The sequence below is a fragment of the Mesorhizobium sp. WSM4887 genome, assembly GCF_029625865.1.
Lineage (GTDB): Bacteria > Pseudomonadota > Alphaproteobacteria > Rhizobiales > Rhizobiaceae > Mesorhizobium.
This window is the reverse complement of sequence record NZ_JARTVP010000005.1, coordinates 110,899-226,241: the sequence shown is the minus strand read 5'-3', so window position 1 is coordinate 226,241 and position 115,343 is coordinate 110,899. Positions and strand designations below refer to the sequence as shown.

The 115,343-nt window shown below is 62.4% G+C and carries 97 protein-coding genes, 1 tRNA gene and 1 pseudogene (2 of these 99 only partly in view); 69 read left to right on the top strand and 30 right to left on the bottom strand.

The annotated features are described in order from the left end of the window. On the bottom strand, window positions 1-1,055 hold the 5' portion of the coding sequence (locus P9230_RS20475; RefSeq protein WP_278120647.1) for a hypothetical protein. Its footprint begins 91 nt before the window's first position; 1,055 of the gene's 1,146 nt are visible here — the first part of the coding sequence; the start codon lies at window positions 1,053-1,055; its stop codon lies beyond the left edge, outside the window. 171 nt (window positions 1,056-1,226) lie between these two features. On the opposite strand from P9230_RS20475, the gene P9230_RS20470 reads away from it, so the two are divergent. Continuing rightward, a complete protein-coding gene (locus tag P9230_RS20470) occupies window positions 1,227-1,463 on the top strand; it encodes a helix-turn-helix transcriptional regulator (RefSeq protein ID WP_278120646.1) in 237 nt (78 codons plus the stop codon). A 481-nt stretch (window positions 1,464-1,944) separates the two neighbouring features. Here the strand turns inward: P9230_RS20470 and P9230_RS20465 are convergent, their stop codons facing one another. The 5 genes from P9230_RS20465 to P9230_RS20445 all read right to left on the bottom strand — a co-directional run bounded on the left by P9230_RS20465 (window position 1,945) and on the right by P9230_RS20445 (window position 7,477). Then, entirely contained in the window at window positions 1,945-2,436 is a 492-nt protein-coding gene (locus P9230_RS20465; protein ID WP_278120645.1) for a hypothetical protein, read from the bottom strand. Window positions 2,437-2,659: 223 nt separating this feature from the next. Then, entirely contained in the window at window positions 2,660-3,790 is a 1,131-nt protein-coding gene (locus P9230_RS20460) for a hypothetical protein (RefSeq protein WP_278120644.1), read from the bottom strand. 274 nt (window positions 3,791-4,064) lie between these two features. Further along, window positions 4,065-5,021 (bottom strand): non-homologous end-joining DNA ligase, encoded by a 957-nt coding sequence (ligD, locus tag P9230_RS20455; RefSeq protein ID WP_278120643.1) that lies wholly within the window; start codon window positions 5,019-5,021, stop codon window positions 4,065-4,067. Then, window positions 5,018-5,956 carry a zincin-like metallopeptidase domain-containing protein gene (locus P9230_RS20450; protein WP_278120642.1) on the bottom strand — a complete coding sequence of 313 codons (939 nt, stop codon included), beginning with the start codon at window positions 5,954-5,956 and terminating at the stop codon, window positions 5,018-5,020. Before P9230_RS20450 ends, ligD begins: the two co-directional genes overlap by 4 nt. A gap of 189 nt (window positions 5,957-6,145) precedes the next feature. Then, window positions 6,146-7,477, bottom strand: coding sequence for a hypothetical protein (locus P9230_RS20445; RefSeq protein ID WP_278120641.1), 1,332 nt, complete (start codon window positions 7,475-7,477; stop codon window positions 6,146-6,148). Window positions 7,478-8,039: 562 nt separating this feature from the next. Here P9230_RS20445 and P9230_RS20440 point away from each other — a divergent pair. Beyond that, window positions 8,040-10,049 carry an AAA family ATPase gene (locus tag P9230_RS20440; RefSeq protein WP_278120640.1) on the top strand — a complete coding sequence of 670 codons (2,010 nt, stop codon included), beginning with the start codon at window positions 8,040-8,042 and terminating at the stop codon, window positions 10,047-10,049. Window positions 10,050-10,124: 75 nt separating this feature from the next. Here P9230_RS20440 and P9230_RS20435 read toward each other — a convergent pair whose 3' ends face one another. The 3 genes from P9230_RS20435 to P9230_RS20425 form a co-directional block, all read right to left on the bottom strand. Beyond that, window positions 10,125-11,927, bottom strand: coding sequence for a site-specific integrase (locus tag P9230_RS20435; RefSeq protein ID WP_347404005.1), 1,803 nt, complete (start codon window positions 11,925-11,927; stop codon window positions 10,125-10,127). Between the two features lie 113 nt (window positions 11,928-12,040). Further along, window positions 12,041-12,115, bottom strand: a tRNA-Gln gene (locus P9230_RS20430). A 171-nt stretch (window positions 12,116-12,286) separates the two neighbouring features. Continuing rightward, window positions 12,287-12,631, bottom strand: coding sequence for a VOC family protein (locus tag P9230_RS20425; protein WP_067327899.1), 345 nt, complete (start codon window positions 12,629-12,631; stop codon window positions 12,287-12,289). A 218-nt stretch (window positions 12,632-12,849) separates the two neighbouring features. On the opposite strand from P9230_RS20425, the gene ppdK reads away from it, so the two are divergent. The 3 genes from ppdK (at window position 12,850) to P9230_RS20410 (ending at window position 17,658) form a co-directional block, all read left to right on the top strand. Next, window positions 12,850-15,534, top strand: a complete 2,685-nt coding sequence (gene ppdK, locus P9230_RS20420) for a pyruvate, phosphate dikinase (protein WP_095800265.1) — start codon at window positions 12,850-12,852, stop codon at window positions 15,532-15,534. A gap of 406 nt (window positions 15,535-15,940) precedes the next feature. Beyond that, window positions 15,941-16,759 (top strand): glycosyltransferase family 9 protein, encoded by an 819-nt coding sequence (locus tag P9230_RS20415; protein ID WP_245322292.1) that lies wholly within the window; start codon window positions 15,941-15,943, stop codon window positions 16,757-16,759. A gap of 152 nt (window positions 16,760-16,911) precedes the next feature. Next, complete coding sequence (locus P9230_RS20410) at window positions 16,912-17,658, top strand: polysaccharide deacetylase family protein (protein ID WP_170950236.1); 747 nt, start codon at window positions 16,912-16,914, stop codon at window positions 17,656-17,658. A gap of 77 nt (window positions 17,659-17,735) precedes the next feature. Here the strand turns inward: P9230_RS20410 and P9230_RS20405 are convergent, their stop codons facing one another. Next, window positions 17,736-18,125: a DUF427 domain-containing protein gene (locus P9230_RS20405; RefSeq protein ID WP_095800264.1), complete on the bottom strand. Its 390-nt coding sequence runs from the start codon at window positions 18,123-18,125 to the stop codon at window positions 17,736-17,738. A 153-nt stretch (window positions 18,126-18,278) separates the two neighbouring features. Next, on the bottom strand, window positions 18,279-18,635 hold the full coding sequence (locus P9230_RS20400; protein WP_095813733.1) for a hypothetical protein: 357 nt from the start codon (window positions 18,633-18,635) through the stop codon (window positions 18,279-18,281). 196 nt (window positions 18,636-18,831) lie between these two features. Between P9230_RS20400 and P9230_RS20395 the strand changes: the two genes are divergently transcribed. Beyond that, on the top strand, window positions 18,832-20,460 hold the full coding sequence (locus P9230_RS20395) for a fatty-acid--CoA ligase (RefSeq protein ID WP_095800263.1): 1,629 nt from the start codon (window positions 18,832-18,834) through the stop codon (window positions 20,458-20,460). Between the two features lie 79 nt (window positions 20,461-20,539). Beyond that, a complete protein-coding gene (locus tag P9230_RS20390; protein ID WP_127246381.1) occupies window positions 20,540-21,325 on the top strand; it encodes a DUF1499 domain-containing protein in 786 nt (261 codons plus the stop codon). Between the two features lies 1 nt (window position 21,326). Here P9230_RS20390 and P9230_RS20385 read toward each other — a convergent pair whose 3' ends face one another. Continuing rightward, a complete protein-coding gene (locus P9230_RS20385; RefSeq protein ID WP_067327904.1) occupies window positions 21,327-22,235 on the bottom strand; it encodes an MBL fold metallo-hydrolase in 909 nt (302 codons plus the stop codon). Window positions 22,236-22,436: 201 nt separating this feature from the next. On the opposite strand from P9230_RS20385, the gene P9230_RS20380 reads away from it, so the two are divergent. From P9230_RS20380 to P9230_RS20320, 13 genes are all read left to right on the top strand, one after another. After that, window positions 22,437-23,027, top strand: coding sequence for a biotin transporter BioY (locus P9230_RS20380; RefSeq protein WP_127246380.1), 591 nt, complete (start codon window positions 22,437-22,439; stop codon window positions 23,025-23,027). A gap of 214 nt (window positions 23,028-23,241) precedes the next feature. Continuing rightward, a complete protein-coding gene (gene rfbA, locus P9230_RS20375; RefSeq protein ID WP_067327906.1) occupies window positions 23,242-24,132 on the top strand; it encodes a glucose-1-phosphate thymidylyltransferase RfbA in 891 nt (296 codons plus the stop codon). Next, window positions 24,125-24,679: a dTDP-4-dehydrorhamnose 3,5-epimerase gene (gene rfbC, locus P9230_RS20370; protein WP_067327907.1), complete on the top strand. Its 555-nt coding sequence runs from the start codon at window positions 24,125-24,127 to the stop codon at window positions 24,677-24,679. The genes rfbA and rfbC overlap by 8 nt, the downstream gene beginning before the upstream one ends. An 11-nt stretch (window positions 24,680-24,690) precedes the next feature. Continuing rightward, window positions 24,691-25,857 (top strand): dTDP-glucose 4,6-dehydratase, encoded by a 1,167-nt coding sequence (gene rfbB / locus P9230_RS20365; protein ID WP_278120803.1) that lies wholly within the window; start codon window positions 24,691-24,693, stop codon window positions 25,855-25,857. Further along, complete coding sequence (gene rfbD, locus P9230_RS20360; protein WP_278120638.1) at window positions 25,854-26,756, top strand: dTDP-4-dehydrorhamnose reductase; 903 nt, start codon at window positions 25,854-25,856, stop codon at window positions 26,754-26,756. The genes rfbB and rfbD overlap by 4 nt, the downstream gene beginning before the upstream one ends. After that, window positions 26,753-29,419, top strand: coding sequence for a glycoside hydrolase family 99-like domain-containing protein (locus P9230_RS20355; protein WP_278120637.1), 2,667 nt, complete (start codon window positions 26,753-26,755; stop codon window positions 29,417-29,419). Before rfbD ends, P9230_RS20355 begins: the two co-directional genes overlap by 4 nt. Further along, window positions 29,412-31,103 (top strand): rhamnan synthesis F family protein, encoded by a 1,692-nt coding sequence (locus P9230_RS20350; protein WP_278120636.1) that lies wholly within the window; start codon window positions 29,412-29,414, stop codon window positions 31,101-31,103. The genes P9230_RS20355 and P9230_RS20350 overlap by 8 nt, the downstream gene beginning before the upstream one ends. An 88-nt stretch (window positions 31,104-31,191) precedes the next feature. Beyond that, a complete protein-coding gene (locus P9230_RS20345; RefSeq protein WP_278120635.1) occupies window positions 31,192-31,971 on the top strand; it encodes an ABC transporter permease in 780 nt (259 codons plus the stop codon). A gap of 37 nt (window positions 31,972-32,008) precedes the next feature. Beyond that, entirely contained in the window at window positions 32,009-33,448 is a 1,440-nt protein-coding gene (locus P9230_RS20340; protein ID WP_278120634.1) for an ABC transporter ATP-binding protein, read from the top strand. Window positions 33,449-33,453: 5 nt separating this feature from the next. Continuing rightward, on the top strand, window positions 33,454-35,244 hold the full coding sequence (locus P9230_RS20335) for a sulfotransferase (protein WP_278120633.1): 1,791 nt from the start codon (window positions 33,454-33,456) through the stop codon (window positions 35,242-35,244). Between the two features lie 299 nt (window positions 35,245-35,543). Next, window positions 35,544-37,580 carry a nucleoside-diphosphate sugar epimerase/dehydratase gene (locus tag P9230_RS20330; protein WP_278120632.1) on the top strand — a complete coding sequence of 679 codons (2,037 nt, stop codon included), beginning with the start codon at window positions 35,544-35,546 and terminating at the stop codon, window positions 37,578-37,580. Between the two features lie 86 nt (window positions 37,581-37,666). Beyond that, window positions 37,667-38,578 (top strand): glycosyltransferase family 2 protein, encoded by a 912-nt coding sequence (locus P9230_RS20325; RefSeq protein ID WP_278120631.1) that lies wholly within the window; start codon window positions 37,667-37,669, stop codon window positions 38,576-38,578. A gap of 45 nt (window positions 38,579-38,623) precedes the next feature. Beyond that, window positions 38,624-39,118: a sugar transferase gene (locus P9230_RS20320; protein WP_127243227.1), complete on the top strand. Its 495-nt coding sequence runs from the start codon at window positions 38,624-38,626 to the stop codon at window positions 39,116-39,118. On the opposite strand, the gene P9230_RS20315 is transcribed toward P9230_RS20320, so the two are convergent. Together P9230_RS20315 and P9230_RS20310 are read right to left on the bottom strand one after the other, a co-directional pair. Further along, window positions 39,106-40,041: an NAD-dependent epimerase/dehydratase family protein gene (locus P9230_RS20315; RefSeq protein WP_278120630.1), complete on the bottom strand. Its 936-nt coding sequence runs from the start codon at window positions 40,039-40,041 to the stop codon at window positions 39,106-39,108. The two genes, P9230_RS20320 and P9230_RS20315, sit on opposite strands and share 13 nt — an antisense overlap. Beyond that, window positions 40,038-41,327: an O-antigen ligase gene (locus P9230_RS20310; RefSeq protein ID WP_095800249.1), complete on the bottom strand. Its 1,290-nt coding sequence runs from the start codon at window positions 41,325-41,327 to the stop codon at window positions 40,038-40,040. Before P9230_RS20310 ends, P9230_RS20315 begins: the two co-directional genes overlap by 4 nt. A 454-nt stretch (window positions 41,328-41,781) precedes the next feature. Here P9230_RS20310 and cysD point away from each other — a divergent pair, with 454 nt between their 5' ends. The 3 genes from cysD to cysQ are packed head-to-tail and all read left to right on the top strand — an operon-like array spanning window position 41,782 to window position 45,423. After that, window positions 41,782-42,687: a sulfate adenylyltransferase subunit CysD gene (cysD, locus tag P9230_RS20305; protein WP_066997810.1), complete on the top strand. Its 906-nt coding sequence runs from the start codon at window positions 41,782-41,784 to the stop codon at window positions 42,685-42,687. A 2-nt stretch (window positions 42,688-42,689) separates the two neighbouring features. Then, on the top strand, window positions 42,690-44,627 hold the full coding sequence (gene cysN / locus P9230_RS20300) for a sulfate adenylyltransferase subunit CysN (RefSeq protein ID WP_278120629.1): 1,938 nt from the start codon (window positions 42,690-42,692) through the stop codon (window positions 44,625-44,627). 10 nt (window positions 44,628-44,637) lie between these two features. Then, window positions 44,638-45,423, top strand: a complete 786-nt coding sequence (cysQ, locus tag P9230_RS20295; protein WP_278120802.1) for a 3'(2'),5'-bisphosphate nucleotidase CysQ — start codon at window positions 44,638-44,640, stop codon at window positions 45,421-45,423. Window positions 45,424-45,444: 21 nt separating this feature from the next. On the opposite strand, the gene P9230_RS20290 is transcribed toward cysQ, so the two are convergent. From P9230_RS20290 to P9230_RS20275, 4 genes are all read right to left on the bottom strand, one after another. After that, on the bottom strand, window positions 45,445-46,587 hold the full coding sequence (locus tag P9230_RS20290; protein WP_278120628.1) for a DegT/DnrJ/EryC1/StrS aminotransferase family protein: 1,143 nt from the start codon (window positions 46,585-46,587) through the stop codon (window positions 45,445-45,447). Between the two features lie 253 nt (window positions 46,588-46,840). Then, window positions 46,841-47,764 (bottom strand): carbohydrate kinase, encoded by a 924-nt coding sequence (locus tag P9230_RS20285; protein ID WP_278120627.1) that lies wholly within the window; start codon window positions 47,762-47,764, stop codon window positions 46,841-46,843. After that, window positions 47,761-48,207 carry an RbsD/FucU domain-containing protein gene (locus P9230_RS20280; RefSeq protein WP_067327918.1) on the bottom strand — a complete coding sequence of 149 codons (447 nt, stop codon included), beginning with the start codon at window positions 48,205-48,207 and terminating at the stop codon, window positions 47,761-47,763. Before P9230_RS20280 ends, P9230_RS20285 begins: the two co-directional genes overlap by 4 nt. Before the next feature lie 2 nt (window positions 48,208-48,209). Next, entirely contained in the window at window positions 48,210-49,436 is a 1,227-nt protein-coding gene (locus tag P9230_RS20275) for an ROK family transcriptional regulator (RefSeq protein ID WP_278120626.1), read from the bottom strand. A 212-nt stretch (window positions 49,437-49,648) separates the two neighbouring features. Between P9230_RS20275 and P9230_RS20270 the strand changes: the two genes are divergently transcribed. The 10 genes from P9230_RS20270 (at window position 49,649) to P9230_RS20225 (ending at window position 65,919) form a co-directional block, all read left to right on the top strand. Further along, window positions 49,649-50,683: a sugar ABC transporter substrate-binding protein gene (locus P9230_RS20270; RefSeq protein WP_066998169.1), complete on the top strand. Its 1,035-nt coding sequence runs from the start codon at window positions 49,649-49,651 to the stop codon at window positions 50,681-50,683. 161 nt (window positions 50,684-50,844) lie between these two features. Next, window positions 50,845-51,909, top strand: coding sequence for an ABC transporter permease (locus P9230_RS20265; RefSeq protein WP_066997793.1), 1,065 nt, complete (start codon window positions 50,845-50,847; stop codon window positions 51,907-51,909). Between the two features lie 2 nt (window positions 51,910-51,911). After that, window positions 51,912-52,694: an ATP-binding cassette domain-containing protein gene (locus P9230_RS20260; RefSeq protein ID WP_066997791.1), complete on the top strand. Its 783-nt coding sequence runs from the start codon at window positions 51,912-51,914 to the stop codon at window positions 52,692-52,694. Between the two features lie 148 nt (window positions 52,695-52,842). Continuing rightward, window positions 52,843-55,305, top strand: coding sequence for a glycogen/starch/alpha-glucan phosphorylase (locus P9230_RS20255; RefSeq protein ID WP_095830392.1), 2,463 nt, complete (start codon window positions 52,843-52,845; stop codon window positions 55,303-55,305). A 115-nt stretch (window positions 55,306-55,420) separates the two neighbouring features. Next, complete coding sequence (gene glgB / locus P9230_RS20250) at window positions 55,421-57,655, top strand: 1,4-alpha-glucan branching protein GlgB (RefSeq protein ID WP_278120625.1); 2,235 nt, start codon at window positions 55,421-55,423, stop codon at window positions 57,653-57,655. Window positions 57,656-57,669: 14 nt separating this feature from the next. Next, window positions 57,670-58,935, top strand: a complete 1,266-nt coding sequence (glgC, locus tag P9230_RS20245) for a glucose-1-phosphate adenylyltransferase (RefSeq protein WP_067327922.1) — start codon at window positions 57,670-57,672, stop codon at window positions 58,933-58,935. Window positions 58,936-59,001: 66 nt separating this feature from the next. Further along, a complete protein-coding gene (gene glgA / locus P9230_RS20240) occupies window positions 59,002-60,447 on the top strand; it encodes a glycogen synthase GlgA (protein WP_095800242.1) in 1,446 nt (481 codons plus the stop codon). Between the two features lie 3 nt (window positions 60,448-60,450). Further along, entirely contained in the window at window positions 60,451-62,079 is a 1,629-nt protein-coding gene (locus P9230_RS20235) for an alpha-D-glucose phosphate-specific phosphoglucomutase (RefSeq protein WP_278120624.1), read from the top strand. A gap of 196 nt (window positions 62,080-62,275) precedes the next feature. After that, window positions 62,276-64,276 carry a glycogen debranching protein GlgX gene (gene glgX / locus P9230_RS20230; protein ID WP_278120623.1) on the top strand — a complete coding sequence of 667 codons (2,001 nt, stop codon included), beginning with the start codon at window positions 62,276-62,278 and terminating at the stop codon, window positions 64,274-64,276. Continuing rightward, the gene (locus tag P9230_RS20225; protein WP_278120622.1) at window positions 64,276-65,919 is read left to right on the top strand and encodes an alpha-glucosidase family protein; all 1,644 of its coding nucleotides are present in this window, start codon (window positions 64,276-64,278) and stop codon (window positions 65,917-65,919) included. The genes glgX and P9230_RS20225 overlap by 1 nt, the downstream gene beginning before the upstream one ends. A gap of 6 nt (window positions 65,920-65,925) precedes the next feature. Here P9230_RS20225 and P9230_RS20220 read toward each other — a convergent pair whose 3' ends face one another. Both P9230_RS20220 and P9230_RS20215 read right to left on the bottom strand, forming a co-directional pair. After that, window positions 65,926-67,746, bottom strand: coding sequence for a pilus assembly protein TadG-related protein (locus P9230_RS20220; protein WP_278120621.1), 1,821 nt, complete (start codon window positions 67,744-67,746; stop codon window positions 65,926-65,928). Then, window positions 67,743-68,189: a TadE/TadG family type IV pilus assembly protein gene (locus tag P9230_RS20215; RefSeq protein WP_082980554.1), complete on the bottom strand. Its 447-nt coding sequence runs from the start codon at window positions 68,187-68,189 to the stop codon at window positions 67,743-67,745. Before P9230_RS20215 ends, P9230_RS20220 begins: the two co-directional genes overlap by 4 nt. Before the next feature lie 290 nt (window positions 68,190-68,479). Between P9230_RS20215 and P9230_RS20210 the strand changes: the two genes are divergently transcribed. The 4 genes from P9230_RS20210 (at window position 68,480) to P9230_RS20195 (ending at window position 73,921) form a co-directional block, all read left to right on the top strand. Beyond that, window positions 68,480-70,072 (top strand): peptide ABC transporter substrate-binding protein, encoded by a 1,593-nt coding sequence (locus tag P9230_RS20210; RefSeq protein ID WP_067327928.1) that lies wholly within the window; start codon window positions 68,480-68,482, stop codon window positions 70,070-70,072. Between the two features lie 174 nt (window positions 70,073-70,246). Continuing rightward, window positions 70,247-71,170 carry an ABC transporter permease subunit gene (locus tag P9230_RS20205; protein WP_066997760.1) on the top strand — a complete coding sequence of 308 codons (924 nt, stop codon included), beginning with the start codon at window positions 70,247-70,249 and terminating at the stop codon, window positions 71,168-71,170. After that, a complete protein-coding gene (locus tag P9230_RS20200) occupies window positions 71,163-72,287 on the top strand; it encodes an ABC transporter permease subunit (RefSeq protein ID WP_127214370.1) in 1,125 nt (374 codons plus the stop codon). The genes P9230_RS20205 and P9230_RS20200 overlap by 8 nt, the downstream gene beginning before the upstream one ends. A 17-nt stretch (window positions 72,288-72,304) precedes the next feature. Further along, entirely contained in the window at window positions 72,305-73,921 is a 1,617-nt protein-coding gene (locus tag P9230_RS20195; protein ID WP_095800339.1) for an ABC transporter ATP-binding protein, read from the top strand. A gap of 27 nt (window positions 73,922-73,948) precedes the next feature. Here the strand turns inward: P9230_RS20195 and P9230_RS20190 are convergent, their stop codons facing one another. Beyond that, window positions 73,949-74,272, bottom strand: coding sequence for a hypothetical protein (locus P9230_RS20190; protein WP_278120620.1), 324 nt, complete (start codon window positions 74,270-74,272; stop codon window positions 73,949-73,951). A gap of 351 nt (window positions 74,273-74,623) precedes the next feature. On the opposite strand from P9230_RS20190, the gene P9230_RS20185 reads away from it, so the two are divergent. From P9230_RS20185 to P9230_RS20160, 6 genes are all read left to right on the top strand, one after another. Further along, on the top strand, window positions 74,624-74,869 hold the full coding sequence (locus tag P9230_RS20185; protein ID WP_066997751.1) for an acyl carrier protein: 246 nt from the start codon (window positions 74,624-74,626) through the stop codon (window positions 74,867-74,869). A gap of 68 nt (window positions 74,870-74,937) precedes the next feature. Further along, window positions 74,938-76,077, top strand: a complete 1,140-nt coding sequence (locus P9230_RS20180) for an acyl-CoA dehydrogenase family protein (protein WP_095800338.1) — start codon at window positions 74,938-74,940, stop codon at window positions 76,075-76,077. A gap of 1 nt (window position 76,078) precedes the next feature. Continuing rightward, the gene (locus P9230_RS20175; RefSeq protein WP_278120619.1) at window positions 76,079-77,002 is read left to right on the top strand and encodes an amino acid--[acyl-carrier-protein] ligase; all 924 of its coding nucleotides are present in this window, start codon (window positions 76,079-76,081) and stop codon (window positions 77,000-77,002) included. A gap of 1 nt (window position 77,003) precedes the next feature. Continuing rightward, the gene (locus P9230_RS20170) at window positions 77,004-78,002 is read left to right on the top strand and encodes a DUF1839 family protein (RefSeq protein WP_127325801.1); all 999 of its coding nucleotides are present in this window, start codon (window positions 77,004-77,006) and stop codon (window positions 78,000-78,002) included. 37 nt (window positions 78,003-78,039) lie between these two features. Then, complete coding sequence (locus P9230_RS20165) at window positions 78,040-80,577, top strand: glycoside hydrolase family 2 protein (RefSeq protein ID WP_245466775.1); 2,538 nt, start codon at window positions 78,040-78,042, stop codon at window positions 80,575-80,577. Further along, window positions 80,574-82,364, top strand: coding sequence for an alpha/beta fold hydrolase (locus P9230_RS20160; protein ID WP_278120618.1), 1,791 nt, complete (start codon window positions 80,574-80,576; stop codon window positions 82,362-82,364). Before P9230_RS20165 ends, P9230_RS20160 begins: the two co-directional genes overlap by 4 nt. A gap of 280 nt (window positions 82,365-82,644) precedes the next feature. Here P9230_RS20160 and P9230_RS20155 read toward each other — a convergent pair whose 3' ends face one another. The 3 genes from P9230_RS20155 to P9230_RS20145 form a co-directional block, all read right to left on the bottom strand. After that, window positions 82,645-83,940 (bottom strand): tyrosine-type recombinase/integrase, encoded by a 1,296-nt coding sequence (locus P9230_RS20155; RefSeq protein ID WP_127323464.1) that lies wholly within the window; start codon window positions 83,938-83,940, stop codon window positions 82,645-82,647. Between the two features lie 227 nt (window positions 83,941-84,167). Beyond that, window positions 84,168-84,815 (bottom strand): hypothetical protein, encoded by a 648-nt coding sequence (locus P9230_RS20150; RefSeq protein ID WP_278056178.1) that lies wholly within the window; start codon window positions 84,813-84,815, stop codon window positions 84,168-84,170. Window positions 84,816-84,850: 35 nt separating this feature from the next. Further along, on the bottom strand, window positions 84,851-85,366 hold the full coding sequence (locus P9230_RS20145) for a hypothetical protein (protein WP_278120617.1): 516 nt from the start codon (window positions 85,364-85,366) through the stop codon (window positions 84,851-84,853). 181 nt (window positions 85,367-85,547) lie between these two features. Here P9230_RS20145 and P9230_RS20140 point away from each other — a divergent pair, with 181 nt between their 5' ends. The 3 genes from P9230_RS20140 (at window position 85,548) to P9230_RS20130 (ending at window position 89,976) form a co-directional block, all read left to right on the top strand. Next, entirely contained in the window at window positions 85,548-85,862 is a 315-nt protein-coding gene (locus tag P9230_RS20140; protein ID WP_278120616.1) for a hypothetical protein, read from the top strand. Between the two features lie 179 nt (window positions 85,863-86,041). Continuing rightward, window positions 86,042-86,293, top strand: a complete 252-nt coding sequence (locus P9230_RS20135) for a hypothetical protein (RefSeq protein ID WP_127323468.1) — start codon at window positions 86,042-86,044, stop codon at window positions 86,291-86,293. A 146-nt stretch (window positions 86,294-86,439) separates the two neighbouring features. Continuing rightward, window positions 86,440-89,976, top strand: a complete 3,537-nt coding sequence (locus P9230_RS20130) for an adenylate/guanylate cyclase domain-containing protein (RefSeq protein WP_347404004.1) — start codon at window positions 86,440-86,442, stop codon at window positions 89,974-89,976. 121 nt (window positions 89,977-90,097) lie between these two features. Here P9230_RS20130 and P9230_RS20125 read toward each other — a convergent pair whose 3' ends face one another. From P9230_RS20125 to P9230_RS20110, 4 genes and pseudogenes are all read right to left on the bottom strand, one after another. Next, window positions 90,098-90,715 carry a methyltransferase domain-containing protein gene (locus P9230_RS20125; protein WP_278120615.1) on the bottom strand — a complete coding sequence of 206 codons (618 nt, stop codon included), beginning with the start codon at window positions 90,713-90,715 and terminating at the stop codon, window positions 90,098-90,100. A gap of 113 nt (window positions 90,716-90,828) precedes the next feature. Further along, window positions 90,829-91,146, bottom strand: coding sequence for a YMGG-like glycine zipper-containing protein (locus tag P9230_RS20120; protein WP_095800226.1), 318 nt, complete (start codon window positions 91,144-91,146; stop codon window positions 90,829-90,831). A gap of 162 nt (window positions 91,147-91,308) precedes the next feature. Beyond that, entirely contained in the window at window positions 91,309-91,455 is a 147-nt protein-coding gene (locus P9230_RS20115; RefSeq protein ID WP_176477899.1) for a hypothetical protein, read from the bottom strand. A 528-nt stretch (window positions 91,456-91,983) separates the two neighbouring features. Beyond that, window positions 91,984-92,184: pseudogene (locus P9230_RS20110) on the bottom strand (type II toxin-antitoxin system HicB family antitoxin); the annotation flags it as partial. Between the two features lie 65 nt (window positions 92,185-92,249). Here P9230_RS20110 and P9230_RS20105 point away from each other — a divergent pair. From P9230_RS20105 to P9230_RS20095, 3 genes are read left to right on the top strand one after another with little or no spacing between them, the layout of a single operon-like run. Further along, window positions 92,250-93,614: a recombinase family protein gene (locus P9230_RS20105; protein WP_278120614.1), complete on the top strand. Its 1,365-nt coding sequence runs from the start codon at window positions 92,250-92,252 to the stop codon at window positions 93,612-93,614. Continuing rightward, window positions 93,611-93,805, top strand: coding sequence for a hypothetical protein (locus P9230_RS20100; RefSeq protein ID WP_278120613.1), 195 nt, complete (start codon window positions 93,611-93,613; stop codon window positions 93,803-93,805). Before P9230_RS20105 ends, P9230_RS20100 begins: the two co-directional genes overlap by 4 nt. Beyond that, the gene (locus P9230_RS20095) at window positions 93,802-94,656 is read left to right on the top strand and encodes a plasmid partitioning protein RepB C-terminal domain-containing protein (protein ID WP_278120612.1); all 855 of its coding nucleotides are present in this window, start codon (window positions 93,802-93,804) and stop codon (window positions 94,654-94,656) included. The genes P9230_RS20100 and P9230_RS20095 overlap by 4 nt, the downstream gene beginning before the upstream one ends. A gap of 325 nt (window positions 94,657-94,981) precedes the next feature. Here P9230_RS20095 and P9230_RS20090 read toward each other — a convergent pair whose 3' ends face one another. After that, complete coding sequence (locus P9230_RS20090) at window positions 94,982-95,575, bottom strand: outer membrane beta-barrel protein (protein ID WP_164747240.1); 594 nt, start codon at window positions 95,573-95,575, stop codon at window positions 94,982-94,984. Window positions 95,576-96,029: 454 nt separating this feature from the next. Between P9230_RS20090 and P9230_RS20085 the strand changes: the two genes are divergently transcribed. Both P9230_RS20085 and P9230_RS20080 read left to right on the top strand, forming a co-directional pair. Then, the gene (locus tag P9230_RS20085; RefSeq protein ID WP_278120611.1) at window positions 96,030-96,884 is read left to right on the top strand and encodes a thermonuclease family protein; all 855 of its coding nucleotides are present in this window, start codon (window positions 96,030-96,032) and stop codon (window positions 96,882-96,884) included. 155 nt (window positions 96,885-97,039) lie between these two features. Beyond that, a complete protein-coding gene (locus tag P9230_RS20080; RefSeq protein ID WP_278120610.1) occupies window positions 97,040-99,448 on the top strand; it encodes an SIR2 family protein in 2,409 nt (802 codons plus the stop codon). A gap of 29 nt (window positions 99,449-99,477) precedes the next feature. Here P9230_RS20080 and P9230_RS20075 read toward each other — a convergent pair whose 3' ends face one another. Continuing rightward, window positions 99,478-100,266 (bottom strand): XRE family transcriptional regulator, encoded by a 789-nt coding sequence (locus P9230_RS20075; protein WP_278120609.1) that lies wholly within the window; start codon window positions 100,264-100,266, stop codon window positions 99,478-99,480. Here P9230_RS20075 and P9230_RS20070 point away from each other — a divergent pair. From P9230_RS20070 to P9230_RS19985, 18 genes are all read left to right on the top strand, one after another. Further along, window positions 100,265-100,513, top strand: a complete 249-nt coding sequence (locus P9230_RS20070) for a YdaS family helix-turn-helix protein (protein ID WP_127404170.1) — start codon at window positions 100,265-100,267, stop codon at window positions 100,511-100,513. The genes P9230_RS20075 and P9230_RS20070 overlap by 2 nt on opposite strands. Beyond that, window positions 100,510-100,800 carry a hypothetical protein gene (locus tag P9230_RS20065; RefSeq protein ID WP_127404169.1) on the top strand — a complete coding sequence of 97 codons (291 nt, stop codon included), beginning with the start codon at window positions 100,510-100,512 and terminating at the stop codon, window positions 100,798-100,800. Before P9230_RS20070 ends, P9230_RS20065 begins: the two co-directional genes overlap by 4 nt. After that, window positions 100,778-101,065, top strand: coding sequence for a hypothetical protein (locus P9230_RS20060; protein ID WP_127404168.1), 288 nt, complete (start codon window positions 100,778-100,780; stop codon window positions 101,063-101,065). The genes P9230_RS20065 and P9230_RS20060 overlap by 23 nt, the downstream gene beginning before the upstream one ends. Further along, window positions 101,055-101,288 (top strand): hypothetical protein, encoded by a 234-nt coding sequence (locus tag P9230_RS20055; protein WP_127404167.1) that lies wholly within the window; start codon window positions 101,055-101,057, stop codon window positions 101,286-101,288. The genes P9230_RS20060 and P9230_RS20055 overlap by 11 nt, the downstream gene beginning before the upstream one ends. 20 nt (window positions 101,289-101,308) lie before the next feature. Continuing rightward, complete coding sequence (locus P9230_RS20050; RefSeq protein WP_278120800.1) at window positions 101,309-102,562, top strand: P4 alpha zinc-binding domain-containing protein; 1,254 nt, start codon at window positions 101,309-101,311, stop codon at window positions 102,560-102,562. Next, window positions 102,559-104,370 carry a phage/plasmid primase, P4 family gene (locus P9230_RS20045; RefSeq protein WP_278120608.1) on the top strand — a complete coding sequence of 604 codons (1,812 nt, stop codon included), beginning with the start codon at window positions 102,559-102,561 and terminating at the stop codon, window positions 104,368-104,370. The genes P9230_RS20050 and P9230_RS20045 overlap by 4 nt, the downstream gene beginning before the upstream one ends. Before the next feature lie 342 nt (window positions 104,371-104,712). After that, window positions 104,713-105,549, top strand: a complete 837-nt coding sequence (locus P9230_RS20040) for a hypothetical protein (protein ID WP_278120607.1) — start codon at window positions 104,713-104,715, stop codon at window positions 105,547-105,549. 96 nt (window positions 105,550-105,645) lie between these two features. Further along, on the top strand, window positions 105,646-106,242 hold the full coding sequence (locus tag P9230_RS20035; RefSeq protein ID WP_278120606.1) for a phage tail protein: 597 nt from the start codon (window positions 105,646-105,648) through the stop codon (window positions 106,240-106,242). A gap of 154 nt (window positions 106,243-106,396) precedes the next feature. Beyond that, window positions 106,397-106,984 (top strand): hypothetical protein, encoded by a 588-nt coding sequence (locus P9230_RS20030; protein WP_278120605.1) that lies wholly within the window; start codon window positions 106,397-106,399, stop codon window positions 106,982-106,984. Further along, window positions 106,981-108,981, top strand: a complete 2,001-nt coding sequence (locus P9230_RS20025) for a terminase gpA endonuclease subunit (RefSeq protein ID WP_278120604.1) — start codon at window positions 106,981-106,983, stop codon at window positions 108,979-108,981. The genes P9230_RS20030 and P9230_RS20025 overlap by 4 nt, the downstream gene beginning before the upstream one ends. After that, a complete protein-coding gene (locus P9230_RS20020) occupies window positions 108,978-110,582 on the top strand; it encodes a phage portal protein (RefSeq protein WP_278120603.1) in 1,605 nt (534 codons plus the stop codon). The genes P9230_RS20025 and P9230_RS20020 overlap by 4 nt, the downstream gene beginning before the upstream one ends. Further along, window positions 110,582-110,854: a hypothetical protein gene (locus P9230_RS20015; protein WP_278056218.1), complete on the top strand. Its 273-nt coding sequence runs from the start codon at window positions 110,582-110,584 to the stop codon at window positions 110,852-110,854. Before P9230_RS20020 ends, P9230_RS20015 begins: the two co-directional genes overlap by 1 nt. Before the next feature lie 8 nt (window positions 110,855-110,862). Next, window positions 110,863-112,197, top strand: coding sequence for a S49 family peptidase (locus P9230_RS20010; RefSeq protein WP_278120602.1), 1,335 nt, complete (start codon window positions 110,863-110,865; stop codon window positions 112,195-112,197). A gap of 46 nt (window positions 112,198-112,243) precedes the next feature. Continuing rightward, window positions 112,244-113,020 carry a hypothetical protein gene (locus P9230_RS20005; RefSeq protein WP_278120601.1) on the top strand — a complete coding sequence of 259 codons (777 nt, stop codon included), beginning with the start codon at window positions 112,244-112,246 and terminating at the stop codon, window positions 113,018-113,020. A 62-nt stretch (window positions 113,021-113,082) separates the two neighbouring features. Beyond that, window positions 113,083-114,138 carry a major capsid protein gene (locus tag P9230_RS20000; RefSeq protein ID WP_127403747.1) on the top strand — a complete coding sequence of 352 codons (1,056 nt, stop codon included), beginning with the start codon at window positions 113,083-113,085 and terminating at the stop codon, window positions 114,136-114,138. 54 nt (window positions 114,139-114,192) lie between these two features. After that, window positions 114,193-114,429, top strand: coding sequence for a hypothetical protein (locus P9230_RS19995; RefSeq protein ID WP_278120600.1), 237 nt, complete (start codon window positions 114,193-114,195; stop codon window positions 114,427-114,429). A gap of 24 nt (window positions 114,430-114,453) precedes the next feature. Continuing rightward, window positions 114,454-114,846: a hypothetical protein gene (locus tag P9230_RS19990; RefSeq protein ID WP_208721125.1), complete on the top strand. Its 393-nt coding sequence runs from the start codon at window positions 114,454-114,456 to the stop codon at window positions 114,844-114,846. Window positions 114,847-114,937: 91 nt separating this feature from the next. Next, on the top strand, window positions 114,938-115,343 hold the 5' portion of the coding sequence (locus tag P9230_RS19985) for a hypothetical protein (RefSeq protein WP_208721118.1). 404 nt of this gene lie beyond the right edge of the window; 406 of the gene's 810 nt are visible here — the first part of the coding sequence; it begins with the start codon at window positions 114,938-114,940; its stop codon lies off the right edge, out of view.

Sequence of the window (115,343 nt, the reverse complement as noted above, 5' to 3'; positions counted from 1 at the left end):
GTAACGCCTGCAAGCTGCGCAGGCGCTGTGGCTTGGATGTGGTTCCACACCACATCCTTTTGCTGTTGGGATAGATGCATGGTTGAAAATGTGCGTTGGAGTTCCGCTCTCAGACGCTCGACCTCCTCGGCCGTGAAAAAGGCGTCGTGTTCGGCGCAATAGCTTGCGACGTAGTATCTAGTGGAGAATTGCCTGAAAATCGTGACCTCCTGCGCCTCCTGGAGGGCGGCGTCGTCGATTTTTGTGTTCGCTTCTTCTTGCTGTCTCGTACCTTGGAACTGAGCGGATTCTGCCGCTCGTTGCTCAACTTGGGCGACCGCCCGGGCTCGCTCAATCTCTTGCTCTACCTCTGGCGGCGCGGCCCAATTGAGGCGCCGGAGAAAGTCGTCGATAGCTGCCAACCTTTGGGCCGGATTTTTCTGATCGCGAACGATTCCTGCGAGTTCGTTTAAGAGCTCTTTGGTGCGGGCTGACCCCGCCTCCCGTTCTGCCATCGGCTGTCCGACGGAATACGCAAGGTAGTTGATCAGACCCTGACTATCAGGGTTCCCGCATGCGGCTATCCGGGCCTTCAACGCATTGAATGAACTGACGGTCCATTGTTCGAAAGGAATCCCGAAGGGAGTGCCTCCCGGGTACCATTGCTGTTTGCTGTTGAAGTCGATTGTGAGGTGGTCGCACGGGATCTCGCCCACGACCAGGTCCGCCGGTTTCGTTTTTTGGGCCAATATTTTGATGCGTGCCGCGGCGACAACCTGCGCAATGGCTGGTGGGGTCGCGGGCCAGCCGTATGAACGCACCAGTGAGTCAATGTCGGCAAGCTTTTTGTCCGGCGGCGCGGCGCTCTCGGTGATTGTTGAGAGCTTCGCGAGAAATACGGGTGAAACGCCTGGCACGACTTGTTGTGAATCGGGATCGTCGCTTTGCGCCACCATGCCCATTTTGGAGTGGGCCTTGTCGACGTAGATGATTGAACTTGTCGACGAAGCGGCTACGGGTTCGATGCCGAGGACCGCTGCCAATAATGACGGCGCTAGAAGTCGCTTGACCTTCATTTCTTCTCTCAGTGGCTGTTTGGCGTTGTCCGGGGTTCAGTCGAGCGGCACCAAGATTGCTTGCATCAATGAATGGTTCCTCGCGGGGAGAGCCACTTGAGACGCATCATGTTGATGAATACATATTATAGTTGATACTTTTGCGCGACGAATTCCGCAACCCAGTGCTGCATGGATATGCGCGCTCTGGTCGGAGAGAATTTCGCTCGCCTTCGACGTGAAAAGGGTCTCACCCAGGAAGAGGTTGAGGCGCGGTCGGGCTTTAGTCAGCAGTACCTGAGTGACTTAGAACGCGGTAAGCGCAACCCCACCGTCATCACTGTGTATGAACTCGCCAAGGCGCTTGGAGTTAGCTATCTCGATCTTCTGACACCTCTCGAACGACATAAAGGGAAGCCGGGGAGATAGCGCCAGGGCGCCGTCGCCCGTGACACGGTTGGTGGAGGCCCTCCGGCATCCTGCCGATGACGAAAGGCAAAGTCGTGGTATTGTCGGAATCAGCCATGATCCGAGCTCCAGACAGCTTAGGGCGTGGTTAAGCCGAACGGCGTGTTGCAGCACGTCGTTCGGCTGTAGAGAGCGAACCCTATGTTACGTACATACCGTACATTACGGATATCCCGATTGTCAAACACTCCTGATCCTGCTGACAACAAAACCGAGCGCTTCGAGTTGCGGCTCTCGAGTGACTTGCTTGCCCGGGTTGATGAATGGCGGCGCAGTCAGCCTGATCTGCCCACAAGGTCGGAGGCGTTCCGTCGGTTGGTGGAGGCTGGCCTAGCTTCTAAATGAAGTGATGGGCCGTCTAAGCACCTGAGCGGTGAAGGCGGAGGGACATTGCTCGTTAGCGGCAGTGGGATGTCCCATCGATCGAGATGCAACGGCCGTATCATGAAAACTCGTCGCCGGGCACAAGTTCTGCCGCCCGTGATGTCGCTGCCGATCCAAGCAAAACGGTGACCTTTACGGCCACCTCTTCAAGTGTGGCGGTGAGGCGATTTACCTGAGAGGTCGTCGCGGCCAGTTCCGGTCCGTAGCGAGTGATGAGGTATTCCCGGTTTTGGCTCAGGGTTTGAAGATGCGCGGCGGTCTTGGTGCGAAGGTGCAGCCCAGCAGCGAGGGTGTGTTGCGTCCGCGCCGACAGGTCATGTTGCATTTTGCGGATTTGATCGGGAGCGTGTCCCCGCTGCAGCAACAGGGCTGTCAGATATAGCTCGATCGCATGGATTGCCGACAACCTGAAGGGAGCACGAGTGAGCGGCTTGCCAGGTCGGCTGAGCTGAAGGAGCAGGTGTGCCGCTTTTCGATATTCTTCCGCTAGCCCGCGAATTTGATGCGGTGAGGCCAGCTCACCTGGGTACTTTCTTTCCTCGATTGCCACTTCCGCCCCCTGAACGTTCCGACAATATTTACTCGATGTCAGCATGAAGTCAGTAGATGCTGATTTTCGGCAATGTTGCTGTCCGTTGTCGAGCTCAGCTTTGAGGTGGCAAGCTCTACGCGCGCCCGTACGATCGTAACCGTGGCGCGCGTTAGCTGCTGTCCAAAGCCGCCGAGCGGCGGCTTTGGAGCTGTCGGGGCTTTGTTGGCTTTCGTTACAGCAGTCAGGCGTCTGCTGCCGTTTCGGTCCTGGCATGGTTGAAGTCGTTGGCGGGGGGAGTTCTGACGATCGTTTCCATCACGTGGCGCACCACCCGATGAAAATCGCAGTATCGACCCCAAAGTAGCGACGCGTATTCGGCTTCGCCCGCTTCTGCGATTGCACGAATGATTGCTTCGACCGTGAAGGCTTCGAAGCCCACCCGTTCGCGGCCGTCATCGTGCTGTGTGTTGCCTGTGGCGTCGTGCAGCTCGGCCGCGTAAATGGCCCCCGATGCGACCGCGCGCCGGTTCAGACGGGGGACGATTGTGATGAACTTCCCGCGTGATGCGACGCCATTGTCGACCATCAGTTGCGCCATCACATGCTCGCGACGAAGTTGTTCGAAGCCGGGCCGCCTCAGTAGCGGATCTTCTGGGTCAAGATAGAGCCCGGACTCGCGCGCGGTCTCATCGTATCGATCGCGGTGACGGGCCGCGGGTGCCAGCATCTCCTCGACGTACTTGATTTCGGCGGCGACAAAGCCTGGCTCACCCTCGGGGGTGACGATTTCGACCAGGACGTCGAACGCCGTGCCGTCGCCGAAGTAGTTCTCCTGAAAGCGGCCCGGGCTGTGTTCGAAGCGGATCCGGCTCACTGTCTGGACGAAGCCGGGAAGGAGGGTTTGCCAGACGGTGCTGGCTAGGTCGAGGTCGAAGGCCATCGGGGCCCAAAGATTGACCGTCAATGCCTGGGAACTGAGGAGATTCGTCCAGAGACGCTCTTCGTCCCAGACGGATCCCGGTTCACGAAACAGGAGTTCCGCCTTCGCAAGGGCCGTGACGTCACTGGTCATGAAGTTGGCGCCGGCCCGGGCCGCCGCGGCGGATATTCGGGAGCCGAGCTTGATCCTTCGGGTATCGCCTTTTGTGCCCACGACGAATGCGCCGATCGGGAGCTTTTGTTCTTCGCGCCATAAGGCGCTCAGGAGTCGGGCGGCGGCGCCGAAGCGGTTGTCCGTCGCGACGAAGACCTGCTTGGCCCGGCGGACGAAGTCAGGGATCAGGGGCGGATGAACGAGAGGCCGTTCGAAGACGGTGCGGGCTCGGTCGGAGCTGTCAAAGGTAGGTTTGATGAGTGATAGTGCCGTTTCCATTTGAACTCCTGTCAGGGACAGAGGGAGATTCAATGAATGGGGGCACGAATTTCCGGCGGTGCTCTAGAGAGTCAGAAGTAGATACGAAATAGGATCGATCGCGGCTCGCAGAGATGAAATCCTTCGGGGAAATGGTCCTTTCACCTTGGATGTCATTCTGAGGTGTTGGTCTTGGGGTGTTGGTGAGGAGGTCTACGTCGGGTCGACGTAGGATCTACGTAAGGTCATCATCAGGTAAATAATAATAGGGCTTCAACCAGCCGATTCACATTCGCTATGCGGCCAGGGGCTGAGCGATTTTATCGGACTGGTCACGGGCAAACGTCTCGAGCTGCACATCCGCTGCCTCTTTGTCCTCTCGTAAGCCGATAAAGCTGGCGCCGCGCACGCAACCGTTCGAACTCAATTCCAGAAATTCGATTTCGGCGACGAGTTTCGGTGGCAAGAACTGGATGTCGCCCTTGATAGGAGGCGAAGGCAATGGCTCGCCGAATGAGCTGGATTTCGAAAAGAACTCAGCCAGTTCGCGTCGTTGGTGAACAGAAAAGCCGGTGCCCACGCTGCCCCGTACCGTGAGAACGTCGTTGTCCATGGTCCCAACCACGATGGATTTGACCGCGCCTGTCTTGTTGTCTGCCCGCCACCCGGCGATGATGAACTCCTGGCGCTTTGTGAACTTGACCTTTCGCCAGGCCGCAGATCGGATGCCTGGTAGATAGGGCGAGTTCCGATCCTTCGCTACAACACCTTCCCATCTCCTGCGTTTCAAGGTCTCTGCGAGAGCGCTTCCATCGATAGCATGTGGCACAAGTTTTACGCTTTCGATGCCCAAGCGCGAGACGACCTGCGCCAAGCAATCCTTCCTTGCAAGCAGCGGAAGGGAAGTGAGATTCTTGCCGGAGAAGGCCAGAAGGTCGAAGGCGAAGAAGGACAAAGGCACGCTCTCGTCGGAGAGAGCCTTGCCCAGCAGTCCAAAATCTGGCCGCCCATCATCATCTAGGGCGCATATTTCGCCGTCGAGAACGTAGTCGTGTGATTTACACAGGCTCTCAGGCAGGGAACGGCCGAGCCGGGCGGTCCAATCGAGGCCGCCACGGGTATAGAGCCGAAACTTACCATCGCCAACACACATCTGGAGGCGAAAACCATCGAATTTCGGCTCGAAGATCCATTCGTCGCCTGCCGGAAGATCTCGGGCAGGGGAGGCGAGTTGGCAGGGAATGAATATCATGATGGGCTCCTCGTCTCGGCCCGCGGTCCGTCGACCAAGACTTGCACCGCGGCTGCGGCGGTGGACAACCGCGTTGCCTGGGACGTGATGTCGCCAAGCCAGTCGACGGCCCGTGAAGCTTGAGCGGCAGCGGTAAAGATCGCGCGTGGATCTTTTCGCAGCAACGGCAGCCAGCTTGCGAGGTACCGCGCATGGTTGGGATGAGGCGTGTTGGCCAAGCCAAGCCCGGCCAGCAAGAATGCCGAGCCTATTTCGGCCACGAGTTCCTCGGCGGCATAGGCCAATTCGCCATATCGACCGGAGAGGTTGCGCGACAGTCTGGACTTGGCTCCGGTCCAATGCAAAAGCTCGTGACCTAGCGTTGCCGTATAGCCCTCGGGCGTGTTGAAGTAGTTCAGGGGCGGCACGTGAATTTCATCACGGACCGGACAGTAGAAGGCTTCGTTGCCGCCAAATCGCACGGCGGCGCCCGTGGCGGTCATGAACTCATCAAAGGTATCGGTCGATGAAGTTCGGGCTGGAATGGCCGCAGGTTCATTGAATACGCCGTCAACCTGGTCGGCGTTGAAGACCACGGACGTCCGCATGACGTACCGGCGATGCCCCTGAGCAGACCGATCGTGGCCTTCGACGCTTTCATCCGAGCTACCCATGTCGCGGTAGAAATGAACGAAACTGCCCTTCTCTCCACGTCGGACCTGAGCGCCGAGCCCCTGCCATTGTCGGTAGGTCGCCCAACGCGTATCGCCAAAGCCAAGCCTTTGAGCAGCGCACCAAAGCCCGAGGATGTTGATGCCGCGATAGTTGGCGCCGGTCTTTCCGTTTTTCGGGAGGCCGCCCGTGCGGTGCCACGGACAGGCCCATTCTCGAGGATTGGCGCCGTCGATCTGCGCCAACAGTGTCTCAGTGACGCGTTGATAGATGCTCTTGGTCATAAGGCGACCCTCCGATTGGGTTGGAGGTTCGCCTTATGGTTGTCGCTGTTTACATCCCGAAAAAGGTGTGCGGCGGCGCCGGGCATAAAAAAAGAACAATAAAATCAAATACTTAGGTCTGTAGGTGCCGGCTTTTTGCCCGAAAAAGCCGGCAAAATGTTTCGAAAACGCGAGACAATAAATTCGAAATCACCTGTTTCGAATTCTCTCATCATCCGTCTGGCAATATTCCAGATAGGCTACGAGCCTGTGGTCGGCACATTCCAACCTCATTGCCTTCCCGCAATGCGCTAATGTGATTGCAGTGGGCTCATTTTTGGACCGAGCGATCAGCTCGGCCCAGATCGTAGTGAACGACATCAGATCGATCGCGCCCCACTCCGAGCTGCGGGGTTCCTGGTCGATAGGTGCCGCAAGAGCGACCCAGTCGTGATTCAAAGGCCCCTTCGCTAAAGCGAACCTGACTGAGCCCTGCTCAAGCCTGACAACAGCGATATACTTCTTGGCGGCTCCGACGCCTTCATGACGGCTCCGCGCCCCTGCACATTGCTTGGCCAGTTCGGCGATGAGGTGCGTCAGTTTCAGTTGCTGGACATCTCCGGCAACGACATCTTGTTCGGCGAAGCGCTCACGAATGTTCCCAAGTGCGGGGGCCTCACCGGCGGTCTTATTGATCGCCAACTCGAGGATCCCGTCGGTGACGATCACGGCCGCGTCCGTTTCGTAAACTTTGGCGGCCTTCATATTTCTAAACGCCAGCGCGACTTTCTGGGACTCGCTGAAGGGTATGGCGACGGGAAGGACGGATAGGTCGGGCCTTGTCACCTGGACTAAAGTTGTGCGTCCAACTCCGGTCGCAAGGCCATCCTTGATCGAGATGATGCAAGGGATCTTGCCGCCGGTGGCCCGCGCCGTCCGGCACAATCTTATTGCCTCTGACATTGCAGAAGCCGAAATGATATCGTGAGAGAACGCTCGCTCGCCGTTAAGGAGGTCAGGGGAATCACTGGCGAAGATGCTCAGCTGCAGGTGAAGGTGCCGAGGAACTCCATTTCTGAACTCCTTTACCTGTAGAAAATCGCCTTCCTCATCGCCAACCAGCGCAAAATTCAACTCGTCGCCCTGTTGGCCGCATCTAGCCAGCCGCACCAGCTGAGAGAGTTTGATGCCGAAGGTGACGTCGCCGGCAGTGTCCGCTGCTAAAAAGGTCTCCAGATTGAGACTTGCGCGGGCGGTGATCAGAGGCGAGCCCGTCGATATCCTCACCACTCCCTTGGCCACCTCCACTGTGGCCGCAATGGTGTCGAGCCGTTCACCCGTCACTTTCGCCAGTGTTGCCATGGTCATCAATGCCTTGAGCGATAAGGGACTCACCGCAAATCCGGCCTTGATGTTGGCAAAGCTCTGAGGGTGAAACGGCACCAAACTTCCGGCGGCAAGCACCTCTGCGCTCTCAAAAAGAGCATGTTCGTCTTCGAGCCGCTCGGCGTCGTCGGCTGATAGGTTTTGGGGATTGTCCACGGTCTACTCCTGCTCGGTTGATAAAAAAGTGGCTGCGTGTGTTGTAAGTCACCGCCAAGAGCCCTATGTAAATGCCGGGGAGAGGGTTTCAATGAGATCTTTGCTGACAAGGGCGCAAAACTCCGCGGCGAGTAGCCCGGCCAGAAGGAAGGTGTTCGACCTTGTCGTCGAGCACCGAGCTGATCTTGAGGCGGCTGCCCGAGAGGGTGTTGTCCCCGTATCAGTGGTAAGCGGCCGTTTGCGCGAGGTCCTGGGTTCGGATTTGGACCATCCCACCCTGAGGCAATATGTTGGTCTGTGCGTTGTCGCCGTCTTGGAAGACGCTGGATTTAGCGTGACGAGGCCGAGGGTTAGGATTGCCCGGGATCCGGTGTTCGGGGTAGGCGCGCTGTTCAGCCGCGAGAGCACCAAAGACAGTAAGCCTCACGCATCCCTTCTTCAACGTTTCGTGGATGCCCTCACGATGGAAGAGTTGAAGGAGGCCGAGACTCTGATTCATGCACGGTTAACGCTGCTCTCGCCGGCGCCGCGATCTGCGCGACGTTCTTAGAGGCGTCCGCAAGTGGAGAAGCTTACTAGAAAGTACCGGCCACAAACCTATCCCGAAGTGGTGGGGCAGGACGAAGCCATCCGCCACCTCCTTCCGCTCGTCCGGCGTCAAGAACCTCATCACTTTCTGTTTTCCGGCGGAAGCGGGACAGGCAAGACGTCGTTGGCGTTGATGACGGCGCGCGCCTATCGTTGTGACGAGAACCGCGGCTTGCCGCTCCCCTGCTTGAAGTGCGAATCGTGCAAGACCGGAGGTGCCTGGCAGGGCATCGAGGTATATTCAGCGTCCGGCTTGTCGATGTCGGACCTGGATGAAATCATCGATCTGGCGCCGTCGGGTGGCTGGGGCAAGATCAAGTTTGTCTTCATCGATGAAGCGCATGCGCTGAAAGAAGACAAGCAGGATCGGCTACTAACCGTCCTTGAAAAAGTCGGCTCCTGCAGCTTTATGTTCGCCACCGACCGACCCGAAAAAATAGCTGGGCGCGTGCTTGATCGGGTCAAACACATCCAGCTTCGTCCGCTGGATACCGAAGCCAGCATCCGGCATCTCCGAGATGTCTGCGCGAAAGAAGGTCTGGAGTACGACGATGATGCGCTGAGTCTCCTCGCCGACTTATCCGACGGCAGTGCCCGCAAACACCTTCAAGCGTTGGACGATGTGGCCGGCGTCGGCGAGCGGATAACGACTTCCCTGGTGAGGACCACGCTAAATCTCGACAGGCTGAAAGTTTATGTACCGGTTCTCGAGTCATTGCTCGAAGGAGACCTAGCAAGGGCAGTCGCCGAATTGAACGGCTTCCAGGAGACGGCCGCCACACAGGCCGAATCACTGCGAGATCTCATCATACAGATCTTCGAAAACATGGAATTGCGGCTCACTCGCCCCAAACTCGGCATCATCGGCGTAGCCCGCGCCACCCGCGCGTCGATCGCTGACGCCATCAAAATGATCGCTGAGAAGAAGGGCGTCGAGGCGGCCCATGTATATCACCACCTTTCGAGTCAATTAGAAGCGGAGGGGTTTGCAAAGATAACGGACAGCTGGCTTAGGAACCGGCTGATCGGTCTAAAAACCTTCCTCCATTCGTCGGCGCCGCTGCAACAATCTCGGCCGGCTCGCTCCAGACTGCCTGGTCGTGCCTTGAAGCAGGCGCGGGGCAGAGGGTCCGCTGACAAGAAGGCATACCTTCCAAAGAGCAAGATTGCCTCGATTTTGGATGCCGCATCCTTCCTCGCGCAAACGCAAGGAAGGCTGTTGAATTTCAGGCTCGTTTTCTTGCACGACAGGCTTCAGCTGGATCAGGCACAAGGCACTGATCTTGTCGCCGCTTGCCTGCATGAACTCGGAATGAGGATAAAAAATTGGAGCAGGGGCAGGGACATCCTGCACTACATCTACCTCCATCAGGTCAGCGGCAAGCTTGGTTTTACCACCACGGTAGCAGGCGCAATTCCCGACACTTTCACGCGGGAGGTCGCCGAATGGATCAACGGATTTCTTAGTAAATTCCCAGGTCTTTACGAGTCATCCCAAGGGGTCCGACTCAAGTTTGACCGCATTGTCGATGCCGACGCATGTCTTCGCCAACATTGGCGCTTTTTGCGTAGCCTTTGTCGGAATCTCGATCCAGACCTGAAGGTGGACACGCATGATGGGCCCAAGGCCATCGTCGATCTGCTTGGCATTCCTGAGAGGCAGCGTGAGCCATTAGGCGCCTTAGCCGTGTCACAGCCGGTTCGGATTTCGACGTCCCTAACGTCTGCGATGCGTACTGAAATTCTGTCCACGCTATCCGCATTTCGCGACGGCGCATACAGTCAAATGCCGTCTGGCTGGGAACTGTTAGAGTATGGCGACCGGCGCGCCGTTTTGAAAAACTTCGAGAGCCGGGTGCGCCTCATAAGCGAGGAGTTCCTGAACGACCCCCATTTGCGTGATCACGAGCTCCACCTCCTCAAGAAAGAGCTGTCGAGCGATCCGCACCTTCGAGAGCGCACCTGGACGATGTGGCGTACCTGATGGGGCTGCACTCTGCTTCACCCACCACTTCGCCCGGTGGGAGCGAGATGATCCAACAGTTGCGGTTAACTTCGGTCAGCTCTTGGCCCCCTTAGCGATCGATCGTCTGCGCGTCCGATACTGAAGTTTTGGGCGCACGAAAGTCTGAACATTCGCCCCATTTTCCAGAAGGGCTACTATGTCGAAGCCGATATCGATCGAATTGATAGCTGACTGAAGCTGTGCCAATGCCGACGCCTTGACGTAACGGCTCGTCTCGCCTGGCGTCGAATGCCCAGTCACATGGTCCAGCACGGCGCGTTCGATGCCTGCTTGGTGCATCGAGGTGCTAGCCGAATGGCGAAAGGAATGGAAATCCAGACCTTTGCGGTACACGCCTATGTCCCGGCGATACCGGGTAAACCACTTCGAGAAGGAATGCCCAAGGCGATTGTCTGCACCGCCCGGCTTCAAATTTGGGAATAGTCGCACCTGTCGAGATTTGCGGCACTGGTCCACATATTCCAGAAAGCCGAGCCTAATCAGTGTGGCGTGCAGAGGCACTTGCCGGGCCGCATTGGCATTCTTCAGCATCCGAGGCGGCTTATCGTTGATATCGAAGAAGGTGATGCCATCGGCTTCCTTGACATCTTCTATATGCAACTGAGCGATCTCTTCCTGACGCATTCCTGAAAAAATCGCGATCAAGGGAAGCCAGTAGCGCTCGTCCTTGAGGACTAGCGACCCAGGCTCGGACCGACGTAGCTCCGACTTGCAGCCCGTGTAGAGAGGAGACGAAAACAGGATCTCCAATTCAGGAGCAGTCCACATGTCTCGCTGTTCCGAGGCCTTCTTCGAAGAGCCAAAGCGGAAGCCGCTGAATATGTTCTGACTGACGGCTCCCGCCGAGAGACCCGATCCCCAAAGACCGCTGAGAGCGGAAAAATGTCTTTTGACCGTCCGCTGAGTGATTGGCTGAACGTCCCTTGTTTTGGCTTGGGCCTCGGCAATCTTCAGGATTTCGTCGACCGATCGATTTCGGTAAGCGGGCGCCTTCGAGTAATCCCACGGCAGGCGCTGGATCTTTTTGCGGAACTCGTCGGCATCTCCCCGAGTGTAGTCCTGAAGCGGTTTATTGCCACAAACCTCGGCAAACAGGCGGTAGGTGGCCCGAGCCTGTCCTGCCGTTTGATGATCCCAAATTTTGACCGCGATCTGGTCAGAACGAAATGCCTCCGCAATTTCTGAGAAACTCGGACCGCCACTTGCCACTAGCGGAGAGGGCGTCACCTGAGGGGCCAGGACTTGGCTTGGTGGTCCCACCGGCGCGGCGCTGGCCCCGCCTAGGGCATCCTTGAGAAGTCGGTCTTGAGGGTCGCGATTGAAGTCGCCGTCCTGGCGTGCCCGCAACTCACTTATAATGTCGATACTAGCCCGCAGGATCGCTTGGCGGATCTGATTGAACTCGCCTGGTCGGAGGTCGGCCTCGGCCAGATTGCTGCGCGCCATCACCACCTGCGCCGCCGGACTGGCTTTCTCGAAATCGTTTTTCCGCAGAGCGTCACGCTGCTCGGCGAGCGTCTGATCGAGATAGTTCGACCGCGCTCGGTGCTCCTCCTCGGACCAGGGCTGTTCCGGGAATAGCCGGCGATGGTCGTCAATCGTAAGGGTCAGCTGATAAAAGTCTTTCACCAGCCGGGCAATTTGATCGGATGAGAGCATGGAGGCGGCGGCCGCAAAAAGTCCTTCAGAATGCCGATAGAGCAAATCAGCACGCATTCTGGCAGAGGCCACGGCATTTGTGGATAGGCTCCGGACCAGTTCAGAACGTCCAATCCGAGATCGCAGGGGTGAGGGTACCACTCGCCGAAAATGAAACACGCCACCTCGTCGGATCACGTTGAGGAGGCGGCGTCCTCGACCGGATTTGTAGCAGTCAATTGTAGCAAGGGGGTGTGCATGCCTGTCTTCGGATGAAGAAAGGGAGTTGGAACAATCGCTTAGAGATTTGTTGGCTGGGGCGCCAGGATTCGAACCTGGGAATGTCGGTACCAAAAACCGATGCCTTACCACTTGGCGACGCCCCAGCAGCCGGGCGGTGCCCGCTGCGCGCGGCCTTATAGGACGAGCCGGTCGAAAGCTCAATGCTTGGACCGCTGACATCCAAAGTAATCTTGCCGCATGTCTGCGCCGGCGGATTGCCGCCGCGTTCGGGCGTAATCTGGAGGGGAGATCGATCCGGCGACCGGAATTGCGGGCTATTCGCCCCACACGGCCAACTCGTTGCCGGCCGGGTCGGTGAAGTGGAACCGCCTGCCGCCTGGGAAGGAAAAGATCGGCCTGATGATGCTGCCTCCGGCATTCTCAACGGCCTCCAGCGTCTCCTCCAGGTTTTCGGAATAGAGCACGGGCAGCGGTCTGGCGGGCGCTTCGCCCGCAGCGGCCTGGAAGCCGCCGTCGAGCCCCTCGGCAAAAGCGGAGTAAGTTGGCCCGTAATCGGTGAAAGACCAGGAAAACGCCGCGCTGTAGAAGGATTTGACGCTGTCCAGCGTGCCGCCGGTGGCCGGAAGTTCCAGATAGTCGAGTTTTCCCTCGAGTTTCATCGCGCTACTCCACTTTGTTCTTGTTGTGTTCTATCTCGCGCAACTCACACCGGCAAGTCTTTTTGACGCAGCTTTTGCTTAATCGATTGTAGTCGCGGCGCTTGCTTTGCCGGCGCTTGCCTTTCGCAATGCAGCATCTTATCGCTCGGATCGGAAGGGCGGGGACCGGGGCCTTGGCCCGGGTGTTGTCTATCTTCCAAGGGACCTGGAGGGCATGCATGACCAAGTGGGTTTACACCTTCGGCGACGGTGCCGCTGAAGGCCGAGCCGGTGATCGCAACCTGCTCGGCGGCAAGGGCGCCAACCTTGCCGAGATGTGCAGCCTCGGCCTGCCGGTGCCGCCGGGCTTCACCATCACCACTGAAGTCTGCAATGCCTATTACGCCAACGGCCGCACCTATCCGACATCGCTTGAAGCGGATGTCCTTGCGGCGCTCGACCATATCGGCAGGCTCACCGGCCGCAATTTCGGCGATCCGTCGAAGCTGCTTCTGGTCTCGGTGCGCTCCGGCGCCCGCGCTTCGATGCCAGGCATGATGGATACCGTGCTCAATCTCGGCCTCAACGACGAGACGGTCGAGGCGCTTGCCGCCGATTCCGGCGATGCCCGCTTTGCCTATGACAGTTACCGCCGCTTCATCCAGATGTATTCCGACGTCGTCATGGGCCTCGATCACGAGGTTTTCGAGGAAATTCTCGAGGACCAGAAGGCGAGCCTCGGCCATGAGCTCGACACCGAGCTGACGGCCATCGAATGGCAGGGTGTGATCGCGCTCTACAAGGCCAAGGTCGAGGAGGAGCTCGGCAAGCCGTTCCCGCAGGACCCGCGCGAGCAACTCTGGGGCGCCATCGGCGCCGTGTTTTCGAGCTGGATGAACAACCGCGCCATCACCTACCGTCGCCTGCACGACATCCCGGAAAGCTGGGGCACGGCGGTCAACGTCCAGGCCATGGTGTTCGGCAATATGGGCGACACCTCCGCCACCGGCGTTGCCTTCACCCGCAATCCCTCGACCGGCGAAAAGCAGCTCTATGGCGAATTCCTGGTCAATGCGCAGGGCGAGGACGTGGTGGCCGGCATCCGCACGCCGCAGAACATAACCGAGGCCGCGCGCATCGCTGCGGGCTCTGACAAGCCCTCGCTGCAGAAACTGATGCCGGAAGCTTTCCAGTCCTTCGTCGATATTTCCGACCGGCTGGAGAAGCATTACCGCGACATGCAGGACCTCGAATTCACCATCGAGCGCGGCAAATTGTGGATGCTGCAGACCCGCTCCGGCAAGCGTACCGCCAAGGCGGCGCTCAGGATTGCCGTCGAGATGGCGAAAGACGGGCTGATCACGAAAGAGGAGGCGGTTGCCCGCATCGATCCGGCCTCGCTCGACCAGCTCCTGCATCCGACCATCGATCCCAAGGCGGCGCGCGACGTCATCGGCGTCGGCCTGCCGGCCTCGCCGGGCGCGGCCACCGGCGAGATCGTCTTCTCCTCCGGTGAGGCCGAGGATGCCAAGGCGCAAGGCCGCAAGGTCATTCTCGTGCGCGTCGAGACCAGCCCGGAGGACATCCACGGCATGCATGCCGCCGAAGGCATCCTCACCACGCGCGGCGGCATGACCAGTCATGCCGCCGTGGTGGCGCGCGGCATGGGCAAGCCCTGCGTCTCGGGCGCCGGCTCGCTGCGAGTCGACTACAAGGCCGGCACGCTGATCTCGATGGGCCAGACCTTCCGCAAGGGTGACATCATCACCATCGACGGCGGCAACGGCCAGGTACTGAAGGGCGCCGTCGCCATGCTGCAGCCGGAGCTGTCCGGCGACTTCGCCGCCATCATGGAATGGGCCGATGCCGCGCGCCGCATGAAGGTGCGCACCAATGCCGAGACGCCGCTCGACGCGCGCATGGCGCGCTCCTTCGGCGCCGAAGGCATTGGCCTTTGCCGCACCGAGCACATGTTCTTCGAAGGTGACCGCATTATCGCCATGCGCGAGATGATCCTGGCCGACACCGAGAAGGACAGGCGCTCGGCGCTCGACAAGCTTCTGCCGATGCAGCGTTCGGATTTCCTCGAGCTGTTCGAGATCATGGCGGGCTTGCCGGTGACGATCCGCCTGCTGGACCCGCCGTTGCACGAATTCCTGCCCAAGACCGACGCCGAGCTCGCCGAGGTCGCGACCGCCATGAATGTGCCGGCGGACAAGCTCAGGCAGCGTACCGAGGCGCTGCATGAGTTCAATCCGATGCTCGGGCATCGCGGCTGCCGTCTGGCGGTCTCCTATCCCGAGATCGCCGAGATGCAGGCACGCGCCATTTTCGAGGCGGCGGTTCAGGCCGGCCACAAGGCCGGCGCGCTGGTGGTGCCCGAAATCATGGTGCCGCTGGTCGGCCTCGTGAAGGAGCTGCAATACGTCAAGGCGCGCATCGATGCGGTCGCGCAAAGCGTCATGCAGGAGACCGGCACCAAGATCGACTATCTTACCGGCACCATGATCGAGCTGCCGCGCGCAGCCATCCGCGCCCATGTCATTGCCGAAGCGGCCGAGTTCTTCTCCTTCGGCACCAACGATCTGACCCAGACGACTTTCGGCATCTCGCGCGACGATGCGGCCTCCTTCCTTGAAACCTACCGGCAGAAAGGTATCATCGAACAGGATCCGTTCGTTTCGCTGGACATCGACGGTGTCGGCGAACTGGTGCGGATTGCGGCGGAAAAGGGCAAGGGAACACGACCCGACATCAAGCTCGGCATTTGCGGCGAGCATGGCGGCGACCCGGCCTCGATCCGCTTCTGCGAAGAGGTCGGCCTCGACTATGTGTCATGCTCGCCTTACCGCGTACCGATTGCCCGGCTGGCTGCGGCCCAGGCGGCCGTGGAGGCCGCGAAGGGAAGAGCCAAGCGCGCCTGAACGGCGCGCTCCATCTTACGATTTCGTATGGAAACTCACGCGAACGTGCGCGCGCTGGTTCTCAATCTCGACATCGTTCCTGGGCAGTTTCTGGTTCCGAATTACTCGGGGCGTGAAACAAATGTTGCAGATTTCCCCCACCTCTTTCCGATCGATCCTGATCATGCAGACCAAGTTCATAGGCGACATCGTGCTTGCCTCTGCCTTGGCGAAGAACCTTCAGCTCGAATATCCAGGTGTGAAGGTCGTGTTCCTGTGCGATGCCAGGTTTGCTGGATTTCTAACAGCGCATGGCATCGCAGCGGAGGTCGTTTCGTTCAGCCGTGCCGGCATGCGCGGCACGCCGCTCCAGCGCGGGCGCGAGCTTGTCCGGGTTGTGCGAACTTTGCGGCGGCACCGCTTCGACATGGTCATCGACATCACCGATTCCAAGACTTCGCGGCTGGTGTCCGGATTGGTTCGTGCCCCGATTCGTGTCGGCCACTATCCGACGGAGCGACCTCTGCGCTGGCTTGAGCGCCAGCCTGCCAATGTCAGGATGAAGCCGTACGGATTCGGCGAAAAACATTATCTCTTCCGCTATTTGTCGCCGCTCGAGGTGCTCGGCGTCGACCTGCGCGTCAGGGCACCGGCTATCCGTCCGCTGCCCTTCGAAACGACGCAAGCGCTCGCCTTGCTGAGCAAGCATCATTTGCGGCCAAATGCCTTCGTGGCGGTGCATGCGGGGGCGAGCTTCATCGGGCGTCGCTGGCAGCCGGAGCGCTTTGCGGCCGCGATCGAACGGATATCGTCCGAAACTGGCCTGGACGCTGTGCTGATCGGCGGCCCTGATGAGCACGAGGCGGCGGACAAGATCGTGGCGGCAGCGAAAACGCCGGTCGTCAATCTGGTCGGCACGCTCTCGCTCGAAACGTTGCTGGCGCTGCTCAAGGAGGCCAGGTTATTCCTCGGCAATGAGAGTGGCCCGATGCATATGGCGGCCGCAGCCGGCACTCCGGTCGTTGGTCTGTTCGGCCGGACCAATCCTGTTCGATGGGGCCCGGTCGGGGTCCCCAGCATCTCGTTGCGCCCCTCCATGCCCTGCGATTGCGTCGGCGGCGACCTGTGCCGTCGGACCGATTCGAGCAAGGCATGCTGTGTCTGGCGCCTTGAAGTGGATTCCGTGGTCGAGGCGGTGCGCGAACTTTTGGCGCGTACCGACGTGGCGCTTGAGCAGGCGGTCTAGCTCAAGTCTGCTAAAGGCGTGTTGAGCTTTTACAGCTACTCTCCATGCAAATTGTCGCGCGGTGGCTTTTCGGATGCGAACCGTTCCGATTTTCGCCTAGATGCGCGTCTTGTTGACGCCATATTGCGGTTGAGCGGCTTGACGGGCCGGGCATGGGAATGACGGGTTTGCTTCAAAAATCTCTTTGCGCGATCGCGCTATCGCTTGTCGTGGTCTCGGCTGGCAATGCCGGGACGCTGGTCGAACCGACGTTGCATCTGACGCCGCAAGGCGGCGGTGGCCGTGTCGCGCTCACGCTGGACGCCTGCGGCGGGAAGACCGATACGCGCATTCTTTCGGCCCTGGTCGAAAACAAAATTCCCGCGACTATCTTCGTCACCGGCATCTGGCTGAAGCGCAACGCCGCCGCTGTCGGGATCATGCGCGCGCATCCTGATCTGTTCGAACTGGAAAACCACGGTGGCCGCCACATCCCGGCGGTCGACACGCCCCGCAAGATCTACGGCATCAGCAGTGCCGGCAGTCCTGATGCCGTTCAGGCCGAGGTCGAGTCGGGTGCCGCGGCGCTTGCGAGCGCCGGCGGCCCGCCGCCGAAATGGTTTCGCGGCGCCACCGCCGAATACAGCCCGTCGGCGATCGCCATGATCCGCAAGCTGGGCTTCAAGGTCGCGGGCTTTTCCGTCAATGGCGACGGCGGCTCACTGCTCGGCGCCAAGGAAACCGCCCGGCGCATCGCCGCTGCCAAGGATGGCGACGTCATCATCGCTCACATCAACCAGCCGACCCATGCCGCGGGCGAGGGTGTCGTCCAGGGCCTGCTCGCCCTGAAGCAGAAGGGCCTGACCTTCGTTCGGCTGGACGACGCCGACGACGTCGGCAACGACGGCACCACGGATTGATCGGTGGCGGAGGTTGATGACGACGGCTGGGAGGCTCAGCGACCTCGGAGATCCGCGATGCTTTCCGCCGCAGTCTATCACTCCGGCTTAGTCTCGACCGTCACCTTGCTCGTATAGAACGCGCCGTGATCGCGGATCTCGACCACTTCGTCGAAAGGCTGCTCATAGGCCCACATCGCGTCCCTGCCGCTGTCGCCGGCCGGCAGCACGCTCCAATAGCTCGCGTTGCCCTTGTAGGGACAATGCGTCGAATGCTCGGTCCTGGCGAGCTTACTGAGATCGATATCGTCGAAGGGAATATAGAAAACCGCCGGGTAGGGCGGTTCCGACAAGAGCCTGGCCCGGGTAGACCGGGCGATGACGACGTCGCCGGCGCTGACCGTGACGGTGCCGCGATAAGGCTCGATCGTTATCACCTTGTCGGGATTGCGCTGAAAGCCGGGGGCGGGGTTGGCACGCTTGTCCAAGACGGGTCTCATCGGCAGTTTGAGGAAGGTGCGTGGCGGTTTTTCCGTTCGGAACCGCTTCTCGTCCGTCAAAGGTGGATCGGCCCGACGCCTCGCGCAAGGCGGCGCGATGACGCGTCGCGTGCAGCGAAATAATGTTCTAACCGCCGACAGTCAGGCGGCGGCCTTGAATGCGTCCATGAGGCCGGCATAGGCGGCAGCGATGCCGGCGACCGGATTGCTGCTTCTCGCCGCTGTCTCGACCTTCAGCGCGCCGCCGGCGGTCGGCAGCGTGAGCAGCAGGAACTGGCGGTTACCGCCGTCGCCGACGCTTGCGGCGGCGACATACTGGCCTTCTCCATCATTCTCGACGCACATCTTGAACAGCAGCGTTCCGCCGACGGCCTCCAGCGCGCCGCCGACGACTTCGGCAAATTCATCGTCGGAAACGGTTTTGGAGTCCGGCGTCAGATCGTCCAGACTTTCGGCAAGCGTGCTTTCGAGGGCTTTTTCATCGAGCTGCACGTCCATGCGAATCTCTCCATTCGCCAATCTCACCCAGCCCATTAATGAACCTTAACGGCGACGATGGCCGGATTATGGCGGGTTTCACGGGTCATTCCGCCCATCCGACCGCCTTGGACTTATGGTGGCTGGACAATCCGCCGGATCATTCCACAATGCGTGAAACAATGACGCGAAAGCGCGAAAAAGGGGAGGAGCCGAGATGCTCGGACTGATGCAGGAATGGCCGCTGCTCTGCCATAAGCTGATCGATCACGCCGAACGCCAGCACGGCGGGCGCGAGGTCGTGTCGCGCTCGATCGAAGGCCCGATCGTGCGCACCACCTTTGCCGACATCCGTCATCGGGCGCTCAAAGTAGCGCAGCGGCTGGAGCGTGACAGCTTCGGGCTCGGCGACCGCATCGCAACGCTTGCCTGGAACACCGCCCGCCACATCGAGGCCTGGTACGGCACCATGGGGATCGGCGCGATCTACCACACGCTCAATCCGCGCCTGTTTCCCGAACAGATCGCCTGGATCATGAACGACGCCGAGGACAAGGCGATCTTCGTCGATCTGACCTTCGTGCCGCTGCTGGAAAAGATCGCCGGCCAGGTCAGGTCGCTCAGGCAGGTGATCGTGCTGACCGACCAGGCGCATATGCCGCAAACCTCGTTGCCGAACGCTGTCGCCTATGAGGAATGGCTTGCCGAGGCCGACGGCGCCTTCGCCTGGAAGACATTCGACGAGAACACGGCTGCCGGCATGTGCTACACGTCGGGCACGACCGGCGATCCGAAGGGCGTCGTCTACAGCCATCGCTCGAACGTGCTGCACGCCATGATGGCCGCCATGCCCGATGCCATGGGCGTTTCGACGCGCGACGTCGTCCTGCCCGTCGTGCCGATGTTCCATGCCAATGCCTGGGGACTCGGTCAGGCCGCGCCGATGATCGGGGCCAAGCTGGTGATGCCAGGCTGCAAGATGGATGGCGCCTCGATCTACGAATTGCTCGACTCCGAAAAGGTAACTTTCAGCGCCGCTGTGCCGACGGTATGGATGATGCTGCTGCAATATCTCGAGGAGACCGGCAAAAAGCTGCCTTATCTCAACAAGGTCGTCATCGGCGGTTCCTCCTGCCCGCGCGCCATCACCGCCAAGTTCCAGGACAAATACGCGGTTGAGGTGGTGCATGCCTGGGGCATGACCGAAATGTCGCCACTCGGCACGTTGTGCACCATGAAGCCGGAATATGAAGGGCTGACCGGCGATGCCAGGCTCGATATCCAGGGCAAGCAGGGCCACCCGCCCTTCGGCGTTGAAATGAAGGTGACAGACGACGAGAACAACGCGCTGCCCTGGGACGGCAAGACCTTCGGGCGACTGAAAGTTCGCGGCCCGGCGGTCGCGCGCGCCTATTACGGCGGCGTCGGCGCCGAGCAGTTCGACGCCGAGGGCTGGTTCGACACCGGCGACGTCGCCCATATCGACGCCAGCGGCTATATGCAGATCACCGACCGCGCCAAGGATGTCATCAAATCGGGCGGCGAGTGGATCTCCACCATCGATCTGGAGAACCTGGCCGTCGGACATCCCGATGTGGCGGAGGCGGCCGCCATCGGCGTGCCGCACTCCAAATGGGGCGAGCGCCCCCTGCTGGTGGTCGTGCGCAAGCCGGGCAAGGAGCCGAGCAAGAGCGATATCCTGACCTTCATGAGCGGCAAGGTGGCCAAGTGGTGGATGCCCGACGACGTCGCCTTCGTCGGCGAGATTCCCCACACGGCGACGGGCAAGATCCAGAAGACCACCTTGCGCCAGCAATTCAAGGAGTATCGGCTGCCGACGGATTGAGGATTGTTAAATCTTTCGGCTTCAAGGCTGGCGCAAAAAGCTCTAAGTCTCGATGCGGACTGGGGTAATGCGGCAGACGATGGCTACAATTCCTGAACGGCAGACGTCGAGGGCGGCCGGCTGGTCGCGGCGGATCGGGGCATTCTCGCTCGTCCTTTTGCTGACCGTCGTTGCCGGCTACCGGCTCGACTTTGTCGACACCCCGCCTTTCCTGTGGGTGCTGGCGCTCGTTGCGCTGCTTGCGGCGCTCGCGCTGCTGCTCGCCGGGCTTGCACTGTCGAGGCTGTGGAATTTCGGCGACCGCGGCGGCCGCGATCTCAGCGTCGGTGCCCTGCTGGCAGTGCTGGTGCTTGCGCCTTTCGGTGTCGCCGCCTACTGGGCGACCATCTATCCGCCGCTGCGCGACATTTCGACCGACGTCGACGACCCGCCGGCGCTCGACACCAGCGACCGGACAAGCGACATGACCGCGCTGTCACCGCCGACGCCCGGCGAGCAGAGCCTGCAGGCGGAAGCATATCCGCTGGTTAGCGGGCGGAGCTACAACCTGCCCTTCGAAACCGTGGTCGATGCTGTCGAGACCGTGCTCGACCGGCGGGACTGGCAGCTGACCGCGCCCTATCCCGACATCAACGGCCAGAGCGAGGCGACGATCACCGCGGTCGCCAGGGGCTTGGTGCTCGGCCTGCCGGCAGATGTGGCCATCCGCGTCGCCGACGACGGCGATTCGGTCGTCGTCGACATGCGTTCGGCCTCGCGCTACGGGCGTCATGACTTGGGCGACAATGCCGACCGTATCACCGATTTCCTCGCCGAGCTCGATCAGGAGGTCGCCGGCCAAGTCGGCGCGGCGCCGGCCGAGTGAGTCAACCGGCAGGCCTGAAAATCCCGTCGATCGCCGGGTCGCCTTCGCTGGCGACGAGACCGCGGGCCACCAGGTCCTCGAGATGCGCGAGAACCGAAAGGCCGGCTGCTCCGTGCAGCCGCGGGTCGGTGTCGCGATAGATCGCCGCGACCATCTCCTTGATGGTTCGGTCGCCGCTCAGGATGCGTTCCAGGATCGCCTGCTCGCGTATCTTGCGATGAGTCTTCAGCCCGCGCATGAAGCTGCGCGGCGCGGTCACCGGTCCGCCATGGCCGGGCAACAGCAGGCGGTCGTCGCGCTCGATCAGCCGGTCGAGCGATTTCATATAGTCGGCCATCGCCCCGTCGGGCGGCGCCACGATGGATGTGGCCCAGGCCATGACATGGTCGGCCGAAAACAGGATGCCTGTCCCCTCCAGCGCAAAGGCCGCGTGGTTGGCGGTATGCCCTGGCGTCAGCACGGTGCGGATCGCCCAGCCGTCGCCATGGGTAAGGCTGCCGTCCGCCAGCGCAATGTCGGGCACGAAGCCCAAATCGGCACTGGCATCCAGCGGATTGATCTCGCCGATGCGCAGCCGCCGCGCCGGCCGATGCGGGCCCTCGGCGAGCACGGGAGCGCCCGTGCGTTCTTTCAGCCGCGCCGCGAGCCGCGAATGATCGCGGTGGGTATGGCTGACGAAGATATGGCTGACCGGCCTGCCGCCTATTGCCGTGAGCAGCGTTCCGAGATGCTCATCGTCGTCCGGACCTGGATCGATCACTGCCAGCGTGTCGCGGCCGACGAGGTAGCTGTTGGTGCCGTGGAAGGTGAACGGGCTCGGGTTCCTGGCCGTGACGCGCTGGACGTCCGGAGCGACCGTGACCGCCTGGCCATAGGCAGGATCGAAGCGTGCGTCGAATTCAAGTGTCATGCCGGGTCCTGCTGCTCGCGGCAAAATGATTGCCGCATCCTGCCGAAGCCAATATAGGAAAATCAATGCATGTCGCCCAAAACTGCGCAGCAGTCTTGGGAGAACGACACGCATCAGGACGAAATCTTGAAGCGCGCCGCCTGAACTCGTTTCTCCGCGACGCGCCTCAAACACAGCAAATCAGCCACGATGGGGAAGACCATGGCAACTGCAACCACGATGCGCCCGCTCGTTTCTCTCGCTCTGCCCGACCAGGGCGCGGCCCGGCTTGCCAGCCAGCTCTTTCTGGCGCTTGCAGGAACCCTCCTGCTCACCCTGTCGGCGAAGACGAAAGTGGTGTTGGGTCCGGTCGACATCTCGCTGCAGACGCTTGCGGTGCTGCTGATCGCCTCGGCCTTCGGCATGCGTCTTGCCGTCGCGACGCTCCTTCTCTACCTCGCCGAGGGCGCTTTTGGTTTGCCGGTGTTCCAGGGCACGCCGGAAAAGGGCCTCGGCATCGCTTATATGATGGGCTCCACCGGCGGCTACCTTGCCGGCTTCGTGGTGATGGCGGCGATCGCCGGCTGGGCCGCCGACCGCGGCTGGGACCGCCACCCCTGCAAGCTGTTCGGCGCCATGCTTGCCGCCGAGATCGTCATGATGACGATGGGCTTTGCCTGGCTGGCGGCGCTCATCGGACCGGAAAAGTCCTGGCAGTTCGGCGTCGCGCCGTTCATCGCCGGCGACCTGATCAAGGTGGCGCTGGCCGCGAGCCTCGTGCCGGCGGTCTGGGCGCTGCTCAAGCGCTCCTGATCGCGACCAAATGACAAAGGGCCGGTGGGCGCTTGGCGCCGGCCCCTTTTGCGGCACAGCCGGATTCGCTCGAAATCGCCGCATGCCGGATGTAGAAAGCAGTGAAATAGCGTCGGGAAGAAATCAAGCCGACAATTGACAAGCCAGTGCCCGAAACATAAGCACGGGCAACTTGGCGTCGAGGCGGGGGCCGCGGTAGTTCAAGGAGAGCTTGTTGAAAGGAATTATCCTTGCCGGCGGCAGCGGAACACGCCTCTATCCCCTAACATTAGCGGTTTCTAAGCAAATACTGCCGATCTACGACAAGCCCATGATCTACTACCCGCTGAGCGTGCTGATGCTAGCGGGAATCCGCCAGATTCTGGTCATATCAACTCCGCGTGACTTGCCGGTCTTTCAGGCTTTGCTGGGCGACGGTTCCGAATTCGGTGTGGAGCTTTCCTATGCCGAGCAGCCTCAGCCGAATGGTCTAGCCGAGGCTTTCATCATCGGCCGCGACTTCATCGGCAGGGACAGTGTGTCGATGATCCTCGGCGACAACATCTATTTTGGCGGCGGCCTGTCGCAACTCTGCCGCGAGGCAGCGACGCGCGATGGCGGCGCCTCGGTCTTCGCCTACTATGTCGACGATCCGGAGCGTTATGGCGTGGTCTCCTTCGACAAGGTCACCGGCAAGGCCTTGACGATCGAGGAGAAGCCGCAAAAGCCGAAGTCCAACTGGGCCGTGACCGGTCTATATTTCTACGACAATGATGTCGTCGACATTGCCTCCACGATCCGCCCTTCGGCGCGCGGCGAGCTCGAGATCACGGCGATCAACAATGTCTATCTCGAGCGTGGTGAATTGCATGTCCGCCGCCTCGGAAGGGGTTACGCCTGGCTGGACACCGGCACGCATGACAGCCTGCTCGAAGCAGCGTCTTTCGTGCGCACCATCGAGCATCGCCAAGGCATCAAGATCGCCTGCCCGGAGGAGATAGCGCTGGAGCAGGGTTGGCTCGACGCTGAAAAGGTTCTGGAGCGCGCCGCGCGGCTGGGCAAGAATGAATACGCTGCCTATCTGCGCAAGCGGGCCGCCGACCTGACGGAGGAACGGTTTGCTTGAGGTCAGGCCGCTCGGCCTCGACGGCGTGCTGGAGATCGTGCCCAAGCGGCACGGCGACGCGCGCGGTTTTTTCAGCGAGACCTGGAATGCCGGGCGTTTCGCCGAGGCCGGCATCGATCTCGCCTTCGTGCAGGACAACCACTCCTATTCCGCGGCCGCCGGCGTGCTGCGCGGACTGCACTACCAGTTGCTGCCGCGCGCCCAGGATAAGCTGCTGCGCGTGATAAGCGGCAGCGTCTTCGATGTCGCGGTCGACATCCGCCGTTCCTCGGCGACGTTCGGCAAGTGGGTGGCGCTGGAAATATCGGCTGAGAAGGGCAACCAGATCCTGGTGCCGAAAGGGTTTGCGCACGGCTTCGTCACGCTCGTTCCGCACACGGAAGTGCTGTACAAGGTGACCGACACCTATTCGCCCGGGCATGACAGGTCGATCCGCTTCGACGATCCCGAAATCGGCATCGAATGGCCGGCGATCCCAGGCGGATTCCAGCTTTCGGACAAGGATCGCAAGGCGCCTCTGCTCGCCACGGCGGAGGTGTTTGCGTGAGAGAGGGCGGCATGAATTTCCTGGTCACCGGTGGCGCCGGCTTCATCGGCTCGGCCGTCTGCCGGCATCTGTGCGCCAACCCGGCCCACCGCGTCACCAATCTCGACAAACTGACCTATGCCGGCAACCTCGCTTCGCTCAGGCCGATCGAGAATGCGCATAATTACCGTTTCGAGCAGGCCGATATCTGCGACGAGCGAGCGGTGCTTGAGATTCTGCGCCGCGACGACATCGACATCGTCATGAACCTCGCCGCCGAGAGCCATGTCGACCGCTCGATCGACGGCCCCGGGGCCTTCATCGAAACCAACATCGTTGGCACCTACCGCATCCTGAACGCCGCGCTCGACTACTGGCGCGGGCTGTCGGGGGAGCGCAAGGCCGGCTTCCGCTTCCATCATGTCTCGACCGACGAGGTGTTCGGCGACTTGCCCTTCGAAGGCGGCATGTTCGTCGAGGAGACGCCCTATGCGCCGTCCTCGCCCTATTCGGCGTCCAAAGCCGCTTCCGACCATCTGGTGCGCGCCTGGCATGAGACCTACGGCCTGCCGGTGGTGCTCTCCAACTGTTCGAACAATTACGGCCCTTACCATTTCCCCGAAAAGCTGATCCCGCTTGTTATCCTCAACGCGCTCGACGAGAAGCCGCTGCCGGTTTACGGCGCCGGCGCCAATGTGCGCGACTGGCTGTTCGTCGAGGACCACGCCCGCGCGCTGGAACTGGTGGCGACGAAAGGGCGGCCGGGCGAGAGCTATAATGTCGGCGGCAATTCCGAGCGCACCAATCTCGGCGTCGTCGAGACGATCTGCGATCTGCTCGACCTGAGGCGCCCGCGCGCCGGCGGCATGAGCTACCGCGACCTGATCACCTTCGTCACCGACCGCCCTGGTCATGACCGCCGCTATGCGATCGACGCCTCCAAGATCGCGCGCGATCTCGGCTGGGCGCCGCGGGAGAATTTCGACAGCGGCCTGGCGAGGACGGTCGATTGGTATCTCGACAACAAATGGTGGTGGGCCCCGATCCGCGAGCAGCGCTACAATGGCGAGCGGCTGGGCCAGGGTCCAATGGGAAACCGCCCGATCGAGAACGGCGCGATGGAAGACGCGGCGATCGAAAACAGCCCGGTCAGGAAGGGCGGAAACGGGCAGGCCGAGACCAGGGAGGGCGCCGCGTGAGGCTTGCCGTCACCGGACGCGAGGGCCAGGTTGCCGCCAGCCTGATAGAGCGGGGCAGCAAGGATGTCGAGGTCGTTCCCGTCGGCCGGCCGGCGCTCGATCTGGCGCGCCCCGAGACGGTGTTTGCGGCGCTGGCAGAGGCAAGGCCCGACATCGTGGTTTCGGCCGCGGCCTATACGAATGTCGACCAGGCCGAGGACGAGAAGGAATTGGCCTTCGCGGTCAACGCCACCGGCGCCGGCAAGGTGGCTCAGGCGGCAGCAGGCCTCGGCGTCCCCGTCATCCATTTGTCGACCGACTATGTCTTCGACGGCGCCAAGGACGGCGCCTATGTCGAGACCGACGCGACCGCCCCGCTCGGCGTCTACGGCGCCTCCAAGCTCGCCGGCGAAAAGGCCGTGGCGGCGGCCAACCCGCGCCACCTCATCCTGCGCACCGCCTGGGTCTACAGCCCGTTCGGCAGGAATTTCGTCAAGACCATGCTCAGGCTGGCTAGCGACCGCGACGAGATTTCGGTCGTCGCCGACCAATGGGGCAATCCGACTTCGGCGCTCGACATCGCCGACGCCGTCCTGCATGCGGCGGCGAGGCTGCGGGACGACAAGAATTTCGCCGCCTTTGGTATCTACCATCTGACAGGCAGCGGCGAGACCAACTGGAGCGGCTTTGCCCGCCACATCCTCGACACAAGCCGGGCGTTTGGTGGCCCGTACGCGACGGTGCGCGATATCGCGACAGTGGATTATCCGACCAAGGCAAGGCGGCCGGCCAATTCGCGGCTGTCGAGCGCGAGGTTTGCGGACGTGTTTGGGTGGCAGGCGCCGGAGTGGCGGGTCGCGGTGGAAAGCGTGGTTCGCCGGCTGGGGGGCGGCGAGACGAAACAGGCATTGAGTGCATGAACGAAAACCCGTCCCCCGAGCAATTGCACGGCGCGAAGCCGCAGCCGGCCAATCAAGTCGCGCCGAAGAAGCGCGCAGGCGCCAAGCCGGCGAATACCAAGTCAGCGAAGGCCAAGCCGGCAGAGCGCACCTGCATCATGGTGCTCGGCATGCATCGTTCGGGCACGAGCGCGCTGACGAGGGCGATCAGCCTGCTGGGCGCGGAACTGCCGAAGAATTTGCTGGGGGCGAATCCGTCAAATCCCGCCGGACATTGGGAGCCGCAACGCCTGATCGAACTGCACGACCAGATGCTCGCCGAGGTCGGCAGTAGTTGGGACGATTGGCGCTCGTTCGACGTCAACGACCTTGGGACTGCGCGCCTGCAATTCTACAAGGCCGAGATCGCTAGGATAGTCGACGAGGAATATGGCAGCGCCTCGCTTTTCGTCCTGAAGGAACCTCGTATTTCGCGCTTCGTGCCGCTCTATGCGGAAGTTCTCGAACGAATGCATATCGATGTTCGCTACACGCTGGTCTTGCGCAATCCGCTGGCCGTGATCGCCTCACTGAAGAACCGGGACGGATTTACGGCAGGCTTCAGTTCTCTTCTTTGGCTTCGCCATGAACTGGATGCCGAGCGCGCGACCCGGGGACAGCCCCGCATCTTCTTGTCCTATGAAGGTTTGCTCGACGATTGGCGCTCGGGGATCCAGGGGATTACAAATTCTCTTGGAATCGACTGGCCACGCCCCCCAACGGAGTGGAAGACGCTACTCGCTGAGCATTTCTCGGCGGATCATCGACATTTTGCCGCAAGTGCGGACTTGCTCCAAGCCGATCCGCGGATTGTAGACTGGGTCAAAGATGCCTATGCGGCTTTGACAGTCCTGAAATCCGACGATGCTGACGCAGTTGCGCTCGAGAATCTTTATCGCATCAAGGCCGAGTTCGACGCCATGTCACCAATTTTCGGGGAAGCGTTCTTTCCCGAAATTGATGCGCGTCTTAGATTGCTGAATCAAGATAGGGTTGCACAAAAGCAATTGGCTGAACAGCGTGACGCCGAGGTTACCAAGCTTACGTCGGAATACGAGCAAAAGCCCTTGGAAGCTCAAATTCAGGCTGAGCAATTGGTGTCCGAAAAAGCTGAACTGCAGCGCTTGAAAGGAGAGGCGAGAAATATATCGCGGAAACTTCTAGAAGCGCAAAGCCTTATTGATGAGCAAAATCACGAAATACAGGCCCTTCAGGCGGAAAGGCGAGCGTTCGAGACCCAGTCCAACGAACCGTCCAACTTTGTACCGGACAGCGATGTTAATTCGCCGTCCTACCAAGCCTTTTCAAAGGAGCCAGAAAAGCAAGAGGCAGTAAGTGTATTTACCGACGAAGCTAAGCTTATTGCGTTTTACCTCCCTCAATTCCATCGAGTAAATGAGAATTCTGAATGGTGGGGGCCGGGTTTCACTGAGTGGACGAATGTGGCTCGCGCGACTCCAAATTTCGCCAGTCATAGCCAACCAAAGATACCACGCGATCTCGGGTACTACGACCTTACTCACCCTGGTGTTATGCGTGAGCAGGTAGAGCTAGCAAAACTCTATGGACTGCATGGCTTTTGCTTTTACCACTATTGGTTTAGCGGTAGAAGGATTCTAGAAAAACCGGTTGATCTTTTTATAAGGAGCGACATAAATTTCAGATTCTGTCTGTGTTGGGCTAACGAAAATTGGACCCGCGCTTGGGATGGCGATACAAAAAACATCTTGCTGCACCAGAAATACGCTGAGGGCGACGCCGAAGCATTCATCGATGGAATGATCGCTTACTTTAATGACCACAGGTACATCAAGATCAACGGGGCACCGCTGTTAGTGGTCTATCGAGCGAAGGACATACCCGATCCTAAGCGTTGGTTTTCGATATGGCGAGATCGCGTTGTCGCTCATGGATTTCCTGGTATCCACATCAGCGTGGTGGATTTTTACGATATATCTACACCTCAGGAAGTTGAAGCTGACTCTCTAGTTGAATTCCCACCTCATAAGTTTAACGGGCCTCAAAATCATCCCTCTGAATTTCCTTCTATCACGAATCCGAATTTCTCTGGCGGCATAGTTGACTATCGCAAGATGATCGCCCAAAGCGCCAATCGCCCAAGGCAATCCTTCGCTATGTTCAGAGGAATTATTCCAGGCTGGGACAATACGGCTCGCCGACAAAACAACCCAACCATAGTTATTAATTCAACTCCTAAGCTTTACAGCGAATGGCTTCGTTTCTTGCGCTTTCAAGCTCGGCAAGACCATCCCGATCCGGACAGCCGCTTTATATTCATAAACGCTTGGAATGAATGGGGTGAGGGGTGCTATCTGGAGCCCGACCAGCGATGGGGGCTCTCATATTTGGAGGAGACACTTCGCGGCAAGTACTTTGATGAAGGCACCGAGCCCGTTGGTATTGATGCTGCCCGGTCTCGTCTGTTCGACGAGATCGTTGCGCAAACGGAACATCAGGAAGTTCCCGGTGCGTCGTTGCCGAAAGAGGCGCTCGCAACCATCGTTCCTCCCAGCCAAATGGCAGTAAGAACATCAACTATCCTGCGTAGGTGGCCCATATTGCATTCGGCCGCTAGATACGTCTACCGCCGTTGGCATGAGAAGGCGCGCAGTTACTATGGATAAGGTGGCGATTGTAGCTCATTTTGACCCAAACGATTCCGTAGAGACTAATATTTTAGATTTGCTGGTTTGTCTTTCAACTACGTTCGATCGTACGGTTCTGGTAACGACTAGCAAAATCGAGCCTGATTTAGTGGAAGGCTTCCCGAATCTTACGGTAATAACTCGTCCAAATTTCGGATATGACTTCTACAGTTATCGTGTCGGGCTGACGTTCGCCCTGGAAAATTGGCAGATTGGAAGCGCGTTACTGGTAAATTCCAGCTTTGCGATCTTGTCTCGCGATACTTTTTGTAATGCCTTGAGAAGGATGTTGGAGCTGATCGATAGCCACGACGTTGTTGGGGCGACTGAGTCGCTGCAATTCTCGTGGCACATTCAATCATATTTGATGCTCTTGGGGCCGTGCATTCTGGAGCAGGCTTGGTTCCGTGCATTCCTTGGGAGCATAGAGCCGACGAGTTCGAAATTTGACACGATCGCGAGATTTGAGCTTGGGCTGTCCGTTGGGTTGAAGCGCAACAACGCCAAAGTCACAACCTTGCTTCGACCAGACCTGGTAAAACTCGGCAGCGTCGACGATTACTGGGTCCATGACAGCGAAGAAAAACATGTGGCCGCCCAATCTTCTGTTTCCAACGTCCACTCTCTGCCGCAGAAATTTAACCCGGTGCACCACTTGGCGGGGCTTATCGCGCGCCAACTAGGTTACGTCAAGTTTGAGGTGTTGAGGGACAATCCCCACAAGGTCGATCTGTCGTTTGTCGACGAACTTTGCGAACCAAGTCGCCTTAGCGAGATGCAGGAAATGGTTGGCCGTAGCCGTCTAAACTATAATCGAGGAACTGACAACCTTTCCGCCCTTAAATCAGATAGTGGGCCTATTCCGTCGTTCAAGCTTGCGCGCTGGCGCCGAACGAATGCTGGGGGAGTTGGTGTCGCAGTAGTCTTGCATCTGTACTATGCGGAAATGATTCCTGACATATACCGGTTCTTGAAGAATATCGTTTTGCCGTTCGATCTCCATGTTACGACACCGTTTGAAGGCGATGCTACAGAGATATTTTCGATTTTTTCCAAGTTGGCCCAGAGCGTTTCGATCTACTGCTCGGAGAATCGAGGTCGCGATATCGGTCCATTCGTTTCGATCTATCGCAGCGGTGTGCTGGACCGATATGATGCCGTCCTGAAAATGCATTCCAAAAAGAGCACCTACAGCACTAACGGCTCCTTTTGGAGGGATCGGTTATATCAATCGGTCGCTGGCGATTCCCTGACGGCTCTAAGATCCGTGGATCTGATCAAGTCCGGTAAGGTCGGCGTAGTCGGCCCACACCGTTACTACCTTACCAATGATCGTTTCTGGGGCGCTAACCGCGAAACGATGCGCCGGTTGCTGAGCGAGATGGCTGCGCTCGACTCCGGGGAGGATCTAAAGCTGGGCTTCTTCGCGGGTTCGATGTTTTGGTTCGCGCCACGAGCGTTGGAGCCGTTAAAGGATGTTCCTGAAGCGAGCCTGCCTTTCGAACAGGAAAACGGTCAGCAAGACGGCACGCTCGCCCATGCGATAGAAAGGGTCTTTTGCCCGATTGCGCGTAGTAGGGGCTTCACCGCATCGAGCGTCATTCTTGGCGGGAAGGATATCCAAGGATTTTCGTCAGTCGAGAACGACGTACCAGTATTGTGAGACGTAATCGGCGCAATGCAGGCAAGGTTCTCGATCGAGAGAGTCCATCCGTGGATTTTCCAGACCAAGGAAGAAACAGAGTGAAGCCATGGCGTTGATACTCCCCTTGATCCGTCGCGAGATCGCTGGTCGATATCGAGGTTCGATGCTCGGCCTACTTTGGTCACTCCTCAATCCGCTGTTCATGTTGGCTGTATACACCTTCGTTTTCGGCGTGGTGATGAAGTCGCGTTGGACGATGCCGGATCAACACAACGCCACGCATTCTACTGGTGAGTTTGCCGTCATCCTCTTCTGCGGACTAATCGTCTTTCAATTCTTCGCCGAGGTAATTTCGTTGTCGCCCGGACTGATCGTTGCCAATTCAAACTACGTGAAGAAGATTGTCTTCCCAATTCAAATACTTCCCGTGGTTTCGGCGGGTGCGGCGTTGTTTCATGCGGCTGTTAGTCTGGTGGTGCTGCTTGTCTTCGCCTATGTGGTTTTCGGTAGTGTTCCGCTTACGGTGTTTCTTGCACCTGTGGTGTTCGCGCCGTTTGTCGTGATGGTGATCGGTGTAGCGTGGACGTTGGCATCAATCGGTGTCTACTTCCGCGATATGAGCCAGATCGTGTCGCCGTTGGTGACGGCGACGATGTTTCTCTCTCCGGTTTTCTTCCAGAGGACTGCTCTGCCGTCTTGGCTACGGCCTTGGCTTTCGCTCAACCCTCTTGCAATCCCGGTAGAGAGTTTCCGCAACGTGGTTCTCTTTGGCGTCGCGCCGGATTGGCCGGCGCTGGGTTATTATTCCCTTGTGGCGATCGCAGTTGCCTTGCTTGGTTATCAATTCTTCCAGAAGACCCGCAGGGGCTTTGCCGATGTCCTCTGATAGGGCCGGCGTCCGGGGTTCGGGCGTTGCCGTCCGCGTGCGCGACGTCTCGAAACATTACGTCATGTTCGAGCGGCCGGAGGATCGTTTCAAGCAGATGGTGGTGCCGCGTCTTGAGCGCCTGATTGGCCGGCCGCCTCGCCGCTATTTTCGCGATTTCGCCGCTCTATCGGGTGTTTCGTTGGAGATCGGACGTGGCGAGACGGTCGGCATCATCGGCCGCAACGGGTCTGGGAAGTCGACGCTGTTGCAGATCATCTGCGGTACGCTGCAGCCGACCAGCGGCTCTGTCGAGGTCAATGGCCGCATCGCCGCTTTACTGGAACTCGGCGCTGGCTTCAATCCGGAGTTCACCGGTCGCGAGAACGTTTTTCTCAACGCCTCAATCCTTGGTGTCCCACGCAAGGAGATGGAGTGGCGTTTCGACGATATCGCGCGCTTTGCCGACATTGGCTCCTTCATCGACCAGCCGGTCAAGACCTATTCGTCGGGCATGTATGTGCGGCTGGCATTTGCTACGGCGATCAATGTCGACCCGGACATCTTGGTCGTGGATGAAGCGCTTGCAGTGGGCGACGAAGCCTTTCAGCGCAAATGCTTTGCTCGTATCGAGCAGATCAAGGATAACGGCGGCACTATCCTCTTCGTGAGCCACGGGGCCCAGACCATCGTGCAACTGTGCTCGAGGGCGATTCTAATGGATGCAGGAGAACTCATTCTGCAGGGCCGACCTAAAACGATAGTGGCGCAGTATCAGCGCCTAGTCAACGCGAGCCCAGAGGCCGCCAGCGAGATCCGAACGGGTATAGTCGAGGCGGCTGGGATCCTGAGGGCGTCCGACCAGAATCAAGAACTCAATAGGGCTGCAATCTCCGGAGGATCGGGGACTGAAGCAGGAGTTGGCGAAGTCACAAGCGGAGAGCGTATCGACCGTCACCAGGATAGGACAACAGGAGTTCTGAAATACGCTGATTACTTCGATCCGGCACTGACTCCGCAATCGACGGTGTATTTGGAGGAGCGGGGTGCTCGCATTGAAGAAGCTCGCATTTTGACCATGTCCGGCGAGCGAGTGAACGTGCTGCAACTGGGAAAGCGTTACATTTTTGAGTATCTTGTTAGCTTCTCGGTCGATGCCAACAATGTCGGATTTGGGATGTTTGTTAAGACTTTGAATGGCACCGGATTGGGGGGGGCCAATTCCAAGAGCGATATCGGTCTACAAATAAAATCGGTATCAAGAGGTTCCATTCGCCGTGTTCGGTACGAGTTCGGGTGTGGATTTCTTCCTGGTGCCTATGCGGTAAATTGTGGCGTGACTGGTTCTGTGGCCGGAGATGGCTTTGTTATGCATAGAATTATAGATGCAGAACTTTTTCGTGTCGCAGCGGAGCCGAATATGATTGGCACCGGCTTTTTTAACATTGACCCTATGTTGACAGTTTCGGCTGAGAGCGAATTTGGTGCAAAAGCATAGCTAAGATGCTCGAAACTTTTTTTAAACGGCTTCGCTCTGGTCAAAGCTTCTCAGAAACGCGCCCGGTGACGCAAGCGGGAACGCAAAATTACGAGAACGTCTCGGTCGTATTCGTCTGTCAGGCCGGTGAGTGGGAAATTAAGGCATTGCTGCTCGCAGCGTCGCTCCGCCGGTGGTGCGGAAATGCGATAGAACTCATTGCCTGCGTTCCAGGACCGACGGAGGTGTGGGGTGAGCTAAGTGCCGAGACGAAACTCCAACTGAAGCTCTTAGGAGTTCGGCAGCAGTCGATCGTCAATGCCTGGGGGAGGGAATTTTCTCATGCTAATAAAATAAGTTGTCTGCGTGTGCCGGTGGCTCGTCCCATTATAGCATTTTTAGACTCTGACATTTTGTGTCTGGGTGAACCGGATTTTAGCCATCCAGGAAAGGATCGTATACGAATCAAGTTAGCCGATGCCGCGCCTTTTGAGAATGATGTCGAGGTATGGAAGAGGATATATGCGGTTTGCGGGGTAGATTTTCCGGATTATCGATATCCAATGACTGCAACGTCTCAGTATACGTTGCCATTTTTTAATAGCGGAGTGATGGTTGTCGAGAGTTCGTTTGCGAAGAAACTTGCCGACGAATGGGAGCGCCTGAGTGCCGTAATAAGATTGGCGGGCAACCTTCCGGATAGGCGCCTGTGGAGTGATCAGCTCGGCCTTGCCGTCGCCTTTCAAAACCTCGGTATCAAACCACAAGTGATGGATTTTAGACAAAACCATCCAACGCATCTAATGCCGTTATCGCTGTTTCCAGACGTTCGACTATCACATTATCATTGGCCGACGGTTTTGCGGGAGGAACCCAAGTTAGTTGCCGAATTGAAGTATTATGTTGGCGCGTCTGCTGAGGTCCGTAAGGTGATTGAGGCCAACTCTGAGTGGTCAGGGATTCTAGGATCGAGAAAACGTACTGGTGGCAGAGAGAATGTTCAACCCAACACGTTGCTCATAACAGGAATTTCGAGGAGCGGCACCAGCTATCTGTGCCAACTCGTTGATACCTTAAGTAATGCCATGGCGTTGAACGAAACGCCAGAATTGGTGACCAGTCTGCTAGGTCAGGGACCCGCCTGGGGTCTTGCCACCTATTTGCGACGAATCCGCAGATTGGTTGCTGAAGGGCTGCCTATAACCAACAAGGTATTGAATGGAAGCGTCATTAACGACACGGCAGTGCGCGACGAGCTTTCAACGTACATCCCCCCCGTGGACAGCGAGGATTTCACTCTCGCTGCCAAGAATACATTTGCCTTTCTTTCCAGTTTGCCACGTATCCGCCGCGTTCTGCCCGAGGCTCGCATCGCGGTGTGCGTTCGCAATCCGATCGACACTATAGCGTCTTGGAAGGCCAGCTTCCCGCATTTGCTTAATGCAGACACCAGTGTACGACCGGTTGGAAATGCAAACGATCCATGGATTTCGCCAGCCCGCAGTGCGGAACTGCGTTCGATCGCGGAGACTCAGAATTTGGCCAACAGGCGTGCCATGCTGTGGCGCTACCTTGCTGAACGCGTACTCGAAGATCGTGGAAATCATGTGCTGGTGAAGTACGAGGATTTGGTTGTCGATCCCCCGGCACAGTTACGCCGGATCCTCGGTAACTGGGATGCTGGTACGCCAAGTCAACCCATCACGTCTGGGCGTGCGCGCTCCAAACGTCATGTTTTGGATGAGGAGGATCTTATTGCGGTATCTACAATTTGCGCCGATGTGGCCGCAGAATTGGGCGTTTGGGAATGCAGTTAAAGCTCGAGTCGCGGACCAGGACAAATGGAATTGGAAATGAAGCTGCGATAAATTGCAGCGGCAGAGGACACAGGCATCCCTGCGCGAAGTTATTTCCGGCTACGCAGTACTGTTGTCTAGGATGTCGATCGAGACCCTCTCGCACTCCCCAAAAAAACCCTAGCTCTCCCCCCAAGTCCGCGCTAATGCGATAACAGGGTGACGGGGTTGGGGATTTGCAATCTGGAGTGGCGGCGGACGGTGTTCTGTCCCGCGCCGTTCTGGTAATATTTCCCGCGCCTGGAGTTCAGTACTACCCTATGACCGCCTATGTAGAAGCCGTATCGGGCCTGCGACCGAAGATGCGGCGCGCCATCATCATGGTCCAGGACCTCGTCATGGTCCTGATCGCGGTGGCGCTCAGCCTCACGCTCTCGCAGTCGCGGCTTTCCTTCGATGCGTTCTCCTCCGGCGGGCTGGCCTGCTGGGCGCTGATCGTGCTCCTTGCCCATTTCCTGTTTCGCACCTGCGGCCTCTACAGCACCGTCTGGCGCTTTGCCTCGACGCCCGACTTCTTCAACATCCTGAAGGGCTGCGGCAGCCTGACGGTGGTTCTCTATCTGGCCTCGATTGCCTTCCGCTCCTTTTTCCAGCCGGTCGCCGGCCTCAACGAGCGCCAGTTCATCGTCTTCTTCCTGGTCTCCTTCACCATCATTTCGGCACCCAGGCTCTACTATCGCTTCCTGCGCGACGGCGCGTCCTGGCGCATCCTGCGCCGCGCCGCCGGCGATGCGTCGATCAAGCAGGCGCTGTTCATCGGCCGGCTGAGCGAGGCCGACGTGATCGTCCGCTTCACCCGCACGGCGGTGCCGGCCGAATATGCCATTGCCGGCATCATGGCCACGGAGGCCGGCGCGCCGCTCGGCACGCAGATCCAGGGCGTTCCGGTCGTGGCGCTGCGGCCGCGTCTGGTCGAGGTGCTGGAAGAATATGTCAAGGGCACGGAAAACCTCGACCTCCTGATCTTCGGCAAGGGGGTCGAGCGCGAGATCGAGGACTATGCCGAGCTGGTGCGCGTCGCCCGCCACAGCGGCATCGCGGTCGTCCAGTTCTCCGGTCTTTCGGAATTGGGGCAGGGCGGCAAGCTGGTTCTCGATGCCGTCGAGATGGAAACCATCATGCGCCGTTCGGCGGTCGCCACCGACATCGCGCGCATCGGTGCCTTCGTCGGCGGCAAGCGCGTGCTGGTCACCGGCGGGGCCGGCTCCATCGGCCGTGTGCTGGTCAAGCGCGCGCTGGAGCTCGGCGCCGAGGCGGTGCTGGTGGCCGACAATTCCGAGTTCGGCATCTTCCAGCTCGATCAGATCATCGACGAGAAAGACCGCGACCGGCTGGCCAGCCGCATCGTCGATGTCACCGACCGGCCGCACATGATGCGCCTCGTCAGCGAGTTCAAACCCGCGATCATCTTTCACGCCGCGGCGCTGAAGCATGTGCCGCTTCTGGAAGAGAACTGGGAAGCGGCGATCGAGACCAATGTCTTCGGCACGCTCGCCTGCGCCGAGGTCGCGGCCGAATGCGGGGTGCCGCAGTTCCTGCTGATTTCCAGCGACAAGGCCGTCGACCCGAGCTCGGTGCTTGGCGTCACCAAGCGCGCGGCCGAGCAGATCGTCTCCTCGCTGCATGAAACCCACGCCGCGCCGTCGCCTTTCCCTGCCGGCGGGCTGAACGGCCACCATGCCGGCACCCCAACTGTGCGTCGTCCCGGCACCAAATTCATCGCCGTGCGCTTCGGCAATGTCTTCGGCTCCAACGGCTCGGTGGCGACCATCTTCCAGGCGCAGATCGAGGCCGGCGGGCCTGTCACCATCACCGACCGGCGCATGACGCGCTATTTCATGACGGTGGCCGAGGCCGTCGATCTCGTCATCATGTCGGCCGCCGATGCCGAGCGGCGCCAGGGCAGGGACGACTACGCCATCTACATGCTCGACATGGGCAAGCCCGTGCCGATCCTCGAAGTCGCCGAAACCATGATCCGCATGGCCGGCAAAAGCCCCTATACCGACATTCCGATCCGCTTCACCGGCATCAGGCCCGGGGAGAAGCTGCACGAGGCGCTGCATGGCGAAAGCGAGGAGGTCGTCGAGCTCGACATCGCCAAGATCTTCGGCCTCAGGACCGACGTCGTCGAGTGGCCGAGGATTGAGGCCGCGCTGCCGGCGCTGGTGGCCGCCATACGGGACCAGGACAAGGCCGCGGCGCTCGCGATCCTGGCCGGGCTCTACCGGGCAGGGCAAGGCATTGGCGGCGCGCCCGAGCGGGCGGTGCCGAAAGCGGCTGGACAGATCGGTTAGGCCTGTGCCGCCCTCCCGCAATTGGCTATTGAAGCCTGTTCGAATGCCCTGCGGGTTCTGAAGCAGTGACCGGAAAAGATCAGCGCGTGGCCGTTCTCATGGGCACGAGGGATGGCGCCGCCTATATCGGCGAGCAGTTGCAATCCTTGCTCGCCCAATCATGGCCCCATGTCGATCTCTGGGTTTCCGACGACGGCTCGACGGACGCCACGCTCGCGATCCTCGAGGCGTGGCGGTCCCGCTGGAACAAGGGCTCCCTTACCGTGGTGCAGGGCCCGCGAAACGGCTTCGCAGCCAACTTCCGCTCGATGATCATCGAGCCGCGCGTCGATGCCGATTACTACGCCTTTTGCGACCAGGACGATGTCTGGGAGCCGGACCGGCTGGAGAGCGCCATTCGCTGGATGGAGACACAGGATATGGCAATGCCGCTGCTGTTCTGCTCCCGCACGGCGACCATTTCCGAGACCGGCGTCCCGGCCGGCCATTCGCCGCTGTTCCGGCGCCCGCCGTCCTTCCGCAACGCCCTGGTGCAGAGCATCGCCGGCGGCAACACCATGCTCTTCAACCGCGCGGCGCGCGACCTTCTGGCAAAGGCCTCGGCAAGAACCGAATTCGTCAGCCATGACTGGTGGGCCTATCTTGTCGTGACCGCCGCCGGCGGCACGGTCCGCTACGAGCCGCGGCCGCTGGTCAGATACCGGCAGCACGGGGCGAACCTGGTCGGCGCCAACGTCTCCTGGAAGGCGAGGCTTTCGAGGCTCGGGCGGCTGTTCCAGGGCCAGTTCGCCACCTGGACGGACAGCAATCTCAGAGGCCTTGCCGTCAACCGCGACCTCGTTACACGCGATGCAGCACGTTGCCTTCGCCTCTTCATCAGGGCGCGCAAGGGCAATGCTCTCAGGCGCTTCCGCCTGCTCGGCAAAAGCGGCGTCTACCGGCAGACCCTGATGGGCACGCTCGGCCTCTACCTTGCCTTTCTTTGGCGGAGGATCTGAGCCGTGACGGCTAAGCGGGCTTTCGACCTGACTATCGCGGCCGTCATGCTGGCGGTTACGTCTCCCGTTGTGCTGATCGCCATGCTGGCGGTCAGGGCGACGTCATCCGGACCGGCCATCTTTTCGCAGCCGCGCGTCGGGCGCGGCGGCGCTGTCTTTGCCTGCCACAAGCTGCGCACCATGCATCGCAACACCCCGTCCTTGCCCACGCACGAGGCGCCTGCCGGGTCGGTCACCGCGGTGGGCAGGGTGCTGCGCGCGACCAAGATCGATGAGCTGCCGCAGCTCTGGAATGTGCTCAAGGGCGAGATGAGCCTTGTCGGTCCCCGTCCGTGCCTGCCGACGCAAACGGAGCTGATCGGCCACCGGCGGCGGCTGGGCGTGCTTTCGGCGCTTCCGGGCATCACTGGGCTGGCGCAGATCAAGGGCATCGACATGTCCGATCCGAAACTCTGCGCCGAGACCGACGCTGCCTATCTGAAGGCCGCTTCGATCGGCCTCGACCTCAGAATATTGCTGGGGACATTCTACCGGGCCTGAGCGGCCTTCTTTCGCGCCAATTCCTCAAGCCGGCCGAGCGTATCGGCTTCCGGCATCCAACCTTCCGCGGCCAGCAGCGACGGATCGCAGATCTGGGTCGCGGTCAAGGCTTGCCATGATGCCTGCCTGCCGAGCAGCCTTACCGCCAGCCGCAGCGGCATCCCAGGCATGGGAAAAAGCCGCGGCGGACGGCCGAAACCACGCCGGAACGCGGCAATGATTTCGGACGTCGCAAGAGGGGCGGCGTTGCCCGCGACATAGGCCGGGTGGAGCGGTCCCGGACGGCTGACAAGGTGCAGCACCGCGCCCGCCGCGGTGTCGGACGCGATCAGAGAGCGCACACCCGCCAGCACGCCGGTCGGCAGCGGCAGGGCGGTGTCGGCAAGCCGCATCAGCGCTGCCATGTTGCCCCTCATGCTCTCCCCATAGACGGGCGGCAGGCGCAGTGCCGTGGCATCCGGGCGTCCGGCGTAAGCCTCGATCATCCTGATCTCGCCTTCCCGCTTGGATCGGCCATAGGCGCATTGCGGGGCAGGGGCCATCGCCTCGTTGATCGTGCCGCTGAAGCCGGGACCCGCCACGGCCCGGATCGAGGAAAGATAGATGAAGCGCCCGCCGCAACGTGCGGCCGCGGCCTTGGCCAGCCGCGCGGTCAGCATCGCATTGGCGGCCTGGTAGTCGGCGTCGCTGGCGTTCCGATCGTTGTTCAGCGCCGCGCAGTGGACGACATGGCTCACGCCGCGCATCGGTGCCAGGAAGGCGTCGTCCGGCGCATCGGCGCCAGGCAGCGCAAAGACCTCGCCCGCAGCCTGCAGTCGTTCTGGCCGGCGGGACGCAATGCGTATGTCGAAGCCGGCCTGACGCAGCCGGCCGGTCACCTGGCGTCCGATCAGCCCCGTCGCCCCGGTGACCAGGACCTTCATGTTCGCCGGCCGGCGGCCGAAGGAATGGCTGCGCTCTTGCCGGTCGGCGGCACCGTTCGTCCGCAAGCCAAGTAGGTTCCCGAAACCAGGAACACCATCAGCGTCGAATCGAGAAGGTCCTGGCCGACCAGGATACCGGTCAGCCCGCCTATGAGATAGGTGACGACCGTGACGATGATCATCGTTGCGCCGAACCGTTCCGCTGGGCCGGCGCTGCGGAGCAGCGCTCTTGCCGCGTTCCAGGCCGCGACGACGAAGATCGCCGCCAAGGCGAACGCCCCTAACAAACCGGCCTGCACCGCCGCGGTCAGAAAACCGCTATGGTAATGGTTGTAGCCTGCGTCCATGCCGAATTGATCGTGAAAACCCTGTTTCATCAGCGCCCGGCTGCCTGTGATGCCATGTCCGAAAATCGGAGCCTCGTGAAACGCCTTCGTGCCGATCTCCCACATCGCCACCCGCAGTCCAAGCGCCGTCGTATGGTCGTTCTTGGTGGTGAGCGCATCCAAGTCGCTGAAAAGGAAGTCAGCGCGATTGGCAATGACGGGAAACGCGATCGCGGCGAGCAGCAGGCAGGCGCCGCCGGCAATCAGCGCAATGCGCGCGAGTTTCAACCCGCTGAGCCGGCGCCGGTTGATCGAGAGCACGGCGATGCCCGCCAGCAGCAGCGCCAGCCAGATGATGCGGGAGCCCGAATAAAGCACCGCCAAGCTGCCCGACAGCGCAGCGAGAGTCAGCAGCTTCCAGCGCTTCTCGATCCCCGACAGCGCGCCTGCGAGGCTCATCGCCGCGGCCAGGCAGGTCACCGTCGCGAATACGATGGCATTCCCGGCACCGCCTTCGGCCCTGGTGCCGATCCAGTAATACTGAACGACGGCGAGCAGCAGCGCGCCGAAACATGCCGCGGCGCTCGCCAGCACGACGATGCGCACAAGCACGGTCTTTTCCGTGATGCTCCAGGTCGAATAGGAGATCGGAAAGAAGAGGAAAGTGATCAGCGGCAGGAACAACCGCAGATCCGCCGCCAGCGTGCCGTTGACGATCGAAGCAAGGACGATGGCCGCGCAATAGGCACAGATCGCCACCGTCATGGCAAGCATCGACCGGTCGATGTTGAACCGCCGCCGTCTGATGGCGAGCAGAAACACGGACCAGAGCGCGCCGCCGTTGAAAACGAAGCTGACCACCGATCCCAGCACGGGCGGCGAGAAGAAGCAGACGATCGAGAAATAGATGTTGATCTGTGTCGGCGTGAGATGCCGCCGAAGCGATGTAAACGGGTTCAATGCCTTGCTTCGCAATCTTCCAGGTTGTGCGCAGACCCGCCGGGGTACCGAACAATTGGCCCTGACCGATCCCGTTCTGCCGCGCCTCGCCTGCTCCCGCGCCGGTATAGCGGCTGGCTCCGATCTCCGATAGGGCGACCGAAGGATGTCCAGCCAAAAATCGGCGGCGTGGACGAAAGCTCTTGGAAGTCAACCTAGCCGATCGAAGCAAATAGGTTTGTTCGGCCCCTTTCAATTGCTCGGCTTGTCTGGGAGAATTTTCCGACTTATCAAGCTCACTTGGAAAATTCATTCCCAAAGCGCTGTGCCCGGCGCGGGTCTTGCATTGTTATGGGCGATGGCGATCTGCTAGAACGCCCGCGACAAGTGTCCAGGGCTTGACGGGCTGTTTTAGCAAACCGCGCCAATCGCCTGCTGCAAGGCCTGGCCGGCACGAAAGAACGCTCAATAGCTTATGAATATCGCGCTCACCCATCTGCAGCGGCTAGAGGCCGAATCCATCCACATCTTCCGTGAGGTTGCGGCCTCTTTCGCCAAGCCGGTGATGCTGTATTCGGTCGGCAAGGATTCCTCGGTGCTGATGCATCTGGCGATGAAGGCCTTCTATCCCGCCAAGCCGCCATTTCCCTTCCTGCATGTCGACACGACCTGGAAGTTCCGTGAGATGATCGCCTTTCGCGATCAGATGGCGCAGAAGCTCGGCTTCGACCTGCTTGTTCATGTCAACGAAGACGGCGTGCGCGACGGCATCAACCCCTTCGATCACGGCTCGAACACCCACACCCATGTGATGAAGACGGTGGCGCTGCGCCAGGCGCTCGACAAATACGGCTTCGACGCGGCCTTCGGCGGCGCCCGTCGCGACGAGGAGAAGTCGCGCGCCAAGGAACGCATCTTTTCCTTCCGCAATGCCCAGCATGCTTGGGATCCCAAGAACCAGCGGCCGGAAATGTGGAAGATCTTCAACACCCGGATCGCGCCGGGTGAATCGATCCGCGTCTTTCCCCTGTCCAACTGGACCGAGCTCGACATCTGGCAGTATATCTTGCAGGAGAACATCCCGATCGTGCCGCTCTATTTCGCCAAGGAGCGGCCGGTCGTCGAACGTGACGGCATGCTCATCATGAAGGACGATGACCGCATGCAACTGCGCCCCGGCGAGAAGATCGAGAACCGTCTCGTGCGCTTCCGCACGCTGGGCTGCTATCCGCTGACGGGCGCCATAGAATCGGATGCCGACACGCTCGAAGCCATCGTCGGCGAGATGCTGACCGCCCGCACCTCCGAGCGCCAGGGCCGCCTCATCGACCGCGACGAGGCAGGTTCCATGGAAAAGAAGAAGCGCGAGGGGTATTTCTGAGCATGCGCCACATCCTGGCCAAGAGCCTCGCCCCGACCGATTCGATCCGCGACTACATGGCCGCGCAGGAGAAGAAATCGCTGCTGCGCTTTCTCACCTGCGGCTCGGTCGACGACGGCAAGTCGACGCTGATCGGCCGGCTGCTGTCCGATACCAAGCAGATTTTCGAGGACCAGCTCGCCGCGTTGGAGAACGATTCTCGTAAGCACGGCACCACCGGCGACGACATCGACTTCGCGCTACTCGTCGACGGGCTGGAGGCCGAGCGCGAGCAGGGCATCACAATCGACGTCGCCTACCGCTTCTTCGCCACCCCGAAGCGCAAGTTCATCGTCGCCGACACGCCCGGCCATGAGCAATACACGCGCAACATGGCGACGGGCGCTTCGACCGCCGACGTCGCCATCGTGCTGATCGATGCGCGCCAGGGCGTGCTGCGCCAGACCCGGCGCCATTCGATCATCGCCTCGCTGCTCGGCATCCGGCACATCGTTCTTGCCGTCAACAAGATCGACCTCGTCGGCTTCGACAAGACCGTATTCGACCGGATCGTCGCCGACTACGGCGACTTCGCGCAAAGCCTAGGCTTCAACAGTATCGTGCCGATTCCGATGTCGGCGCGCTTCGGCGACAATGTCACCAGCCGCTCGGAGCGAACGCCCTGGTATTCCGGGCCGTCGCTTATCGAGCATCTGGAAACCGTGTCTGTCGACGAGGCGGCGATCGAATTGCCGTTCCGCTTCCCCGTCCAGTATGTGAACCGTCCCAATCTCGATTTTCGCGGCTTTGCCGGAACCATTGCATCCGGTTCCGTTTCCAAAGGCGACGAGGTCGTGGTCGCCAAGTCGGGCAGGGCCTCCCGGGTCAAGCGCATCGTCGCGCATGGCGGCGACCTTGAGCAGGCTGTTGCCGGCCAGGCCATCACGCTCGTCCTCGAGGACGAGGTCGAGGTTTCGCGCGGCAACATGCTGGTATCGCCGGCCGCACGTCCGCAGGTCGCCGACCAGTTCGCCGCCAATCTGGTCTGGTTCGACGAGCAGGCCCTGCTGCCCGGCCGGTCCTATATCCTGCGCACCGAAACCGATCAGGTGAGCGCGACCGTCACCGATCTGAAATACCGCGTCAACGTCAACGATTTCGCGCATGAAGCGGCGAAGTCCCTCGACCTCAACGAGGTCGGGGTGTGCAACCTGTCGACCCGGGCGCCGATCGCCTTCGATCCCTTCGCCGAGAACCGCACGACCGGCGCCTTCATCCTGATCGACCGCATCAGCAACGCCACCGTCGGCGCCGGGATGATCCTGCATTCGCTGCGCCGCGCCGAGAACATCCATTGGCAATCGCTCGACGTCGGCAAGCGCGGCCGCTCCGACCTGAAGAACCAGCGCCCGGCGGTGTTCTGGTTCACCGGTCTGTCCGGTTCCGGCAAGTCGACGATCGCAAATCTTTTCGAGAGGAAGCTGTTCGCGTCCGGCCGCCACACCTACATCCTCGACGGCGACAACGTCCGCCACGGCCTCAACCGCGATCTCGGCTTCACCGACGCGGATCGCGTCGAAAACATCCGCCGCGTCGCCGAAGTGGCCAAGCTGATGGCCGATGCGGGCCTGATCGTCATCGTCTCGTTCATCTCGCCCTTCAGCGCCGAGCGGCGCATGGCGCGCGAGCTGATGGGCGAGGGGGAATTCGTAGAGGTGTTCGTCGACACGCCGTTCGAGGAATGCGCCCGCCGCGACCCGAAGGGCCTTTACGCCCGCGCCTTGAGCGGCGAGATCAAGAACTTCACCGGCGTCGATTCTCCCTACGAGACGCCGGAGAACCCCGAGATTCACCTCAAGACTCTCGGCAGGACGCCCGAGGAGATGGCGGAGGCCCTGGAACACTGGCTGACGGAGCGCGACGTTGCCGAAGAGCAGTATGACGATGGCGGCGGCATCTGACGACGCGGCAATGCTTGGCCTGTTCGAGAGCCTCGCGCTCGATGCCGGCCGCGCGGTGATGCGCGTTTTCCACGAAGGCTGCGCCGTCGACAGCAAGTCCGACTCTTCGCCGGTGACGGAAGCCGATCGCGAAAGCGAAAAGATTATCCTGGCCGGCCTGCGCGCCGCTTATCCGGACATCCCTTGCGTCGCCGAGGAGGAGGTTGCGGCGGGTATTGCCACGCCCGACCTCGACTGTGCCTTCTTCCTCGTCGATCCGCTCGACGGCACCAAGGAATTCGTCAATCGCCGCACCGATTTCACCGTCAACATTGCGCTGGTGCGCCACGGCGTGCCGGAAGTCGGCGTCGTGTTCGCGCCTTGCACAGGACGTTTCTTCTCCGGTCGGGCGGGGACGGCGGAAGCGATCGACATCGACGGCGACTATCGTATCGCCGGCCGTCGGCCAATCACCGTGCGGGCAGGCGGCACGCCGCTCGCCGTCGTCGCCAGCCGCTCGCACAACACGCCGGAAACCGAAGCCTTCATCCGCGATCTCGGCGCCACCGAAATCGTCTCGATAGGCTCGTCGCTGAAATTCTGCCTGCTCGCCGCCGCCGAGGCTGACGTTTATCCGCGCTTCGGCCGCACCATGGAGTGGGACACGGCCGCTGGCGATGCGGTGCTGCGCGCCGCCGGCGGCATGACCCGCACGCTGGACGGCCAGCCGCTCGTCTACGGCAAACGCAACCAGGCCACTGACACGGATTTCGCCAACCCGTATTTCATTGCGACGGGGAAGGGCGTGGAGGTTTAATCTCCCGCTCAAGGGCCGAGATCAGGCAGCCGCGACCTGCGCCGAGTTCGAGCCGATATAGTTGCGGATCGTCTCGATGATCTTGTCTTGGTCGGCTTCGCTGAGATAGGCGTGCATCGGCAGACAGAGGATCTGCTTCGGCAGCTTCTCCGAAACCGCAAGACCGGTCGGCGTACGCGGATAATCGCGGTAGGCGATTTGTTCGTGCAGCGGCTTCACGTAATAGATGACCGACGGGATGCCTTTTTCGCCGAGATGGGCCTTCAACCCGTCGCGTTTCGGCGTCTCGATGGCATATTGCGCCCAGGCCGAGCGGCCGTGGCCGAGATTGCGTGATGCCTTGACGATGTCGCCAAGCCCATTGGCGTAACGGTCGGCGACCGCCTGGCGGGCCACCATCTCCTCCTCGAGGATGGCGAGCTTCTCGATCAGGATCGCCGCCTGCAGCGTGTCGAGGCGGGAATTGATGCCGACGCGGATGTTGTCGTACTGCGTCTCGCCCTTGCCGTGGAAGGCGAAGGAGCGCAGCTTGTCGGCGAGCGCAGCATCATTGGTGAACATCGCGCCGCCATCGCCGTAGCAGCCGAGCGGCTTGGCCGGATAGAAGCTGGTCGAGCCGACATGGCCGAAGGCGCCGCACATCGTGCCGTCGGCCGAGCCGCCCATCGACTGGGCGGCGTCCTCGATCACCAGCAGGCTCTCGCGCTTTGCGATCGCCATGATCGCCTCGTAGTCGGCGGCAAGTCCAAACAGGTCGACCGGGATGATCGCCTTCGGCTTCAGCCTTCCTTGCTTCTTGATCATGTCGATCGCCGCCTCGAGGCTGGCGATATCGATGTTGTAGGTGTCGGGATCGACGTCGACGAAGACAGGCTCGGCCTTGGCGAGCGCCACCACTTCGGCCGTCGCGGCGAAGGTGAAGCTTGGCACGAACACGGCATCGCCCGGACCGATGCCGGCCGCAAACAGCGGCAGAAGCAGCGCATCGGTGCCGTTGGCGCAGGCCACCACATGCTTGACGCCGACGTAAGCCGCGAGCTTGTTCTCGAATTCTGCGACTTGCGGGCCGAGGATGTAACGGCCGTCTTCGACCACCGTGTCGATCGCGGCCTTCAGCCGGTCGCGGATTCGTTCGCGCTGCGCGCCAAGATCGATGAACTGCATGTCGGCCTCAGAAGCTGCCAGTAAACCGGCCCGCTGGTACCAGACTTGCCACGGCTGAAAAAGCCGCCCATGGCCAGGGCGAATTGCGCAAGTGTCGCAGCCTGTTACCGTTTTTTGCCTGCGCCATTGCCAGAAGAAGCCGGAAATCCGGGCTTCCAAGCGTATTCGAAGCGGCTCTTGTCGCGCTGTTCCGGCCCTTCGAAACATAAAGTGATCGCTCGGGCACGGATCGCCGGCGGGACCGGTCAGCCGATCAGGCGATTTCGTGCCGCCATGGCGGGTTGGCGCCGGCCCGAGATACCGTCACGGCGGCCGCCTTGGCGCCAAGCTCCAGCGCGCTGCGGATGGCTTCCTCCGAGAGGCCGCCGATCGCTGCTTTGGTGAGCAGACCCTGCTCGTGCAGCGAGGCAAGGATGCCGGCATTGAAGGTGTCGCCCGCGCCGACGGTGTCGACCACCTTCACTTTCCGCGGCACCACCGTGACCTTGTGCTCCCTGCTGTAGCCGACGGCGCCTTCGCTGCCATGGGTGACGACGATCAGGCTGGGACCGCGGTCAAGCCAGTTGCGCACGACCTCCTCGTGCGAGCCCGCTTCGTCGAACCAGTTGAGGTCTTCGTCCGACAGTTTGACGATGTCGGCCATCGCCATCATCTCGCGGATGCGCCTCAGATGCTTGGCCTTGTCCGGAATGAAGTTCGGCCGGATGTTGGGGTCGAGCATCATCACCCGGCTGTTGTGCTCGCGCCGCATGAACTCCTGATAGGCCGATCCCGCCGGTTCCGAGATCAGGCTGATCGCGCCGAACAGCATCGCCTCGATCTCGGCGCCGAGCTTCGGCAGGTCCTCGATGGCGAGCATGCGCCCGGCGGTGTTCTCGTCGTAGAACGTATAGCTCGCCTGGCCATCGGTGAGCCGCACGAAGGCGAGCGTGGTCGGCTTGGGCGAGGTGTGCGCATAGGTCGAGCTCACCTTGCTGGCTCCCAGCGCCTCGCGGAGCTGGCCGCCGAACAGGTCGGAGGAGAGACCTGAGAAGAAGCCTGCCGGAGCGCCGAGCCGTCCGAGCGCGACCGCCGTGTTGAACACCGCTCCGCCGACATAAGGCGCGAAGGCCGCTTCGCCTTCCGCTGTCGTGCGCGGCAGCATGTCGATCAGGGCTTCGCCACAGCAGAGGATCATTGTGTCTCGGTCTCCGGCGGATGGATCACGCCCTTACGGATGATGATGTTGGCATAAAGCCTGGGTTCGCTGGTCGCGACGATCGCATGCGCGGCCTTGACGCGTGCATAGAAGTCGGCCCCCGCCAGCGCAATCACCTTGTGCCCCGGCGCGCGTTTGGCGCAGACCGCTTCCATCTCGTGATGCACGGGATCGGCGAGCGCCGGATCGCCTTTGACCGAGGCGCGGAACAGGGCCTCCGGCACCGCCGCATCCACCGGCAGCACGCTCAAAACGGCGTCCAGCACCGGAATGACGGCATGGCCGTCGGCGCGGATCAGCCTGCGCGCCTGTTCCTCGGCCGGATAATTGCCGTCGACGATGGCGATCTCGTCGCCATGGCCCATGGCCCTGAGCGTCGCCAGAAGCTGCGGGCCGAGCAGCGACGGAATGCCGATCAGCATGGTCAGGCGCTCCTGGAAATCGTCGTCGGTCCGATCAGGAAGCGTTCGGAAAGCGGCAGGCTGGCGCCGCCAAGCGCCCGCGCATGGATGCCGACTGTTCCTTCGCGTACGACCGGCAGCTTCAGCCCCTCGGCGTCGATACCGGTGATCGCGTCCGTCACCGCATCGACAAGCCTCCGCCGCACGTCGAGGGGCATCCAGCCGTCGATCACCGCGGCCTCGAAATCGATGACCGACGAGGCGGCAACGATCGCATAGGCCAGCGCTTGTGCAGCACTTGCGATCCAGTCGTCGAGCTCGGCGCCGATCTCGCCCCATTCCTGCGGCGAGGTCCACAGATAGGAGCCGTCGATGCCCTTGGCGCTCAGCGCCTTTTCCAGCATGGCGATCGAGGCGACATCGATAAGCTGGGTCGGCTTGCCGTCCGGCCCGGGCACCGGCATCGAACCCAAGGCGCCGGCATTGCCGGTCGGCCCGCCGAACAGGCGGCCGTTGAGCACGATGCCGCCGCCGGCAAAGGCGCCGATATAGAAATAGACGAAGTCGCGCGCCGCGCCTGCCTGGCCGAAGACGAGCTCTGCCCCGCAAGCGGACGTGGCGTCGTTCTGCAGATAGACCGGAAAGTCGCATTGGGACTGGATGTCGGCGCGGATGTCGCGATGGCGCCATTCGTCCATGATCTCGCGTGGCGCGCCGGCTGTGTCGGCCCAGTTCCAGAGCTCGAACGGCATGGCGATCCCGAGCCCGGCGATGCGCTTGTCCTGCACCGGAGTCAGCGCCCCGCGCATTTGTTTGATCCCTGCGCCGACGAACTCCACCGTCTCGCGCGGCGCCGGATAGCGATAGGAATTCTGCAGCATCGATCGCACATTGCCGAGGAAGTCGATCAGCACCAGCTCGGCGCTGCGGCGGCCGATCTTGAGGCCGATGAAGAAAGCTCCTTCCGGATTGAGCGCCATCGGGATCGACGGCTGGCCGATCTTGCCGCGCAGCGGCGCCTGGCGCACGAGCAGCTTGTCCTCTTCCAGCTCCCGCATGATGACGGATACCGTCTGGGCCGACAGCCCGGTCATGCGCGCGATGTCGGATTTGGCGAGGCTGCCATGCTGGCGCACCAGTGACAGCACCAGCCTTTCATTGTGGTCGCGCATGCCGCTCTGGTTCGTGCCGCGATGCAGCCGGCTCTCCAGAGCCTCGGGCGAACCGTGCCTCGCAATGCCGGTCTCCACCCTGTTCCTCCCGTCGGTTTCCCCACACTGGCTTTTCGTTCAGAATGAGTGAACAGCGCAAGTCTGTCAATAATAAATAAGAGTGATTTAATTATTGACAGATGATGCGGACTGGTGTCTTTTGGGGTGGCGTCCACGCTGGGAAAAATGGTTGGATGCGCTCGAGGCGCCGGGTTGGCCGGCGTCCGGAATGGTTCCATTGGGAGGAAATCGTGACCAAGAAATCGCTGCTGAAGTCCACCGTATTCGCGGCGGCCGGGCTGGGCCTGCTCGCATTCGCCTCGTCCGCATCGGCTGCGGGCGTCGGCGCCTGCCTGATCACCAAGACCGACACCAATCCCTTCTTCGTGAAGATGAAGGAAGGCGCCACCGCCAAGGCCAAGGAACTCGGCGTCGACCTGAAGACCTATGCCGGCAAGATCGACGGCGACAGCGAGAGCCAGGTCGCGGCGATCGAGAGCTGCATTGCCGACGGCGCCAAGGGCATCCTGATCACCGCCTCTGACACCAAGGGCATCGTGCCGACGGTGAAGAAGGCGCGTGACGCCGGCCTGCTGGTGATCGCCCTCGACACGCCGCTCGATCCGATCGACGCTGCCGATGCGACCTTCGCCACCGACAATCTGGAGGCCGGCAAGCTGATCGGCGCCTGGGCCGCCGCCACGCTCGGCGACAAGGCCAAGGACGCCAAGATCGGCTTCCTCGACCTCACTCCCTCCCAGCCGACCGTCGACGTTCTGCGCGACCAGGGCTTCATGATGGGCTACGGCATCGACGTGAAGGATCCCAACAAGATCGGCGACGAAGACGATCCGCGCATCGTCGGCCACGACGTGACCAACGGCAATGAGGAAGGCGGCCGCAAGGCGATGGAAAACCTCCTGCAAAAGGACAACACCATCAACGTCATCCACACCATCAACGAGCCGGCCGCAGTCGGTGCCTACCAGGCGCTCAAGGCCGTCGGTCTGGAAAAGCAGGTGCTGATCGTTTCGGTCGACGGCGGCTGCCCGGGCGTCAAGTCGGTTGCCGAGGGCGTTATCGGCGCCACCTCGCAGCAGTACCCGCTGCAGATGGCGGCGCTCGGCATCGAGGCGATCGCCAAATTTGCCAAGGACGGAACGAAGCCGAAGCCGACCGAAGGGAAGAACTTCTTCGACACCGGCGTCAATCTCGTCACCGACAAGCCGGCCAACGGCGTCAAGTCGATCGACACCAAGGAAGGCCTCGCCAAGTGCTGGGGCTGACGCTCTGACGGTTCACAAAGCTTGCGGCTGGGGGCTTGATCCCCGGCCGCATCGGGTGGACGATGCGCCTTCGTCAAGCGCGGACAATCCTGGCGGCAGACCGGAAGAGGCGTCGACGGCGCGCGCAGCAATGAGAAGGCTGTGCGCATACGGGAGGATACATGTCTCAGATTCAGGAATTCGAGAAGGTACTTTCGGGCAGCGACTCCAGCGTCGCGGCCTTCGACGAGCACGGCAAGTCGTTCGTCAAGCGCGCCCAGCATTTCCTGCACTCCACGCCGGCGGCGGTGCCGCTGATCGTGCTGGTGCTGTCGGTCATCATCTTCGGCGTTGCCATCGGCGGCCGCTTCTTTTCGTCCTACACGCTGACGCTGATCCTGCAGCAGATCGCCATCGTCGGCATCCTGGGGGCTGCCCAGACGCTGGTCATCCTGACCGCCGGCATCGATCTTTCGATCGGCGTGGTGATGGTCATCTCGGCGGTGGTCATGGGCAACTGCGCCATCACCTATGGCATGCCGACAATCCTGGCCGTGGTGCTTGGGCTTGGCGCAGGCGCGGTTTGCGGCATGCTCAACGGCTTGTTGGTCGCCTATATGAAATTGCCGCCCTTCATCGTGACACTGGGCACCTGGAACATCGTCATGGCCACCAATTTCATCTACTCGGCCAATGAGACGATCCGCGACGCCGATGTCGACGCTCAGGCGCCGCTGCTGCATCTCTTCGCGCTGAGCTTCAGGGTCGGCTCCGCCGTGCTGACGGCCGGCGTCATCGCCATGGTCCTGTTGGTGCTGCTCTTGTGGTATGTGCTCAACCACACGGCGTGGGGCCGCCATGTCTATGCCGTCGGCGACGACCCGGAAGCGGCGAAACTCTCCGGTATCCAGACCAAGTCTGTGCTGATGGCCGTCTATACGCTTGCCGGTCTGATCGCCGCCTTCGCTGCCTGGGTGTCGATCGGCCGCAACGGCTCGATCTCGCCGTCCGCCGCCGTCACCGACTACAATCTGCAAGCGATCACCGCGACCGTGATCGGGGGCATCTCGCTCTTTGGCGGCCGCGGCTCCATCCTCGGCACGCTGTTCGGCGCCATGATCGTCGGCGTCGTCTCGATGGGCCTCAACATGCTGGGCGCTGACCCGCAATGGAAAGTGCTGCTCACCGGTGTCCTGATTATCGGCGCCGTGGCGATCGACCAGTGGATCAGAAAGGTTTCGGTGTAACCATGACCCAGCAGGCTGTTCTCACCGCGCGCGGTCTGACCAAGCGCTACGGCCGCGTGACCGCGCTCAACAACTGCGACTTCGATCTCTACCCGGGAGAAATCCTGGCCGTGATCGGCGACAACGGCGCCGGCAAGTCGACGCTCATCAAGGCGATCTCCGGCGCCGTGCATCCCGATGAAGGGGTGATTGAGCTGGACGGCAAGCAGGTCCAGTTCAAATCGCCCATCGAGGCCCGCGAGGCGGGGATCGAGACCGTCTACCAGAACCTGGCATTGTCGCCGGCGCTGTCGATCGCCGACAACATGTTTCTCGGCCGCGAGATCCGCAAACCGGGTCCGCTCGGCAGCTGGTTCCGCATGCTGGATCGTCCGGCGATGGAAAAGCGCGCCCGCGACAAGCTGACCGAACTCGGCCTGATGACCATCCAGAACATCAGCCAGGCGGTGGAGACGCTTTCGGGCGGCCAGCGCCAAGGCGTCGCCGTGGCTCGCGCCGCCGCCTTCGGATCGAAGGTGGTGATCATGGACGAACCGACGGCGGCGCTCGGTGTCAAGGAAAGTCGCCGCGTCCTCGAGCTGATCCTCGACGTCAAGAAGCGCGGCCTGCCGATCGTGCTCATCTCGCACAACATGCCGCATGTCTTCGAGGTTGCCGATCGCATCCACATCCACCGGCTTGGACGGCGTCTATGCGTCGTCGATCCGAAGCAGATTTCGATGTCGGATGCCGTCGCGCTCATGACCGGCGCCAAGAAGCCGCCGGAGGACGCGCTGGCGGCCTGATTTCCATCCACCATAGCAATTGGCCGCAGGTGCATCGGATGGACACTCCGTCCTAAATCGATTTAACATTATATGCTGCAGTGCGGCAAACTGGGGTAGGAGAAACGGTGAAAGCCGCTATGATCAGGCCAACCGAACGAGAGGCGATATGAAGCCCGCCATGACGATCGAAGCCCCCGCTCTCGACCACCCCGATCCCAGGACGCTCGCCGAAGAAGTCTTGATGTCGCTCAAATACCGGGTCGGCAAGGACACCACCGTCGCAACGCCCTACGACTGGCTGACCGCCTCGATCAAGGTGGTGCGCGACCGCGTCGTCGATCACTGGATCCAGGCGACCAAGGAAGCCTACGACCAGCAGGAAAAGCGCGTCTACTATCTCTCGCTCGAATTCCTCATCGGGCGCCTGATGCGCGACGCCTTCTCCAATCTCGGCCTGATGGAGAACATGCGCGAGGCGCTGGCATCGCTCGGCGTGGATCTCGACCTCATCGCCGGCCTCGAACCGGACGCAGCCCTCGGCAATGGCGGTCTCGGCCGGCTCGCCGCCTGCTTCATGGAAAGCATGGCAACGGTCGATATTCCCGCCCACGGCTACGGCATCCGCTACGCCAACGGCATGTTCCGGCAGGAGATCCATGACGGCTGGCAGGTCGAGCTGCCGGAGACCTGGCTCGACCATGGCAACCCATGGGAGTTCGAGCGGCGCGAACGTTCCTTCGAGGTCGGCTTCGGCGGTTCGGTGGAATCGATCACCTCAAAGGACGGCCGCCTGGAGCGCCATGTCTGGAGGCCCAACGAGCATGTGCTGGCGGTCGCTTATGACACGCCGGTCGCGGGCTGGCGCGCCAAGCGCGTCAACACGCTGCGGCTGTGGTCCGGCATGCCGATCGACCCGATTCTGCTCGACAAGTTCAATGCCGGCGACCACATCGGCGCGCTCGCCGAAAGCAACAAGGCCGACGCGCTGTCGCGCGTTCTCTATCCGGCCGACTCGCACATGGCCGGGCAGGAGCTCCGGCTGCGCCAGGAATATTTCTTCTCGACTGCTTCGCTGCAGGACATCGTCCAGCGCCACCTCAGCCAGTACGGCGACCTGAAGTCGCTGCCCGACAAGGCCGCGATCCACCTGAACGACACCCATCCGGCCGTCGCCGTGCCGGAGCTGATGCGGCTTCTGATGGACGTTCACGGCATGGATTTCGACCTTGCCTGGGACATCACCAAGCGTACCTTCGCCTACACCAACCACACGTTGCTGCCGGAGGCGTTGGAAAGCTGGCCGGTGCCGCTGTTCGAGCGTCTGTTGCCGCGCCACATGCAGATCGTCTACGCCATCAATGCCCAGGTTCTCCTGGAGGCGCGGGCCACCGGAAAATTCTCGGGCGAGCAGATCGCCCGCATCTCGCTGATCCAGGAAAATGGCGACCGCCGCGTGCGCATGGGCAATCTCGCTTTCGTCGGCTCGCATTCGATCAACGGCGTCTCGGCGCTGCACACCGATCTGATGAAGGAGACGGTGTTTGCCGATCTCCACAAGCTCTATCCCGACCGCATCAACAACAAGACCAACGGCATCACGCCCAGGCGCTGGCTGATCCAGTGCAATCCCGGCCTGACCGCGCTTGCCCGCGAAGCGATCGGGAACCGCTTCATGGACGACATCGAGGCGATCAAGGATCTCGATCCTCTTGCCGGCGACTCCGCTTTCCGCGAGAAGTTTGCCGCCGTGAAGCGCCAGAACAAGGTGAGGCTTGCAAACCTAGTCGCCGACCGGCTCGGCATCAGGCTCGATCCTTCAGCGCTGTTCGACATCCAGGTCAAGCGCATCCACGAATACAAGCGCCAATTGCTCAACATTCTGGAGGCGATCGCGCTCTACGACCAGATCCGCTCGCATCCCGAGCGGGACTGGATGCCGCGGGTTAAATTCTTCGGCGGCAAGGCGGCGCCGAGCTACCACAACGCCAAGCTCATCATCAAACTGGCCAACGACGTCGCCCGGGTGATCAACGGCGATCCCTCGACGCGCGGCCTGCTCAAGGTTGTGTTTGTCCCGAACTACAATGTCAGCCTCGCCGAGGTGATGATGCCGGCGGCCGATCTTTCCGAGCAGATCTCGACCGCCGGCATGGAGGCTTCCGGCACCGGCAACATGAAGTTTGCCCTCAACGGCGCCTTGACCATCGGCACGCTCGACGGCGCCAATGTCGAGATCAAGGAGCGCGTCGGCGACGACAACATCTTCATCTTCGGCCTCACCACCGCCGAGGTCGCCGAACGCCGCGACAACGGCTACAATCCGCGCGGCGTGATCGCGTCCTCGCCGGAGTTGTCGCAGGCGGTGTCGGCGATCTCCTCCGGCGTCTTCTCGCCTGACGATCCCAACCGCTACCGCGACCTCATGAACGGCCTTTATCAGAGCGACTGGTTCATGGTGGCGGCCGATTTCGACTCCTACGCCGCCTGCCAGCGCGAGGTCGACGATGTCTGGCGCAACAGTCCCGACTGGTACGCGCGCGCCATCCGCAATGTCGCCCGCGTCGGCTGGTTCTCGTCCGATCGCACCATTCGCCAATACGCGAAAGAAATCTGGAACGTACCTGTCTGATGTGATTGCATGAGGCTGCCGACAACGTGGACGTGCATGTCGCCCAAAAGTGCCTAGCCGTTTTGGGCCAACATATGCACAAACCAGAATAGTTCCCAGGGAGGGACGCCGCCTGATGAGGAAGCCGCGCGCGACCGCTGCAACAAGCGGGCCGGACGGACTGGCGCCAGCCGGCGATGTCGCGGCCATTGTCGCCGGAACACATGGCGATCCCTTTGCAATTCTGGGTGTGCACGCGGCCGGCAAGGGCTTTGTCGCCCGCTGCTTCGTACCCAATGCCGAATGCGTCACCGCCTATACGCTCACCGGCAAGGAAGCCGGGGAACTCGTGCGCAGCAACGATGCCGGCTTCTTCGAGGGCAAGCTTTCGATCCGCAAGCGTCAGCCGTTGCGCTATCACGCGAGGAATGCCGGCGGCGACTGGTGGCTGACCGACCCTTATTCCTTCGGCCCGGTGCTGGGCCCGATGGACGACTACTACATGGCGGAGGGCTCACACCTGAGGCTCTTCGACAAGCTCGGCGCCCATATCATCGAGCATGAGGGGACCACCGGCGTGCATTTCGCGGTATGGGCTCCCAACGCCCGGCGCGTCTCGGTGGTCGGCGCCTTCAACGACTGGGACGGCCGCCGGCACACCATGCGCGACCGCAAGGACACCGGCATCTGGGAGCTGTTCATTCCGGACCTCGGCGCCGGCCAGCCTTACAAGTTCGAGATCATCGGTCCCGACGGCGTGCGCCTGCCCCTCAAGGCCGATCCGTTCGCCTTCGAGTCCGAGCTGCGCCCGGCGACCGCTTCGGTGACGGCGCCGCCGATGGCGCATCAATGGGGCGACGAGGCGCATCGCAGCTTCTGGCAAAAGGCCGATCCGCGGCGCGAGGCGATCTCGATCTACGAAGTCCATGCCGGCTCGTGGCAGCGGCGCGATGACGGCACCTTCCTCACCTGGGACGAGCTCGCCGCGCAGCTGATTCCTTACGTGGTCGAAACCGGCTTCACCCATATCGAGTTCCTTCCGATCTCGGAGCACCCCTACGATCCGTCCTGGGGCTACCAGACGACCGGCCTTTATGCGCCGACCGCGCGCTTCGGCGATCCCGATGGCTTCGCCCGCTTCGTCGACGGTGCGCATCGTGCCGGCGTCGGCGTCATCCTCGACTGGGTGCCGGCGCATTTCCCCGTCGACGAGCATGGGCTGGTGAAGTTCGACGGCACCGCGCTCTACGAGCATGCCGACCCGCGCCAGGGTTTTCACCCCGACTGGAATACCGCCATCTACAATTTCGGCCGCCGCGAGGTGGTGTCGTTCCTCGTCAACAACGCGCTGTTCTGGGCCGAAAAATACCATGTCGACGGTTTGCGCGTCGACGCTGTCGCCTCGATGCTCTACCTCGATTATTCGCGCAGGTCAGGCGAGTGGATCCCCAACGAGAAAGGCGGGCGCGAGAATTTGCAGGCGGTCAGCTTCCTGCAGAAGATGAACAAGGAGCTTTACGGCCATCATCCCGGGGTGATGACGATCGCCGAAGAATCGACCTCATGGCCGAAGGTATCGCAGCCGGTGCATGAAGGCGGGCTCGGCTTCGGCTTCAAATGGAACATGGGCTTCATGCACGACACGCTGGAGTATTTCTCCAAGGAGCCGATCTACCGCAAGCACCATCACAACGACATCACCTTCGGCCTTGTCTACGCTTTCTCCGAGAATTTCGTCCTGCCGCTCTCCCATGACGAGGTCGTGCACGGCAAGGGCACGCTGCTCCACAAGATGGCAGGCGACGACTGGCAGAAATTCGCCACGCTGCGCGCTTACTACGCCTTCATGTGGGGTTATCCCGGCAAGAAGCTCCTGTTCATGGGCCAGGAATTCGCCCAGCGCCGCGAGTGGAGCGAGGAACGCGCGCTCGACTGGAATCTGCTGGAGCACGCCCCGCACCGCGGCGTCCGGCAGGCAGTGCGGGACTTGAACTACCTCTATCGTTCGCGCCCGGCGCTGCATGCGCGCGACTGCGAGCCGGAAGGCTTCTCCTGGCTGATCGTCGACGATCGCGACAATTCGGTCTTTGCCTGGCTGCGCAGCGCGCCGGACGGCAACCCGATCGCCGTCATTTCCAACTTCACGCCGGTGCCGCGCGAGAACTATCGCGTGCCGCTGCCAAAGGCGGGCGAGTGGCGCGAGATCATCAACACTGACGCCGCCGAGTATGGCGGCTCCGGCATGGGCAATGGCGGCATGATCGTGGCGAGCGGGGAAGGGGGCGGCACGTCGGCGACGATGCTCTTGCCGCCGCTGTCGACGATCATGCTGGAATTCGTCGCGGACGAAGCAAAGGTCCGGACAGCTTAGGAGGGAGGCAAACGATGGCAGAGATCAAGAGAACCCAGCCGCTGGCGCGCGATGCCATGGCCTATGTGCTGGCCGGCGGCCGCGGCAGCCGCCTCAAGGAGCTGACCGACCGGCGCGCCAAGCCCGCCGTCTATTTCGGCGGCAAGACGCGCATCATCGATTTTGCGCTGTCCAATGCGCTCAACTCCGGCATTCGCCGTCTCGGCGTCGCCACCCAATACAAGGCGCACTCGCTGATCCGCCACCTGCAGCGTGGCTGGAACTTCCTGCGCCCCGAACGAAACGAGAGCTTCGACATCCTGCCCGCCTCGCAGCGCGTCTCGGAAACGCAGTGGTACGAGGGCACGGCGGATGCGGTCTACCAGAACATCGATATCATCGAGGCCTATGGCCCCGAATACATGGTCATCCTAGCCGGCGACCACATCTACAAGATGGATTACGAGCTGATGCTGCGCCAGCACGTCGATGCCGGCGCCGATGTCACCGTCGGCTGCCTCGAAGTGCCGCGCATGGAGGCGACCGGCTTCGGCGTCATGCATGTCGACAAGAAGGACACCATCATCTCCTTCATCGAGAAACCCGCCGACCCGCCCGGCATACCGGACAAGCCGGACCATGCGCTGGCCTCGATGGGCATCTATGTCTTCAAGACCAAGTTCCTGATGGAGCAGTTGCGCCGCGACGCGGCCGAGCCAGGATCCAGCCGCGACTTCGGCAAGGACATCATCCCCTACATCGTCCAGCACGGTAAGGCGATCGCCCACCGCTTCGCCAAATCCTGCGTCCGCTCCTCGCACGAGTCGGAGCCTTACTGGCGCGACGTCGGGACGGTGGACGCCTATTGGGAAGCCAATATCGACCTGACCGATGTCACGCCCGAACTCGATCTCTACGACCGGGATTGGCCGATCTGGACCTATGCCGAATTGAAGCCGCCGGCCAAATTCGTGCATGACGAGGACGGCCGTCGCGGCGAGGCGATCTCCTCGCTGGTGTCCGGCGACTGCATCGTTTCCGGCGCATCGCTGCGCCGCAGCCTGATCTTCACCGGCGCGCGCATCAATTCCTATGCGAAGCTCGAGGAAGTGGTGATGCTGCCCGACGTTCAGGTTGGGCGCAACGCGCGCCTCAAGCGCGTCGTCATCGACCATGGCGTCCACATCCCGGAGGGGCTGGTGGTCGGCGAGGATGCGGCACTCGACGCCAAGCGCTTCCGCGTTTCGGAAAAGGGCATCTGCCTGATCACTCAGGATATGATCAACAAGCTGTCAACCTGATAGGGTTGATCGGCAAGTTGTCAGTCTGATCAACAAGCTGTCACTTTAGCCGTGGATCTTAGGCGCATGCAGGTTCTGTCCGTCACGCCCGAAATCTTCCCGCTGATCAAGACCGGCGGGCTTGCCGACGTGACCGGTGCCCTGCCGATCGCGCTCGCCAGCAAGGGCGTGGCGATGCGCACGCTCATCCCCGGCTATCCGGTGGTGATGGACGCTTTCAAGAAAAAGAAGGCCGTCTATCAGTACCCGCTGCTGCAGGGCGGCAAGGCTTCGGTTCACGCCGTCAAGATCGGCGAGCTCGAGCTCTTCGTGCTCGACGCGCCGCATCTTTTCGACCGCCAGGGCGGGCCCTATGGTACCGCCTCCGGCTCCGACTGGCCCGACAACTGGCGGCGCTTCGCGGCGCTGAGTCAGGTCGGCGGCGACATCGCCGGCGGCGCGATCTCCGGCTACCAGCCAGACCTCGTGCATGCCCATGACTGGCAGTCGGCAATGACGCTCGCCTACATGCGCTACGGCAATGCGATCGGCGTGCCGTCGCTGATCACCGTGCATAATCTTGCTTTTCAGGGACAGTTCGGCTCCGGCATTTTCGGCGAGCTCGGCCTGCCGGGCGTGGCGATGCAGCTCGATGGCGTCGAATATTATGGCGGCGTCGGCTTCCTCAAGGCCGGCCTGCAGGCCGCCTGGGCGATCACCACGGTGAGCCCGACCTACGCGCAGGAAATCCGCTCGCCGGAATTCGGCATGGGCCTCGACGGCCTGATCAACATGCGCGCCGTCGACCTCTACGGCATCGTCAATGGCATCGATGTCGACATCTGGAACCCGGCGACCGATAAGCACCTGGTCGCCAACTATTCGGCCGAGACGCTGGAAGCGCGCGACCTGAACCGCAAGGCCGTGGAGGACCGCTTCAGCCTCGAGCCTGACGACAGCCCGATTGTCTGCGTGGTCAGCCGTCTGACCTGGCAGAAGGGCATGGACATTTTGGCTGCCGTGGTCGACGGCGTCGTTCAGCGTGGGGCACGACTGGCGGTTCTGGGCTCGGGCGATGCCGGCCTCGAAGGCTCGCTGCTCGCCGCGGCCGCGCGGCATCGCGGCCGCGTCGGCGTCGTCATCGGCTATGACGAGGCGCTCTCCCACATCATGCAGGGCGGTTGCGACGCCATCGTCATCCCTTCACGCTTCGAGCCCTGCGGCCTGACCCAGCTCTATGGATTGCGCTATGGCTGCGTGCCGGTCGTCGCCCGCACCGGCGGCCTCGCCGACACCATCATCGACGCCAACGAGGCGGCACTTTCGGCCGGCGTTGCCACCGGTTTCCAATTCGCGCCGAACAATGGCGGCGCCCTCCTGCACGCCATCCGTCGCCTTGTCGAAGCGCATGCCAGACCCGCCGCCTGGGCCTCGATCCAGCGCCAGGGCATGAAGGCCGACGTTTCCTGGGACAAGAGCGCCGAGAAATATGTCGAACTCTATCGCTTGCTGCTTTCAAAAAGGGCTGCCTGAGGCATGATCAAAACCGTCCCTACCAAACCCTATACCGACCAGAAGCCCGGCACCTCCGGCCTGCGCAAGAAGGTGCCTGTCTTCCAGCAGGAGCACTATGCCGAGAACTTCATCCAGTCGATCTTCGACGCGCTGGAAGGTTTTCAGGGCAAGACGCTGGTGATCGGCGGCGACGGCCGTTTCTACAACCGCGAGGTCATCCAGACGGCCATCGCCACGGCCGCTGCGAACGGCTTCGGCAAGGTGATGGTCGGGCAGGGCGGCATCCTGTCGACGCCGGCCGCGTCCAACATCATCCGCAAATACAAGACCTTTGGCGGCATCATCCTGTCGGCCAGCCACAATCCGGGAGGCCCGCACGAGGACTTCGGCATCAAATACAATGCCGGCAACGGCGGCCCTGCGCCGGAGAAGATCACCGACGCGATCTTCGAAAAGTCCAAGACGATCTCGAGCTTCAAGATCGCCGACATCGGCACCGTCGACATCGACACGATCGGCACCTTCCAAGCCGGCGGCATGACGGTCGAGGTGTTCGACCCGGTCAAGGACTATGCCGAGCTGATGGAGAGCCTGTTCGACTTCGACGCCATCCGCGCGAATTTCAAATATGGCTTCCGCATGCGCTTCGACGCCATGCACGCGGTGACCGGCCCCTATGCCAAGGAGATCCTCGAGCGTAGGCTCGGCGCCCCGGCCGGGACCTGCCGCAATTTCAAGCCGCTGCCCGATTTCGGCGGCCATCACCCCGATCCGAACCTGGTCCATGCCAAACATCTCTATGACGAGATGATGGGGCCGGACGCGCCGGATTTCGGCGCCGCTTCCGACGGTGACGGCGACCGCAACCTGATCATCGGCAAGGGCATCTTCGTAACGCCCTCGGATTCTCTGGCGATGCTGGCCGCCAATGCGCATCTGGCGCCCGGCTACAAGGAAGGCCTGAAGGGCATCGCCCGCTCGATGCCGACCAGCGGAGCGGCCGATCGCGTCGCCGAGAAGCTCGGCGTCGGCATCTACGAGACGCCGACCGGCTGGAAGTTTTTCGGCAATCTGCTCGACGCCGGCATGGCGACGATCTGCGGCGAGGAAAGCGCCGGCACCGGTTCCAACCATGTGCGCGAGAAGGACGGGCTGTGGGCCGTGCTTCTGTGGCTCAACATCCTCGCTGTGCGGGGCGAGAGCTGCAAGGACATCGTCACCAAGCACTGGGAAAGCTACGGCCGCAACTATTATTCGCGCCACGACTATGAGGAGGTCGAGACAGACCGCGCCAACGCACTGGTCGACGAATTGCGCGCCAAGCTCGGCTCGCTGCCCGGCACCAGCGTGCGCGGCATGAAGATCGCCAGCGCCGACGACTTCGCCTATCACGACCCGGTCGACGGCTCGGTGAGCAAAAACCAGGGCATCAGGATCCTGTTCGAGGGCGGCTCGCGCGTCGTGTTCCGGCTCTCCGGCACCGGCACTTCCGGCGCCACGCTGCGCGTCTATATCGAGCGTTACGAGCCCGACAAGGCGAGGCATGACCTCGACACGCAGGAAGCGCTCGCCGACCTCATCGCCGCCGCCGACGACATCGCCGGCATCAAGAGCCACACCGGTCGCAACAAGCCGAGCGTGATTACTTGAAAGTGGTGAGGATTTCCCCTTCTCCCCTTGTGGGAGAAGGTGGCCGAGCGAAGTTCGGGCGGTTGAGGGGTGCTCCAGCTTGGCGCAAACCCGTGTCCAGAACATCGACGCCTCATTCCTTCCAACGCCCCTCATCCGTCTCGGCGCTGCGCGCCGATCCACCTTCTCCCACAAGGGGAGAAGGGGAGAGGCCCGCATGACCCTCGGCGCCAGCATCACTCCCGAAGGCATCCGCTTTGCCGTTTGCTCCTCATCGGCCAGACGTCTTTGGGTCTCGCTCTTCGACGACAGCGGCGCGCGCGAGATCGACCGGCTGGAACTCAACCCGGAAGGCGAGGGCGTGCATGCACTCCTTGTCCCCGGCCTTGGGAACGGCACGCGTTACGGTTTTCGCGCCGACGGCGACTATGCGCCGGAGCGCGGCCTCTGGTTCGATCCGAACAAGCTTCTCATCGATCCGTATGCCGTCGAGGTCGATCGTCCATACCAATATCACTGGAGGCTGGCCGCCAAACGCAATGAAGGCGCCGACACGTCCTCGCTCATGCCAAAGGCAATTGCTCATTCCCTGCCCAAACTGCAGCCGCCCCAGCCGCCGCTGTTCCGGCCCGGCGGCCTGATTTACGAACTCAACGTCCGCTCCTTCACCAGGCTGCATCCGGACGTCCCTGACGTGCAGCGCGGCACCATCGCGGCGCTTGCCCATCCGGCTGTCGTCGAGCATCTGAAGCGTCTCGGCGTTTCCGCCGTCGAGTTGATGCCGATCACGGCCTCGATCGACGAGCGCCATTTGCCGCCGCTGGGGCTGAACAATGCCTGGGGCTACAACCCCGTCACCTTCATGGCGCTCGATCCCCGCCTGGCACCGGGCGGCCTGAGCGAATTGCGCGATACCGTCGCGGCGCTGAGTGAAGCGGGTATCGGCACGATCCTCGACCTCGTCTTCAACCACACCGGCGAAAGCGACCGGCTCGGGCCGACACTGTCGCTGCGCGGCCTCGACGCCCGGACCTATTACCGGCACATGCCGGACGGCCGACTGGCCAATGACACCGGCACCGGCAACACCGTCGCCTGCGACCACCCGGTCGTGCAGAGGATGGTGCTCGACACGCTGCGCCATTTCGTCCGCCATGCCGGCGTCGACGGCTTCCGCTTCGATCTGGCGCCGGTGCTCGGCCGCGTTGACGGCACGTTCGATCCGGAGGCGCCGCTTCTCGAAGCCATCGCCGGCGACCCCGTGCTCGCCGACCGCGTGCTGATCGCCGAGCCATGGGATATTGGCGCGACCGGCTACCAGCTCGGCAATTTCCGGCCGCCATACCTTGAATGGAACGACCGCTATCGCGATGACGTCCGGCGTTTTTGGCGCGGCGACACGGGCGCGATCGGCGCTTTAGCCACGCGGCTTGCCGGCTCCTCCGATGTCTTCGGCAGGGCGGGCCAGCCGGTGAGCCGCAGCGTCAATTTCATCGCCGCGCATGACGGCATGACGCTGGCCGACATCGTTGCCTATGAGAAGAAGCACAATGCGGCCAATGGCGAGCACAATCGCGACGGCCACAATGACAATCTGTCGTGGAACAACGGTGTCGAGGGCGAGACCGATGACGCCGAAATCGCCAAGGCCCGCTTCGGTGACCAGCGCGCGCTGCTTGCGACGCTCTTTGCCTCGCGCGGCACCATCATGCTGACCGCCGGCGACGAGTTCGGCCGCACACAGAAGGGCAACAACAACGCCTATGCGCAGGACAACGCCATCACCTGGCTCGACTGGGCCGGCCGCGACCGGGCGCTGGAGCGGTACACAGCAGCGCTTGCGCAACTGCGCCGTGCCTTTCCGCCGTTATCCGACACGAATTTCCTGACCGGCAAAGCTGCAGACGGAATGGAAATCCCGGACGTCGAGTGGTTGACCGAAACCGGCGCACCGCTCGGCGAGGCCGACTGGAACGATCCCGGCCGTCACCGCCTCGTCATGATCCTCGGCGATAGCCAGCGCGGTCGCCTTGCCGTCATGGTCAATGGCGACAGCCGCCAATGCGTCTTCACCTTGCCGCCGCGAGATGGCTACGAGTGGCGTTCGGCGATCAAGACGCAGGCGATCGACCTTGCGCGGCCGCTGCCCGGCCGCACCATCAATTTCATGATCGAGCGCAGGGCGGCCGGAAACGCCCACGCCGGGAAGGGTTCGTAATGGCTGGTGGGAATGCCGAATGGTGGCGCGGCTGCGTGGTCTACCAGATCTATCCGCGCTCCTTCCAGGATACGAACGGCGACGGCAGCGGCGATCTCAAGGGGGTAACGTCGCGTCTTGCCCATGTCGCTTCGCTCGGCGTCGACGCCGTCTGGCTCTCGCCCTTCTTCAAGTCGCCGATGGCCGACATGGGCTATGACGTGTCGGACTATCGCGATGTCGATCCGATGTTCGGCACACTGGAGAATTTCGACGCGCTGGTCGCCGAGGCGCACCGGCTCGGCCTCAAGCTCATCATCGACCAGGTGATCTCGCATTCGTCCGACAAGCACGAATGGTTTGTCGAGAGCCGCGCCAGCCGTGACAACGCCAAGGCGGACTGGTATGTCTGGGCCGACGCCAAGCCGGATGGCAGTGCGCCCAACAACTGGCAGTCGCTGTTCGGCGGGCCGGCCTGGGAGTGGGACGCCACCCGCCGGCAATACTACATGCACAATTTTCTGGCCGCGCAGCCGGATCTGAATTTCCACAATCCGGAGGTGCAGGATGCGGTGCTTGACACCGTGCGCTTCTGGCTGGAGCGCGGCGTTGACGGGTTCCGGCTGGATACCGTGAACTACTATGTCCACGACCGCTGGCTGCGCGACAACCCGCCGCTGGCTTCAAGCGTCGCCGGCACCAACGTCGCCACCACCACCTACGCCTTCCAGGAGCATCTCTTCGACAAGACGCGCCCCGAGAATCTCGATTTCCTGAAGCGCTTCCGCGCGTTGCTCGACGAATATCCGGACCGTGCCGCCGTCGGCGAAGTGGGCGATGAGGAGCGCTCGCTGCAGACGCTCGCCGCCTACACCTCCGGCGGCGACAAATTGCAGATGTGCTACACCTTCGACCTGCTCGGCCCGCAATTCTCGGCCGCCCATGTGCGCGGCTGCGTCGAGGCGTTCGAGAACGCGGTTGCCGACGGCTGGGTATGCTGGGCCTTCTCCAACCACGACGTCATGCGCCATGTCAGCCGCTGGACGCAGCCGGGCGAAAATCCTGATGCGGTAGCGAAATTCGCGATCGCGCTGCTGTCCTGCCTGCGCGGCTCGATCTGCCTCTACCAGGGCGAGGAGCTTGGGCTGGAGGAAGCCGAGCTTGCCTATGAGGACCTGCGCGATCCGCTGGGCGTCCGTTTTTGGCCGGGCGTGAAGGGCAGGGACGGCTGCCGCACTCCGATGGTTTGGGAGGCCGGGGCCGAAAATGGTGGCTTCTCCGCGGCCAAGCCCTGGCTGCCGGTACCGCCGTCGCATCGCGCCCGCGCGGTCGATGTGCAGGAGGGCGAGGACGGTTCTGTCCTTGCCGCCTATCGCTCGATGCTGGCCTTGCGCAAGCGCCATCCGGCGCTGATCGCCGGCTCGATCCGGTTCCTAGGGGCGGAGGGCGATGTGCTTGCTTTCATCCGTCAGCGCGAAAACGAGAACTTGTTATGCGTCTTCAACTTCGCTGGTGAGCCGGCGAACTGGACGCTGCCGGCCGAGATCAGCGATGTCGAGATAACGGTTCTTGCCGTAGACGTCGCCGGCGTGCTTGGCGGTGCTCTCGGAGAAATTGCGCTGGCGCTGCCGCCTGTAGGGTGCTTCGTCGGGAGAATTGGCTGACGGTCGCTACTGCACCAGCACCGAGCGTCCGCAAGTCGCGCCGGTGACCCGCACATCGGCCTCGCCGACATGCACGCCAAGCACCGCAAGCACATTGTAGACGAGGTTGTCGACCGGCGCGGTGACGCCGTTGAGCAGCGTCGTCACTGCCAGCTTCACCGTGCCGAGCAGGGTGGTCGCGTCGAGACCGAGGCCGAGCGCGTTGACCGTCAGCGACAGGTTGTTCACCAGCGAGGTGGTGAGCGACTGCGTCAGGTTCTTGGTCGACACTGTCTTGATCGCCTTGTTGGCGATCTCGGTGGCGCTGAAGGTCAGATTCGTCGGCGCCATGCTGGTGACCGAGAAGCCCGACGATCCCTTGATCTGCAGCAGATTGACGTTGACCAGCAGCATCTTGAGGCTGACGTCGGCGATGTCGGCGTCGCTGAAGGATTGCGGCTTGCCGAAATCCGCGAAGCCGCTGGCGTTGCTGTCGGCGAGATGGGCCGCGACGACGCCCGGCTGCGCGGCGATGGAGACCTTGATGCTGGAGGGCCCTGTCGGGCAGCTGATGTCGGTCAGCTTGGCTTCGGCATAGGCGACCTCGATATTGAGCGGCAGGTTGACGGCAAGCAGCTTGACGCCGCCGCCCAGATTAATGCCGGCTGTGCCATTTCCGGTGCCGTTGCCGAAGCCATTGCCGTTGTTCCCGTTTCCAATCCCGACGCTGGGATTGAGCTTGATGCGCGTCTGCGCCGTGCGCACCACCGTGCCCAATTCTCCCACCGCCAGCCATGGCAAGGATTGCATGGGTTCGCCGATGGCGACCTGGAGCGTCGTCGATGTCAGTCCCGGTATCGTCGCCCCGAGATCGACCGTAACCTGGTTCGTGCCGTTGGCGAGCGCCGCGGCTGCGCTCAGCATGCTCATGGCGCTGGCGCTGACCGAAAGCCCGGCGGGCTTCTGTCCGAGCCCCAGACTGCCCACCGAACCGAGGTCGACGAGATGGCTAAGCGGGATCTTGACCGAGTTGGTGGCGCTCGAGGCCATGGTCTGCAGCGCGAGCTTGGCGGTGCGGTCGAGCCCGGGCACGTTGGCCATCGCGGTGGTGATCTGGCCGACCGTTGCCTTCGAGCCGAGCACATCCGAATAGGTACCGCCGGTCAGACGCAGCTGCGTCGCCAGCGCATCGGTGAAGGAGAGCACGTCGACATCGGCCGAGATCAGCGAATTGTAGTCCATCACACTGAGCGAGAGGTTGCCGCCCAGAAGCGCGCCGAGCAGCGCGTTGAGGACGCCGCCATTGACGCTGGCGAGCCGCGATCCGACCGAGAATGCTGCTTCGGGCTGGGCGCTTGCGGTGGCTGTCGTGCCGATCACCGGCGGCGCCATCACCGAAGCGGCGAAATAGAGCGTGCCGAGCTTCTTCATCGACACCTGGACGGCATTGTAAGGCAGCTTGCCTGCCTCGAAGCGGCTGCCGGCCGCGATCGAACTGACCCCCGAATAGCGTCCGGGCACGACCTCGACGACCGCCTTGCTGGCGGTCGGCACGATGTTGGTGCCCTGCTGCTGCACGGCCACGGACGTGATTCCGTTGTCCTTCAACGTCGTCAGTACGGCTTGCTGGGCTTTGTTGATGTTGGCGGCGGCGGTGATCGCGGCGAGGTCGACGATCGACTGCGCGGCGCGGCGTTCGTTATAGAGCGAGCCCTCATCGATCGCGAACGCGGTCAGCGTCAGCGCCACTGGCGTGCAGAGCGCGGTCATAACCGCGAAATTGGCGCGCCGGTCGGCGATCAGCCGTCGCGCAGCATCCATCACTCCCCCCGCGGAGTAGCGCATCATATGCCTCCGACCCGGATCGTCGACTGGCGCTGGATCGTAGTCCCCGGCAACGGCAGCGTCCGGAACAGGCTCCAGATCGGCAGGTCGCGCGCGTCATAGCTGACTGAGACGATGAACTGGCTGCCGTCGACGGTACTGTCCTTGGCGTCGACCGTCAGCTTTTTCGGGTCGACAAAAGCATAGCCCGCGACGTCATGGCTGATGAAATCGGTGACCAGCGCCTGGCGCTCCGTCTGGTTGAGGCCGGCGATCGCCGTTCGCGCCGCGTCGGCGGCGATCTGCTGGACCGAATGGCTGGCGCCGAAATAGATTCCGTATGCAACCATTCCGAGCAATAGCAGGATGAAGATCGGCGCCAGCATGGCGAATTCGACCGCAGACGTGCCCGCGGCGTCAGCCCGGAAACGGAACCAAGGAGCAAGGAAATTTCGGTTCTTCAGCATGGGCCGGAGAATGCCAAAACCTGCTTGCAAAAACAGAAAACGGCTGGGACAACCGAAAGGTGCACACAGTTGAACGGGACGCCTAAGCTTTAGATATCGCTGTTTTAGCGAAACGCTGCTCACTCAACGTCAAGCAGCGGGCAGTTGAAATAAGATATTCCTCTGTCTAGTCTCCCGCCACCAGCCGCCGGAAGGGAACCGGGGCGCGCTCAAAAGGGACCCGTTGACGGTTCCGGGGCGTCAACACTCAAGGCGTGGTTGAGGGGCCGCGCCAACAAGGGAGAGACTTCATGCTCAAAAACCTGCTGAAGGCGACCGTGTTCGCCACCACGATGGCTTTGGCGACCGGTGCTTTCTACACGCCCGCCTTTGCCGAGACCGTCTACAATCGCGGATCCGCTGCCGAGGCGGAGACGGTCGATCCGCACAAGACGTCGACGGTCTACGAGGCCGATATTATACGCGACCTGTTCCAGGGCCTCGTCATGCATGACCCGAAGACGAACCTCATTCCGGGCGCCGCCGAAAGCTGGACGGTGTCCGACGACGGCACTGTCTACACCTTCAAGCTGCGCAAGGACGGCCTGTGGTCGGATGGCAGCCCGGTGACGGCGGACGACTTCGTCTACTCGTTCCATCGGCTGGAAGACCCGGCCACCGCTGCAGAATACGCCTCGATGCTCTATCCGGTGAAAGGCGCCGAGGACTTCAACACGAAGAAAGGCAAGGCTGAGGATATGGGCGTGAAGGCGATCGACGCCAACACCCTGCAAGTCACGCTGAAGGCGCCGACGCCCTACTTCCTGGAGATGCTGACCCACCAGGCGACCTATCCGGTCAACAAGGCTTCGATCGACAAGCTCGGCGCGGACTGGATCAAACCGGGCAAGCTGGTCTCCAACGGCGCCTATACCTTGGCGGAGTGGATTCCCAACGACCACATGAAACTGGTCAAGAACTCGAAGTTCTGGGACGCCGCGAGCGTCAAGCTCGACGTGGTCAACTACATCCCGACCGAGGATCGCTCGTCCGCGATGAAGCGCTTCGAGGCCGGCGAACTCGACAGCTATGGCGACCTGCCGACCGAACAGCTCGCCGATCTCAAAACCAAATTCGGTGACCAGATCCGTGTGGGGCCATATCTCGGCACCTATTATTATGCGGTCAAGACCGATAAGGCGCCTTGGGACAACGTCGAGCTGCGCAACGCCATCTCGATGGCGATCGATCGCGACTTCCTCGCCGAGAAGGTCTGGCAGAACTCGATGCTGCCCGGCTATTCGATGGTGCCTCCGGGCATCGAGGGCTACACGCCGGCACTGGCCAAATACGCCGACATGTCTCAGATCGACCGCGAGGATGCGGCCAAGAAAGTGCTGGAAAAGCTTGGCTATACACCCGAGCATCCGTTGAAGATGGAGATCCGCTACAACACCTCGGAGAACCACAAGAACACCGCGGTCGCCATCCAGGAACAGCTGAAGCCGCTCGGCATCGAGGTGACGCTGCTCAACACCGACACCAAGACCCACTATGGCTTCCTCGAGCAGAAGGGCAACTACGACGTCGCCCGCGCCGCCTGGATCGCCGACTACAAGGATCCGGAGACCTTCCTCGGCATCTCGCGCAAGGCGAGCGGCAACAACTACTCGAACTATAACAGCCCTGCCTATGAAGCCGCCATGGACAAGGCAGCCGCCGCCGGCGGCAAGCCTGAGGAGCGCATGAAGGACCTCGCCGCAGCGGAGCGCATCCTCGTCGACGATGTCGGCCAAATCCCGCTGCTCTACTACAGCTACCACGACATCGTTTCCTCCAAGCTGCATGGCTTCGAGGACAATGTGATGGACATTCATCCGTCTCGCTTCATCTCCAAGGACTGACAAGGAACCTTGGCCGTGCCGCCGCTCTCTTTTAGGGAGCGGCGGCCGCGGTCTGTCGTCGTGCCGGGCCGAAAGTCGCATTGGATTTTCGGCGATCGCGGTGCGAAGATCAGAGATGCCAGCGCGCCACGATCTCGTCTGGAGAGCCGTCGCCCTGGCTGAAGCGGGGCGCCGATGCTGCGTTATGTCTTCCGGCGGCTATTGACCGCCATCCCGACGCTGTTCGTCATCGTGACGGTGGCGTTCTTCCTGATCCGCGTCGCGCCAGGCGGCCCGTTCAACCAGGAGCGGGGCTTGAGCCCCGAAATCAGGGCCAATCTCGAAGCCCAGTTCGGCCTCGACGATCCGCTCTGGCTGCAATATCTCCACTATCTCGGCAATCTTTTGCGCGGCAGTTTCGGACCGAGCTACAACCTGCCGGATTTCACCGTCACCGAACTCTTCGCCAAGGGCCTGCCGATCTCGGTGCAGATCGGTACCTCGGCGCTGGTGCTGGCGCTGCTGCTCGGCTCGATCCTCGGCACGATCGCCGCGCTCAACCAGAATAAAATAGCCGACTATTCGGTGATCGCTCTAGCCACCGCCGGCAGCACCATCCCCACCTTCGTCACCGCGCCGGTGATCCAGCTCGTCTTCGGCCTTTCCTGGAAGCTGTTGCCGATCGGCGGCTGGGGCGACGGCGCCTTAATCAACAAGGTCGGGCCGGTGCTGACGCTCGCCCTGCCGCAGATCGCCATCGTCGCCCGCTTGATGCGCGGCTCGATGATCGAGAGCCTGCGCTCGCACCACATCCGCACCGCCCGCGCGCTCGGCCTCTCCGACTGGTCGGTGGTGGTCAAGCACGCGCTGCGCGGCGCCGTGCTGCCGATCGTCTCCTTCACCGGTCCGGCGGCGGCGGCGCTGCTCACCGGCTCGATCATCGTCGAGACCATCTTCTCCATTCCAGGCGTCGGCCGCTACTTCGTCGACGCCGCGCTCAACCGCGACTACACGCTGGTCATGGGAACCGTGGTGGTGATCGCGCTCTTCACCATCGTTTTCAACCTGATCGTCGATCTTCTCTATGCGGTCGTCGATCCGAGGGTGCGCTATGACTGAGCTTGCCGTAGCCGCTCCGGAGCCGATCGTCGGCCGCTCGCTCTGGGGCAATGCCTGGGCGCGGCTGAAGCGCAACCGCGCCGCCATGTTCAGCCTCTACTATCTGGCATTCATTGCCGTCATCAGCGTATTCGGCCCTATGGTCGTGCCGCATGAATACACGACCATCTACGGCGACTATGTGCGCACGCCGCCGAGCCTGTTGGCCTATCCGAAACCCGACATGATCCAGGGCGCGCTGAGCGACGCGATCAAACGCATGCGCGTCGACATCAAGGAGTGGCACCAGGACGGCAGCCGCGTCGTCGTCACCGTCACCTCCAAGAAGCCGATCGACGACCGCAATATCCGCTATCTCGACCGCTCCGACGCCTTCGACGACACGAAGATCGAGAGCAAGTCGCCCGATGGGCTCGAAATGACCATGAGCTCGGCCGTCAAGCAGCAATATTTCTTCTTCGGCACCGACAACACCGGGCGCGATCTCTTGTCTCGCACGCTGATGGCCGGGCGCATTTCGCTCGCGATCGGCCTGCTTGCCGGTGTCGTCGCCGGCGTCATCGGCGTGATCTACGGCGCGACGGCCGGCTTTGCCGGCGGCAGGGTCGACGAGGTGATGATGCGCATCGTCGACGTGCTTTACTCGCTGCCCTTCATCTTCTTCGTCATCATGCTTGTGGTGTTCTTCGGCCGCAACTTCGTGCTGATGTTCCTGGCGGTGGGGGCGGTGCTGTGGCTCGACATGGCGCGGATCGTGCGCGGCCAGGCGCTGTCGATCCGCAGGCAAGAATACGTTCAGGCGGCGGAAGCGATGGGCGTCGGCCAGCGCGGCATCCTCGTGCGCCACGTCATCCCCAACCTGCTCGGGCCGGTGGTGATCTACATGACGCTGCTGGTGCCGCAGGTCATCATCCTGGAAAGCTTCCTGTCCTTCCTCGGGCTTGGCGTGCAGGAGCCGATGACCAGTTGGGGCGTGCTGATTTCGGTCGGTGCCAAGAACATCGGCTATGCCAACTGGCTGCTGTTGTTCCCGGCCTTCTTCCTGGTTTCGACGCTGTTCGCGCTGAACTTTGTCGGCGACGGCCTGCGCGACGCGCTCGACCCCAAAGATCGATAAGGATGGGGATCGCCGACATGGCTTCCGAAACGATCCTCAGCGTCAAGGACCTGCGCGTCCGCTTCCAGACCCTCGACGGCACGGTCGAGGCGGTGAAGGGCATCAGCATAAAGGTCAATGCCGGCGAGACCGTCGCCGTCGTCGGCGAATCCGGATCCGGCAAGAGCCAGACGATGATGGCGGCGATGAGCCTGCTTTCCTCCAATGGCGAAGCGACCGGCCAGGTCGATTACCGCGGCCGCAACCTGCTGGAGATGACCAAGAGCGAGCTCAACAAGGTTCGCGGCCGCAAGATCAGCATGATCTTCCAGGAGCCGATGACCTCGCTCGATCCGCTCTACACCATCGGCAACCAGCTCATCGAGCCGATCCGCCGCCATCGCGGCCTGAGTGCCCAGGCCGCGCGTGAGGAGGCGCTGAAGCTGTTGAGACTGGTGCACATCCCCGATCCCGAGCGGCGGATGAAATCCTATCCGCACGAAATGTCGGGCGGCCAGCGCCAGCGCGTCATGATCGCTATGGCTTTGGCGAACGATCCCGACATCCTGATCGCCGACGAGCCGACGACGGCGCTCGACGTCACCATTCAGGCGCAGATCCTGATGCTGCTTGCCGAACTGCAGCGCAAGCTCGGCATGGCGATCGTCTTCATCACCCATGATCTCGGCATCGTCCGCCGTTTCGCCGACCGCGTCTATGTCATGCGCCAGGGCGAGGTGGTGGAAGAGGGCGAGGCGGAAGCGCTTTTCGCCAATCCGCAGCACGCCTACACCAAGATGCTGCTCGCCGCCGAGCCGACCGGCACCAAGGCGGCCGCGCCCGCCAATTCGCCCGTGCTGCTCGAAGGCCGCAACGTCGAGGTCGTCTTCAAGATCGGCGGTGGTTTTCTCGGCGGCGAGCCGCTGATGTTGCGGGCCGTCGACAAGATATCGATCCGGCTGAAGCGCAACCAGACGATCGGCATCGTCGGCGAGTCCGGCTCCGGCAAATCGACGCTCGGCCGCGCGCTGCTGCGGCTGCTCCCCAGCGACGGCGTCATCCGCTTTGGCGACCGCGACATCTCAGAGGCCGACCGCCACGCGATGCGGCCGCTGCGGCGCGAATTGCAGCTCGTCTTCCAGGATCCGTTTGGCTCGCTGTCGCCGCGCATGACGGTTGGCCAGGTCATCACCGAAGGGCTTTTGGTGCACGAGCCTTCGCTGACGGGCAAACAGCGCGACCAGCGTGCCGTCGAGGCGTTGCGCGAGGTCGGCCTCGACCCCAACGCGCGCAACCGCTACCCGCATGAGTTCTCCGGCGGCCAGCGCCAGCGCATCGCCATTGCCCGCGCTATGATCCTGAAGCCGAAAGTGGTGGTGCTTGATGAGCCGACCTCGGCGCTCGACCGCTCGGTGCAGAAGCAGATCGTCGAGCTATTGCGCAAGCTGCAGTCGGACCACGGACTGTCCTACCTCTTCATCAGCCACGACCTCGCAGTGGTGCGCGCCATGGCCGACTACATCATCGTCATGAAGCAGGGAAAGATCGTCGAGGAAGGGCCGGCCGAGGAGATCTTCGGCAATCCGCGGGAAGCCTACACGCAGACACTGATGAAGGCGGCGATCGATACGACCAGGTTCCGCATCAGCGCTTGAGATTTCCGCTGCTCGGCGACGCCCTGGTCACTGCGAGGACGGGCAGCGGCTCTTCCTGGCCGCGATGATCGCCTGCTGCTGTTGCTGCAGCCGCTCGATCCTGGCGGTATCGCGATTGGCCACGACCGTCTTTACGCGCTCGCCGCCGAGCAGCCAAGTCGGCACGCTGGTATTGGCGATCTTGCCGCGGCTGATCGCCGTCCGCGAAATATCGGTGGCGGTGTCGCCGAGCGCGCTGTTGAGCTCGGCGCAGCTCATCCCGTCGTATTTCGCCGGATTGATCGACGCAACACTCGACGAGCAGCCTGCGATCAAGGTCAACGGCAAGAGAGCCCGCAGCGTGAACTTCATACTCTTACCCCGGTCTCGCCGTTCCAAAAATCGTCCAGCAGCTCTCGAATGGGATAGCGGCAACCATTAGGCCAAAGTGAGGGCCTATTGTCGACAATTTATCTGATCGATTGATTGACGGCAGGCTTTTGCCAGGTCGCGGCGGCGGCGGAGGGGCCGTGGCGTGATATCGATGCGGACACGCAGCCACAAAAAATCCCGGACAGAGGTCCCTCCGAATCGAGAGCCGTAAAATTGTATTGCGGTCCGTTACCGATCCTTAGGCATGGTTGAAACTGCTCTGCGGCGTTAACGCCACGGTTGCGCTGCGTCTGCGATATTGCCGGCTGCACAACGCAAGGTGGGGCCTCCATGATTGACCAGATACGCTCGCTGCTCGAGCAGCATCCGATGATTCCGCTGAATTTCGGCGCGCTCGCCGACGACGCCAATCTCTATGACGCGGGGCTGACCTCCTTCGCCTCAGTGCAGATGATGCTGGCGCTCGAAGAGGAGTTCGACATCGAATTCCCCGAGACGATGCTGACGCGGCGCACCTTCTCTTCGCTGGCCAGCATCGCGGATGCGGTTTCGCAGTTGACGCGCAAGGCGGCGTAGCCATGAACGTGTTGAGAAAGATAGAGGCGGCCTCGCTCACGGAGGCGCCCGTAGCCGCGACCGAGCGCATGCGCCGCGTCGCCGAGATCGCCGCCGGCCATGCCGACCCCGTCGACAAGGAGGGGCGTTTCCCGGCGGAGACGATCGAGGCGCTGAAGCGCGAGCGCCTGCTCGGCGTGGCGATCCCGATCGAGCATGGCGGCGAGGGGCTCGGCACGATGCAGATCGCCGACCTCATCGTGCAGCTCGGCCAAGCCTGCGGCTCGAGCGCGATGATCTATGCCATGCATCAGATCAAGACGTCGAGCTTTGTCACTCACGGAGGCGCCAGCGATTGGCACCGCGCTTATATGCGGCGCATCGCCGACGAGCAGCTTCTGATGGCTTCGGCGACTACGGAGGCCGGCATCGGCGGCAATTTGCGCAACTCGATCTGTGCGGTCGAGGTCGCCGGCGGGCGCTTCGCGTTGACCAAGGAAGCCACTGTCATCTCCTATGGCAACTATGCCGACGCCATCCTCGCCACGGCGCGTCGCGCCCCCGATGCGGCCAGCTCCGATCAGGTGATGGTGGTGATCCCGGCCGACGGCAACCGCACGCTTGAGCGCACGTCGGTGTGGGACACGCTCGGCATGCGCGGCACCTGCTCCGACGGCTTTCATCTGGTCGCCACGGGTGACGCGGCGCAGATATTCCCGAAGCCGTTCTCCGAGATCGCGGCGCAGTCGATGCTGGCCAGCTCGCACATCTTCTGGGCGGCGACCTGGTTCGGCATCACCGCCGACGCCTTCAATCGGGCGCAGGCCTTCGTCAAGGCGGCGGCGCGCAAGCAGCCCGACTCCATGCCGCCGGGCGCGCTGAGGCTTGCCGAAGCGGCCGCCCTTTTGCAGGAGATGAAAGGCCACCTTGCGGCCGCCATCCACCGCTTCGAAGCGGCCGCGGGCGACGACGACGCGCTGTCTTCGATCGGCTTCGCCGCCGAGATCAACGCGCTGAAGGTCGCGGCCAGCGAGAAGGCCGGCGCCGTGGTGCGTCTCGCCATGCTGGTCAACGGCATTCTTGGCTACAAGAACGGTACCCCGTTCAGCGTCGGCCGGCACCTGCGCGACGTGACCTCGGCGCCGGTGATGATCTCCAACGACCGCATCCTTTCCAATACCGCGACGCTCATGCTGATGAGCCGCTTCGACACCGGCCTGGGGAGCTGAGATGGACGCCAAGACATTCGACTCCAAGTCGCTGCTCGACAGCCTGTTCGAGAACGGCATCCTGTTCGAATCCGGCGTCGACGGCCTTTATGGCCGTTCGGGCGCGTTCGAGGACGTGATCGAGCAGTTCGAGCGTCTCGTCACCCGCCTCGGCGCGCCCGACGAGGCCACTCGCATCCATTTTCCGCCGGGCATGAGCCGCGCGACGCTGGAGAAGAGCGGCTACATGAAAAACTTTCCGCAGCTTGCCGGCTGCGTGCATTCCTTCATGGGCGGCGAGCGGGAGCATGCGCAGCTGCTCGGCATGATGGCTGACGGCGGAGACTGGACGGAGCTGCAGAAGGCGACGGACCTCGCGCTGACACCCGCCGCCTGCTATCCGCTCTATCCCACAATAGCTGCGCGCGGCCCGGTGCCGGCGCAGGGCCTTCTTTTCGAACTCTCCTCCTACTGCTTCCGCCACGAGCCGTCGAAGGACCCGGCGCGCATGCAGCTCTTCCGCATGCGCGAGTTCGTCAAGATCGGTACGGCCGAGCAGGTGCGCTCGTTCCGCGAAAGCTGGCTGAAGCGCGGCAGGGCCATGATCGAGTCGCTCGACCTGCCCTGCGAGGTCGATCTTGCCAACGATCCGTTCTTCGGCCGCGGCGGCAGGATGATGGCCAACAACCAGCGCGATCAGGGCCTGAAATTCGAGCTGCTGATTCCGGTGACCAGCATCGAGAAGCCGACCGCCTGCTTGAGCTTCAATTGTCACCAGGACCATTTTGGCCAGACCTGGGGCCTGAAGTTCGCCGACGGGGAGTTCTGCCATTCGGCCTGCGTCGGCTTCGGGCTGGAGCGCGTGGCGCTGGCGCTGTTCCGCCACCATGGGCCGGACACGGAAGCCTGGCCGGCGGCGGTCCGCGACGTGCTCTGGAGCGTGTGAGATGCTGAGGGCTATCGCCGGCCTCGATCCGGCCACCTACCGGCCGCACTGGCTGCACGATCCGCAAAGGCGGTGGCCGCAGACCAACTGCTATGTCGACCTTCTGATCGAGGTTCTGCACGCGACCGGGCACGATCCGGTCGCGGCGCTCGGTTTCACCGCGGCGCAGGATTTCGAAGGTGATCAGTTCACGTTCTTCAAGTTCCCGACCGCCGACCTGCAGAGGCTGGCGGGGCTGGACATCCAAGAGCTGGCGGTCTTCGACCGGCTGGAGACGCATGTGCTGACGCAAGTCGAGCTCGGCCGGCTGCCGCTGGTCGAGGTCGATGCCTTCTACCTGCCCGACACCAAAGGCCTCACCTACCGCAGCGGCCACTCCAAGACCACAGTCGGCATCAATGCGCTCGATCCCGAGTCGCGGCAGATGCGCTACTTCCACAATGACGGCTACTTCGCGCTCGAGGGCCAAGACTATGACGGCATCTTCGGCCAATGGGATGGTGTGTCGGCGGGCGACCTGCCGCTGTTTCCTTACGCGGAATTCGTGAAGCTCGACGCCACGCGCCCGGCCCGCGACGCGGTCGGGACCGCGGCGGCGCTGCTCGCGCATCACCTGAAGCGGCGGCCGAAGCGCAATCCGCTCGCCGCCTATGCGGCCGCGTTCGGCCGCCACGCTGAAAGGCTGGCGACGAAGTCGCCTGCCTATTTCCACACCTATGCCTTCAACACGCTGCGGCAGGTCGGCGCGAATTTCGAACTTCTTGGCAGTCATCTCGAATGGCTGGGGCAGCACGGCGAAACCTGCCTGGCAGAGGCGGTGCAAGCCGCCGGCAGCATTGCCGAGGGCGCCAAGGTCATGCAGTTCAAGCTCGCCCGCGCGATGGCGCGGCAGCGCTTCGACGGCTTGACCGAAGCAATCGCGCCGATGGCGCAGGCCTACGAAACGGTGATGAACGTGCTGGACGCCCGCATGGCCGGTGTCGCCTCCAAGGCGGCCTAGCGGGCCGGCCGACGCGCATTTGATGATGGGTGGGGGAATGGACGCCACGGTGTCGATCGCCGGCACTGCCGGATTGCTGGATCGGGGGTGGCGGATGGCCATCTCGGCGGCAGGTGCCTGGGCTTCGCCGAATGACATAGACGCAAATGCCGAATGGCTGGACGCGGCCTGTCCCGGCACGGCGGCCGCCACGCTGGAAAAGCATGGCCGCTGGGACCGCAAGCAGCCAACCCGGCTGCACGACCGCGATGTCTGGTACAGCCGCAGGCTCGACGCGACCGGTCCGGTGCGGCTGGTGTTCGAGGGGCTGGCGACTGTCGCCGAGGTCTGGCTTGACGATCGGCTGTTGTTCACCTCGACCTCGATGTTCGAGCGCCATGAGGCTGCGGTAAGCCTTTCAGGGGGCGAGCAACTCGCCATCGTCTTTCGCAGTCTCGACCGCCATCTGGAAACGGCGATCGGTCCGCGCGCCCGCTGGCGCCCTCGCATGATCGACGATCAGCGGCTGCGGCTGGTGCGCACGACCCTGATCGGCCATATGCCGGGCTGGTGCCCGAGCTTCGATGTCGTCGGGCCGTGGCGTCCCGTCAAGCTGATCCACGAAAATGGCGGGCAGCGCATCCTCGATGCCGACATGCGCGCCAGGCTCGACGGCACGACCGGGCATCTTGCCGTTGCGATAACCCTCGCCGAACCCTTCGACAATGCGCAAACGGCGCATGTCAGCTGTGCCGGAGTGCGCGCGCCCCTCAAGTTCGAGACACCCACCCGGCTGACGGCGGAATTGGCCATTGCCGATGTTGCCCCATGGTGGCCGAACAGACATGGCGAGCCGGCGCTGCACGAAGTGATGGCGACGCTGGGCACGGTGCGCAGCCGGCTGGGCCGGGTCGGATTCCGCCGCATTGAGATCGATCGCGGTGCCGACGGAGGCGATTTTCGCCTGGTCGTCAACGGCGTGCCGGTGTTCTGCCGCGGCGCGGTCTGGACGCCCTCCGATCCCGTGCGACTGCCCTGCGAGCGAGCCGAAATCGAGCCCGACCTCGATCTCGCGCGCCAAGCCGGCGTCAACATGCTGCGGGTCGGCGGCACCTTCGCCTATGAAAGCGATGCCTTCCACGAGCTGTGCGATGAGATGGGCATTCTGGTCTGGCAGGACCTCATGCTCGCCAATTTCGACTATCCGGCGAAGAACGAGGCTTGGCGGGCGGCGCTGTCGCGCGAGGTGGAGAACCTGTTGGGGCGGCTTCGGCATTCGCCGTCGCTGGCGGTGCTGTGTGGCGGCAGCGAGGTGGCGCAGCAGGCCGCGATGCTCGGCATGCCGGTGGCGATGGATCCGACACCCTGGTTCGACGATGTCGTGCGTCCGGCCGCGCAGGCGATCCTGCCCGATCTGGCGCTCGTGTCCTCCTCGCCCTCCGGCGGCAGCCTGCCCTTCGCCGCGGATGGCGGCCCGACGCACTACTATGGCGTCGGCGCCTATTGCCGGCCGCTGGAGGACGCCCGCCGCGCGGAGGTGCGTTTCGCCAGCGAATGCCTCGCCTTCGCCAACGTGCCGGAACAGGCGACGCTCGATGAGCATCTGCCCGTTCCGCCCGGCCACGATCCGCGCTGGAAGGCCGGCGTGCCGCGCGATGCAGGTGCGTCGTGGGATTTCGAGGACGTGCGCGAGCATTATCTGGAGACGCTGTTCGGCGTCGACGCTCGCCGGCTGCGCATGGAGGATCCAGCGCGCTACCTCGACCTCTCGCGCGCTGTCATTGCCGAGGTGGTTGAGCGCACGATCGATGAATGGCGCAGACCGGCCTCCCCGACGGCGGGCGCGCTGGTGTTCTTCTGGAAGGATCTGCTCCCGGGAGCAGGGTGGGGCGTCGTCGATTCTGCCGGTCGGCCGAAATCGGTCTGGCATGCGCTGAGACGCGCCTTCGCGCCGCTCCGGCTGACGCTGAGCGATGAGGGCGTCAACGGGCTGAGCGTCCATCTCGTCAATGACACGGCAAGGGCAGTCGAGGCGACGCTATCGCTTGCCTGCCTGCGCGACGGCGTCACCCCGGTGGTGGCGGCGCGCCGGCCGGTCACTCTGCAGGCGCGCGGGACGCAGTCGCTTGCGGCATTCTCGCTGCTCGGCGCCTTCTTTGATCTGTCTTATGCCTATCGCTTCGGCCCAGCGGGGCACGAGGTAACCGTGGCAAGGCTGGAAGACCGCGACGGCGAGATCCTGGCCGAAGCCTTTCATGTGCTTCCCGGCGTCATGACCGCGCGACGCGATGTCGGCCTGTCGGCAGGGCTGATGCGCGGCAGAGACGGCTGGCGCCTGCGGCTCGCTTGCAAGCGCGCCGCCTATCACGTCGCCATCAAGGATGGGCTGTTCTTCCCGCGCGAGAACGGCTTCCACCTGATGCCGGGCGCGGTGAAGGAAATTGGCCTGGATGGGCCGGCCTCTGCCACTCCGGCCGGCGTCGTGACGGCGCTGAATGGCGATCGCGAGGTGGCCTACGATGCGCCGCAAGCCGACAATGTAGAGACCAGGGCGGAGATCATGCGTTCGTTGCGGCCTGCCGGGAGCGTGGCATGAAGGGGGTCGTCTTCGCCGACACGATCGGCTGGCTTCATGAAGGCAGGGGAACCGGGCGACGCGGCCGGGGTGTCGTGATCGCCGGGGCGCATGGCCACGAGGACCTGTGCAGCCGGCGTTTCCTGCGGCTTCTGGCTGACAAGGTGGCCGAAAACGGTCTGCCGGCGCTGCAATTCGACTATCCCGGCTGCGGCAATGCCGCCGGGGATCATTCAACGCCCGGTCAGGTGCAACGGTGGACGGCGAGCATAGGCGCGGCGATCGATCGGCTGAAGCAGGATTGCGGCGTGTCGGACGTCATTTTGGTCGGCTTCCGGCTTGGTGCCCTGCTGGCCCCGCTGGCGGCGGCCGGACGCGACGACGTGGCGGGTCTCGTGCTGCTCGCGCCGCCGTCCTCCGGCAAGGCCTATGTTCGCGAGGTCACAGCCATGTCGCGCATGATCGACGCGCCGCTGGCCAGCCGTTCGGCGGGCGAAGGGGTTTTCACCGAGGGGCGCGAGGCCGCCGGGTTCCGAATTTCGCATGAAACGCTGGCCGATCTCTCGGCGCTCGATTGGCGGCATGCCGCGGCTGGCCTTCCATCCCTGCCGATGCTGGTGCTTACAAACGGCAAGCCGCTGGCTGCCGAAGAGGTCGGCGGCGACACGGCGGGCGCTGCGGAGATCGCGACGGCCGAGTTCGATGGCTATCCTCTCTTGATGTGCGACCCGACCGCCAACCGGAATCCGGCCGCCGCTCTCGATCGCTGCGCCGCCTGGATCGCCGACCAGCCCGGCGAAGCGGCAGCGGGAAAGGCCATGCCGCGCGATGTGTCGCAGATCCTGGACGGTCCGCATTACACGGAAAGCCCGGTGCTGATCGGACCGGCGCCGATGATCTGCGGTGTGCTTTGCCGACCGCGCGAACGCCAGACCGAGGCCGAGCCGGTGATCTTCCTCAATGCCGGTGGCGTGCCGCATGTCGGCTGGGCGCGCGGCACGGTGGAAGCGGCGCGAGCCCTGGCGGCGGAAGGCGTAGCCTCGCTGCGCGTCGACCTGCCCGGACTTGGCCTCAGCGATCCGACCGAGGAAGGGCGCCTGTTCCTTTATGACCGGCGCACGCGCCATGATGTAAGTCGTGCGATCAACTGGATGGAGCGAGCCGGCTACCCCGGGGTCGGCCTGGTCGGCACCTGCGCCGGCGCGTTTCAGGCTTTTCACGCCGCGCGGGCCGATCGGCGGGTACGGATGCTGACCATGATCAACCCGCTCTGCTTCGCCTGGAACAGTTCCTACGCGCTGGAGATGGCGGTCTGGAAGACTTACGAGACCTCCAAGGCCGTGCTCGGGCAGAACGCTGGCGCCATGCAGGAGAGCCGCGAGCCGGCCGCCCCCGCATGGCGCGGGATCGTTTCGCGATGCGCCCGGCTGATCATCCGGCGCGGGCTGGAGGCGATCAAGTCCACATTGTCGATGCTGCATCCGGCCGCGCTGCTTGGACAGCGGCGGGTGGAACGCTGGATGCGCGACCTATGCGGCCGCGGCGTGCGGGTCCTCCTCGTAACCTCGGAAGGCGATCTGAGCCTCAAGGAGATCGCCCGCCATTTTGGCTCGGAGGAAGAGCGGCTCGATAGCATTCGCGGCGTGACCAGGGTCTCGCTGCCGAATGCCGACCACACGCTGACGCCGTATCACGCACGGCGCGCCGTGATCGCTCGCCTGATCGACCATGGCGGCATCAGGCGTGACGGTTATGCTCGTTCCGAGCCGGTGCGCGCGACGGCAAGCCCTTCCTTCCTGGCGCCGTAGGCGATCATCAGTTCGGCTTGAGCATTGATATGCGGCAAGCGCGTCGCGTCTTGAAGCATCACGCAGCGATACGGTTCTCTGCGCGAAGCCGAAAGGTTTGAATAATCAGGGAAACTAAAGACTTTCGGGAGATTTCGTTCTGGTCGGAGTGGCAGGATTTGAACCTGCGACCCCATCGTCCCGAACAAGCTGTCTTGCCAGAGGAAGCCCGGAATCCCGGGCTTTTGCGATTAATGATCGGCCGCTTTTGGGGCCTTTGTTCACGTTTGTTTCCGGGGTTTCAGGTGGGTTTCAGGTGGGAGACGCCCGATCGGACGATGTTGCTCTTCTGGCGCGGCGCCGGCGCCTTGGCGGTGATCGCCGCGGCGGCGTCGGCCTGGAAATCGGGGTGATGGTGGTAGTAGTGCTTGCGCAGCACGGCTTCCGTCATGCCGCAGAAGTCGGCTGCCTTGGAAAGCTCGACGCCGTTCTGCATCAGCCAGGTCGCAGCTGTATGGCGCAGCGTGTGCGGGGTGACGTCGGTGACGAACACTTGCGTCTCGACGCCCTTGACGATCCGCGCCTCGTACCAGCCGAGGCCAGCGCTCTCGCAGGCCGACTTGAACGCCTTGCGCACCGATCGAACCGGCCCGCCTTCCCATTCGACGATGAAATCGTGCGCGATCATGCGGCCGATCGTGCGGCTTTTGCCGCGTCCCTTGGTCTTGATGTCAACCGGGGTGCGCGCCCAGCGGCGCATGTGCGCCAGCAGCCGGTCCGGCAGCCTGACCGGCGGCTGTCGCTTCCTGGTCTCGACCATGTCGGCGGCTCGCCTGAAGAAGACGCCGCGCTCAAGGTCGACGAAGCCGCGCCCCACTGTCGGCCGTGTCGCGGCGCCGCAGATGGCGGCGGATCGCGTGCCGGTGTAGAGCCCGGTCAGGATGAAGCGCGCCACGTGGCGGCCGGTCCGGCGATCGCTCTCTTGCCCCTTCCAGGTCTGCCGCATCTGCCAGGCTGCCCAGAGCAGCCTCGCCGCCTCAGATCGCGTCAGCGCGCGCTTGGCCTTCTCGGAGCGCGCCGGCAACACGATCTTCGGCACGGCCGTGATGTATTTTTCGGCGTGATAGTGGTTGATGGCCGCGCGCAGATCCTCCAGCTGCCGGCGTGCCATCGCCGGCGTCGGCAGGATCCGGCCCTTCTTGGCCGGGCCGTTGACATATTCGCGGCAGAGTGCGCCTGAGATGTCGGCGACCGTGCCTGTGAAGAAAGTCAGAATGGCGAGCAGCCGCGCGGCCGTTTCCTTGCGATAGCTCTGCGACGGATTGAGCGCGACGACGTCCTCGGCATAGACATTGATGACGTCCGCGATCTTTACTTGGTCCGGGTCGCGGTTGCGCTGGCGCGTTGGCTGATGTTTTTCGCCGATGTAGTCGGCGAGCTGCCTTTGAGCTTCAACAAGCTCGCTCTTGCCGCAGCCAGTGGGATGTCGTCTTCCGGCGTCCTCGATGTACCAGCCGGCCTTGCTGCGCAAGCTGCCGTCGGCCTTTCGGCTCTCGGACCGCCAGACGAGTCTAATTCCCTTGCTTGGACGCGGCATAGCTTCCTCATTCTCCCGATTGCTGCGAGTGTGGTGTATTCCTTGCCGGCGATGATTTCCGTCTCTAACCGCCCGCGGTCGCGCTCCTTGCGCAAGCCGGCTGGGCCCATCGAGCCATCAGGGAAAGCAATCCGGGCCGCGATGTCCAGCCGCAGCGGCGCGGTTTCCGTGTACTCATCGGACCCGTTCATGGAGTGCCGTTGCCGCTGGTGTTCATGACTGCACGTTCAGCACGCCCGCGCCGCGATGCCGAGATAGCGCTGCAGGCGGTCGATGAAGGCATGCTCTGCTTTCATCGCGCCCCACGGCCCGATCGCGCCGACAAGCTTTGGCGGAGGCAGCGAAACGCGCGGCAGACAAGCGCTGTTCGGCCTGGCTCCGAACAGGGCCGCGGCCTCGGCAACCAGCATGCGATTATCCATGTCGCGGATCTGACGGCCATAGGCCGGCACGGTGTCGATATTGGGCAATTCAGCCGCCTGGTAGATCGCAAGGTCGATGCTGCGCTTGGCCGACGCGATCGCGCGGTGGGCGAGCTGGTCGATGAAATCTGCAGCCAATCCCGCGTCGCTCGCCAGTCGGCAGATGTGATGCTGGATCAGATCGACTGCCGGCCTGGTGATGTCGCCGAGCGCGTATTCATGCCCGTCATGAAGAAGGAAATAGCCGGCGGCCAAGCCGTCGCCGGTTTCGCGGAACAGCGCGTCGGCACCCATCACGCAATGCTGCGCCACGGAGTAGGCCGGGCAGCGATAGAGACCATTGAACCGCGCGAGCTTGGACAGCGTGTTGGCCATATCGGCGAAGCTGATGTCGGACGCCTTCGGTTCGAGGAGGTCGAAGGCCGACCCATCCGGCTTGAACGTTGGGATCATGGCGGGTCTGCCGCCAAGCGCCTTGCTGGCGGGCCTCATTGGTGCACCTGCGGCATGGCTGCTTCGACGGCGTTGATAACGCTCGAGCGAATGGCCGGGAAGATCGGCAGCCGGTCGAGGTAGCCCGACAGCACCGAAATGCAGCGTTCGCGTTGACCCGACCAGGGGTCGAGCAGCAGGGCGCCGCGGGCCGCACAATACTGGCCCCAGGCCAGGATGAGGCTCTGTGTAGGCTGCGCATCGCCGGGCAGCGGTGGCCGATTGGGCGCGGCGTGCCGGGCCTTCTCAATCATGTCCGCAAGCAGATCCGGGCGAATGGTGATCTGCTTGGTGCTGGCGAGCAAAGCCAGACGTGCGGCGCTGTCCTGAAATTCGATGATTTCGGCGCTTGTGAAGCCGGCCCCGATCAAGTCCTCAAGCCGGACGCCGCCGCCGACAGCGAACAGATCGCGCATTGCCTCTGCCATTTCCAGGCAGCGCGGATGGGTGTCGAACCCGGCTTCCGGAAACTCGCGGCGGGTTTGCGATGAACGTTGAACTTTATCGAGCAAGACGGGTCTCCTTGGGCGGAAATCAGAGGGCGCCGACGGTGACAGCGGCGCAGAACAGGGTGGCGGCAATGAAGGCAATAGCGGCGAGCCGCTTCGCGACGGCTTCATCCTTGTGATAGCGTTCAAACCGTGCGCTACGGGCAGGGGGGATTGGATGAAAAATCTGGTGCGGGCTACTGCGTTGCTGTTCGTCATGCCCGGTCCGGCCTTTGCGTACAGCGATGGGCAAATGGCGGTTATGTCCCATGTCGGGCAGGCAATCGCCGGCACTAGGATCTGTCCGAAGCTGGAAATCAACGAAGGCGCCATGGCGCTGATGCTGACCGCCGAGGACGTCAAGCTCGACGACCCGACGGTTGCCGCGGTCATTCGGAGCAAGGTCAAAGAAACCGTCCGGGCTTGGGAGGGCAAAAGCGAAGACCTCGCCTGCGCGGCAGTGCTGATGCTCTACGGGCCGAGCGGAAAGATCGCGGGACTGCTGCGCTTCAGAAACTGATGTCACGGTCGGCTCCAATTCGGTCACATTGCAATGGTAGGTATTACCTACCTACCTTGTCAAGGCTAGTAGGTTCGTTCTGGAGCCTTGGGCTGTGGATTTGTCGCACCGACCCACTGCGTTTGTACTTGTTTTGTTCCGGTGGCCGAGTCAGATTGACGCGGCTAAGGAGGCGGCATGTGCTGACGTATTTTGTGGTTCAGAGATTCGATTTCACGCCCAAGGGAGCGATCACCGCTGGAGCGGCGGTGGAAGTCCAGGACATCGAGCATGCTTTGCGACTGGCAGAGAAACTGGCGGACTGTTCGGCCGGCGTCGTGGCGTTCAGCCGTACGGGTGATCCTTCGAGCGGCGAGTTCGACGATGCCATCATTCTCTACGCCAACGGGATCGTTCCAGCGCTTGAGGCTGAAATACCGGTAGCCTGTTGAACGTCAGCAAACACCGCTGCGAAATGCGACGGTGTTTTCTAATGCTTAGGCAAGCTGGCGGAGCTGAAGCCCGCTCTCTCCCTCCTCGGCGGCCGCAAGCTGACCTTCCGGCTACGACCCAACACTGCTTATCTGGAAAGCGCCGCATGTCCGCCGCCGATGCCTCCTCGTCGTTTCCCGAAAGCAGGCGTTCGGCTCAGGCGGCATGGCGTCTGGACTTGACCCAAACGGGTCATTCGGAACCCGGTTCTAGACAGGCTGTCCCCCTTGGTGGATCATGCGTGGGTTGGCAAGCCAGGGGCGCAGCCATGGACGTCGGAGGTTGGCTGCGGAGGCTTGGCCTCGAACAGTATGAGGCCTCCTTCCGCGAGAATAAAATCGACGACACGGTCCTGCCGAGGTTGACGGCCGAGGACTTGAAGGATCTGGGTGTCGGACCTGTCGGACATCGTCGTAAGCTGCTCGACGCCATCGCAGCCTTGCGCGCTGAAGCAAGCACACCAACGCCGCTGCTGTCCGATGCGCCTCTTGCGGCCGACAACGCCGCGAAGGAGACCGCCGAGCGCCGCCAGGTCACCGTGATGTTCTCGGACCTTGTCGGCTCGACAGCGCTCTCCGCGCAAATGGACCCCGAGGATTTGCGTGAGGTGATTGCGGCCTATCAGAAGTGCGTTGCCGAGGCCGTGCGTGGCTTCGGCGGGTTTGTGGCCAAATACATGGGCGATGGCGTGCTGGTGTATTTTGGCTATCCGAAGGCGCATGAGGAGGACGCGGAGCGAGCCGTGCGGGCGGGGCTGGCGGTCGTTGATGAGATCGCAAGGCTCGCGACCCCGGCACCAGGGGCGCTGGCGGTACGCGTCGGCATCGCAACCGGGCTGGTGGTGGTGGGCGATCTCATCGGCGAAGGAGCAGCGCAGGAGGAAGCGGTGGTCGGAGAATCGCCGAACCTTGCGGCGCGGCTGCAAGCTCTGGCGGCGCCCGGCCAGATCGTGATCCCGCTCGCGACGCGCCGACTGCTCGGCGGACTGTTCGAGTTCGCCGACCTCGGCCTGCACGACCTGAAAGGGTTCGACACCCCGATCCGCGCGTGGCGCGTGCTTCGCGAGAGTGCCGCCGAGACCCGGTTCGAAGCGCGTGCGACGAGCGGCCTAGCGCCCACGGTCGGGCGTGAGGACGAGCTTGCTTTGCTCGCGGAGCTCTGGAGCAAGGCCGCGTCCGGCGAGGGCCAGGTGGTCCTGCTCTCCGGCGAGCCCGGCATCGGCAAATCGCATCTGATTCAGGCGCTCCGCGGGCGTCTGCGGGACCGGCCGCACATCCGCATACGCTGCCAGTGCTCGCCGTTCCACGCAAATAGCGCCCTTCGCCCGTCGATTGTCCAACTCACCCGCGCGGCTGGCTTCCATCCGGACGATTCACCGAGCGCAAAACTCGACAAGCTGGAGCGCCTCTTGGCGCGGTCAACAGACAAGGTCCGGGACGTCGCCCCTTTGTTGTCGGCGCTTCTCTCGCTCCCGGCAGGCAGCCGCTATGCACCCCTGAACCTCAGCCCTCAGCGCCGGAAGGAACTGACCCTCGAGGCTCTGGCCGGGCAGCTAATTGGCTTGGCGGCCCGCCAGCCCGTGCTGATGGTTTTCGAGGATATCCACTGGATTGATCCAACGTCGCTGGAGCTTCTCGACCGATTGGTCCCGCAGATCCCGCGCCTTGCAGTACAGGCGATCTTCAGTTTCCGCCCTGAATTCGAGCCGCGGTGGACCGGCCACCCCCAGGTCACCTCGCTCACGCTGAAACGCTTGAGCCGCCGGCAGGGCGCAGCCCTGGTGGAGCGGTTGACCGGGGGCAAGGCGCTTCCGGGCGGGTTGCTCGAGCAGATGGTGGCCAAGACAGACGGCGTGCCCCTGTTCCTCGAGGAGGTGACCAAGGCCGTCATTGAATCTGACGTGCTGACCGATGAAGGCGACCGTTACGCACTCTCGGGCCCGCTGCCACCGTTGGCGATCCCTGCAACCCTGCAGGATTCTCTGGTGGCGCGGCTCGATCGGCTGATGACGCCAGCGCGGGAGGTCGCGCAGATTGGCGCCGCCATCGGTCGCGAATTCTCTTACGAATTGCTGGCGGCGGTGGCGCAGCGCGAGGAACGGGAACTCCAGGACGCCCTCGACCAACTGATCGGCGCCGAACTCGTGATCGCACGCGGTCGGCCGCCGCACGCGACGTGCATCTTCAAGCACGCATTGGTGGGAGATGCCGCTTATGCCACCTTGCTGCGCAGTCGTCGCCAGCAGCTGCACACCCGGATCGCCCATGCGCTCGAGCAGCATTTCGGCGAGGTCGTCGAACATGAGCCCGAGATCGTGGCTCAGCACTACACGGCCGCGGGCCTCTCGATTCAGGCCATCGGCTATTGGCAGCGCGCGGGAGAGAGCGCCAACGACCGTTCGGCCAACGATGAGGCCCAAAACCATCTGCAGAAAGCGCTGAACTTGATCGAAACGCTGCCTGCGGGCCCGGAGCGCCAGCGGCGCGAGCTCGCAGCGCTAACGGTGCTGGGCCGCGTGCTCACCGCCAAGAATGGCTACGCAAATGCCGAGGTCGAGCGGGTCTATTCTCGCGCGCGCCGCCTTTGCGAGCTGATGCCGGAAGATGCGGCTGTCTTCCCGGTTCTGCTCGGCCTGGCCATCTACTCGGCCACGGGCGCCCAACTCACGTCGGCGCACGAACTGAGCGGACGGCTTCTCGACCTTGCTCTGCAGAGTAACGATCCCGTGTGGGTGGTCGAAGCCCATTATGCTCGGGGGGTCAGCTCTTCTTGGCGCGGCGACTTCGGGGAGGCACGCAAACATCTGGAGCTGGCCTCCGAAGCCTATCGCCCACAGCGACATCGAGCTCATCTCGCCCTATACGGCCAGGATCCCGGACCGATTTGCCTATGTCGTGGGTCAGCGGTGCTTTGGCACCTCGGCTACCCCGACCAGGCGCTGACCCGGATGGAAGACGCCCTTGTCTTGGCCGAGCGATTGGCGCACCCCTTCAGCCGCGCTTACGTGCTGGTATGGGCAGCGTGGTTACGAATATTCCGACGCGAGGTGGCCGAAGCCGAGGAGCGAAACGACCGTGCGCTCACCTTCGCGACCGAGCAGGCGTATCCGTTCTGGATTGCCATGGCCGCCCAGCAAAAGGGATGGCTCTCGGCGAAGCAGGGCCATAAGGAGCGAGCGATCGCCCAAATCGAGGAAAGCCTGGCGCGGATGCAGGCCGTCGGAACGCAAGTGACGCAGGCCTACACGATGGGATTCCTCGGCGAGGTGCTCGGGAGTGTCAATCGTGCGTCGGACGGCGTGCGCCTGATCGATCGGGCTCTCGACCAGGTGAACCGGTCCCGCGAGCGGTGGTGCGATGCCGAATTGCTGCGGCTCCGAGGAGCTATATACGCTGCCGCGGAACCAAGCGACTGGCACCAGGCTGAAATCTCGTTTCGGCAAGCGATCGAACGGTCTCGTGAGCAAGGTGCCAAATCCTGGGAGCTCCGCGCCGCCACATCGCTTGCGCGCCTTTTGGCCGAACAGGGCAAGCGCGCCGAGGCTCACGACCTGCTCGCACCGACTTACGGCTGGTTCACCGAGGGCTTCGACACCCTCGATCTGAAAGAGGCCAAGACCTTGCTCGACAAGCTCGGGGCGTGATGACGCACATGCTAGCGGTGCAATGTGCGGTCCTCGCGCAAAACAGCCGCCAAAGTCCTGGGCGCGAAGGTCAGTTCAATCATCCCACCAGCGGTACTTCCCCTTCCGGCCCAAAATCGGCTTAACAGCGCTTTTTCGCGAATGCCCACACCATTATCGGGTATTCCTCGTCGTTGCTGAGATCCCGCCACAGGCCGTAGGCCCGCACCGGCCCGCCGATATGCGCCCTCGCACAGGCCTTGTTGCCCCAGCCGAAGGCCTGCACGTCGTCTTCTGCGAAGCCGCCCTCGATCATGACCTGCTTCAATCCCGCCGGCGTCCAGCGGTTGTAGTCATGCGGCCGGGCATGCACCCTGAACAGGAACGGTGTAGCCACCATTGCCCAGCCGCCCTGTTTGGTCATTGCATGGATGTTGGCGGCGGCGGCGAGCGGCCGCTGGACGTGCTCGAGCACCTGGTCGGCAATGACAATGGAAAATTGCTCGTCGGTGCGGTCGCGGCAGATGTCGAAGTCGGGGAAATCGACCGAGCGGTAGTTGGGGCACATCGCCCGCCAGTAGCGGTTCCAGCCGGGTGAGATTTCGATGACGTCGCGGGATTTGCGATTGGCCGCTTCGAGGAAGGCCGTGAAAGCCTCGATCTGGCGAATGCGCAGCCAGTTGCGGGAATCGTAGCCGATCAGCCGTTTCACCGCGCGCCTGCCACGGTCCTTCAGCGCGCCGGCAAGGATCGTCGTCATCTCGACCTCCTCCGCAGCCCACCGCAGCGGCGGTTTTACAGCGAGAAGCGTACAAAAGGATGACAGAAAGGGGAGCCGGCGCAGAAAACGCCGTCTCCCAGTCACTCAAAGGATCAATAATCGCCTCGGTAATAGCGATCGTCGCAGGGCGCGGTGTAGATCTGGCCGTAGCGGTCCCGATAGCGGCAGAGCTGCTCGCCGCGGCGCTGCGGGGTGGTGGCGCTGCCGACGACGGCGCCGAGCAGCGCGCCGCTCGCCGCGCCGATCACCGTCGACTTGGTGTTGCCGCCAATCGCCTGGCCGACCAGTGCGCCGCCGGCGCCGCCGATCAGCGCGCCGGTGGTGGCGCGCTGCTGGCCCTCCGTTTGGGTCTCGCATCCGGCAAGTGCCGCGGTCATCAGCACCGCCACAAAAACCTTCTTGATCATCATCTCCAGAACTCCTTCAAGCCCCAAAGACCAACTAAAACAGGGGCGTACCTGGCCGAAGTGGGCTCGCATTGCGGCGGAACCGCGGCGGAGCCCGCTCACGAACTGAGTCATGGTTTCCCGGCTGTTGAACAGGATGCTTTCCAAACAGGAAAGATGCGGGAGCTACATTTGCCCTTCCAGCCATTCCCGCAAATCGCGTTCCTGCTCGGTTTCGGAAAGCGGCGGCGACGGGCGCTTCCATACCTGCCAGACCATCGCCAACACTCCGGCTGCCCACAGGCCGGAGAAAACATGACTCAGGAAATTCATCCGACGATCCCGGACAGAGAAATGGAAGTTTAGCCGTGATGAATTTAGCAATCACTAAGATAATGGCAAGGCCGCGGTGACATTTGCATCCTCGCGTCGGGCGACGTGCCAGTGTCGGTCAACCCAGCGGGCAGACAATGGCTGTAAGCCACCCCTGCTTTAGAAAAACCTTAATTGCCCTATCGTAATGTTTGCAGACGGCTAGCGGGGGCCAGCCGACTGGGTTTGCGGCGTTGCAACGCCGGTGGGTCGGGTAACATGGAACTGGCGTTTTGCGAAGGCGAGTGCCAAGGGTGCGGCGGCACCGGCACGATGTTCGAATGTCCGAGATGGCGCAGCTCGAACGGCCATTGCTGCCCGGCAGGAACGCATCAACACAGATGTCCCGGCGTGAGCGTGCGTTGCGTGGAGTGCGACGGGACGGGCTCAGCGATGCCGAGAGACATGCGACCTTCTTCTCGGCCGACCTGCTGACCGTGTCGCAGGCTTCAGAGGCACCGAGAAAGTGGCGAGTACGTCGGTTTTCGCTACCTGTTCGAGCGGCGTCGGCTCCGGAATCGATACGCCGTCTTCTATGAGCCCCTCGATGTGAAAGGCGAGCGCCTCCTCGGCGAGCCGACGCACTCCGGCAATTGTCCTGCCGGCGGTGACGACGCCGGGGAAGTCAGGAAAGGACACTCCGTAATCGCTGGCGTCTTCTTTGTGGATCAACCCGATGTACTGGCGCATTCCTTCCTCTTGCCGCGCGGCGGCCGGCCCCTAGCTTAGAAACACCCGCACGACGGTGCAAGGCGATGGACAAGTTTCCGGCGACTGGCAGGCCTCGGCCAAGGATCCGTGCGGCCGAGTATCTGCGCATGTCCACAGACAGGCAGATCTACTCGATCGACAACCAGAGAGATGCGATCCGCAATTATGCGAAGGTCATGGGTTATGACATTGTTGCGACCTATGAGGATCCCGGGCGAAGTGGCCTCAGCCTCGTGGGACGCCCAGGCTTGCGGCGGCTGTTGGAAGATGTCGAAAGCCGGCGAGCCGATTTCGAAACCGTCGTTGTCTACGATGTGAGCCGTTGGGGGCGCTTCCAGAATACCGATGAAAGCGCCACCTATGAATACCGGTGCCAGATAGCCGGAGTGCGGATCGAGTTCTGCGCCGAGCTGTTCGTCAACGATGGGAGCATCGGGTCCGACGTTCTGAAGGCGATCAAACGCAGCATGGCCGCGGAGTACAGCCGCATGCTGTCGAACAGGGTCTTCGCCGGTCAAAGCCGCATCGTCAAACTGGGTTTCAGCGGCGGTGGCCCCGCCGGCTATGGCTTCAGGCGCCTTCTTGTTGATGGCTCCGGAAATCCCAAGGCAATGCTTGGTCGCGATGAGCGAAAAGGGCTGGCAAGCGATCGCGTCATTCTAGTGCCGGGGCCGAAAGAGGAGGTCTCCACCGTAAGATGGATGTTCAATCAATTCGTGACGAAGGGAAAAACGGAAGCCGAAATCGCGACTGCATTAAACGCTCGCGGCCTGGTTACTGAACGCGGCCGAGCATGGACCAAAGCATGCGTGGGCACGATACTGACGAGCGAGAAGTACATCGGCAACAATGTCTGGAATCGAATATCCCATAGGCTTCTACACGAACGGGTAAGAAATCCGCCAAGCGCATTTGTTCGCGCCGACGCTGTCATCGAGCCGCTCGTGACTCGGGCGCTTTTCGATCGTGCGCAAGCTATCAGGCGCGCGCGCGCTTACCTTAGGCCCGATGAGGAGCTGCTTGCCGATCTGACCAAGCTGCTCAAAGAGCGGGGGAAGCTGTCGAGCCCAATCATTGACGCCGCCCCCTTCTGTCATTCAGCCTCCATTTACGCGCACCGATTTGGAAGCATGAAGGCCGCCTACCAGTTGATCGGATACGACGCCTCGGCGAATTATCGGAAACTCGATGTCAGCAACCGGCTCAAACAGATCCGGCAGCAAGTCGTCGAGGAATTGATGTCGAACGTTGACAAGGTCGGTGGTTCGGCACTGTACGATCCCAAAACAAAGCTTTTGCGCGTCAATGACGAATTCTCCATCGCGATATGGATCGCGCGCTATCGGATTATCGTCACCGGTTATCCACGCTGGATTTTTGGAACCGCGATCTCGTTGGGCCAGATGTGACGATCTTGATCAGAATGGAGCCTGATCATCAAACTGTTCGTGACTTCCTCATTGCGCCCGCGCATCAAGCGCAATCCGCCCTTCGCATGCTCAACGCAAACAACGGCGTGCGCCTTGATGCCTTCCTCTTCGCTTCGCTCGATCCTGTCGTGGAGATGGCGAGACGAGAATCGATTTCGGCGATCCCGTGACAGTAACCAAGGCCGAGCTTCGTCGCTTCGTCGAGAACAACCGGCATGCCACCCGTCTTACGAGCAATTTGCAGGCGCCGCAGAATCCATTGCGTGGCCCGGCATTCTTGCGGACCTATGAACTCCAATTCGATCGGATGCAGGATTTCATCAGAGAAGCCGTCTCAGCGCGGCATCAACTGGAAGTCGTCGTCAATGCCGCCGGCCAAATCCTAACCGACGCTGCGTTCCGCGCCTTGCTGCAGGCGCATGGTCTCGGAACGCTGCCTCGGATCCTGGCGCAATCTTCGGCGAGAGGAACGGAATTCCACGAGGACCAGCAAGGCCCGCTCAGTGTCGCGGCCGAGCCGCAGCTTGTCAGTGGGGTCTGTCTCGAGGCTCTCGACCTGCTGAACGATTATGGCGCCCCCCTGAAGATTTTTCCCATGCTGCGAGAGGTCGTGCCGGGCCGGCAGGTTGAGATCGTGCGTCTCATGCTAGCCTTGGACCGCGTGCAATTTCGAGTGGCGAGAGTGTTGATCGCGCTCACACCACGATCGCAGCTCACCGATCCCTGTGCACCCAGAAAGCAATATGAGGGCATCTCCCCGACGCAATTGGCTGACATGCAAACCGACCTGGCCAAAGTCAGCCATGAATATCTGAGCGCCGCCAGCACCCATGGCGCAACAGTGCTCAACCTGATCGCCGTTACGAGTTATTTCGACAGGTTGTTGAACAATCCGAAGTTGGTGCGGTTTATGGCGCGCAATTTTGCCGGGCACCTTGAGGTGTATCAGGAATTGCTCGACTTTCGCGAAAGTGGGTTTCAGAAACGTGCACCTATCGCTGAACAAAGCGCGTGGATTTGAGCTCTCCAATCCCCGCGAGGACCCGCTTCTCTTGTCAGACGTTTTCAGCTCGCTGAGAACCGTCCTCTTGCGCTGACGGGGCACCGGAGCGGCGCTCCCGCCAGGATGCACCCGTCAGTCGAGAACTTTGACGATCGTATAGCTTTCGAGGTCCACGACCACGATCCGATTGTCGATGACCGTGTATTCGTATTTCACGTTGTCCGGCGAGCCTTGTGAAGCTGATCGATTAGCGGCCGCGACGGCCAAGCCACTTGAGCCCGGGCCGTTAAAACGAAGAACGCCGGGCGATGCCGGCGTTCTAAACTCAACTCGTTTGCTACGGCTAGAACTTCAGGCCGATGCCGACGCGGAAGTCGTGAGCCTGTACCTTGTGCTCCAGCACGCAACCGCCGCCGCAATAATCGAAGCTCTTCTTGCCGAAGAAGGAAAAGTCGTACTCGCCGCGCAGGAAGACGTTGTGGGTCAGCGGCACGTCGATGCCGGCCCCGACAATCCCGCCAACGATCGTTCCGTCCCGTTCCGCAAAGCCGACCGCGTCGGTTTTCAAGTCCGACACCGTTACACCCGCCGTGAGGTAGGGCAGGTATCCGCCCAGGTCCATGCCCACGCGGCCCTTGAGCGAGCCGAAGAGACCGAGCGACTCGTCGAGGTCGCCAGGGCCTGGCACGTCGTGGAAGTGGCCCTTCTTGAACCGGTAGCCCAACTCGCCTTCAACGCCGTAGACGATGTTGCCCGACTGGAAGTTGTAGCCGACAAAACCGCCGATAGTCGGCGAGCCTACGTTGTGCGTCACGCTGCCGATGTCGGGCTCGCGGATGTTATAGTGCTCGAGCGTTCCGGCACCGAAGGCACCGGCATAAGCGCCCTGCCATGTCCATTCGCTTGTCACAGCCGGTTCTACGATATCGGCCGCCATAACAGGGCCGCAGACAGCAAGGCCGAATACGCAAGCAAGCAAAAGAGATTTCATGTTTTGTCCCACCGCAATTTTACGTTGACTCGAGATATACCGCACAGCGCGCCGAATTGCTGTTGCGAAAATATCACGGTGCAGTGGTTCTGAGGTCGGCCGGTGGATAACTGACACTCTGATCGCGACTTCTTATGGGTCTCGCGCCCCACCTGCCCATGGAACAAGCGGGGGCTGGATCAGGTCTCACGGGCCGATAGGTCGGCTCCGCCTGGGCAATTCTGCTGGTCTGCCCTCAGGCGCTAAAGCGGATTCGACAGCCAAATACAAATGGAGCACTATCGTCTTCGGTGTCGGGGGATGCCTCAATGTATGTAAAACTGGATTTTGCCGCGGCGAGTGTGCTCCCGGTGTCGAGCTGTGCTGGCCGATCTGCCGAAAGCCGCCCGGGCGGCGCGATGTGATCGGGATCGACAAGTCCCCTTACGACAACCGCTCTAACCAGTGGCGGCGTCGCACTGGCGCGCGACGCTCACGAGCCCGGCGATGGGCAAGCGTGCCGCTTCGTCTTGTGCTCGTGACGGTGGCTGCAATTTCTGCGTTGGTCACGCAATTCGTGATGCACAACAGAGGATCGCTTCCGGAAATCAACCTGCAGAACATCATCAAGCCGAGGCCGGTGTCTATCGCCGGTGTCGCCTCGGTGATCGATGGCGACACGATCGAAATCGGCCAGCGCGTGCGCTTCAACGGCATCGACGCGCCGGAGAGCCGGCAATATTGCGACGACGCTAAAGGCTTCGAGTATCCCTGCGGCCGCCGCTCGGCCGAAGCGCTGGACAGATTCCTGGCGGCCTCCAGGCCGGTGCAATGTGCATTCGTGACATGGGATCGCTACGGGCGCTTTGTCGGCAACTGCACCCGAGCGGACGGCGCTGACATTGCCGCCTGGATGGTCGAGCACGGGCAAGCCCTGGATTGGCCGAAATACAGCAATAGCGCCTATGCGGCGCAACAGGCCAAGGCGCAGGCGGCAAAGCTCGGTCTATGGGTTGGCAACTTCCAACCCCCTTGGGACTGGCGGGCGCAGCACAGCGACGACGTGCAAGCGCCATCGACGCCAACTTTCGCACTCCGCGGCGGCAATGCCGGCTGCAACATCAAGGGCAACATTTCGGCCGAAGGCGAACGGATCTATCACGTGCCCGGGCAGAAATACTACGGCGTGACCATAATCAACCAAGCCAAAGGGGAAAGGTGGTTCTGCTCGGAAGGCGAAGCCGTTGCTGCAGGTTGGCGGCGTTCCAAGCGCTAGCATTTCCCAAACGTTATCGAACTGCCGGTGAACCTAGGCTCGCCCAACATGGTCGCGAATTGCGGCGGGCCTCAACTGTCCACACCAATATTCGGTCGGACCCTTGCCATTCCAGTTGGCTTGACCGAGCTTGCGCAGGGGTAAAGGGGGAAGAATTGACAATTGAACTTGACCGTCTCATTCAGAATCTCGATGTAAAACGTACGGTCCTCTTTTTCGGTGCAGGGTCGTCAATTCCGTCAGGTTCCCCAAGTGCTGGCGATCTTGCTACAGCTATAGCAGCTGAGTTCAAGATTGACGCCAACGGTTTTTCGTTGGCCGAGATTGCCGAACTGGCTGAGCTCGAACGAGACCGAGCGTCTTTGATCCGCTTCGTTCGGCAGCGGTTTCCTCGGCCAAATCCAACTGGCGGAATATTGAATATTCCCCTTTACAAGTGGCGGGGCATATACACGACAAATTATGATGAGCTCCTAGAGAGAAGTTATCAAATCCGAAACCAACCGGCGCACGTTATCACTACAAATTATGACTTCTCCAAAGATGTTCTGCCCGACGCGCAACCGATATACAAGATACACGGCACGATTGGACAGGACTTTGTGGACGGCCATAAGAGCCGAATGATAATCACCCAAGGCGATTATGATCGTGCAACAGACTATCGGGAATATCTGTTTACCCGGCTCGCGAACGACATGGCTGGCGGTGACTTAGTTATCATTGGATACTCACTCTCGGATCCAGATATAAAATCTGTGGTAGATCGAGTGCTCGCGATACAAGGCAAGATGAGCGGCGCCGGCGGTGCCGTTTATCTAGTCCTCTATCAACGAGACGAAGCGCGCGCCCGACTGTTTGAGTCTCGCGGCGTTAGGGTTGCCTTTGGGGGGATCGACGAATTTTCGGCTGCGTTGACCAGAAAGGGTCCAGCAGCAACTGTCGTCGAGTCGTCATCGGACGATCCCGTGCAGGATTCGCAAATTCTCAGCACAATTACCATTGACGTGCAGCATTCAATCGGAGCGTTCCCTCCGAACGCTGTTGCGATGTTCAACGGATGGCCAGCTACTTATGCAGATATCGCCTCCGATCTGACCTTCACGCGAACAGCGGCCAACACAATAGCCGCAACCCTTGCCGCCGGGACAAAGCAGTTCGTGGCAATGATAGGCGCTAGCGGAGTGGGCAAAACGACGGCTGCCCGCCAAGTCGCGGTTCAACTTGAACGGCAAGGTTGGCGCTGTTGGGAGCACAAGACCGATTTTGAGCTTGTGGCGGATGAGTGGATTTCGGCAGCGCAGAAGCTTCAGGCGATGGAGCGGCACGCTGTCCTCTATGTCGATGAGGCCCATTTGCACCTGTCATCGATCAATGAAATTGCGGAAGAACTTGTCGAGCAGAAATTATCGAATCTTCGAATTTTGATGACCTGCGGAAGATCGCAATGGCAATATCGCACGAAGTCACCATACCTATCGAAAAATATGTCGGAACTGGTGCTTAGCAAGCTTGCGAACCACGAGATTGACAGGTTAATATTGCTCGTCTCCAGCGATAATAGCATCAAGCCCCTGGTCGAGGGGACGTTCTTGGGATTCTCCTTTCAAGAAAAAAGACGCCGTCTCGCGGACAAATGCGAAGCTGATGCATTTGTTTGCCTTCGCAACATATTCGCTCAAGAGAAGTTCGACGACATTATCCTACGCGAGTACGCGCAGCTGGGCACCGCCGATCAAGAAATCTATAGGGTAGTGGCAGCGCTAGAGTATGCGGGCATTCGCGTACACCGGCAGATGATTTTGCGCTTGACCGGCATTGCTGCTGGAATGGTCGCTGCGGCCTTGACGAATCTCGTCGACGTGATTTCTGAATATGACATTTCTGAGAGGTTCGGAGTTTATGGCTGGAGAGTCCGCCACAAAGTGATCGCGGGCATTGTTGCTAAATACAAGTACTCTGATCCCGCAGCCATGGTCGAGCTTTTCGATCGCGTTATAGATAATCTTTCGCCGTCGTACCGGATAGAGCGCGATTCTATCAACGAAATGTGCAACCTTGATACAGGTCTGCCTAGCATTTCGGAAAAAGATATACAGAATCGGCTGCTCCGCAAGTTGATCTCGGTCGCGCCGGGGGAGCCAATACCTCGGCACCGGCTCATTCGCAACCTGATTGACCTTGAGAAGTTCGATCTTGCGGAAACTGAAATCCGAGTGTTCGAGTCCGATCTTGGGACGGACGGTCCCGTAGCCAGATATCGCATAATCCTTCTGCTGGCTCGAGCAATCTACACTCCGGGAATTATGGACGAGGATCGGGTAGTTATTCTTAGGAAGGCAGAGGCACAGGCATCGGCCTCGGCGGTTCGTTTTGAAAACAACCGCCATGTTCTATCCGCTTATTGCGAAGTCGGGCTGGAGCTCCTGAAGAGAACCCGGGATAGTTCCACTTTCGACGCGGCCCTCAAAGGGCTTAGGGCGGCAGCCCATCGTATGAGTGATGAAGAGGCAACGAAGGCCGTACGGAGCTACGAACGTCGTTACTTCGAGTTCAAACTGTGAACGAATCTATTTCGTGAAGAACGGTTAATTCATCTCGCGTTGTACTTACCCACCACCCGATGACAAATCGGCCAGTCCACGCGGCTCTCGGTAAACGTCTTCGCCGGCCGGTATTGCTCCAGTGTCCACTCGCGGTCGTTCATGCCGACCAGGCGCTTGATGATCGCTTCCTCGTCGCCGCGTTCCTTGGGCGGAGTGTGGAAGAACACGGCGTCCGAATCGCGTGCCGGCTGCAAATGCGGGTTCACCAGCGCCGTGTCGCCCGGCCAATAGGCGGGGATCATGGATTCGCCCCGCACCAGGATGCCGTAGCCGCCGCGGACATTCTGCAGCACAGCCGGGCGCTTTACCCAGTCGATCGCCTCGAAGGTGACGATCATGTGGCCTTCGCCGCCCATGGCGGCGGCGTAGATCGGCAAGTCGCGCCCGCCGACCAGCTCGTCGCCAGGGATGATCGGCGTGCGCGACGCACGCGGCTTCGGCTCGCGTACAATCGGTAGAGGCGCTGCGCCTGAGGCGTCGAGCAGCCAGGCGACATCGGTCTTGAGCAGCGCGGCAAGCTCGGGCAGCCGCTCCATCGAGGGGCGGGTGGTGTCCGCCTCCCATTGCGTGACTGAAACGCGCTTGATGCCAAAGTGATCGGCTACGTCGTTCTGCGTCAGGCCGGCAGCCTCCCGCGCCTGGCGCAGGCGTTGGCCGAGTGTTGTCGAGTCGGTGCGTATCGTCGCGATCATGCCGGCATAGTAATTGTTGCTTACTTTTTTGCAAGCGATTGCCAGTTGACAGAGTAGGTAGGTAATACCTACCATCATTGCCATGATCGAAATCGTCAGAATCGCAGCCGCCAAGGTTGGCGGATTGGGCGTGCTCGCCTCGCATCTGGGCATCCGCCACCAGGCCTTCTACTCCTGGAAGCGGGTGCCGGCCGAACGCGTGCTGGACATCGAGCGCGCCACCGGCATCTCACGCCATGCGCAGCGGCCCGACCTCTTCGGTCCTGATATCGTTGCCGGTCCCGCATCCTCCCAAGCCCTGACCGGCAGCGGCGAGGAGGCGCCGCGATGAGCCGCGCCTCCTCGATCAAAGTGCCGGAAAACGGCGGAGAAGGCCAGAAAACCTCGGTCGATTTCACGCTCTTTGCGCTCTTCCTCGAAGCCCGGCGCATCCATCGCGGCAAGTCGCCGACGCGTGTTGCCAGGGAAGCCGATGTCGAGGTGGATGCAGTCTTTCGCGCCGCGCGCGGCCGCGACCCAGGCTCCGACGAGTTCCTGGCGCTCTGCGCCTGGATCGGCGAGGAACCTGCGCTTTTTCTCAAAAAGGAGGCCAGGCATGGTCAGGCTCGCTGCCTATGACTATCGCGAGCTCGGCAAGCTGTTGCGGGCGAAGCTCGAGGAAGACGGCCGCGGCTGGCGCGTTTGCGCCGCCGACATCGGGGTAAGCGCTTCCGACCTTTCCCGCATCTGCAACGGCCAGAGTGTCTCGGCGCCCAAGGTCATCGCCGTCTGCGACTGGCTGAAGCTTTCCTTCCGCGCCTTTTACCTGCCGCCGCCACGCGATGCCGGCGCAATGTTTCACGGGACGAGCACTGAAACAGGGAGCACCTGCGATGCTGGATAGCCCTGCAAAAGCGATCTTCGGAACGCCCGGCAGCATCGACGCGGCGACGCTGTTCAAGCTCCCTTTGCCGATGCAGGCCGAGGGCGTGCGGCTGCTGTTCGAAATGGGCCAGAGCCTCGAGCAGGTGCGGGCGCGGCTGGGGCTATCCGCCCGGCAGGTGCGGGCGCTTGCCGCGGAGGAAGGCACGTTCTCGCGTGGCGGCGAGGGGATCGGAAAAGAGTAACAGGAGCCGCTGTTTTGAGCATGCAGTCTGGTGGCTTCGTCATTGAACAGTTCGTCGAGGAGGCGCGCGCCGTCTCGATCGACGCCGCCGCCAAACGGCTCGGCCTGAAATTCACCGGCCGCCGGCACGAGCACCCGCAGCCTTGCCCGCATTGCGGCGGCACGGACACCTTTGCGTTCAACACCGCCAAGAACAAATGGAACTGCCGGGCCGGTGGCGCCGGCGGAAATGACGGCATCGGCATGGCTGCCCACTGCGAAGGCCTCGACCTGCATCGTCGCGCGGCCTTGCTGGAGGCGTGCTCCATTTTGCTCGACCGACCGGTTCCTAGCCAGGCGGGAACCGAAAATGCCGACGCGGCGAACGCTCGACGCAGGCGTCTCGAAGAACGCCGGCGGCTGAATGAAGCTCGAGCGGCTGAACGCGCCGAACGGCGGGTCGACTATCGCGAGCGCGAACGGCAAAAGGCCAGGTCTATTTACGAAGCCGCGGCACGCGTCGGCCGGTTCGGGCGGCTGGTCCCCGAATATCTCGAGGCACGCGGCTGCGGGCGCATGGGCGCCTCGCAATGGCTGCGCTACGCATCGGAGTTGGCCTACTGGCACGGCAGCGATGAGCGCGGTCGGCCGAGTGAGCTCCATTCTGGGCCGGCGATGGTCGCGCCCTTCCTCAAAGCCGACCTGGATGCGATCGGCTGCCACATCAGCTGGATCGATCTGGCGCGGCCGCCGAAGTTCCGGCCGCTGCTCACCGATCCGGCGACAGGCGAGCCCCTGCCGACCAAGAAAATGCGCGGCTCGAAGAAGGGAGGGCTTATCCCGCTTTTCGGCGATCCTTCCGCGGCACGCTGGGTCGGCGGGGAGGGGATCGAGAACGGCGCGGCCTTTGCCTGTTGGGAGAGCTGGCGCGAGGACACGTTCTATTTCGCCGCCGGCGATCTCGGCAATCTTGCCGGCCCGGCCGATCCCGCCTCGCGGTTCGCCCATCCAGAATTGAAGAAGCCAGATTCGAAAGGCGTGCCGCGACCGGTGATGATTGCCGGCCCGATTCCTCGACCTGGTCAGGACCCCGAGGACGCCATGTGGGTGGGCGAACAGGTCACCGAGCTCGTGCTGCTCGCCGATGGCGACTCCGAGCGCGTTGTGACCGCGGCGGCGATGGCGCGCGCCCGTGCCCGGCATGCGCGGCCGGGAAGGGCGATCCCGATCGTCTGGCCGCGGCCTGGCTGCGATTTCGCCTCCATGGCTGCCGAAGCCGCGAAGAGGGTGGCGTGAGCAGCAAGAAGCCCGCCATGCCGGACCAGGTGGCCGCCGTGCTTGAGGAAGCTCAGCGCCAGGCGGCCGCCTATGGGATAGAGCCCCGATCCCCTTTGTTTGGCGCGAGTGAAACGTGGCGGCAGCTTCCCGAACAGCCCAACGAGCAGTCGGTGCTGAGCGAGTGCGCCTCGGAACCGGAAACGGATATCGGCAATGGGCGCCGTTTCCTGATCCGCTACGGCTCGCGCGTGCTGCATGTGGCGCGCGTCGGCTGGCATGGTTTCGACGGCACGCGCTGGAAAGAGGACGAAGACGGGTCGGTGGTCCGGCCCTTGGCGCAGAAGACCGCGGAATTGATCTCGGCCGAGGCCGCGCTGCTGAGCGCGACCGAGGATGAGGAGAGGGCCCTGGAGGCGGGCCGGAACGCGCGCCTGGAGCGCAAGCGCTTAGGTCCGGCCAGGAAGGACTGGGACGCCGAGAAGCTCGGCCGGCTGATGGAGCTGGAAGAGATCATCGACGCAGCCGATGAGGCGCGGAAGAGTGCCAACGCGAGGAAATCGTCACGGCATCGTCACGCGAAAAGCTCGGCCGGTTCGTCGAAGCTGGACAACATGATGAAGGAGGCGCTGCCGCATGTGGCCCGAATGGTGGGCGACCTCAACAGGGATGTCTACGCCTTCAACTGCCGTTCCGGCACGCTGCGGTTTGTGCGGATGGAGCATGAGGAGTCGGATCCGCAGGATCCTGTCTACGAGTGGCAGGCGCGCCTCGATGTTCACAACCCCGTCGACCTGATCTCGAAGAGCGGCGAAGCCGAGTATCGGCCGGGTGCCGCGGCGCCGGTGTTCGACGCCTTCCTGAAGGAAGTGCAGCCCGACCCGGAGATCAGGGGCTTCCTGCAGCGTTTTGCCGGCTATTGCCTTCTCGGCCTCACCGTCGAGCAATGCCTGGTCTTCTTCTACGGCGCCGGGTCGAACGGCAAGTCGACCTTCGTCGACCTGCTCTGCTCGATCTTCGGCGATTTCGCCGTGACGCTGTCGATCGACAGTTTCGCCGGCGACACCAGGCGAGGGGGCAACGAGGCGACGCCGGACCTCGCGCGTTTGCCCGGGGCGCGGCTGGTCGCGGCATCGGAACCCGAAATGGGCGTGAAGCTCAAGGACGCGTTGATCAAGACGCTGACCGGCGGCGAGAAGATCGCGGTGCGGCGGCTGCACCAGGATTTCTTCGAGGTGGTGCCGCAGTTCAAGATCCTGCTTTCGGGCAACCACAAGCCGCGCATCGACGACACCTCCGACGGCATCTGGCGCCGCGTCTACCTCGTGCCGTGGGAAGTCCAGATCTCGAAGGACAGGATCGATCGGGACCTGCCCAAGAAGCTGCGCGCCGAAGCCGACGGCGTCTTCGCCTGGCTGGTGCGGGGAACGCTCGACTACCTGAACTATGGGTTGCGACCACCGGAAAGCGTGCTCGCCGCGACCCGCGAATATCGGGAAGAGAGCGATCCGATCGGCGCCTTCCTGCGCAACGCCTGCATCGTGACGGGCAAGGAGGATGACGAGACCTCGCCGGGCGACTTGCATCTCGGCTACGCCAACTGGGCAGCCCGCGAGGGCGCGGCCGAGTTCAGGTCCTCTACGTTCTCACGCAAGCTTCCCGATTACACGCGGCTGACATGGCAATCGCCTGAAGGCGCGATGAAGCGCTTCTGGAAGGCGAAAAGCGGCACGACGATTTACCGGGGCATCAGGGTCAAGGACGAGTTCGTGCGGCCGCCCGGCCGCGATCCAGGCCCTTCGCCGGAGGCATACGGCTTTGAGGGCTGACCCTTTCCCCATTTTGGCGCCAAGGCCGCGAGGGACGGTAGATTGCGAGTTGGGGAAGGGAGCCGGACTGAAAGGGTTTGGGAAAGCAGCAGGTTAGGAAGCAAGGGACGCTGGGGTCGATTTTTCTCCGTTCCTCCGTGCGCGGATGAGATCAAACGAAGGACAAAGGGGGATGGCGGGTGTTTCATGTATGGCGCGGATTTCATCGTCCCTTTCGACCCTCCCGTCCCGACAACCCGGCTATCCTGCTGCTTTTGTTCGCTTTGTTGCCTTTTCGATTTGGGACGAAGAGCAGCGAGTTGGGTCGATAAGAGAAAAATTGGGACGAAGGAGTGAAAGCACATGAAGACGGTGAACATAGAAGAGCTGTTGACCTGGGCCTTCGTCGATGAGCTGCCGAAGGGCGGTGGCGTGGAAGGTCTGGAAAATCCGCATTCGGCCTGGCGCATGTTGCAGGCTTCCTCATGGGGCAAGATCACCAGCTTTGGCGAGCTTGGCTCGCTGATAGACGCCGGCCGCAAAGACTATGATAATTTCTGGATCGAGCAGGGCGAGCCGCATGAGGATGCGGTGACCGTTGGCCGGGCGGTCGCCGCGCTGGCGGCATGCGAGGTCATTGTCCCGCAGGGCTGGAATGGCTTGGCGAATTGGCGGGATACGCACGGCCTGGCCGAGCTTTACGTTGCGCGCGCAATTGAGCGCTATAGCGCTCGCTCGCAAGCGCAGCGGGGCGAAGGCGTTGTCAGCCTGGTCGTCGGAACCGCGATCCTCGGGCGAGAGCCGGACTGGATCGCGGAGCCTGCCAGGGTTCGGCTGGCCGAGCGCGGCGGCAAGCCGGCCTGGTTCGTCATGAAGCGCGTCATCGACGACAACGGCCAGGCCTACGACATCGAGGTGCATGGCTATGACGAGCGCCTCAAGCGGCCGACGAAGGGCGCTTACCGAAAGTACGAGTTCGCGACCGATCCGAGCGGCGACATCATGGGACGCCTCGACTACCAGATCTGGGTCGCGGCGTTGCGCTGGCTCGAGGCCGAGCTCGGGCCGCAGCTGATCGCGCATCGGCTGGTGTCTTCCGACCGCTCGATGACGCCCTGGCTCGAAGAGGACAGGGCGGGTATTTGGCTGGCGGAAGGCGCCGCAGACCGGGGAGCGAAAAAAACTGTCTCCGTCCGTTGACGCGCGGCAGAAACTTGACATAGACCTGATCACGGTAAGAAAGAACTCGCCCCGGCGCTCCTCGCGACCGGGGCTTTTCATTTTCGGAGTGCGAGCGTGAACGGCCTGCTGACGATCAGGTGGGCCGATCTGTCCGGGCTCAAGCGGCTGGACAACGCGCTGGGCCGCTTGAGCGAGATGCAGCGCAGCTTGGTGCTGGCGCGAGCCGTAAATCATGTCGGCGATCGGTTGCGCACCAAGCTGACGCGGACGCTCGCGAACCAGACGGGCCTGCCGTACCGGACGATCCGCAGGGCGATCAAGGTCGAGCGGGCCAACTATGGCGAGCTCGCCTATGCCATGCGCACGCAGGGCGGTGACATCTCGCTGAGATACTTCAAGCCGCGCGAGACGCGGGCAGGCGTGACCGCTTCGCCTTTCGGCGCGCGGCGGCTATTTGCCGGAGACTTCACCAAGGCAGGCCGGTTTCCAAATCGCGTCGCAGCCAAGGGCTTGGGCGGCCACGTCTACGCGCCGGACCGCTCCTCGACGCGGTGGGGTCGCCCCGTTTCGCTCGTGGATTCAGGGGTCATCATCCCGGCCGAGATGGTCAAGGGCGACTCGGCGCAAGAGTTCACGGCCTTCGCCAACCGCGAGCTGCCGCCGAGGGTCATGCATGAGATCAGCTTCATGCTCCCCGGCTTCTTCGACTGACCGGGCAAGACAGCCACGCCGCGCCCAAGGTTATAGGGACCGTATCCCACTCCTCGACCTCCAACGGGCAGACCGGCCCCTGGATTTCTGCCAGTCGCACCATCGAAAAAGTTGGGTTGTCAGGGTTGTCAGCGGCTCGAAGGAAGTTGTCTGAATGCCGTCTGAAGAAACCGTGATGGCGACGCCCGCCGAGATCGCGGCGCGCGACGGCGTTACGAAGCAGGCCGTGACCAAACTCGCGCGGCGACTGGTCGAGGAGCACGACCTTCCGGTCGAGCGCGACGCGCGCGACCGGATCATGCGGTTCTCGCTGGCGCATTACGACTACTACCGCGGCGAGTTCGCTAGCTCCGAGAAGATTGCGGCCGCTCGCAAGGACGCGCCGTCGGCTCCGTCGGCCAACTCCAGCACGTCGCGCGACGAAGCGCTTCGGCAAGAAGCCTGGCTCAAAGTCGGACGCGAGAAGCTGCGTCGGCAGGAGCATATCGGCCAGCTGGTCCGCGCCGACCGGATGCGTGAAGCCCTGACGGTCTGCGGCCGTGAGATCCAGTCGAGCATCGCCCGCCTGCAGAACAAGGCCGACGACATGGCTTTGGCTGTTTCGCGAGAAGGCGCTCATGGGCTGCGCGTGCTGTTGCGCAGCATCGCTTTCGAGCTGAACACCGAGATTGCCGATCGGCTTGGCGCTATCGTCGAGAAAGCCGCCGAGCATGACGACGTGCTCGAGGACGAGGAGTTGTGAGCATCCATTTCGGGCTCGGCCATCCCGGCGCGCTGCGCCTTGCCGGCATGGCGCTTGCGGAGGCGATCAGGCCGCGCCCGCCGGCGCGCTTTCGTGACTGGCTGCCCGACAACATCGTGCTTGTCGACGGGCCTAAGAAGGGGGAACTCTGGGCGCTCGAAGACGCGCCATATCTAGGCGAGATCGCCGACTGCCTGTCGCTCGAGCATCCCTGCAATCTGGTGACGGTGCGCAAATCGCAACAGACGGGCGTCTCGATCCTCGCCCTTGCCTGGTCGCTCTACATCGCCGACACGGCGCCGGACAACACCATCTACGGCCTGCCGTCGATCGACTTCCTGCAGGACATGAACAGCCAGAAGCTGCAGCCGCTTATCGAGGCCTGGCAGGCGAAGACTGGCAAGCAGGTGATCTTCCCGGCCGTGAGCAGGTCCGGCTCGGGCTCGACCATTTACGAGAAGCGTTTCGCCGGCGGATCGCTGATGCTCGCCAACGCCAACGTGGCGACCGACCTCTCGGGCAAGACGACGCGCTACGGCGTCAAGGACGAGGTCTCCAAGTGGCAGACCCATGTCAGCGGCGACGATCCGGAAACGCTCTTTTTCGGTCGCTTCACCGCCTTCCGGCGCACGAAGGCCTTCAAGATCTTCGAGCTGTCGACGCCGGAGATCGACACCGGCGACGACCTGGGCGACCTGCCGGGGCATTGCCGGATCGACCGTTCCTTCAAGCGCTCCGACCAGCGTTTCTGGAACATTGCCTGCGTTGAATGTGGCGGAGAGTTCGTCCAGGCCCACGAGGGGTTCCATCTCGATCGACTGCATCCGCACAAGAGCTTCTATGTCTGCCCGCATTGCGGGCACATCATCACCGAAACCGAGCGGGTCATCGGCGTCCGCAATGGACGCTACATCGCCACCCTGACCGGTCCTGACCGGCACCCCGGCTTCCACGTCGATGCCTTCATCTCGCTGATGATGAGTTACGAAGCGATCGCCGAGGACATACTCAACCACTCCAAGGCCGGCGGTCTCGGCGACAAGGGCATTTTCAATCTGGTGTACGGCCTTCCCGCAAAGGTGAAGGGCAACGCGCCGGAATACGAGCGGCTGATGGAGCGCCGCGAACCCTTCGCGGAGATGAAGGTCCCTGCCGAAGGGCTTATTCTCGTTGCCGGCGCCGACGTGCAGCACAATGGCATCTGGACCCTCGTCGTCGCCTTTGGCGAAGACCGGCAGTGCTGGGTGCTGGGGATCCGCTTCTTCGAGGGTGCGACGGACAATGCAGGCGAAGGCGCCTGGACCAAGCTCGGTGAGTTCTTCGCCAAGCCGCTCGGCGACGCTTTCGGCGGCTGGCGCCGGATCGAGGCGATGGCGGTGGACGGCGGCGACGGCGGCCGCACCAATCAGGTTCTCGAATGGTGCCGGCGGCGCCCCAATGCCTATGCTGTCAAGGGTGTCGGCGGACGCGGTGTGCCGGCAATCAGCGTCCCGGCCAAGAAGTCGGTCACCAAGCGCGGCAAGCGCAAGCGTTTCGGCAGCGCGATGCTATGGCCGGTCGGCACATGGGGCCTCAAGTCGGAACTGTTCGCCAATCTGCACAAGCCCGGCCTGCGTTCCGGCGAGCCGGCCGATCCGCCGGGCTACGTGCATTTCGGCGACTTCCTGCCGAAGGAATATTTCCTGCAGCTCACGGCGGAGGCCTTCGTCGCCGAGGTGGTGCGCGGCAAGTTCCATGAGGAATGGAAACGCCTGCGGCCGGACAACCACTGCCTGGACGCGCAGGTCTACGCCATGGCGATGGCGGAAATGCTCGGGCTGTCGACCAACAGGGCGGACGACTGGGCGGCGCTGCGCGAGCGGCTGAGACCGGCTTCGGAGCCGGACCTCCTTCACGGCCTTCGCCATGCCCCGAGGCAGGAGCCCACGGACCCGACAGAACCGACGACGGACGAGGCCTCGCAAGCCCGTCGCGAGAAATGGAAAAGGCGCGCATGAAGTTGCTGGAGCGGATATTCGGCAGGGAAGGCGCGTCCGCTCCTCGTCCGTCCGCAAATGCCGGGTATCTGCGCGACAGCCATTCGCGGATCCTATCGACGCGCGGCACCGCGCTGCGCGATCATCGCGACCAGGTCCGCACCGCCTGGCGCCGCGCGGCCGGCCTTGCCATGGACATCATCCAGAATTCCGGCCGTCTGAGAGGTGCGGTCGACCAGGTCATCGCGGACACCGTCGGGGTCGAGCTCATCCTCAATCCGATGCCGGACCTGGCAAAGCTTGGTTACGACAGGAAGGAGACGGACGATTTCATCAAGCTGTTGAAGGCCGAGTGGAAACGCTGGGCGTGGAACGCGCGCGAATGCGACCTTAAGGGCAAATTCATCGTGCCGCAAAAGGTGGACATCGCTCTGCGCCATGACGTCGTCTTTGGCGAGGCGCTGATGCTGATGGACTATATGTCCGCCGGCGTCCGCCGCCGCTACGGCATCACGTCCGGAACCAAGATGTGCCTGACGACGCCTACCGCTTTGGTGCAGGACACCAGTGAGTTCGAGGGGCTGTATCAGGGCGTTATCCACGATCCGAACGGCCGTCCTGTCGCCTACCGTCTCGCCGAGAAAGAAACCGGCATCGTCGTCAAGCGCGACCATCGGGCCTTTGACGCGCAAGGGCGCCAGATGGTCGCTCATGTGTTCGACCCGGTGGACGGCAACGACGTGCGCGGCATTTCTCGGCTCGTCGCGGCCTTTCGGGAATACCTGCAATGGGAGACGCTGGTCGACGTGACGATCCAGACCGGTATCCTGCAGACCGTCTTTGCCCAGGTGCTGACCAGCGAAAAGCCTTCGGCAGAGGCCTTCGAGGCTCTTGAGGCGCTCGGCGAGAGCCAGGACGGCAAGGAGCTGCGCGCCCAGTTCCGCGACTATTTCCTTGCCGTCATGGACAAGGCGGCCGAAAGCGAAATCTCGGTCGGCAGAGATCCGAAAATCTCGCATTTGGCGCCCGGAGAGAAACTCGACCTGATGTCGACCGGCATTCCGGGGCCGCAATTCCTGCCCGTATCCAACGAGCTGCAGCGCGGCATGGCGCGCGCGATCGGCATCAGCGTTGCCAGCTACACCATGAACTATGAGGGCGCGACCTATTCCTCGACCCGAATGGAAGGGGCGTCCCTGCACCCGGTTGTCACCCGCCGCCGCGATCGCATCGCTTCGCCGATTTGCCAGATCGGCTTCGAGCATCTGGTGGACGAGCTGATCGGCACCGGCCGGCTGCCGTTCAAGGGTGGCTACGAGGCTTTCTCCGCAAACCGGGACAGGGTGCTTTGGGCAATGTGGCAAGGCCCGGCCAAGGCCACTGCCGACGACCAGAAGAGCGCCAAGGCGGCGAGCGAACGGTTGCTCAACGGGACGTCGACGCTTGACATGGAATGCGCGGAGATCGGGGCCGACGCGGAGGAGGTCTTCGAGCGCCGGCTCTACTGGCACAAGCGCTATGTCGAGGCGGGCATGCCGTCGCCGTTCGGTCAGGGGCCGGGCGACGCGAAGGACGACGTCATCCAGGACGAGAAGGCATCGAAGAAAAAGGAACTTGCCTGATGCCGGCCCTCGTCACCATCAACGGCGTTGCCGTCGACCAGGATGACCCCTGCGCCCTCTATCAGGCGCTCTATGCGGTCAAGCTGCGCGCGCTCGCCGGCGAGCATGTCGAGGAACTTTCTATCCAGTCGCCGGTGACGCGAGAGCAGCTTCGTTTCTCCGGCGCCGACATCAAGGCGCTCGACGCCGAACTGATGCGCCTCTCGGCTGCCTGTTCGGCAAAAAACGGAAAGCGTTCGCGCTACGCCAAGACCATGCGGTTCATCCGCTAGGAGCCCCCATGACATCGCTGATCCATATCGCCGACCGGGTGCTGAACCGGCCGCTGCTGATCACGCGTGACAAGGCCGAGGTGGTGCTTTCCGTCCTTGCCGGCAGGCTCGGCGCCAATGGGCCCGAGAGTTCCCGATTCGAGGGGGGATCGGTCGTCGAGGACGAGAACGGTGCCCGTCGCGCCGTGCCTTATCGCGTCACCCGCGACGGGGTTGGCATCATCACGGTCACCGGCTCCCTGGTAAACCGCGGCGCCTGGGTCGGTGCCAGCTCCGGTCTGACTTCCTACGAAGGGATCGGCTTCCAGCTGAAATCGGCAGCTGCCGACCCGGCTGTCAGGTCTGTCATCCTTGACATGCATTCGCCAGGCGGCGAAGCCGTGGGCGCCTTCGAAACCGCGGCCCTCGTGCGCGATCTTGCCGCAAGGAAGCGGACCGTCGCGGTCGTCAACGGCATGGCGGCTTCGGCCATGTACGCCATCGCGTCCGGCGCCAACGAGATCGTCACCACGGAAACCGGCATAGCGGGCTCGATCGGCGTCGTTCTTCTGCACGCCGACTTCAGCCGGCAGCTGGACCGCGACGGCATCACGCCGACGCTCATCCACGCCGGCGCCCACAAGGTCGACGCCAACCCGTTCGAGCCGCTTTCCGACGCCGTCCGCGAGGACCTGCAGGCCGAAGTTGACGCCTTCTACGGCGCATTCCTCGCCACGGTAGCCAAAGGCCGGGGCTCCAGGCTCACCGCAGCCGCCGCGCGCAAGACGGAAGCACGCACGTTCATTGGCAAGGCTGCGGTCGACGCCGGCATCGCCGACCGGGTCGGTTCGTTCGAAAGCGTGCTTGCCGAACTTTCCCGCGCCTCCACGCCGAACGGCGGGCGCTCAACCCCGCAGAAAGGGAGCACATCCATGAGCGAGAACCCCGGCGCGCCCGCAGCCATTGGAGTTGCCGGCATTCCGAAAGCCGATCACGACGCGGCCGTCGCGGCTGCCGAGACCAAAGGCCATGCCGCCGGCGTGGCGGCCGAGAACAAGCGCCTGACGACCGCCCTTGGCGCCGAGGGCGTCAAGGGAGACGGCGGTCGCATGGCGGCGGCGCTCGACCTGGCGACCAGGTCGCCTGCCATGACCGGTGAAGATGTCGCCGCGTTCGTCGTCGCCAACGTCGCGGCGTTCAAGCCGGTAGACGCAGGCGCCGAGGTCTATGAGAAATCGCGCCTTGCCGCGGCCGGCCTCGCACAGCCCGGCGCTGGAAAGTCCGCGGCGGCATCGCAGGAAGCGGCCAACCGGATCCTGGCCAATTACCGCGCCTCGACGGGAGCGCCGGCCAGGCAGGGCTGATGCCTCGCACCATCCAATCGCAACTCCTCACCTGAAAGGGTCGATCATGACCAGCATTCCCTTTGCGCAGCCGGGCATGGCGGCACGGGACGTTTCCGAGACGTTCACCTCCGCCGAAATCTTCAATTCGGCCATACCGCACCCTGTCACCGAGGACTTTCCCGTGGCAGCGGATGTAGCGCTGCCGGCTTTCTCGGTTGTCGGCCTCGCGGCCACGGACACCGTGGCCATGGCGACTTTTGTCCATGCGCCCGGCAGCAAGGCGACCGGCCGGCTGGTGCTCTCCGGTGCCGGGGCTGTCGACGACACCATCACCCTCGGCGCGACGGTCTATACCTTGAAGGCTGCGCCGACGACTGTCGCCGGTCAGGTCAAAATCGGTGCGACGGCGGCGGAGACCGCCAACAATTTGATCGCGGCGATCAATGGCGGAGCTGGTGCCGGCACCGCATACGGCTCGCTCACCACGCCCCATCCCGATGTCAGCGCTCAGTCCGATGCCGCCGGCATCGTCGGTATCATCGCCAAGGCCGCGGGAGCGCCCGGCAACGCGATCGCAACCACCGAGACCGGCGCGGCCATCGCATTTTCGAACACCACCCTCGTCGGCGGGGCGGATCAGATCGGTGTGGCGCCGCTCGGCATCACGACTGCCCCGCTGGTCGACACCGATGTCGCGCAGCGCGTCGCGATCTACCGGGCCGGCAATTTCAATCCGGATGCGCTCAATTGGGATGCCTCGTTCAACACGGATGACAAGCGCGAGGCCGCTTTCCGGGGCGCGCCGGCGCCCACAAACATCCTCGTCCGCAAGCGGCTCTGAGCGCAAGGCGCAAACCCCAATGCAATCGCGGCCCCGGCCGCCTCTTTCAAAGGGCCACGACCATGGCGGATTTCGACAACTACGAACTTTGGGATACGCACACCCTGCTCGGTGTGTTCCGCGAACTCGACATCGTGCCGAGCTACTGGCTCGACCTTCTCTTCCCCCACCAGATGTCATCGACCGACGAATATATCGACCTGGAGAAGATTCCGCGTTCGGGTCGCAAGCTCGCGCCCTTTGTCGCCCCGATGGCGCAAGGCCGGGCGATCTACGAGGAAGGCGCGCGCGTCGAGCGCTTCAAGCCGGGTTATGTCAAGGCCAGCGATCCTGTCTCGCCGCTGCGCGCTCTCACCCGCCGCCCGGGCACCTTGCTTGGTCCCAATGCGCAGAGCCCCGCGGCGCGCTACGATGCGGTCAAAGCCGACATCCTGCAGTTCCATCGCGTCGCGGTCGAAAGGCTCTGGGAATGGATGGCCGCCAAGGCCGTCATCGACGGCAAGGTCGTCATCGAAGGCAAGGACATGCCGCAGCGGCTGGTCGACTTCGGTCGCGCCGCCGGACACACCGTGGTGCTCGGCGCCGGCGCGCGCTGGGGCGATCCCGGCGTGTCCATCCTGGACGATATTCAGGGCTGGGCCGACATGATGCATTCGGCCGAGTTCGGCGGCGCGCCGAACCGCATCACCGTCGGCACGGATGCCTGGGGCGTCATGCGGCGCGACAGCGAGATCCTCGCCGAGATGGACTTGACCAGGCGCGGCAATGCCGACCTGACGATCAAGACCGGCCTCATGACCACCGGCGAGGTCCGCTATGGCGGCACGCTCGGTGGCGGCATCGAAGTCTGGGTCTATAAGGACTATTACACCGTAAACGGCTCGGTCACTCCGTTCATGTCGCCCAAGGATGTCGTGCTGACCGGGCCGAACGTGCAGGGCTATCGCTGCTTCGGCACGATCGTCGACGTGCATGCGCAGTTCGAGGCGCTGCCGATCTTCCCGCGCAACTACATCCCCGAAGGCGATGTGGCGATCGAGCAGATCCTCACCCAGTCGGCGCCGCTGATGGTGCCCGTCAATCCGAACGCGACGCTGAAGGCGACCGTCCTCGGCTGATTGCCCCGGTCCGACATCTTTTCTCGGCAATTCAACACAATTGGAGAAAGCATCATGGTCAAAGCCGTTGCTTTGAGCACCGTTCACCTGTGCAAGTCGCCGGGCGAGAAGAGCCTGGAAGGCAAGACAATCAAGCGCGCAGAAATCGAGGTGAAGGCGCCTGGATCATTCATCGACGTCGACAAGAAGCAGCTCGACGATCTTGTCGCAAAGGGTGCCGCGCGCCCAGCCAGCAAGGTTGACCTCGTGAAGGCGGACGAGGCCAGCCAGATGGACCTCGGCCAGGCCTGAGGCCTCACCTTTTCGGAGCCTTTCATGGATATTCGTGCAGCCCGATCGCGCCTTGTCCATGAGACGCGCTCCCGCATGGGCGACCTGATCACCATCCGCGCCAAGCTGCGTGGCGAGATGTCGGTAGCCGACGATCCGTCGCGCCCGGCCATGCTCGGCCTGAAAGGCCGGTTCGACATCGATCCGGACCTGGAATTCCTCGGCGGCCGCGATCGCGGCATGGCCCCGACCCGCTACGCCGGCCGGCTGTGCACCGCTTCGATCCCGCGCGCCGATATGGCCTGGCTGCCGAAGACCGGCGATCAGTGCGAGGTCACCAGCCGCCCGGCCGAGCCGATCTATTCGATCGAGCGCGTCGTCGATGACCTGCCCGAGGTGATCGTGTTCTATCTGTCGAACCTGAAGGCGGCGCCGTGATCTCCGCCAAAGGCGGCAACCGCGCGTCGGGCACGTTTGCCCGGCCGTCCGCAGCGAGCGGCGAAGCCGCGGCGAGCGAAGGACAGAACGGATGAGCCTGGTCAACGCCATGCTGCGCATGCTTGCAGTGCAGGCGCTGCGCGGCAACACCATCGCCGCCGACGGCGTCACCGATTCCTCGATCGAGGCGCTGTCTTCGATCATGAGCGACCGACAGGCGCCGGTCATCCTCGTTCGCATCGACGAGAGCAAGTATGCCGGCCAGAACGAGGGTTTCTTCGTCACCTCCGGCACCGTGACCTTCGCGCTCGACCTGATCGTTGCCTCGAGCGTCACCTATCAGACGACCGACGGCCAGGCGGTCAACCAGATCGAGATCGCGCCGACCGATGCCGGTCTTGAATTCTCGCTCGACATGCTCGACCGGCAGTGGCGGCGCGTGCTGTCCGATCCCAACAATGCCTTCGCGGAATGCTTCCGCTCGCTTGTCGCCGCGA

Coding starts and splice junctions, on each gene's coding strand:
- P9230_RS20105 (WP_278120614.1), top strand. CDS start 92,250: ATGGACAAGTTTCCGGCGACTGGCAGGCCTCGGCCAAGGATCCGTGCG.
- P9230_RS20395 (WP_095800263.1), top strand. CDS start 18,832: ATGCTCGGACTGATGCAGGAATGGCCGCTGCTCTGCCATAAGCTGATC.
- P9230_RS20205 (WP_066997760.1), top strand. CDS start 70,247: ATGCTGCGTTATGTCTTCCGGCGGCTATTGACCGCCATCCCGACGCTG.
- P9230_RS20040 (WP_278120607.1), top strand. CDS start 104,713: ATGAAGACGGTGAACATAGAAGAGCTGTTGACCTGGGCCTTCGTCGAT.
- glgC (WP_067327922.1), top strand. CDS start 57,670: ATGGCAGAGATCAAGAGAACCCAGCCGCTGGCGCGCGATGCCATGGCC.
- P9230_RS20425 (WP_067327899.1), bottom strand. CDS start 12,631: ATGAAACTCGAGGGAAAACTCGACTATCTGGAACTTCCGGCCACCGGC.
- ligD (WP_278120643.1), bottom strand. CDS start 5,021: ATGATATTCATTCCCTGCCAACTCGCCTCCCCTGCCCGAGATCTTCCG.
- P9230_RS20355 (WP_278120637.1), top strand. CDS start 26,753: ATGAACGAAAACCCGTCCCCCGAGCAATTGCACGGCGCGAAGCCGCAG.
- P9230_RS20285 (WP_278120627.1), bottom strand. CDS start 47,764: ATGATCCTCTGCTGTGGCGAAGCCCTGATCGACATGCTGCCGCGCACG.
- P9230_RS20160 (WP_278120618.1), top strand. CDS start 80,574: ATGAAGGGGGTCGTCTTCGCCGACACGATCGGCTGGCTTCATGAAGGC.
- P9230_RS20350 (WP_278120636.1), top strand. CDS start 29,412: ATGGATAAGGTGGCGATTGTAGCTCATTTTGACCCAAACGATTCCGTA.
- glgA (WP_095800242.1), top strand. CDS start 59,002: ATGCAGGTTCTGTCCGTCACGCCCGAAATCTTCCCGCTGATCAAGACC.
- glgB (WP_278120625.1), top strand. CDS start 55,421: ATGAGGAAGCCGCGCGCGACCGCTGCAACAAGCGGGCCGGACGGACTG.
- P9230_RS20120 (WP_095800226.1), bottom strand. CDS start 91,146: ATGATGATCAAGAAGGTTTTTGTGGCGGTGCTGATGACCGCGGCACTT.
- P9230_RS20180 (WP_095800338.1), top strand. CDS start 74,938: ATGCGCCGCGTCGCCGAGATCGCCGCCGGCCATGCCGACCCCGTCGAC.
- P9230_RS20460 (WP_278120644.1), bottom strand. CDS start 3,790: ATGGAAACGGCACTATCACTCATCAAACCTACCTTTGACAGCTCCGAC.
- P9230_RS20335 (WP_278120633.1), top strand. CDS start 33,454: ATGCTCGAAACTTTTTTTAAACGGCTTCGCTCTGGTCAAAGCTTCTCA.
- P9230_RS20210 (WP_067327928.1), top strand. CDS start 68,480: ATGCTCAAAAACCTGCTGAAGGCGACCGTGTTCGCCACCACGATGGCT.
- P9230_RS20000 (WP_127403747.1), top strand. CDS start 113,083: ATGGCGGATTTCGACAACTACGAACTTTGGGATACGCACACCCTGCTC.
- cysQ (WP_278120802.1), top strand. CDS start 44,638: ATGCTTGGCCTGTTCGAGAGCCTCGCGCTCGATGCCGGCCGCGCGGTG.
- P9230_RS20070 (WP_127404170.1), top strand. CDS start 100,265: ATGATCGAAATCGTCAGAATCGCAGCCGCCAAGGTTGGCGGATTGGGC.
- P9230_RS20115 (WP_176477899.1), bottom strand. CDS start 91,455: ATGAATTTCCTGAGTCATGTTTTCTCCGGCCTGTGGGCAGCCGGAGTG.
- P9230_RS20320 (WP_127243227.1), top strand. CDS start 38,624: ATGCTGGCGGTTACGTCTCCCGTTGTGCTGATCGCCATGCTGGCGGTC.
- P9230_RS20265 (WP_066997793.1), top strand. CDS start 50,845: ATGTCTCAGATTCAGGAATTCGAGAAGGTACTTTCGGGCAGCGACTCC.
- P9230_RS20020 (WP_278120603.1), top strand. CDS start 108,978: ATGAAGTTGCTGGAGCGGATATTCGGCAGGGAAGGCGCGTCCGCTCCT.
- P9230_RS20225 (WP_278120622.1), top strand. CDS start 64,276: ATGGCTGGTGGGAATGCCGAATGGTGGCGCGGCTGCGTGGTCTACCAG.
- P9230_RS20185 (WP_066997751.1), top strand. CDS start 74,624: ATGATTGACCAGATACGCTCGCTGCTCGAGCAGCATCCGATGATTCCG.
- P9230_RS20390 (WP_127246381.1), top strand. CDS start 20,540: ATGGCTACAATTCCTGAACGGCAGACGTCGAGGGCGGCCGGCTGGTCG.
- P9230_RS20450 (WP_278120642.1), bottom strand. CDS start 5,956: ATGACCAAGAGCATCTATCAACGCGTCACTGAGACACTGTTGGCGCAG.
- P9230_RS20010 (WP_278120602.1), top strand. CDS start 110,863: ATGACATCGCTGATCCATATCGCCGACCGGGTGCTGAACCGGCCGCTG.
- P9230_RS20400 (WP_095813733.1), bottom strand. CDS start 18,635: ATGGACGTGCAGCTCGATGAAAAAGCCCTCGAAAGCACGCTTGCCGAA.
- P9230_RS20200 (WP_127214370.1), top strand. CDS start 71,163: ATGACTGAGCTTGCCGTAGCCGCTCCGGAGCCGATCGTCGGCCGCTCG.
- P9230_RS20030 (WP_278120605.1), top strand. CDS start 106,397: ATGCCGTCTGAAGAAACCGTGATGGCGACGCCCGCCGAGATCGCGGCG.
- P9230_RS20125 (WP_278120615.1), bottom strand. CDS start 90,715: ATGACGACGATCCTTGCCGGCGCGCTGAAGGACCGTGGCAGGCGCGCG.
- glgX (WP_278120623.1), top strand. CDS start 62,276: ATGACCCTCGGCGCCAGCATCACTCCCGAAGGCATCCGCTTTGCCGTT.
- rfbB (WP_278120803.1), top strand. CDS start 24,691: ATGAATTTCCTGGTCACCGGTGGCGCCGGCTTCATCGGCTCGGCCGTC.
- P9230_RS20150 (WP_278056178.1), bottom strand. CDS start 84,815: ATGATCCCAACGTTCAAGCCGGATGGGTCGGCCTTCGACCTCCTCGAA.
- P9230_RS20005 (WP_278120601.1), top strand. CDS start 112,244: ATGACCAGCATTCCCTTTGCGCAGCCGGGCATGGCGGCACGGGACGTT.
- P9230_RS20235 (WP_278120624.1), top strand. CDS start 60,451: ATGATCAAAACCGTCCCTACCAAACCCTATACCGACCAGAAGCCCGGC.
- P9230_RS20190 (WP_278120620.1), bottom strand. CDS start 74,272: ATGAAGTTCACGCTGCGGGCTCTCTTGCCGTTGACCTTGATCGCAGGC.
- P9230_RS20165 (WP_245466775.1), top strand. CDS start 78,040: ATGGACGCCACGGTGTCGATCGCCGGCACTGCCGGATTGCTGGATCGG.
- P9230_RS20155 (WP_127323464.1), bottom strand. CDS start 83,940: ATGCCGCGTCCAAGCAAGGGAATTAGACTCGTCTGGCGGTCCGAGAGC.
- P9230_RS20385 (WP_067327904.1), bottom strand. CDS start 22,235: ATGACACTTGAATTCGACGCACGCTTCGATCCTGCCTATGGCCAGGCG.
- P9230_RS20060 (WP_127404168.1), top strand. CDS start 100,778: ATGGTCAGGCTCGCTGCCTATGACTATCGCGAGCTCGGCAAGCTGTTG.
- P9230_RS20050 (WP_278120800.1), top strand. CDS start 101,309: ATGCAGTCTGGTGGCTTCGTCATTGAACAGTTCGTCGAGGAGGCGCGC.
- P9230_RS20130 (WP_347404004.1), top strand. CDS start 86,440: ATGTCCGCCGCCGATGCCTCCTCGTCGTTTCCCGAAAGCAGGCGTTCG.
- P9230_RS20415 (WP_245322292.1), top strand. CDS start 15,941: ATGGTCATCGACATCACCGATTCCAAGACTTCGCGGCTGGTGTCCGGA.
- P9230_RS20220 (WP_278120621.1), bottom strand. CDS start 67,746: ATGATGCGCTACTCCGCGGGGGGAGTGATGGATGCTGCGCGACGGCTG.
- P9230_RS20410 (WP_170950236.1), top strand. CDS start 16,912: ATGGGAATGACGGGTTTGCTTCAAAAATCTCTTTGCGCGATCGCGCTA.
- P9230_RS20345 (WP_278120635.1), top strand. CDS start 31,192: ATGGCGTTGATACTCCCCTTGATCCGTCGCGAGATCGCTGGTCGATAT.
- P9230_RS20055 (WP_127404167.1), top strand. CDS start 101,055: ATGCTGGATAGCCCTGCAAAAGCGATCTTCGGAACGCCCGGCAGCATC.
- P9230_RS20255 (WP_095830392.1), top strand. CDS start 52,843: ATGAAGCCCGCCATGACGATCGAAGCCCCCGCTCTCGACCACCCCGAT.
- cysN (WP_278120629.1), top strand. CDS start 42,690: ATGCGCCACATCCTGGCCAAGAGCCTCGCCCCGACCGATTCGATCCGC.
- P9230_RS20260 (WP_066997791.1), top strand. CDS start 51,912: ATGACCCAGCAGGCTGTTCTCACCGCGCGCGGTCTGACCAAGCGCTAC.
- P9230_RS20330 (WP_278120632.1), top strand. CDS start 35,544: ATGACCGCCTATGTAGAAGCCGTATCGGGCCTGCGACCGAAGATGCGG.
- P9230_RS20015 (WP_278056218.1), top strand. CDS start 110,582: ATGCCGGCCCTCGTCACCATCAACGGCGTTGCCGTCGACCAGGATGAC.
- P9230_RS20215 (WP_082980554.1), bottom strand. CDS start 68,189: ATGCTGAAGAACCGAAATTTCCTTGCTCCTTGGTTCCGTTTCCGGGCT.
- P9230_RS20280 (WP_067327918.1), bottom strand. CDS start 48,207: ATGCTGATCGGCATTCCGTCGCTGCTCGGCCCGCAGCTTCTGGCGACG.
- P9230_RS20075 (WP_278120609.1), bottom strand. CDS start 100,266: ATGGCAATGATGGTAGGTATTACCTACCTACTCTGTCAACTGGCAATC.
- P9230_RS20065 (WP_127404169.1), top strand. CDS start 100,510: ATGAGCCGCGCCTCCTCGATCAAAGTGCCGGAAAACGGCGGAGAAGGC.
- P9230_RS19995 (WP_278120600.1), top strand. CDS start 114,193: ATGGTCAAAGCCGTTGCTTTGAGCACCGTTCACCTGTGCAAGTCGCCG.
- cysD (WP_066997810.1), top strand. CDS start 41,782: ATGAATATCGCGCTCACCCATCTGCAGCGGCTAGAGGCCGAATCCATC.
- P9230_RS20470 (WP_278120646.1), top strand. CDS start 1,227: ATGGATATGCGCGCTCTGGTCGGAGAGAATTTCGCTCGCCTTCGACGT.
- P9230_RS20090 (WP_164747240.1), bottom strand. CDS start 95,575: ATGGCGGCCGATATCGTAGAACCGGCTGTGACAAGCGAATGGACATGG.
- P9230_RS20315 (WP_278120630.1), bottom strand. CDS start 40,041: ATGAAGGTCCTGGTCACCGGGGCGACGGGGCTGATCGGACGCCAGGTG.
- P9230_RS20170 (WP_127325801.1), top strand. CDS start 77,004: ATGCTGAGGGCTATCGCCGGCCTCGATCCGGCCACCTACCGGCCGCAC.
- P9230_RS20195 (WP_095800339.1), top strand. CDS start 72,305: ATGGCTTCCGAAACGATCCTCAGCGTCAAGGACCTGCGCGTCCGCTTC.
- ppdK (WP_095800265.1), top strand. CDS start 12,850: ATGACCAAGTGGGTTTACACCTTCGGCGACGGTGCCGCTGAAGGCCGA.
- P9230_RS20290 (WP_278120628.1), bottom strand. CDS start 46,587: ATGCAGTTCATCGATCTTGGCGCGCAGCGCGAACGAATCCGCGACCGG.
- P9230_RS20175 (WP_278120619.1), top strand. CDS start 76,079: ATGGACGCCAAGACATTCGACTCCAAGTCGCTGCTCGACAGCCTGTTC.
- P9230_RS19990 (WP_208721125.1), top strand. CDS start 114,454: ATGGATATTCGTGCAGCCCGATCGCGCCTTGTCCATGAGACGCGCTCC.
- P9230_RS20380 (WP_127246380.1), top strand. CDS start 22,437: ATGGCAACTGCAACCACGATGCGCCCGCTCGTTTCTCTCGCTCTGCCC.